Origin of the sequence: Microbacterium oleivorans, assembly GCF_013389665.1 — a bacterium.
Lineage (GTDB): Bacteria > Actinomycetota > Actinomycetes > Actinomycetales > Microbacteriaceae > Microbacterium > Microbacterium oleivorans_C.
This window is the reverse complement of the sequence record NZ_CP058316.1, coordinates 57,672-169,668: the sequence shown is the minus strand read 5'-3', so window position 1 is coordinate 169,668 and position 111,997 is coordinate 57,672. Positions and strand designations below refer to the sequence as shown.

Here is a 111,997-nt window from a genome sequence, read left to right as displayed (position 1 = left end):
CACGTCCTGCTCAACGACGCCGCGCTCGGCCGCGCGACCGGCGCCGACATCTGGAACATCAACTCCGGTGAGTCGGTCGCACTCGAGTACAGCCGGTACGCCAACCACGGGACGCTGTTCGACGCACCCGATGCGTACCGCTCGAGCGACCACGACCCCGTCATCGTGGGGATCGACGCGGAGGCCGCGCCCGTCTCGCTGACCCTGCTGGGGATCAATGACTTCCACGGGCGCATCGACAACAACACCGTCGCCTTCGCCGGCACGGTCGAGCAGCTTCGCGAGGCCGCCGACGGGCCGGTGCTGTTCCTGTCGGCCGGCGACAACATCGGGGCCTCGCTGTTCGCCTCTTCCGTGGCGCAGGATCAGCCGACGATCGATGTGCTCAACGCCCTCGAGCTGCAGGCGAGCGCCGTGGGCAACCACGAGTTCGATCGCGGGTTCGCCGATCTGTCCGGGCGCGTCGCCGAGGCATCCGACTACCCGCAGCTCGGCGCCAACGTGTACGAGGCCGGCACGCGGACGCCCGCTCTGCCCGAGTACGCGATCGTCGATGCCGACGGGCTGTCGGTCGGCATCATCGGCGCGGTGACGGAAGAGACGCCGTCGCTGGTCAGTCCGGCCGGCATCGAGGCTGTCGAGTTCGGCGACCCCGTCGAGGCGGTCAACCGCGTCGCGGCGCAGCTGAGCGACGGCGATGAGGCGAACGGCGAAGCCGACGTGCTCGTCGCGCTCTACCACGAGGGTGCCGGGGCCGGCACGGCGGACGGCGCCGACCTCGAGCAGGAACTCGCCGCCGGCGGCGCGTTCGCAGCACTCGTGAACGACACCGCAGCGGAGGTCGACGCGATCTTCACCGGTCACACGCACAAGGACTACGCATGGTCGGCCGCTATTCCCGGCACCGATCGCACCCGCCCCGTCGTCCAGACCGGGTCCTACGGGGCGAACATCGGGCAGATCCTGCTCGAGATCGACCCGGACACGCACACGGTCAGCGCGCACGCCGAGCAGCTCGTGCCTCGGACCACCGCCGACGCGGCATCCCTGGTGGCGACCTACCCCCGCGTCGCCGAGGTGGACGGCATCGTGCGGGCCGCGCTCGCAAACGCGGCCGAGATCGGCAACACCGCCGTCGGCGAGGTGGCGGGTGACATCACGACCGCGTATGCCGGCGGCTCCTTCGTCGACGGCGTCTGGAGCGGCGGCAGCCGCGACGACCGCGCGTCGGAGTCGGCCCTCGGCAACACCGTGGCCACGATGCTGCGTGACAGCCTGGCCGACCTGCCCGACGGTGCGGTCATCGGCGTCACCAACCCGGGCGGCCTCCGTGCCGACCTGTGGGACACCCAGGCGGAGTTCGGCGCGACGGCCGTGCCCGGTCTCGCCGACGGCACCGTCTCGTTCTCGCAGGCGAACGCCGTGCTGCCGTTCAACAACACGCTCGCGCTCGTGACGCTGACCGGCGAACAGTTCACCACGATGCTCGAGCAGCAGTGGCAGCGCGCAGCCGACGGCACGGTGCCGCAGCGACCGTACCTGCAGCTGGGACTGTCGGACAACGTGCAGTACACCTACGACCCGGCGCTCCCCGAGGGCGAGAGGATCACATCGGTCACGGTAGACGGCGCTCCCATCGATCCCGCCGGCGAGTACCGGATCGGCACCTTCTCGTTCCTTGCGGCCGGCGGCGACAACTTCCGCGTCTTCGCCGAGGGCACCGACTACGTCGACACCGGCCTGCTCGACTACGAGGCCTGGGTCGATTACATCGCCGACAATCCGCCGCTCGAGCCCGACTTCGCGAAGCAGGCCGTGCAGGTTTCGGGGGTTCCCGACACGGCGACGGCCGGCGCGCCGGTGTCGTTCTCGGTCGCCGGGCTGAACATGACGAGCCGCGGCGCCCCGGAGAACACCTCCCTCGAGGTGCGCTGGGGCGACACGCTCCTGACGACCGTGCCGGTATCGGGGGGCACCGCGGCCGTCGAGGCCACGATCCCCGCCGAGGTGCCGGCCGGCCCGGCGACGCTCACGCTGACCGCCCCGGCGACCGGGACCACCGTGACCGTCGCCGTCGACGTCGAGCAGGCCGTCGACCCGGTGGCGAGCCGGACGCTGCTGCTCCCCGTCCTGCCGGTGCACCTGAACGGCATCCTGCCCACGACGCTGCTCGCGCTGGTCTCGCTCGAAGAGGGACGGGCCGAGGGCGTGGTGGAGTTCCGGGAGGGCGACCGTCTGATCGCGACGGTCCCGGTACGCTCCGGCGCCGCCGCGTACACCCTCGGCCGGCTCAGCCGTGGCACGCACGCCTTCACCGCGACGTTCGTGCCCAGCGACGCCGACGCGGTCGAGGGATCGGTGAGCGGGTCGGTGCGGGTTCGGTCCCTGCTCTGATCACCCCTCGTCCTGCGGCCGCATGCTTAGAGTGGAAGCATGCGGCCGCAGGTGATTCTGGTGCACGGCATCCGCACATCCGCCACGATGTGGCGCGCTCAGGTGGCACACCTGCGTGAGCGGGACGTGTCGGTGCGGGCACTGGATCTGCCCGGCCACGGCACCCGCATGGCCGAGACCTTCACCCTGGGCGGCGCGTTCGCCACGATCGATGACGCCGTGCGGGATGCCGCGGAACGCGGCCCCGTGCTGCTGGTGGGTCACTCGATGGGCGGGCTGCTGAGCACCGCCTATGTCGGCAACGAGGAGCGACCGCCGGTCTCGGCGTTCGTCGCAGCCTCGTGCACGGCGATTCCCCGCGGGATCGGACTCTCGGTGTACCGGGCTCTCGCGCTCGGTTTCGATCGGCTCCCCGGCCGCGGCCAGCGCATCACCGACTGGGTGCTCGACCGCACGCTCCCGATCGAGACCCGTCCCGATTTCGGTGCCGGTGGATACGCGTACGACGCTCAGGACGTCGCACTGAGCAGCCTGTCGGTGCTCGACCTGCTCGCCGCCGTCCGGCGGATCGACGTTCCCACCTGGTTCGTCAACGGACAGTACGACCAGCTGCGGGTCAACGAGCGCCTGTTCACGCGACTGGCCCCGGGCGCCGAGCTCATCGTGGTGCCGCGCACCAGTCACCTGGTCACCGCGATGCGTCCGCGCGTCTTCAACGCTCTCCTCGATCTCGCCCTCGCGACCCTCGCCGATACCGGCTCGCGCAGCGGAACCTGATAGACTCGGTCTTCGGCTTGCCGTGTGGGTTCCTCCCTCACACGACCGTCGTGCGGCACCCCTCTACTGCCGTCCGACACATCCACCGAAAATTCCGAACGAAAGATACGTCTCACGTGGCGAACATCAAGTCGCAGATCAAGCGCAACAAGACCAACGAGAAGGCGCGCGAGCGCAACAAGGCCGTCAAGAGCGGGCTGAAGACCGAGGTGCGCCGCACCCGGGAGGCCATCGCCGCCGGCGACAAGGCCGCCGCCGAGAAGGCATTGGCGACCGCGTCGAAGAAGCTCGACAAGGCCGTGAGCAAGGGCGTCATCCACGAGAACCAGGCGGCGAACCGCAAGTCGTCCATCGCGAAGCAGGTCGCTGCTCTCTGAGCCGCTCTGCCGCTGTGCCTCGAAGGCCCGCCCCGCTCGTCGGTGCGGGCCTTCGTCGTCCCCGGATTCCTCACCGCACTCCCGCGCCGAGACGGTGGGTTCGCGGCCGGGTCCCGGGTAAGAGCGTGGTCTTGCAGATCGGGTGGAGGCCAGGGTCAGGCGCCGTAGGGGGCGCGGGTCGCGATGACGGTGACCAGGCGCTCGACGGCGAACACCGGATCGCGTGAGGCGCCCTTCACCTCGGCGTCGGCACGTGCCGCCGCTTGGATCGCGGTGGCGAGCGCCGACTCCGTCCAGTCGACCAGATCGCGCTTGGCCCGGTCGACCTGCCAGTCCTTCATGCCGAGCCGAGCCGCGAGGGCGGCGGACGGCTCGCGGGTGCCCGCGACGCGGGCCATCGTCCGCAGCTTCGACGCGATCGCCGCGACCAGGGGAACGGGGTCGGCACCGCTCGCAAGAGCATGGCGCAGCGTGATCAGCGCCTCGCCGTAGCGGCCTGCGATCGCGGTGTCCGCCACGGCGAAGGCGGTGGTCTCGACGCGGCCCCCGTAGTATCGCTCGACGACTTGATCTCCGATGTCGCCGGGCACGTCGGAGATCAGCTGCTGGCATGCCGCCGCAAGCTCGGTGAGGTCGTCGGCGAACGCCGAGACGAGCGTCCGCAGCGCCGAGGGCGCGATGCGCTTGCCCGCGGTGCGGAACTCACCGGCGGCGAAGTCGAACCGATCCGCATCACGCTTGATCGCCGGGACGGCGATCTCGACACCGCCACCGGTGCCGGCACGGATCGCGTCGAGGAGCTTCTTCCCCCGGACGCTCGCCCCGGTGTGCCGCAGCACGATCGTGGCGCCGTCCTGCGGGTTCTCGAGGTAGGCCAGCGCCTCGGTCAGGAACGCGTCGGAGCACTTCTCGACGCCGCCGACGCGGACGAGCCGAGGCTCGCCGAACAGCGACGGTGAGGCCATGCCCAGGAGGGTGCCCGCGGCGTAGTCGTCGGCGCGGATGTCGGACACCTCCAGGCTCGGGTCCTCGGCCTTGAGGTAGTCGCGCAGTCCCGCGATCGCACGCTCGGCGCAGACCTCCTCGGGGCCCGAGACGAGGACGATCGGTGCCGGCTCGGGCGCCCGCCACGACAGCTGACGGATGGCGGTCTTCGCGGGTCCGCGGGAGGCGGGTCGGCGAGGGCTCGGCGGCATGGTCTCAGCCTAATCCGCGGCGTGGACACGCGGGGCGGCGGCTCACAGCGTCACGACGAGCTTGCGCGCCGAGACGCCCGCGTGCAGACGGTCCAGGGCGTGCTGAATGCTTTCCAGTCCATCGCCCACCACCTCTGCCGCGGGAGCGCAGACATGCCTGCCGTCCGCCAGCGCGTCGGGCAGATACCGCTCCCAGAGCATCGGTCCGACCTCGTTCGCCATCAGTGTGCTGCCCCAGACAAAGCCGGCCCGCACGCCGGCGGCGCGTGCGCGCAGCTGGATGGCGAGTTGGCCGATCGCGACTCTGCTCATGGTCCGGATGAATGCCGCGCTCCGTCGGCCGCGGCGCGGGATCGAGCCGAACGACACCGGCGGGCTGAGGAGGGCGACGCGTTTGGCGCCCGCGGCGGCGGCGATCCGCACGGCGGGAGCGCCGGAGCCCGGCCCGATCGCGACGACACCCGCCAGGCTCTCGCCGGAGAGGCCTGCCAGGATGTCGCGCTCCACGTCGGGCGAGCGGTAGTCGACGACATCGCTCGCGCCCAGATCACGCAGGAAGCCGGCATTTCGCGCCGACGCGGTGGCGATGACGCGATAGCCCGCCGCGACGGCCAACTGGATCGCGTTCATCCCAACGCTCGTGGATCCGCCCCAGACGAGGATGGTGCCGGTGCCGGTGCCGGCCGGCCCCGGCGTGGGCGGCACGAGTGCGAGAGCGTCGTCTTGGAAGAGGGCTGTCGCGGCCGTCGAGACCGCGAGCGGCAGGACGACGGCGTCGGTGTAGCCGATGCTCTCCGGGAGCGGTGAGGCCAGGTCCTCGCGCACGACGGTGAAGAGCTGGAAACCACCCTCCGCGTCGTGGCGACGTCCGCGCTCCATCCCGACCGCGTACGCCACGACACGGTCACCGGCCGAGAAGCGGGTCACGTCGGGGCCGACGGCTTCGACGACTCCGGCGACGTCCTCCCCGAGGATCATCGGGTACGACAGCCAGCGGTACATCAGGTCGCCGGTCCCCTGCTTGACCTCGAGGGGGTTGACCGCCAGCGCACGGTTGCGGATGAGGATCTCGCCGCGCCCCGGAACGGGCATGTCGGCGGGACGGACGACGAGGTCGGCGCGGGGTGATGCGAGCCAGGCGGCGGCGTTCAGGGACACGATGACTCCGATGATCGAGGGGATGACACGAGGTGACATCACTCACTATAGGGTCGATGACACGACGTGTCGTCAGTCGGCTACTGTGGACACATGGCACGCTGGGCACCGGACGCGGCTCTCCGACTCGAACGCGCGGCGATGGAACTCTTCCTCTCCGACGGCTATTCCAAGACCACCGTGCCCCGCATCGCCGAGCGGGCGGGGCTGACCACACGCACGTTCTTCCGGCACTTCGCAGACAAGCGCGACGTGCTGTTCCTGCGCGAACGCGAGTTCCCCGACGTCGTGAGACGTCTTCTCGATGACGTACCCGCGGGGCTCGAACCGATGGCGCTCGCGCTGCACGGCGTGACCGGCGCCGCGGACGAGCTCGAGCAGTGGCGCGAGCAGATCCGCATCCGTCGCGCCGTCATCGCGTCGGATCCGCGTCTCCAGGAGCGCGAGCGATTGAAGTCGGCAGCCTTGACCGAAGCCATCCGCGACTCGCTCGTCGACCACGGTGCGACCGGCGCCGATGCCGCGCTCGTCTCGAGCATCGCCGTCGCCCTGTTCGACACCGCGGTCGACCTCTGGGTCGCCGATGACTCCGCTCGCACCCTCGTCTCGGTCGTGACCGGCCTCCGAACGAGGCTCGCCTCGTTCGCGGCCTCGATCGAGAACCCCGCCCGCGAGGTCTGATCGCCACGACGGTCGAAGACGGCACCGCCGGTGCGTCATGTCCGTCGGCGCGGGCGATCTCGTCGGTCATGAGCCTCGCCGTCGACACGGACCGACGGGGGCGGCGACGACGCCGCAGGTGAGGGCGGCGCGCTGCGCTGGTGCCAGAGTTCCAGTCCGTCCTCGCCGAGTGTCAGGGCCGCGGCGCCGGCGACGTCGGCGCGGACGACCTCGGCGCCGGAGGAGGTGAGGAGCTCGACGATCTCCGCCCTCGGGTGCCCGTAGTCGTTCTCCCCCACCCCGACCAGGGCGACGCGTGCGGCGACGCGCCGATACAGCGCCGGCGACTGGTCGGCGCTCCCATGATGGGCCACCTTCACGACCTCGAACCGTTCGTGCAGGGCACCCGCGATCACGGCCTGCGGCTCCTCCGAGAGATCGCCGAGCATCAGCACCGACGGGATGCCGCCGCCGCGGGCCGCCAGCACCACGCTGGCGTCGTTCCCCGGTGGGAAGGCCGTCCGCCGCGCGCGCGGCCACAGCACCTCCCAGGTCGCGCCGCCCAACGTGCCGGTCGCGCCGGCTGCGACGGGACGCACGTCGGCGCCTTCCGCCCGCAACTCGGCCAGCAGAGTGTTGTCGGACGGCTCGGCGGTCGGCCCGTGGAGGACGAGCTCGGCCCGGCCCGCCACGGCGTCCGCTCCCCCGACGTGATCGAGGTCGAAGTGCGTCAGCACCAGGAGGTCGATCCGCTCGACCCCGAAGAGGTCGAGACACGCGTCGAGCAGCGCGGGGTCGGGGCCAGTGTCCATGAGCGCCACCTGTCCGCGCGAACGGAGGAGGAACGCGTCGCCCTGCCCCACGTCGCACATCGCCAACGACCAATCAACGGGCACGTCGGCCCGCGCGATCGGTCCCGTGACGACCGCCGTACCGCCGGCGATGCCGACCGCGATCGCGAGCACGGATGCCGCCAGGCGCAGAAGCGCCCGTGGCACCTCGGGGAGCAGCACCACGATCGCGGCCGCGCTGAGCAGGGCGGCGAGCAGCGCACCGCCGACATCCGGCATCCAGGGCAGCGCCGCCACGGGCATCGCGTCCACCGCCTGAGCGGTCGCCGCGATCCATGCGCAGGGAAGCCAGGCGATGGCGACGAGCCCGGCGGCCAGAACGGGCAGGCCCGCGGTCAGACACGCGGCGAGTCCGGCGATCGTCGCCAGCGGCGCGGCGGGGGCGGTGAGGATGTTCGCCACGACGGCGAAGAGCGGCAGCCGGGGGTCGATCGCGACGATCAGCGGCGTACACGCGAGCTGCGCCGCCACCGGAACCGCGACGGCGAGGGCGAGCGGCCGCGGCATGATCCGCGCGAGCGAGTCGCCGATCGGCCCGGCGGCCAGCACGAGCGCGCCGGTCGCTGCCGCCGACAGGGCGAAACCCAGGCTCGTCGCGAGCCAGGGGTCGAAGACGAGGCAGATCGACACGGCGAGGCACAGCACGGCCGCGCCGGCTCCCGCGCGTCCGAGGAGCACGGCCAGCATCGAGATCGCCGCCATGGCCCCCGCCCGGACGACGCTCGGTTCGGGTGAGACCAGCACGATGAAACCCACGAGGCCCGCTGCGGCGAGCACGACGCGCCATCCCCGTCGGATGCCGAGCGCCCCGGCGAGGGTGAACACCAGTCCCACGACCACGGCGCAGTTCGCACCGGAGACGGCAGTGAGATGCGAGAGCGAGGCCGTCTTCATCTGCGCGTCGAGTTCGTCGGTGACGGCCGTCGTGTCGCCCACCGCGAGGCCGGCGATCAATCCCGCACCGGGCTGGGGCAGTGTCGCGGCCTGTGCGAGCAGGTCCGCACGCAGTCGCGACGCCGCGGCGAAGATCCCCGGCGGGCGCGCCCGAACCTCGGGCACGTCGACGTCGACGATGAGTACGGCCCGGTTGCCGGGCTCCGCGACGAAGGCGGAGCCCGATATCGAGACGGCGGCGCCCAGATCCAGACCGCGCGGACGCTCCTGCGCTCGTACCACGATGGGCACCCCGGCGTGCACGGGGTCGCCGCCCGCCGTCACGCTCGTCGCCTCGGCGTCGAACCGCCATCCGGTCTCGGACCGCTCGGGTTTGCCGACGACGGTGGCTGTCACCTCGACGACGCGGCCACCGGAGATCGGCAGTGCCGCCACCCGTTCGCGATCCGGCAGCAGCAGCGCCACGTGGGTCGCAGACGCCGCGGCGATCGCGCAGGCGAACGCCGCGAGAGCCGTGAGGCTGGCGACCGTGGCGCTCCCGGCAGGTGGGTGCCCTCGGCGCATTCGCCGCAGCACCAGCGCCGTGGTCGCTCCCCCGCACAGCACCCACAGCGTGCCCGCGAACACCGGGGCCGCTTGCGGCTGCGACACGGCCGCGGCCGAGACGAGCCACGCCGCGGCGACGACAGGGAGAAGCCGCAGGTCGCGGTGGGACGCACGGGCGCTCACACGCGCACCCGATCACGGAGTGCCTCGAGCATCTTCTCGCCGATGCCCGACACGCCCAGGAGGTCCTCGACGCTCGTGAACCGGCCGTTCTCTTCGCGCCAGGCGATGATGCGCTCGGCCAGCGCCGGCCCGACACGCGGCAGGGTGTCGAGTGCGGCGGCATCCGCGGTGTTCAGACCGATGCGACCGTCGGCGCCGACTCCCGGCCGATCGCCGGCGCCCGGTGCGGCGCCCGCCGGCGGCGCGGCGCCGGGCTCGGGCACCAGCAACTGCTCGCCGTCGCTCACGAGCCGGGCGAGATTCACCGCCGACCTGTCGGCCACATCCGTGAAGCCGCCCGCCGCGGCGACCGCGTCCACCACCCGCGCGTCCGGGTCGAGGCGGTAGAGGCCGGGATGGGCCACCGCGCCGTCGACATGGACGTAGACGGCGGCGTCGGCCACCGTCACGGTGGGTGTGACACCGGGCGTGACAGGGCTCGGAGGCGCGCTCACGGAGCGCGCCATGCCGATCGCGACGGTCACGGCCGCAGCGCCGAGCACGAGCATGACCACCGCCCCCGCCCCGAGGCGGCGGCGCCGCAGCGACCGACCTGTCTCACCCACCGCGCCAGGCTAGGAGCGGGCGCTCCTCCCCCGCGGACGACCCGGAGCGCTCGTGGAGAGGACCGGCCGAGCCCCGCACCGGGGAGGAGGGCGCGACCGGGACGGCGTGCGGCGGCGCGCCTCAGGTCACATCACGCGGTGGTGAAGCTCACGACCTTCGGCGCGCGCACCACCGCGCGACCGATCTCGCGACCGTTGAGCGCCCGCACGACCTTCTCGTCCGCGCGGGCGAGCGCCTCCAGCTCATCGGAGGAGATCTTCGCCGACACGCGGAGCGTTCCGCGCACCTTGCCGTCGATCTGCACGACCGCGGTCACCGAGTCCTCCACCAGCAGCGTCGGGTCGGGCTGACGCCACGTCGCGAGCCCCACGAAGGGACGATGGCCGAGGATCGTCCACATCTCCTCCGCGGTGTGCGGGGCGAACAGGTCCAGCACCATGGCGATGGCCTCGGCGGCCTCGCGGACGGCGGGGTCGCCCGCGCCGGCGCCGGTGTCGATCACCTTGCGGGTGACGTTGACCAGCTCCATCAGGCGTGCCACGACGACGTTGAACTTCGTCTGCTCGACCAGGCCGGGCACATCCGCCCACATCCGGTGGGTCACACGGCGGAGCGCGGTGTCGCCCTCGGCCCATACGACGTCGGGCTCACTGTCGACGTCGGCGGCCACGCGCAGCGCACGTGCGAGGAACTTCGCGGCCCCCGTGGTCGAGACATCCGCCCAGTCCTTGTCGTCCTCGACCGGGCCGGCGAAGGCGAGAGCCACACGGAGGACATCCGCACCGTGCTGCTCGAGCTCCTCCTGGAAGAGCACGAGGTTGCCCTTGCTCTTCGACATCTTCGCGCCGTCGAGGATGACCATGCCCTGGTTGATGAGGCTCGAGAAGGGCTCGGTGAACTCCACCTGCCCCATGTCGAACAGCGCCTTGGTGATGAAGCGCGCGTACAGCAGGTGCAGGATCGCGTGCTCGACGCCGCCGATGTAGAAGTCGACCGGGCCCCACTTGTCCGCCTCGCGCGCGGCGAAGGGCTGGCCGGCGTCACCCGGCGACAGGAAGCGCAGGAAGTACCACGAGCTGTCGACGAACGTGTCCATCGTGTCGGGGTCGCGCCGAGCCGGCTCGCCCGTATCGGGGTCGGTGGTGGTGACCCACTCCGCGGCCGCGCCCAGCGGCGAGGCTCCCTTGGGCTTGAGGTCGAGACCCTCGGCATCCGGCAGTCGCACCGGCAGCTGATCGGCGGGGACCGGCACGATCCGCCCGTCGTCGGTGTGGATCATCGGGATGGGAGTACCCCAGAACCGCTGCCGCGAGATCAGCCAGTCGCGCAGGCGGTAGGTCTTCGTCGCGCGGCCGTTGCCGTCCGCCTGGAGTTGCTCGATCGCCCGGGCGATCGCGTTGCGCTTGCTCAGGCCGTCGAGGGGGCCGGAGTTGATCATCCGCCCGTCGCCGGTGAGCGCGACACCGGTGCGCGCGGGGTCGACGTCGTCGATCCCGGGGCCCGGATCGATCGGCACGCCGTCGTCGTCGAGCTCGATGACGGGCATGGCGCCGGTGACGGGCGCCGTCGTGTCGACAACGACACGGACGGGGAGGTCGAAGGCGCGCGCGAAATCGAGGTCTCGCTGGTCGTGGGCGGGGACGGCCATGACCGCGCCGTGACCGTAATCGGCCAGTACGTAGTCGGCGGCCCAGATCGGCAGCCGCTCCCCGTTGACGGGGTTGACCGCGTAGCGCTCGAGGAAGACGCCAGACTTCGGCCGATCAACGGTCTGCCGGTCGATCTCGCTGGTCTTCTGCACCGTCTGCAGGTACGCGCCGAACCGCTTCTGCACCTCGTCGGAGGCCCCGGCCGCCAGTTCGGCCGCCAGATCGGAGTCCGGTGCGACGACCATGAACGTCGCGCCGTGCAGGGTGTCGGGACGCGTCGAGAACACCGTCACCTTCTCGTCGCGGCCCTCGATCTCGAAGTCGATGTCGGCGCCGACCGAGCGGCCGATCCAGTTGCGCTGCATCTGGATGACCTTCTGCGGCCAGAACCCCTCCAGCTGGTTCAGGTCGTCCAGCAGCCGGTCGGCGTACTCGGTGATGCGGAAGTACCACTGCGTGAGCTTCTTCTTCTCGACCTCGGCGCCGCAGCGCTCGCAGTGGCCGTCGACGACCTGCTCGTTCGCGAGCACCGTCTGGTCATGGGGGCACCAGTTGACCGGGCTCTCCTTGCGGTACGCCAGGCCCTTCTCGTACAGCTTCTGGAACAGCCACTGGTTCCAGGTGTAGTACTCGGGGTCGCTCGTGTGGAGCACCCGGCTCCAGTCGAACGAGACGCCGTACTCGTGCAGGCTCTTCTTCTGCTGGGCGATGTTGTCGTAGGTCCACGCGCGCGGGTCGGCACCGCGCTTGATCGCCGCGTTCTCGGCGGGCAGACCGAAGCTGTCCCACCCGATCGGATGCAGCACGTTGTAGCCGCGGTGCCGCCAGAAGCGGGCGACGATGTCGGAGTAGAGGTAGTTCTCGGCGTGACCCATGTGCAGGTCGCCGGAGGGGTACGGGAACATCGCGAGGACGTACTTCCGCGGACGCTTGTCGTCGTCTCCGCCGGCACGGAAGGGATCGGCGTCGGCCCAGGCGCGCTGCCACTTCGCCTGAATGGCGTGGGCGTCGAACGGAACCGAGTCGGGCGCGGTCGCGCGATCAGTCGAGGTGTCGGTCACGGGAGAACCTATCTGGGAAGTGCGATGGGTCGCGAAAGCGGAACTCCCAGGCTACCGGACCCGTTCCCGCCACCGGGGCGGCAGCCCGGCGCCCAGGGCGTCGAGGGGGGCGCGCGCCTTCACGGCGACCTCGGCGACCTCCGCATCGGGTTCCGAGCCCCAGGTGATCCCTCCGCCCGCGCCGACGTACGCCCGTGCGCCGTCGATCACGATCGAGCGGATCACCATCGCCAGATCGCCCCTGCCGCCCGCGTCGATCCACCCGAAGCAGCCTGCGAACAGGCCCCGCGGCGCCCGCTCGAGCCCGTGCAGGATTGTCATCGCCGACAGCTTCGGCGCTCCCGTCATGCTCCCGGCCGGGAAGGTCGCCGCGAGGAGATCGGAGAAGCGGATGCCGTCGCGCAGACGCCCGGCGACGGTGCTCACGAGCTGATGCACCGTCGGGTAGCTCTCCACCGCGAACAGCCGTTCGACCACGACCGACCCGGGATCGCAGACGCGCTGGAGGTCGTTGCGCATCAGATCGACGATCATCACGTTCTCGGCGCGCTCCTTGGGGCTCGACACGAGCTCGGCGATGAGCCGGGCGTCGGCTCGGTCGTCGGAGCCGCGGGGGCGGGTGCCCTTGATCGGGCTCGTCCGGACGACCCCATCCGCGAGCTGCAGGAATCGCTCGGGGCTCGCGCTGACGAGCGCGCGCGCCCCCGATCGGATGAAGCCGCCGTGATGCGACCCCGCCGTCGCGCGCAGCCGGAAGAACACCGCGAGCGGGTCCAGGGCGGCGTCGGCGGCCACATCGAAACGGGTGGTGAGACAGAGCTGGTAGGCGTCGCCGCGCCGGATCGCGGCGCGGCAGTCCTCGACGAGGCGTCCATACGCGTCGGGATCCACCCGTGCCGTGGCCGTCAGCACCGCGGGTGAAGCGGGGGGCGCCGCGGCACGGGCCGCCCCGGCCTCGCACCAGGCCGCCACGGTCCGTTCGAACTCATCGATCTCATCCTCGGGCGCGCTCAGCCACACGTCCCGCGCGGCGTGGTCGAAGGCGACCACCCGATCCACGCGCAGCCACAGGGCGTCGTCGTCGGCATCGACGTCGGAGCGCGCGGGAGCGCCCGCGGCCCGCGCGGCCGCGTCGTACCCGAACCAGCCGACCCACCCTCCGCGGAACGGACCGGCCGGGTCTGTCCCGCGGACCGCGCCGTCCAGGAACGGATCGGGCACGGCTGCCGCCACTCCCGTTCCGAGCCAGCTCCACCCGTCGGCGGCATCCGGTCCCGCATCGAGCCAGAAGGCCGCGTCGTCCGGGATCCCGCCGAAGACCACGGCCGGGTCCACCCAGGCCTCGAGTCGGCGACGGGCGGGCTTCTCGGGCACCGCTTCAGGGTATGCCCCAGGTGGCGCCCCTAGGCTTCAAGCGTGAACGAGATCCTCGACTGGATTCTGAGCACGGTGCAGAGCATCGATCCGGTGCTGCGCACCGTGGTGGCCGGGATCGCGATCATGCTCGAGACGAGCGTGCTGGTCGGTCTCGTCGTGCCCGGCGACACCGTCGTCATCGTCGCGGCCACCGCGGTGGGGAGCGTGCCGGAGGGGCTGGTCCTGGGCGCCGCGGTCGTCGCCGGATCGCTCGCCGGCGAGTCGATCGGCTTCGCGCTCGGCCGATGGCTCGGTCCCCGCATCCGATTCTCGCGCCTGGGGCGGCGCGTCGGCGAGACGAACTGGGTGCGCTCGGAGTTGTATCTGCGCCGTCGCGGCGGACCCGCGATCTTCCTGTCACGGTTCCTCCCGGTGCTCCACTCGCTCGTCCCGCTCACCGTCGGCATGAGCGGCTTCTCGTACCGGCGGTTCATCGCGTGGACCGCTCCGGCGTGCCTCATCTGGACATCGCTCTACGTCGGGGTCGTCGCGGTCGCCGCCCGCACCTACCGGGAGATCTCCGACAACATCCAGTACGCCGGCTACCTGTTCGTCGGGGTGATCGTGCTGTTCCTGCTCGCCGCCTACCTCGTCAAACGCGCCATCGCGCGGCGGGAGGCGCGGCATCTCGCGACCGACGCGGCGACGACCCGCCCCGCGGACGGCGACGTGAAAGACTGAACCGATGGCTTCCTCACCAGCCCCACGGCCGAAGATCCTGTGGTTCGCGCGCCTCGAGCGGCGTTTCCACTCCTGGCGGGAGCGCCGCGCCCGCGCTCGCGGACAGCGACCGACCGTGGCGGCCTATCCGGGTTACGGCGGCGACGGCTGGGTGCGGGTCCTGGGGCGGGTCCTCATCGCCCCCAAGGTCCGTCCCGCGGACGGAGGGGAATACGCCTCCGTCCGCGGCTGGCGCAGCTTCGCCTCGGTGCCCGTCGCCTTCGCCCAGGTGCAGGTCACGGTGGCCGGCGCAGTGCACGAGGTCGTGGCCGACCGCGGCGGCGTGATCGATGTCGAGCTCCCCGGATCGCTCCCCCCGGGCTGGCAGACGGTGACCATGAGCGTCGAGGGAAGCGAGACCATCGAGACGCGGGTGTTCGTCATCGGTGCGGATGTGGAGTTCGGCATCGTCTCCGACATCGACGACACCGTCATGGTCACTGCTCTGCCCCGTCCCTTCATCGCGGCCTGGAACTCGTTCGTGCTGAACGAGCACGCCCGTCAGCCCGTTCCGGGGATGGCCGTGATGCTCGAGCGCCTCACGCGCGACAAGCCCGGCAGCCCCGTCATCTACCTCTCGACCGGGGCGTGGAACGTCGCGCCGACCCTCATCCGTTTCCTGCGCCGTCACGTCTTCCCCTCCGGTCCGATGCTGCTGACCGACTGGGGCCCCACGCACGACCGGTGGTTCCGCAGCGGTCGCGATCACAAGGCCGAGAACCTGCGGCGCCTCGCCCAGGAGTTCCCGCACGTGCGATGGCTGCTCATCGGCGACGACGGCCAGCATGACGACGCGCTCTACACCGCTTTCGCGAGCGAGTACCCCGAGCGCGTGCGTGCGGTGGCCATCCGCCAGCTCTCGCCCGCCGAGGCCGTCCTCGCGGGCGGACGCACAGCGGTGAACGATCACTCTGCGGCTCAGGTGCCGTGGGTCAGTGGCACCGACGGTGCCGCACTGCTCGATCGGCTCGCGGACGTCGGCGTCATCGCCCCCGACTGAACCGATCGTCGCGCCGCAGCGCCGGCGTGTCGGTGGGCCGACGTAGCCTGGACCCATGTGCGGTCGTTTCGTCGTTGCCCGTGTCGGCTCCGAGCTCGCGGGAGTCCTCCGCGCCGAGGTCGTCCCCGACGATCTTCCCGCCCCGTCCTTCAATGTGGCGCCGACGGCGCGCGCCTCGATCGTTCTGGATTCGGCCAAGACCGAGCCGCCGACCCGGCGCCTCGCGCCGGCGCGCTGGGGGCTCGTCCCCGCCTGGGCAAAAGACCCGAGCGGCGGCGCCCGCGCCTTCAACGCCCGGTCCGAAGAGGCGGCCGAGAAGCCGATGTTCCGAAAGGCCCTGGTCTCGCGCCGGGCCGTCATCCCCGCGTCCGGCTACTACGAGTGGCAGGGCGAAGCGGGGGCGAAGGTCCCGCACTACATTCGTCCTCGCGGCGATGAGCCCCTCTTCTTCGCGGGGCTCTACGAGTGGTGGAAGGACGACGCACGAGCCGATGAGGATGCCGAACGCTGGCTGCTGAGCTTCACGATCCTCACGCGCGCCGCGGTCGGCGGTCTGGAGCGGATCCACGACCGGATGCCGCTCGTGATCGACGTCGACCACGCCGACGTGTGGCTCGACCCGACCACGGAGTACCCCGCCGATCTCCTCGATGCCGTCGTCGACGCGGCGCCCGACGTCGTCGAGACGCTCACCTGGTTCCCGGTCGGATCCGCCGTCGGCAACGTGCGCAACGACGATCCGTCGTTGATCGAGCGTGCTGACGCCGCGTCCGCCTGAAGCGGCCCCGGCCTATCCTCGAGAGGTGACGACCCGTACCGCCCCGCCCGACCGCCTTCTGCGCGAGGAATGGCACGAGCGGGCGACCGCGCACGCCGAGCGGGCGGACGTCCTGACCGCCGCCCACAGACAGCGGGCCGCACGCGCCGAACGGCATCCCGTGGAGGACTTCCTCTTCACCTACTACTCGTACAAGCCAGCTCTGCTCCGCCGCTGGCACCCGGGAGCAGGCGTCGTCCTCGACGGCGCCGTGGAGCGCGTCTCGTGGCGCTGGTACACCGCCGTGAGCAATGATGCGGCGCGTGTCGACGACGCCGCATTCCGCGACGAGCGCGGATCGCTGTACCGCGGGGTCACCGGGCTGCTGCGGGCCACCCGCGACCGCGGTGCCGCGTTCGGCTGCTTCGGGCTGCACGAATGGGCGATGGTCTATCGCACGCGCGAGGTGCGCCACGCCGTGCCCCTGCGCCTCGGGAGGGCGGGGACGGATGCCGTCGTCGAGGCCCACGACCTGCGCTGCACGCACTTCGACGCGTTCCGCTTCTTCACGCCCGAGGCCGTTCCCCGCAATCGCGAGGCGCTCGATCGCGAAGGAGCATCGGCGCGCGAACAGCCCGGATGCCTGCACGCCGGGATGGACATCTACAAGTGGATCATGAAGCTCGGGCCGCTGGTTCCCGGTCATCTGCTTCTCGACGCGTTCGAGCTCGCCCGAGACATCCGCGAGCTCGATATGCGCGCCTCGCCCTACGACCTGTCGGATTGGGGATACTCCCCCGTGCCGATCGAGACGCCGGAGGGCAAAGCGGAGTACGTGCGCGAGCAAAGGGGCTTCAGTGCGCGCGGCCAGCGGCTGCGCACGGCGGTCTTGGAGGCTGTCGCGACGCACTGACACCGCCGCGAGAGCACGGAGCGGCGCGTACGACCGCAGCCGAAAACACAAAATCCCCGCCGAGGCGGGGACTTGGTGGAATCGACGCGAAGACCGTCAAACACGAAGGTGTTACCCGACGGCTGGCCAAAGCAGTTACGAGAGTACGGGCTGGAAAAGTGCAGCGTAGCAGTAGGGTCAGCTCGGCCGATGCTCGTGGTGATGTCTGTGAGGCGATCACGCGCAGGTTGGTCACCGACGACGCCCGGACCGAAGCGATCCAGTTGTTCCGATCAGGTGTGTACGTCAAGGACATCGCGACACGACTCAAGCTGGCGAGGGCTTCCGTGAGGAAGATTCTCTACGACGCAGGGGTCTCTGCCCCGCCTCGACGGATGACCGAACCCGAGATCAAAGACGCGGCGAGACGATACGAAGAGGGATCCTCGCTGGCGCGGCTCGGCGACAGGTACGGAGTCAGTCCCGGGACGATTCGACTCAAGCTCATCCGCGCCGGCGTGGAAATGAGGCCGACATCCGTATCACAGTCCCTCCGTCAACCGAGCACGAGGAGAGCAAAATGATCGCGATCTCTTCGGTGGCTTCGCGATTCGGGTTTGCGACGCCGCCAGGGCGCACCTTCGATCAAGCGGCTGCCGTATCTCAGCCTCATCCTTGCCCCTCCCTTTCACGGCTGAGCAACGCACCACGGTAGAACCCGGTCGATGCTCTACGACTTAGAGGAGCCTGACCCGGTTTCCCGGACGGTTTCTCTTTGTTGATCATGCCGCGGTTGCGGCGGGGATGTGAAGTCGTTCGAACTCCACGGGGCTGTGGTTGCCGAGCGCGGTGTGTCGGCGGGTGGGGTTGTAGAACGCTTCGATCCACTCGAACATCGCCGACGACAGTTCCGCTTTCGAGGCCCAGGTCGACCGGTCGAGGAGCTCGCGTTGCATCGTTGACCAGAAGCTCTCGATGAGTGCGTTGTCGACGCTGGAAGCGACGCGTCCCATTGAGCCGAGGAGCCCGGCTTGGCGGAGCCTATGCCCGAAGAGCCATGAGGTGTATTGCGCTCCTCGGTCCGCGTGGACCACGGTCCCGGGTTCGGGGCGGCGGCGCCAGCGGGCCATCTCGAGCGCGTCAACGACGATCTCCGCAGTGATCCGGTCGCTGATCGACCAGCCAACGACCCGGCGGCTGAACGCGTCGATCACGGCCGCGCAGTAGACCCATCCGTCTTTCGCGCGGTGTTGCGTGATGTCGCAGAACCACAGCCGGTTCGGCGTGTCGGCGCGGAACTGTCGCTTCACGAGGTCCTCGTGCGTAGCGGTATCGGGCTTCCATCCGCGCCGCTTCCGGCGGTGCGAGACGCCCACAAGACCGTCGATCCGCATCAGCCGGGCGACGCGTTTCCGGCCAACGTGAACCCCGAGTCCGAGCCGAAGCTCGGCAAGCACCCGCGGCGCCCCATACGTCCCCCTCGAGTCAGCGTGGATTCGACGGATCGTGGTCGTCAGCTCCGCATCCGAGACCGCACGCCGCGATGGTGGCCGGCCGACCCACTCGTAGAAGCCGGACTTCGAGACGTTCAGGAACCGGCAGGCCACCGCGACGGGAACACCGTCAGCGGCGAGCTCCTGGACCAGCCGGAACCCTATTTTGGGAGCACGTTCTCCCTCGCGAAGTACGCCGACGCGCGCTTGAGGATCTCGATCTCCATCTCCAGCACCCGGTTCCGGCGCCGCAACTCGACGAGCTCCTTGTGCTCATCGGTCGTGATCCCGGACTTGCGGCCGGAGTCGACCGCGTCACGGTTCATCCAGTTCCGCAGGCACGACTCGCTGATCCCAAGATCACGAGCGGTCTGCGCAACCGGGTTTCCCTGGGCAACGAGATCAAGGGCTCGACGCCGGAACTCCGGCGGGTGGGCAGCAGGCATCTCACGGACTCCTTCCGAGACGATCATCGCCTCAAAACTGGTGTCCGGAAAAGCGGGTCAGGCTCCAGATGACACTCTCCCCTGTGAATCTGTCGTCCAGATGAGTAGAGCACCTGCCGAAGCGACAACTGCGATTCCCACGACTGCCGTCACTGTGATCGTTTGCCCCAGGAAGACAAGCCCAGCGAGAGCGCCCATAGCGGGATCGGTCGCGAACAGAGTTCCCACCACCCGTGCGGAGGTTACACGTGCCGCAATTGTGTCGACCGCATATGGGATCACCACCCCGACAAGTGCGGACAACACAAGAACGCCGAACCCCGGAAGGTCGAGTTTCCCGATCTGCGGGGATGCGAAGGGCAGAGATACCATGGCCGCGACGGTGACAGAAAGCGCGAGTCCATCAAGTCCGGAGCCTGCCTTTCCAACCTTGTCAGCAAAAACAGTGTAGAGGCCGAACGCAGCGGCAGCGCCTAACGCGGCCATATAGCCGAGCAAGTCGAAGTATCCCCATGGCCCGAGCGACAACAACGCCACACCGGCGAGCGACAGAGCCGCACAGAAGCCCTCACGTATTCGATGTGAATAGAACAATGCGACGGCGCAAGCGAGTAGGAAGGAGATCCAAATGACCAATCGATTCAGTCGCCGCGCCCTGTCGATAACAGGTGCGGCAGTCTTGACCCTCGCCGTGGCGTTGATGCCACAAGCGGCCCTTGCCGCCACGCCAGAGCCCGCCGCACCGGAGACGATAAGCGAAACAGCGCCGATGGTCGTCGGCGGCTACGACGCCGCGGTCGCGGAGGCCAATGGCTTCAAGATCGTCACGCACGAGGACGGCACGCAGGAGTCCGTCCCCGTCACGGAGGCCGCCGCCGCTCAACTGCAACAGGCTGACCAGCGCCGCGCCGAAGCTCAACTCGAAAGCGCTGCGGCTGATCCGGTCCCTGGCAACTGTGGTTCCTCATGGGCATCCGGGTCAAAGCGCGCCAACGACACCGTGGCTTTCAGCACGGGATTCATCGTGTTCCTCGCCGCCTACGAACACGACTGGAGGGTCTACGCGAATGGGTTCATCAGCGGGAACTACTGGAGCACTGGCGGGGCAGGCCCCTCCACGGGCAGTAAGAGTTGGACCGGCGCTATTCCGGGTGTTGTCGGCCCCGGTATCGGGGGCGTTCCTGCGTACTCGGCTTCCGCGTCGGTGATCCTCGTCGACGGCACCGTGTGCTACTCCGTAGGACCCACGTTCACGTTCGGATAACCATCTGGCATACGGGTCGGAGGGGCTGCACCTTTCAAAGGCCTCTTCGACCCGTTGCCGTCCGCGCCTATGCCCGCTCGCGGTGTACACAACGCAAGATCATCGCGGCCCACCTGTCGCCACGGGAACATCGCTTCTCGTCTGGCCATCCTCGACGAAGATGATCTGCACCTGACTTCCGCGTTCGATGGCGGACCCGGGGGAAGGCTCCTGAGCTGTCACCCAGAACACACCCGGCCATGTGCGCGACCCAAGTCCAGGACCATCCGGGTCACCACTGGCCAACCCGAGTCCGACGGCCGCCGCCATCTCGCGCGCGATATGCACCGGTTGCCCAACCAACTCAGGAACGGTTACCGTCTCTGGTTCGCTCATCCTTACGCCTCCGATGTCTACCGATTTGCCGCCGATCAACCCATCCAAGATGCATCAATCCTCCTGCCGGGCTCGCCTATCGGTCTACCGTTGTTCGCCACGAGCGTGGGCGCACAACCTGCTTCATTTGGCACCGCTCATGTGTCTTCGACCACGCGCTGAGCGCGTCGTCGCGGCCGACAAGCGCTGCCGGCTTTCGACCCGCTCCCGGTGAGTAGGGATTGCGCACAGAATCCACGGCGACTCTGTCTATCGAAAACTACCGAAGTCTAGGAAAACGCTAGACATCACTAGATTCTCATAGACCCGCTCTCAGCGGAGCAGTGGTGCGATCAGGCTCGCGTCTCTCGGGTCGGCGCTGCGGCTGTTGTTGACGCGCCGGTCGACCTCGTGCGTGCGCATCGTCGCGGCGATCGCGCTCGAGCTGGCATCGAGCTCGTCGAGCAGCTCGAGGCGGTTGCTCTTCGATGCGGCGGTGTCGCCGTCGACGGTGAGAGAGGCGGGGTTGAGCCAGTCGTCCCAGAGGTCACGGGACAGGAAGGCCGGCATCCGGTCGTGGACGTCGCCGGAGGCGTCGCGGGCCTCGCGGGTGACGACGACAAACACACGCCGGCGCTCACCGTCGATCTCGGTTGTCCACGTCAGACCGGCCGCCGCGAGGAGCGCCTCGTCTTCGGCGTGGATGAAGTGCGGTTGCTTGTCGCCCTTCTCCCCCGTCCACTCGTAGTAGCCGATCATCGGCACGATGCAGCGGGCGTTGGAGAACGCGCCGACTCAGAATCCGGTGGGGAGCTTCACCGAACTAAGAAGACACCCGCGGAAAACGATCGTTTTCGGCGGTCTGGCGCTGAATAGTGTCAGAGCGTCGCCGAAACTGCGAGTCAAAACGCCTGCCGGTAGATGATTTCGGTAGACGCAAGCGGGCCCCAAGACGATCGTTGCCGGCGGCGCGGGACGCGGTCCTGAGATTAGTCGCGAAAGCTCCGTGAGTGAAGAACGGCGCGACAGGCGATCGCCACCGGATCTGTTGAAATGTGATGTGTACCCCGCTTGAGTGGGGTAGCGGGCGGGGGCCTCACGGAGAACCAACGCCACAAACCGGAGGGGGTATTCGTGGTTGCCGAATGGGACTGGTCAGACCCGCGGGCCGCAGATGAGAGCGTTGAGCAGATCATGGAAGATTTAGCCACGTTTGCGTCGGTAGAGCCGCTGCATGGGCACGGTTCGAGTCGCGATGAACTCGCGAGCCTTGGGGTGAATGGCATTGAGTTTGCAACGTTCAAGACACTGCACCCCTCAGGCATGAGTAGTGACATAGTTTCGGCGCGGAGTGCGATCTCGGCAACCAAGCCCGGCCAGATCTATCTGATAGACGGCCGCTGGAAGTTCGTCGAAGCGGATGTGACAAAACCGCTACCGTTCGACGACGCCACCTTTGAATGGGTCTATGCCGAGCACCTTCTAGAGCACCTCTCTCTCCGAGATGCCATCGTTTGGCTATCCGAGGTGAGACGGATTCTTCGACCCGGCGGTGTCCTGAGATTGTCGACGCCAGATCTCGAGCTATACATGCGGGGATACCTTGCAGGCAACTTCTTTGAGGAGCGCCGCCGAACCGTCGACGAGAATCTCCCGCTCCCAGCGATGCCGGCGCGACGCGCCTTCATGGTCAATCAGATCTTCGCGTTCTACGGACATCAGTGGGTCTACGACTACGACGAGGTCGCCTTCGCGCTCGGAGAAGCAGGGTTTGATGCGACCGATATAAAGCGGGTGGCTTTCAACCAAGGTGCGCGCGCCGACGTGGCCGCGCTCGATCAGGCGCACCGCAGCGATGAATCCATGTATGTAGAAGGGGTGCGAGAACCCCACTGATCGCAAAGAGAGGTCGACCCAGATGCGAGCAACGCTGTTGGCGTTTGGTACTCGAGGAGATGCCCAGCCGATGAGTGTGCTCGGGGCGGAACTCCAACGGCGGGGCCACACAGTTCGGCTCGCAAGTTCTCCCGGAACGCATGACATCCCGCGAGCGTTCGACTTGGACCCTGCTCCTCTGGGGAGAGATATGCGTGAGATGGTCAATTCGGACGAGGGCGTAGCAATCATGATGGCTCGCTCCGGCCGCCGACTGTCGCGTGCTGTCGTTCGCGCACTGTATGACGGTACGACTGTTGGGACTGCTGCACGAGTAGGTGACATCTGATCTGGCTTGCCCGGAGGGTCGGCCTGGAAGGATGTTGCCGTGCCCAAGCCGTACCCGAGCGAGTTCCGTAGCGACGTGGTCCGCGTCGCGCGCAACCGCGAGCCCGGAATGACGATCGAGCAGATCGCGAAGGACTTCGGTGTTCACCCGATGACGCTGCAGAAGTGGATGCGTCGCGCGAACATCGACGAGGGTGCCAAGCCCGGTCAGACCCGCACCGAGTCCACGGAGCTGCGGGAGGCGCGTAAGCGGATCCGGTTGCTGGAGCAGGAGAACGAGGTGCTGCGGCGGGCGGCGGCGTATCTGTCGCAGGCGAACCTGCCGGGAAAAGGCTCTACCCGCTCGTGACCGAGCTCGCCGCCGACGGGATCCCCGTCGCGGTGACGTGCCGGGTTCTCAAGCTCGCCCGCCAGCCCTACTACCGGTGGCTCGCGGGCCCCATCACCGACGCCGAGGTGATCGAGGCGTATCGCGCCAACGCGTTGTTCGACGCGCACCGTGACGACCCCGAGTTCGGGCACCGGCTGCTCGCCGATGAGGCCCGCGAGGTGGGTGAAGCGATGGCGGATCGCACCGCGTGGCGGATCGCCTCGAGCAACGGCTGGTGGAGCACCTTCGGGAAACGTCGCCGCGGCAAGGGCGGCAAGGTCGGCCCACCCGTGCACGACGACCTCGTCGAGCGGGATTTCACTGCCACCGGTCCGAACCAACTGTGGCTGACCGACATCACCGAGCACCCGACCGGTGAGGGCAAGCTCTATCTCTGCGCGATCAAGGACGTATTTTCCGGAAAGATCGTCGGCTACTCCATCGACTCGAGGATGAAGTCACACCTCGCGGTCAACGCACTCCGCAACGCGGTCGCGATGCGCGGGAACGTCGCCGGCTGCGTCATCCACAGCGACAGAGGATCGCAGTTTCGCAGCCGGAAGTTCCTCCGCGAGATCAGCCACCACCGGATGGTGGGATCCATGGGCCGCGTCGGTGCCGCCGGCGACAACGCCGCGATGGAATCGTTCTTCGCGCTGCTGCAGAAGAACGTCCTCAACCGCCGCACCTGGGGCACCCGCGAAGAGCTGCGGATCGCAGTCGTGACCTGGATCGAGCGGACCTACCACCGACGCCGCCGACAACCCCGCCTGGGCCGTTTGACCCCAGTCGAGTTCGAAGCCATCATGAACACGCCAGCCGCTCTCGCGGCGTGACTAGAAACTGTCACCTATCCGTGCAGCAGTCCCAGACGATGCAATCGTGCGGTGGATTCGTGCAGGTGAAGCCCCTGTGCTGTACGGCTTCGGCAGTATGCCTGTAGGTGACCCGCGCACGGTCTTGCAAATGATCGAGCGGATCGTCCGCGAAACGGGGACCCGAGCGATCGTCAGTTCGGGATGGGGCGGCTTATCGTCCGACAACGTGAACGATGAGCAGATACTCCTCGTTGGCAATGTGAATCACGAGCTCGTGATGCCGATGTGCGCCGCAGTCGTTCACCATGGCGGCGCTGGAACGACCGCTGCGAGCTCGCGAGCCGGAATCCCCGCCGTAATCTGCTCGGTGAGCTACGACCAGCCGTTCTGGGGCCGTCGGATAGCAGCACTCGGTACCGGGTCCACGTTCGAGTTCAGTGATCTGGGCTATCAGCGACTACTCACTTCGCTCGAGCACGCGATGTCCGACGAGGCAAAAGCCAGGGCAGTAGCGGTTGCTGAAGCCATGAGACGGGACGCTGTGCGGCTTGCTGCGGACCTGGTCGAAGCGACTGTGGCCTGACTTATCGAGGCCTCCGACCGGTGCCTCGATTGGCGTCACACCATCGGTGGTGTTAGTTCGATACCGTCACGGAGCAAGCTCGAGAAGTAGGAGTGCAGCTCTTCAGCGATATCAACGGACTTGCGGTCGAACAGCCATTGGATCTGTAATCCGTCCCAGAGCCCTACCGCGCGGGCGGCCGCGGCGACGACGTCGACATCATCGCTCAAGTCGCCTCGAAGGCGCATCACTGTGAGAGCCCTTTCGATCATCCAGCGCACATGCTCATAGCGCTCACGAAAATACTCGTGGGCGGGATGACGAGGGGAAGTGGACTCGGCGGCGAGAACGCAGAAGAGTTCAACGACTCCAGAAATCGTTGCGTTGAACCTCGCCAGCGCGACGAACTCGCCCAGGGCCTGAATTCCGGTTTCGGGGTCAAAGCCGAAGGCCGCGCGTGCCTCTTCATCTCGATATGTCAGGACGGCAATGAGGAGGTCCGCCTTGGTCGGGAAATGGTGAAGCAGCCCTGCTTCGCTCATGTTGGCTCGGACAGCGATGTCGCGGAGCGAGCCGTTGCGGAATCCGTCGGTCGCGAACGTCTGGAATGCTGCGTGCACGATAGATTCGCGGACTCTCGCAGTCTTCAGATAGGGGCCCCTCGTGCCTGTGCGAGTAGTAGACGTCATAGTCCCAGTGTGCAGTTCGGTATACACACCTTCTCGATGCGGGCGTTGATGATCGGGGCGCCCTTGGGCCGGTTCGGAGGCTTGGGCCAGTCCCAGCGCGCCAGAGTGACCTCACGCTCGACGGTGCCTTCGTCCTGCCTCTCGCGGACGATCGGTGCGTTGACGGTCGGAGCGATCGAGTAGGCGGGCCGCCAGTCCTGAGACTTGCCGCCCTGCGCGACGAACTCTGCCACCAGCTGGTCGGTCTCGTTGTTCATCGCGAATCGTCCGCACACGCTGCGAGGGTATCCCCGTTCTCTGGCGTGCGCACCCGATCCGCGGTCAGCGGATGTCGAGGCCGGTGCGGCGCCGGATCTCGGCGAGCAGGTTGGGATAGCTGCGGTGGTCGCTCGGGGTGTGCGGGATGATGATGGTCACGCCGGGGTGCTCGCGGTGGGTCGCCTTGTGGTGGCCGCCTCTGCCGGCTGAGATCTCGAAGCCGTGGCCGCGCAGCATCCGCTCGAGCTCGGTGCTGCTCTCCGGTGCGCGGTGCGCTGGCCCTACGGTCGACCGGCGGGCGCGCGGCGCCGGCGCGGCATCGGGGTCGATGCGCAGCAAAGCGACCACGACCGCGGGATCGTCGTCGGGGACGATGATGCCGAGATCCCCACGGACGTACAGGGTGCCGTTGTGCTGGTGGGTCCGTTCCGTCGAATGCGGCTCGTTGATCGCCTGGTCGACGGCGAGCTCCTGGATCTGCGCGGCCGCTTTGCCGGAGAGTCGGCGGCCCGCTGACGTGTTCCGCGGAGCGGCCGAGGCCGCGGTGAGCGGGGCCACTCGAGCGGCGATCTGGTTGGGTGTGGGGCGAGCGGAAGTCATCGGTGCACGCTCATCCGAGGGGGTGGGTGCGACGGTGGTCGTCGAGCTCGGCCCAACGTGCGGCCGCGTCGGCCGGCTCGATCCGCCTGACGACCGCGCGAACGACGGTGCGCACGATCAGCAGCCAGGCGATGGGAGCGACGATGCGCCACAGCGACGGCTCGAAGGCGACAGCGACCGCCCACGCGCTGAGCGCTGCGCCGCCGAACATCACCACAACGAAGCCGAAGATGAACAGTCGACCGGTGAGCGGTGTCATGGGCCACGGAAGACGCACACCCAGCCCGACGTCGGTGTAGCGGGATCTCGGCGGCGCGGTGTCCGCGATCTCAACGAATACCCGAACGAAGCCGCGGCCGACCTCCCGCAGGGCGTAACCGATCGAGCTCATCGCTGAGCCTCCGTGCTCTTGGGGGCGCGGAACGACCCCAACCAGTCGTAGATCTCGCCCCATCGCGTTTCGTACTGCACGGGGGTCAGCCGGTCCGCGTCAAGCGCGAGGAGGCGGGTTGTGGCGTCCTCGAGGAGAGGGATATCGCCGTTGATTCGGGGTGAGCCGCCGCTGCGGGCCTCCACACGGATTTGCACGTCCCGGACGTCGGCCAGCGCCTTCCGGGTCTTCCACCACAGCGCCGCCATGAGAGCGATCGCCGCTACGCCGGCGATGAGGATGCGCACCCACATCGGCAGCGGGCTGAGTGCCCAGAGGCTCAGCAAACCGACGGGTAGGACGTAGAGCGTCCAGAGCTCCCGGTGAACGAGCGCGCACCAGAGGTTTGCCCAGCGCCGCTCGGAGGCAGTGAGACCGGGACGGAACACGATCAGCCGGATGACGCCGCGGCCGAAATACTGGCTCGAAAGGGCGGAGTAGTCGAGCCTCCCCCATTGCCGGGACAGGCCGAGCAGCGATCTTGGGTTGTTCTGGGGGGTGCGGCTGTCGAAGTAGTCGACCATGGTGACTCCTGAGTTCGGTGAGAATCGGTCACCCATATAGGCCGGAGATCTCGTCGTTCCCGGACAACTGCGCCGATTGTTGATTACGGCGGCTGCGGCCGAGGCCGAGGCTGGCGCCCTACCATCGTGCGATGGACGACGGGAGCAGGGACAGGAGTAGCCGCGCTGTCAGGGCTGCCTCGTGGTGATGCGCGATCGCTCGTCGGGGTGGGAGTGCCCGGCCTGCGGGTGGTCCGTGTTTCTGTGCCAATGGTCGATATCTGACGGCGGTGTATCGCATCAGCTCTGCCGCTTCACAATCATGCTGCCAAGCCCCAGGCCCAGCAAAGCCAACAACTGCACCCGCGAGGCCATGCACGTCGACACGGTCGAACAGCTCATCATCGACCACTACGCGCGCATCCAGCCACGTCCCGCATCAGTCGAGGCGCTCCGGGCGTCCATCGCCGAAGAGTTCAGCATCCTCACTACACAGGCCACGTTCGAGAAAGACGACCTTGCCAAGCAGAGCCGAGCTCCTCGCCCAACGCGACAAGCTCCTGCAAGCCCACTACGCCGGAGCGATCCCGCTGGACCTCCTCAAGGAAGAACAAGACCGGATCGGCCCCGCACTCACCCGAGTGGCACAACGACTCGAAGCAGCAGAATCAGACCACGCCGACGCGCAAGCCGAGCTGAACGAGGCCCTCGACGTCGCCAGCGACTGCCACACCGTCTACGCCCAGGCCACAGACAGCATCCGCCGTCTGTTCAACCAGGCGTTCTTCGAGAAGATCTACATCACCTCGACCGACCAGGTCGTCGCGATCCCGACCGCGACCTTCGAGCCCATGCTCGACCCCGTAGCCCTGCACCACGTCGAGCACCATCACACCGTGACAGCGAACCGGAGCCAGAACACAAACACCGGCCCGCATGGAAGCGGACCGGTGTTTGAACATGAAGCGTTAAGTGGACCTGAGGGGACTCGAACCCCTGACCCCCTGCATGCCATGCAGGTGCGCTACCAGCTGCGCCACAGGCCCGTGGTCACCGCTCTCGCGGCAACTCATTCAGCCTACTACATCGCCGGGAGTGCTCGTGACCACGGGGAGCTCGATCGGGATGACCGGGCAGTCCTTCCAGAGGCGCTCGAGACCGTAGTAGATGCGCTCCTCCTCGTGGAACACGTGCACCACGAGGTCGCCGAAGTCGATCAGGACCCAACGCGACTCACCGCGTCCCTCGCGGCGCAGCCGCTTGTGTCCCGCCTCGAGCATGCTCTCCTCGACGGCGTCGGCGATCGCGGCGACGTTGCGCTCGCTGCTACCGCTGACGAGGAGGAACGCATCGACGAGCGGAAGGGGCTGCGACACGTCGAGGGCGACGAGATCCTCCCCGCCCTTCGCGTCCGCGGCTGCGGCGGCGACGCCGACCATCTCGATGACTGCTGGTGAACTCATTGGAAGACTCCTGTGACGAGCGCGACGATCAGCACACCGGCCAGCAGCACGGCGAGGGCACCGGCGGTGATGGCGAGGGCGACCGTCCAGCGGCTGCCCTTCTCGGGTGCCGGCGGACGGATGACGTCCTCCGCGCTCTTGATTGTGGAAATGGCCGCACTGGCGGCGATGGGGGTGGGCGATGAGGAGGCCGGCAGCTCACCGTCGACGAGGATCGCATCGACCTCCTTGCCGTCGGCCGATCCCGGGATCACCCCGGTCGAGCCGAAACGCTCCGGCAGGGTGAAGGTGCCGGTGATGAGGACCTCGCCCGTCGCCGTGACGGGCGCGACGAGGGGGCCGCCGTCGGGGGTCTGAGTGAGGATCAGGGCGTTCGGTGTGGTGAACGCGCCGGTCGCGGCGGCGCTGCGCGACAGGAGCTGGTCGAAGGACGCCGGAACATCGGTCGAGATCGCGTCGCCGGCGAGCAGCTCGGCACCGAGATCCTCCGAGACGACGTGGCGTTCGGCCTCGGCATCCGCCTCCGGCTCGCCGTCCGACGCGATCCCGGAGCCCTCGCCCGTCGAGGCCTCGGCCGTCGAAGACGCCTCGTGGTCGTGGTTCTCGGCCGTCCTCGAGGGCTCCTCGTCGATGGTGGCGTCGATCACGGAGTCGAGCTCGGAATCGACGGGCTGCGCAGTGTCGGTGGAGACGCCGTCGGGAGCGGACTGAGCGACGGGGGCCTGGTGTTCGGAGGTCTCGTCGGGCGCGGTCTCGTCGGTCGACGCGTCGGCCACCGGCATCTCCGCATCGGCGTCCCGCTCGGCGGCCCCCGGCAGAGTCCTGTGCTCGCCGGTCGCGGTGATCACAGGGATCGAGGCCGTGCGGATCTTCTCCTGCAGGCGGGCCTGCCGTCGCGTGAGAGCCGGGGCGCCGAGATCGACCGATGTCTGAGGCACGGGCGCCGGCGGCAGATCCACGGGATCCGCGGGACGCGGAAGCGGCGCGGAGGCCGCCGGTTGCTCGGACCCGGTGGCACCGGCCTCGTCGGAGGCTGTGGGGTCGACGATGATCGGGGTGGACGCCGTGTTGCGCAGCTCGCGCAGTTGTCGACGCGTGAGCTGCGGAGTCGGTGGCTGGTGCTCAGTGTCGCTCATGCCTTGCTCCGATAGAGGTGATGCTTCGCAATGTATTGGACGACCCCGTCGGGGACGAGATACCACACCGGGTGGCCCCGCCCGACGCGTGCCCGGCAGTCGGTGGACGAGATCGCCAGCGCGGGAATCTCGAGCAGACTCACGTGCTCGCTCGGCAGACCCGCGCTGCTGAGGGTGTGGCCCGGACGGGAGACCGCGACGAAGTGGGCGAGCTCCCACAGTTCATCATGGTTCCTCCAGCTGAGAATCTGCGCGATGGCATCGGCGCCGGTGATGAAGAAGAAGTCCGCATCGGGGCGCTGCGCCTTCAGATCGCGCAGGGTGTCGATCGTATAGGTCGGGCCGTCCCGATCGATGTCGACCCGGCTGACCGTGAACATCGGGTTGGACGCGGTAGCGATGACGGTCATGAGGTAGCGATGCTCGCCGGGCGACACGTAGGACTTCTGCCACGGTGTGCCCGTGGGCACGAAGACGACCTCATCGAGATCGAACGACTGCGCGACCTCGCTGGCGGCCACGAGGTGACCGTGATGAACCGGGTCGAACGTGCCGCCCATCACGCCGATACGCGGCGCACGCGTTCCCGTCATCGGTTCGGCCTCAGTGGTGGCCGTTCCCCGATTGCGTCAGTTCGCGCCCGTTCGCCGCGGCGTACGCGTCGGCCTTGCCGGCGTGCCGGTTGGCGACGTTGCGGTACGACAGCGTCACGAGCCCGAGCGAGAGGAAGATGACCAGGGCGATCACGCCGAAGATCATCGTCTCCGCCTGGACGTTGCCGTGATGCTCCGTCTGCTCGGCGGCGAATGCGGTGATCGTGGCGAGGGTCATCGGGGCTCCGTTCGTTTCGCGCGGCGGCGCAAGGTCCAGTTTAGGCGGTCAGGAGCGGGTCTGTCCGGCGCCGCGCGCGAGCCACTTCGTGCTCGTGAGCTCCGGCAGCCCCATCGGCCCCCGCGCGTGCAGCTTCTGGGTCGAGATCCCCACCTCGGCGCCGAAGCCGAACTCGCCGCCATCGGTGAAGCGCGTCGATGCGTTGGACATGACGACCGCGGCATCCACCTCGGCCAAGAACCGCTCGGCGTTGGCCTCGTCGGTCGTCACGATCGACTCGGTGTGCATCGTCGAGTACTGCCGGATGTGGTCGAGCGCCTCGTCGAGGTCGTCGACGACGCGCATCGAGATGTCCAGGCTCATGTGCTCCGTCGCCCAGTCGTCCTCGGTGGCGACCTCGGCCTGGGCGAAGAGCCGTCGCACCTCGTCGTCGCCATGGATGGTCACACCCGCCGCACTCAGCGCCTCCGACACGGGGGGCACCAGCCGCTCGGCGGCCTCGCGCACCACCAGGACCGTCTCGACCGAGTTGCACACGCTCGGGCGCTGCACCTTGGCGTTGACCACGATGTCCCGCGCCCAGTCCAGCGGAGCAGTCGCATCGAGCACGATGTGGACGACCCCGGCGCCGGTCTCGATCACCGGGACGGTGGACTCCATCACGACCGTCTCGATGAGCTGAGCGCTGCCGCGCGGCACGAGCACATCGACCAGGCCACGGGCGCGCATGAGCGCTCGAGCGCCGTCGCGGCCGAGGTCGTCGACCGTCTGGATGCCGTCGGCGTCGACGCCGGCGGCATCCAGGGCGGTCCGCATGGCCGCGATGAGCGCGGCGTTGGTCGCCGCGGCGGCCGATCCACCCCGCAAGGCGACGGCGTTTCCGGAGCGCAGCGCGAGCGCCGCGATGTCGACGGTCACATTGGGCCGCGCCTCGTAGATGGAGGCGACGACGCCGAAGGGCACCGTGACCTTCTGCAGCCGCACGCCGTTCGGGAGCTCACGCTCGTCGAGAACGTGCCCCACCGGATCGGGAAGCTCCGCGACATCGCGCACGGCGTCCGCGAGAGCGGAGACCCGGTGGGCATCCAGAAGCAGCCGGTCGCGCAGACCGGCCGTGATCCCCTCGGCATCCCCGCGCGCGAGGTCCTCGGCGTTCGCCGCGACGATCGTGGGGGTCTGCCGCAGGAGCTCGTCGGAGATCCCGTGCAGCAGCCGGGTCTTGGCCGCGTCGTCGAGAAGCCCGATCGTGCGGGCGGCGCGTTTGGCCGAGCGGAGGCGGTCGGCGACGTCCGAGGCGACGGCGGTGGTCATCCGCCCAGTCTATCGACGAGCGCCTACGCCTCGGAGACCCCGATCGACCCGGTCCCCGCAGCGACGGCGGGCGCCGGATTCGCCGCGAACCAGGTGCCGATATCGGCACCGCCGAGCGCTTCCGCGGCGAGGTCGATACTGGTCACGAGCGCCGCGACTCCGCCGTCCGCGGCGAGCCGGGCCGCCGACGCCTTCGTCGCAGCACCGCCGGTGCCGACGCTGTTGACGACCGTGGCGCCGAATTCGAAACCGCTGAGGTCGTCCTCGTGGCGCACCTCGCGGATCGGGCGGGCACCCGGCTCGCTGGGCGGGCGCGTGTAGAGGCATTCGATGTCGCTCAGCAGCACGAGCGCATCGGCCCCGATGAGGCGGGCGACAAGGGCCGCGAGACGGTCGTTGTCGCCGAAACGGATCTCGTGCGTGGCGACCGTGTCGTTCTCGTTGACGATCGGAAGGATGCGCAGGCCCAGCAGACGCTCCATGGCGCGACGCGCGTTCGAACGGTGCGTGGGGTCTTCGAAGTCACCTGCGGTGAGCAGCACCTGGCCCGCGACGATGCCGTAGCCGCGCAGGGCGCTCTGGTACCGGTAGACCAGCACGTTCTGACCCACGGCCGCGGCCGCCTGCTGTGTGGCGAGGTCGGTGGGACGCTCGTCGAGCCGCAGGAACGGCATCCCGGTCGCGATCGCACCGGAAGAGACCAGGACGACCTCGGTGCCCCGTGCATGCGCGCCGGCGAGGGCGTCTACGAGCGAGTCGATCTTGCCGGCGTTCTCGCCGCTGATCGACGAGGAGCCGACCTTCACGACGACGCGCCGCGCACCGGCGAGGTCGGCGCGCGAGCGTGCGCTCACGCGTCGTCCTCGTCGACACCTCGCGAACCCTCGGCCCGACGCTCGGCCTCGAGCTCGGCACGAGCCTCGGCCTTCGCGTCCATCCGTTCGTGGTAGCGCTCGCGCCGCTGGTTCGACGTGCGTCGCGGGTTCATGTCCAGACGCGGATCGGTTCCGCGCGGTGCGGTCATCAGCTCGGCCGCCGACGACATCGACGGATGCCAGTCGAAGACGATCCCATCGCCCTCGCCGATCACGACGGTCGAGCCCGGCGTCGCACCGACCCGGTAGAGCTCGGTCTCGACCCCGAGCTTATCGAGACGATCCGCGAGGAAGCCGACGGCCTCTTCGTTCTGGAAGTCGGTCTGCTGTACCCAGCGCACCGGCTTGGCGCCCAGGATGCGGTAAACGTTGCCGTAGGTGCCGCCCTCGATGCGCACCGTGAAATCGCGTTCGGAGCCCCGGGGACGGATGACGACGCGCTCGGCCGGTGCCTGGTCCGCCGTCTCGACGCGGTGCTGCGCGACGAGCTCGGCCATCGCGAACGACAGCTCGCGCAGACCCTGACGGCTGACCGTCGAGATCTCGAACACACGGAAACCGCGGGCCTCGAGGTCGGGACGCACGAGGTCGGCGAGCTCACGGGCCTCGGGGACGTCGGTCTTGTTCAGGGCGATCAGCTGAGGCCGCTCGAGCAGGGGCACCTGCCCCTCGGGCACCGGGTACGCGCCGAGCTCCGCGAGGATCACGTCGAGGTCGGTGAGGGGGTCGCGTCCAGGCTCGAGCGTCGCGCAGTCGAGGACATGCACCAGTGCGGAGCAGCGTTCGACGTGCCGGAGGAACTCCAAGCCCAGCCCGCGCCCCTCGCTCGCACCCTCGATGAGGCCGGGCACGTCTGCGATCGTGTAGCGCAGCTCTCCGGCCTGAACGACGCCGAGGTTCGGATGCAGAGTGGTGAAGGGGTAGTCGGCGATCTTCGGCCGTGCGGCGGACAGCGCCGCGATGAGGCTGGACTTGCCGGCCGACGGGAACCCCACCAGGGCGATGTCGGCCACGGTCTTGAGCTCGAGCTGGACGTCCCCCTCCCAGCCGGGGGTGCCCAGCAGTGCGAATCCCGGCGCCTTGCGCTTGGGCGACGAGAGCGCGGCGTTGCCGAGACCACCCTGTCCCCCGGGCGCGGCGACGAAGCGCATGCCGGGAGTCACCATGTCGACGAGCGTCTCGCCGTCGACGTCCTTCACGACGGTGCCCACCGGAACGGCGAGCTCGAGATGCTCCCCCGCGGCGCCGGAGCGGTGATCGCCCATGCCGAACCCGCCGTTGCCGCCCGAGCGGTGCGGCGAGTGGTGGTACGACAGGAGCGTGGTCACCTGCGGGTCGGCGACGAGGACGACGTCTCCGCCGTCGCCGCCGTTGCCGCCGTCGGGGCCGGCGAGCGGCTTGAACTTCTCACGGCGCACCGACACGCAGCCGTTCCCACCTTTGCCGGCGCGCAGATGCAGCGTCACCCGGTCGACGAACGTCACCATGCGGTGCCTCCTGAAAACAGGGCGAGGGGCGAGCCGAAGCTCGCCCCTCGCCGCGAAGTGGTCTGTTCCGAGTTACTCGGCGGCCGCCACGATGTTGACGACCTTGCGGCCGCCCTTCGTGCCGAACTCGACAGCGCCCGCAGACAGAGCGAACAGCGTGTCGTCGCCACCGCGTCCGACGTTGGCGCCGGGGTGGAAGTGGGTGCCGCGCTGGCGGACGAGGATCTCGCCGGCGAGGACGGCCTGACCACCGAAGCGCTTCACGCCGAGGCGCTGAGCGTTGGAGTCACGACCGTTGCGGGTGGAGCTTGCGCCCTTTTTGTGTGCCATCTCTGCGTCTCCCTGGCTTACTTGATGCCGGTGATCTTGACGCGCGTGAGGTCCTGACGGTGTCCCTGGCGCTTCTTGTAGCCGGTCTTGTTCTTGAACTTCTGGATCACGATCTTCGGGCCGCGCTCTTCACCGAGAACCTCGGCGGTGACCGTGACCTTCGCGAGCTTGTCAGCGTCGGTGGTCACGGCGTCGCCGTCGACGAGGAGGACGGCGGGAAGCTCGAGCTTGTCACCGATACGAGCCGCCTGACGGTCCAGGACGACGATCGTGCCGACCTCGACCTTCTCCTGACGGCCGCCGGCGCGCACAACTGCGTAAACCACTTCACACCTGTTTCTTCTGTGGAGCGCACGGCTCCGGTTGTCTTTGCGAGACTGGAAAGTCGTGGTGCGCACGCCCCAGATGATCCTGTGGCCGAGTCGGTATCGTGACAGCACGTCGACGAACTCGCTGCACCAAGGGTCCACTTTACCGGATGCATCGTGATCCGGCAAAAGGGCGGCCGGGTGTGTCGCGGCGAGCCGGCCGCACCGCGGCGCTTCGTAGGATCGGACCATGGCGATCCTCATCGACGACCCGCGGTGGCCGGCTCATGGCCGACTGTGGTCGCACCTGGTCAGCGACACCGACCTGGACGAGCTGCACGCCTTCGCCCGTCGCCACGATCTTCCCTCGCGCAGCTTCGACCTCGACCACTACGACGTGCCCGACGTCGCGTTCGATCGACTGGTCGCGGGCGGGGCGCAGCACGTATCCGGGCACGAGCTCGTGCGGCGCCTCATCGCGTCGGGACTGCGCGTGACCGCACGCGAACGCCGCGGCCGCTGAGAGCGGGCCGCGGCGTTCGAGACGGGTGGCTGCCGCCTCAGTCCTCCGAGGCGGGAGCGGCCGAGATCGGTGTCCCGCTGAGCGCTGCCGTGGTGACCCGTCGGCGGCCGCGACCCTGCCCGGGAGCCTTCGGCTCGGGGAGGGCGTTGAGCACGGAATCGAGCAACAGGTCCTTCTCCGTGCGGGGGGCCTTCGGCTCGGACTTCTTGCGACGCGGCTTCTTGGGCCGTTCGGTCGGCGCCGCGTCGGGCTCGGGCACGGACTCGGGCGCGATGATCTCGGCATCCTCGTCGGCGGCGCTGGCCACGATGGTCGACGCCGCGATCTGGGCAAGCGCCGACTTCGCGCCCTCCGTGATCACATGGGTCCCGCCGTTGGCCGGCGCCGGCGCCGGATTGGCGTTGCCGCCTCGACCGCCGCCGCCGCGGCGAGACGATCCGTTGCCGTTCTGCGCGGAGGCGCCGCGGTGCTTGACCACCGGGTCGTGGTGGACGATCACGCCGCGTCCGGCGCAGACCTCGCATGCCTCGCTGAAGGTCTCGAGGAGTCCGAGTCCGAGCTTCTTGCGCGTCATCTGCACGAGTCCGAGCGAGGTGACCTCGGCGACCTGGTGCTTGGTTCTGTCGCGGCTGAGGCACTCGATGAGCCGGCGCAGCACGAGATCCCTGTTGGACTCGAGCACCATGTCGATGAAGTCGACCACGATGATGCCGCCGATGTCGCGAAGACGCAGCTGACGGACGATCTCCTCGGCGGCCTCGAGGTTGTTCTTCGTCACCGTCTCTTCGAGGTTGCCGCCCGAACCGACGAACTTGCCGGTGTTGACGTCGACGACCGTCATCGCCTCGGTGCGGTCGATGACGAGCGAGCCGCCCGAGGGCAACCACACCTTGCGGTCCAGCGCCTTCTCGATCTGCTCGGTCACGCGGAAGGCGTCGAACGGGTCCTGCTCGTCCTCGTACTTCTCGATCCGCTCGAGGAGGTCGGGGGCGACGCCGGCGAGGTACGAGGTGATCGTCTCGTGCGCGTCGTCACCCTGGATGAGCATGCGCGAGAAGTCCTCGTTGAAGACGTCGCGCACGATCTTGACGAGAAGGTCGGGCTCGGAATGCAGCAGCGCGGGGGCCTGGATCTTCTCGAGCTGGGCACTGATGTGCTCCCACTGCGAAGTGAGCCTCTGGACGTCGCGGGTCAGCTGCTCCTCCGTCGCGCCCTCGGCGGCCGTGCGGACGATGACGCCACTGGACTCGGGGAGCACCTCCTTGAGGATGCGCTTGAGGCGAGCGCGCTCGGTGTCGGGCAGCTTGCGCGAGATCCCGTTCATCGCGCCACCCGGCACGTACACGAGGTAGCGTCCCGGGAGCGAGATCTGACTGGTCAGGCGAGCGCCCTTGTGGCCGACGGGGTCCTTGGTGACCTGGACGAGGACCCGGTCGCCCGACTTGAGGGCGAGTTCGATGCGGCGCGGCTGGTTGCCGGTCTCGACGGCGTCCCAGTCGACCTCTCCCGAGTACAGGACCGCGTTGCGGCCGCGGCCGATGTCGACGAAGGCGGCCTCCATGCTCGGGAGGACGTTCTGGACGCGACCGAGGTAGACGTTGCCGATCAGCGAGGCGTCCTGGTTGCGGGCCACGTAGTGCTCGACGAGCACATTGTCCTCGAGAACCGCGATCTGGATCCGGCCGCCCTTGGAGCGCACGATCATGTCGCGGTCCACCGCCTCGCGGCGCGCCAGGAATTCCGCCTCGGTCACGACGGTGCGGCGGCGCCCGGCCTCGCGGCCGTCGCGGCGACGCTGCTTCTTGGCCTCGAGCCGCGTCGAGCCCTTGATCCGCTGCGGCTCGGTGATCAGCTCGACGGCGCGCTGGCGCGGCGCCGCCTGCTCGGCGGGCTCGTCGGCTCCGGCGCCGCCACGGCGGCGGCCTCCCCGTCGGCGCGAACCGGTGGACCCGGCTCCGGCGGGAGCGGTGTCGTCGTCGGTGTCGTCGGTGACCGGCGGCAGCGGCGCGACGGCGGGCGCGTAGAAGTGGAGCTCGGTCGAGACGGCGGAGACGAACTCGGCAGGCAGCAACCCCAGCGACACCGCGGTGACCGGCTCATCCGACGTCGGCTCGGGGCTCTCGGCGACGACGGACTCCTCCGGGGCGGGCTCGGGGGGGATCGTTCCCGGCTCCGGCGCTGCGGCCGCCTCGGGCTCCGGCGATGCCGCCGGCTCCGCCGTCGCGTCCGGCTCTGCCGGAGCTTCCTCCGGTTCCGCTTCCGGCTCCGCCGGAGCAGGGTCGGGTTCCGTGCCGTCGGGCGCCTGCGACGGTGCGACGTCGCTCTCGTCCGGCGCCGCCGCGGGCTCGGAGGGAACAGCTTCGGCACCCATGGACTCGGCCGGAGCATCGCCTGACGGGGAGTCGGGGTGCGCGTCGTCCGAGGCCCGTCCGCTGTCGATGTGCTCCTCGACCGCGTCGATGGAGGTCACGGCGTCTGCGAGCTCGGCCGCAGCCGGGTCCTGAGGCGCCGCGTCGTCGGAGGTCTGGTTGTCGTTGCGATCGTCGGCCATCACTGGCTTACTCCTCTTCGGGCGGCACCGCGCGCCACCCGGAACATCTCTGGCGGCGTCGCTCCCGGAAGGACGAGCCGCGAACTCACTCGGTGTGCAGCCGGCTCTCGGCTCGGCCTGCGTGGGCAGCCATTGCCCGAAGTCTCTCGTGATGCCCTGTCGCAGCGCGGCTGCTCACGGGCGTCGACCACCAGTATCGCACTACCCGCGGCCCGATGTGGGACGCGGTGCCCCGACGCTCACGGCGGAGGCATCGGCACCGGTGGGATAATCGCGGCCATGCCCACTCCCCGCAGCCACGCCCGCCCCGTCGCTCTCGCCGTCTGGCTCATGATCGCGGGGGTCATCGGATGGGTGGCCGCGTTCGCGCTGACCACCGAACGGCTGCACCTGCTCGAAGACGGCACGGCCACGGCATCCTGCGATTTCAACCTGGTGGTCCAGTGCGGGGCCAACCTCACCTCGGCCCAGGGCGCGGTGTTCGGCTTCCCCAATCCGCTGCTCGGCCTGACCGGGTGGGTGGCGCCGATCGTCGTCGGGGCCGCGATCCTCGCGGGCGCGCGGTTCGCCAGGTGGTTCTGGGTGCTGTTCTGGGCGGGGATCGCGTTCGCGTTCGGGTTCGTGGTGTGGCTCATCTCGCAGAGCATCTTCGTGCTCGGCACCCTCTGCCCGTGGTGCATGGTGACATGGTTCGTCACCATCCCCACCTTCTACCTCGTCACCCTGCACCTGCTGAGGTCGGGCGTCGTTCCGCTCCCCCGGCGTGCCCGCGCGGTGGCCGCGACCCTCACCGGTTGGGTCCCGCTCCTCGCCGTGCTGAGCTACGTGGCGATCGCCGTGGTGGCGCAGGTGCGACTGGATTGGATCGGCTACCTCTGATCCGCGCGAGCACCGCAGCCCGCGGTTCCTTCGCTCCCAGGGAGCCGGCCCGCGTCGGCGGGATGACTCCGGCAGCGGAATGAGCCGCGGGCTGTAGGCGACGAGCCTCAGCCGAACCAGATGCCGAGCTCGCGCGCAGCGGACTCGGGGCTGTCGGACCCGTGGACGAGGTTCTGCTGGACGGCGAGACCCCAGTCGCGCCCGAAGTCGCCGCGGACGGTTCCCGGGGCCGCAGTCGTCGGGTCGGTGGTGCCGGCCAGCGACCGGAAGCCTTCGATCACACGGTTCCCGGCCAGGCGGATAGCCACCGACGGGCCACTCTGCATGAACTCCAGCAGCGGCTCGTAGAACGGCTTCCCGGCGTGCTCGGCGTAGTGCTTCTCGAGCCGTTCGCGATCGGGCTCGACGAGGCGGATGTCGACGAGCGCGTATCCCTTTGCCTCGATGCGGGCCAGGATCGCGCCGGTGAGGCCGCGGGCCACGCCGTCGGGCTTGACGAGGACGAGGGTCTCTTCGGTGGGCATGTCAGTCTCCGTTCGATTCGTCGGCTGCCAGGGCGGCGTTGCGCCGGTCGAGGGCAGCCCCCTTGATCGTCGCATACGCGTACATCGCGCCGAAAACGACGGCCACGATGCCGAGTGCCGGCACGAGGAACACCCCCAGGGCGAGGATCGCCTGCAGCGCCCACCCCAGCGCGATGCCCCACCGGTGTCGCAGCGCCCCGGCGGTCAGGATCATCACGAGAGCCAGCAGCGACCCGAGCACGACGCCCCACCACGACGGGACGGATGCCGGCAACGCGTCCAGACCGTAGACCGTGAGGCCGCCCAGGAACACCACGATCGACTCGAACCCGAGGACCACCGAACCGAGGGATTCCGCGGCGCCGCGGCGCCGACGGGGACGGGGCGCGCTCACGACCGCCATCCCGACTTCCAGTCCTCCGCGTTCGCCAGCGCGATGGCCTCGCCGGCCAGCACGACCGACCCGGCGATCACGACGGCCCGGCGATCGGCAGCGGAGGCCCACTCCCGCGCGGCCTCCGCGGCTTCGATGAGGTCGCGGTGCTCGGTGACCGCGACACCGCGCTCCTCCGCGAGGTCGGCGACGAGCACGGGCTCGGACGCGCGCTCGGAGTCGGGCGCGGTCGCGAACACGTGGGCGGCGACCGGCGCGAGGGCGGCGACGATCCCGTCGGCGTCCTTGTCGCCCAGCACGCCCAGGACGACGCCCCATTCGTCGAAGTCGAACGACTCCCGAAGCGCGCCGGCGAGAGCGTGGGCGCCGTGCGGGTTGTGAGCACTGTCGACGAGCACGGTCGGGGAGACCCCGAGCAGCTGCAGGCGCCCCGGCGAGGTCACCGCACCCAGCCCGTCGGCGACGACCTCGGGGTGGAGTCCCTGGTCGTCGGCTCCGATCAGCGCCTCCACCGCCGCCACCGCGAGCGCGGCGTTCTCGGCCTGGTGAGAGCCGTAGAGGGGAAGATACAGCTCGGGGTACTCCCCCGCGCGGCCCCGCACGCTCACCTGCTGCCCGCCGACGGCGAGGTTGTGCGCCGTCAGGCCGAAGTCGACGCCCGAGAAGCCCACCGTCGCTGAGACCTCGGCCGCGCGGGCACGGATCGCGGCGGCCGCCTCGGGGGTCTGCGCCGCCGAGACCACGGAGGCTCCGGGCTTGATGATCCCCGCCTTGACCTCGGCGATCTCGGCGACCGTCGCGCCGAGGCGGTCGGCATGGTCGAGGGCGACGGGTCCGATGACGGCGACGTCCCCGTCGGCGGTGTTGGTGGAATCCCAGGCGCCGCCCATACCCACCTCGACGACGGCGACATCGACGGGGGCGTCGGCGAACGCGACGAAGGCGAGCACCGTCAGCAACTCGAAGTACGTCAGCGGCGCGTCGCCTGCGGCATCCAGCTCGGCGTCGACGAGGTCGACGAAGGGCTCGATCTCCTCCCAGGCGTCGGCCACGGCGGCATCGGCGATCGGCTCGCCGTCCACCATGATGCGCTCGGTGAAGCGCTCGAGATGCGGACTGGTGAACAACCCCGTCCGCAGCCCGTGCGCGCGGACCAGGCTTTCGATCATGCGGCTCGTCGAGGTCTTGCCGTTGGTGCCGGTCACGTGGACGACACGGTACGTGCGCTGCGGGTCGTCCAACAGTTCCAGGACGCGCCGCGTGCGCTCGACGCGCGGCTGCACCCATTGCTCGCCCTGGCGCTGGAGCAGTGCGGCGTAGACGGCGTCCGCGCGTGCCTGATCGGTCATGCGTTCTCTCCTGCTCTGCCGACGTGGACGGCGAAGTCTCCGGCGTTGGCGTACGTCCCCGCCGCGACACGCGCGCTGTGCTCGACCGCGCCGACCTCGCGCCACTGCGACAGCAGCTCGCCGTCGGGGCCAGCGATGGAGTACGCCACGGCGAGGGTCTCGCCCGCGACGTCCGCGACTTCGAAGGCCTCGGCCACGGCCGCGGCGTCACCGGCATCCGCGAACTCGAGGTCGAGACGGATGCGGTCGCTCACCTCGAACCCGGCGGCCTTTCGCGTGTCCTGCACCGCGCGGACGACATCGCGCGCGAGTCCCTCCGCTTCCAGCTGCGAAGTGGTGGTGGTGTCGAGCAGCACGAAGCCGCCGCCCGAGAGCAGGGCGATCGCCGTGCCCTCGGCGACGCCGCCCGCTTCGAGCGTCAGATCGTACTCGCCCGGCTCGAGCGGCACCCCGTCGACGACGACGACGCCGTCCTCCTCGGACCAGACACCCGCGCGGGCGCCGGCGATGACCTGCTGCACCCGCTTGCCCAGACGCGGGCCCGCCGCCCGGGCGTTGACCGAGAGTCGCCGGCTGATGCCGTAGGAGGCTGCCAGGTCGTCGGCGAGCTCGAGCGCCGCGACCTGCTTGACGTTGAGCTCGTCGCGCAGGATGTCCTCGAACTGGGCGAGTTCCGCGGCGCCGGCCACCGCGACCGTCAATCCCGGCAGCGGCAGACGCACCCGCTTGCCCTCCTTCTTGCGCAGCGCGTTGGTCACCGAGGAGACCTCGCGCACGGCGTCCATGGCCGAACGGATGTCCCTCGCGGGGGCGAACGCGCCGGCGTCCGGCCAGTCCTCCAGGTGCACGCTGCGCCCCCCGGTCAGGCCCTGCCAGATGCGTTCGCTCACGAGCGGGAGCAACGGCGCAGCGACGCGCGTCAGCGTCTCCAGCACGGTGTACAGGGTGTCGAAGGCCTCGGTGGAGGTCTCGTCCCCCGGACGCACGCCCTCCCAGAACCGGTCGCGCGAGCGGCGGATGTACCAGTTGGTCAGAGCCTCGCCGAAATCGCGCAGCTTGGCCGCGGCCATCGTCGAGTCGAGGGCCTCGAGGTCCGTCGCGACCTCGCGCACGAGGTCACCGGTGAGGGCGAGGATGTGGCGGTCGAGGACGTTCGCCGAATCGGTGCGCCATCGCGCCTGATAGCCGGAACCCGCCGGGCCCCCCGCGGCGTTGGCGTACGTCGCGAAGAAGTACCACGTGTTCCACAGCGGAAGCAGGAACTCGCGCACGCCCGCTCGGATCCCCTCCTCCGTCACGACGAGGTTGCCCCCGCGCAGCACCGACGAGCTCATGAGGAACCAGCGCATCGCGTCGGACCCGTCGCGGTCGAACACCTCCGACACGTCGGGGTAGTTGCGCAAGGACTTCGACATCTTCTGACCGTCGCTGCCCAGCACGATGCCGTGACAGGCGACTCCCGAGAAGGCCGGACGGTCGAACAGCGCCCCCGAGAGCACGTGCATGACGTAGAACCAGCCGCGCGTCTGACCGATGTACTCGACGATGAAGTCGGCCGGAGCGTGCTCGTCGAACCACCCGCGGTTCTCGAACGGGTAGTGCACCTGGGCGTAGGGCATCGACCCGGAGTCGAACCAGACGTCGAAGACGTCCTCGATCCGCCGCATCGTCGATCGTCCCGTCGGGTCGTCGGGGTTCGGACGGGTGAGATCGTCGATGTACGGCCGATGCAGGTCGACCGCGCCCGACTCGTTCCGCGGCAGACGCCCGAAGTCGCGCTCGATGTCGGCCAGCGAGCCGTAGACGTCGACCCGCGGATACTCGGGGTCATCGCTCTTCCAGACCGGAATCGGCGAGCCCCAGAAGCGGTTGCGGCTGATCGACCAGTCGCGGGCGCCCTCGAGCCACTTGCCGAACTGCCCGTGCTTGACGTTCTCCGGGGCCCACGTGATCTGCTCGTTCAGCTCGAGCAGACGGTCCTTGATGGCCGTGACCCGCACGAACCAGCTCGACACCGCTTTGTAGATGAGAGGGTTCCGACAGCGCCAGCAGTGCGGGTACGAGTGCTCGTAGCTGGCTTCGCGCAGCAGCCGACCCTCGGCCTTAAGCAGACGGATGAGCGGCCGGTTCGCATCCATCCAGAGCTCGCCGGCGACATCGGCGACCTGCGGCAGGAAGCGACCTCCGTCGTCGAGGCTCATGATGAGCGGGATGCCCGCGGCGGCGGTCACGCGCTGGTCGTCCTCACCGTAGGCCGGGGCCTGGTGCACGATGCCGGTGCCGTCGGTCGTGGTCACGTAGTCGTCGACGAGGACGCGCCACGCGCTCGCCGTCCCCCATGTCTCGGTGTCGGCGTAGTAGTCGAACAGACGGTCGTACTGCACGTCCGCGAGGTCGGCGCCCACGACGGTCCGCTCGACCGCCTCGCGCGCCTCCTCGGCCGACGCGTACCCGAGATCCTTGGCGTAGCCCGCCAGCAGGTCCGCGGCCAGCAGGTACCGGTGCGCGTCCGCCTCGGCGCGGTCCTCGTGCACGTCGGCGGCTCCGGCCGGTCCGCCCGGCAGCACGACGTAGTCGATCGCCGGACCCACCGCGAGGGCGAGGTTGGTCGGCAGCGTCCACGGCGTGGTCGTCCACGCCAGCGCGCGCACGCCCGTGAGTCCCAGCGACTCCGCCTTGGCGCCCACGAACGGGAAGGTGACCGTCACCGACGGGTCCTGACGCATCTTGTAGACGTCGTCGTCCATCCGCAGCTCGTGGTTCGACAGCGGCGTCTCGTCGCGCCAGCAGTAGGGCAGGACGCGGTGGCCCTCGTAGGCGAGGTCCTTGTCCCACAGTTCCTTGAAGGCCCACAGCACCGACTCCATGAAGGACGGGTCGAGCGTCTTGTAGCCTCGCTCGAAGTCCACCCAGCGCGCCTGCCGGGTGACGTAGTCCTCCCACTCACGGGTGTACTCGAGCACCGACGACCGCGCCTTGGCGTTGAACGCGGCGATACCCATCTGCTCGATCTCGCTCTTCTCGGTGATCCCGAGCTGCTTCATCGCCTCGAGCTCGGCGGGCAGCCCGTGGGTGTCCCAGCCGAAGACGCGGTCGACCTTCTTGCCTCGCATCGTCTGGAAGCGGGGGAAGAGGTCCTTCGCGTAGCCGGTGAGCAGATGGCCGTAGTGAGGCAGACCGTTCGCGAAGGGCGGACCGTCGTAGAACACCCACTCGGGCGCGCCCTCGCGGCGCTCGATCGATGCGCGGAAGGTGTCGTCGTGCTCCCAGAACGCGAGGACGTCGCGCTCGACATCGGGAAAGCGCGGGCTGGGCACGACGCTGTCGGCGGCGGGGCCGGAGGCAGAGGGTCGGGGGTATGTCATGGCATCTCTCGCAGGGTCGGACTTCCTGCGAGGACGATCGTTCGACCGCGGTACCACCCCGCTTGCCCCGGAGGGCCACTCTCCCAGCGGCTGTGACGGGCCTGCCCCGCTCGGTTCTACCGGGCGGTGGACCGCCGTTCTTCCGAGAGCTCCCCGGTGATGGCCGGATCGGTGCTGATCTGCCCATCATACCGTCGGCCTACGCTGAAGGCATGGCACGCCCCCGACTCCGTCCCGCTCCCCCGCGCGGCAGCGAACCCGACCTCCCCCGCCATCTCGTCGCCGGCAGGTTGGCGCGGCGCGCGGAGCTCACCGAGGCGTCGATCCGACTCGAAGCGACGGCCGACGGTGCTCATGCCCGGCTGAGCGAGAGCCGCCTCGTCGCAGCATCCGTCGATCGCCTCGATCTGACGGGGGCGGTACTGGCCGACGTCGTCATCGATGATCCGGCCGCCGCGGAGATCGTCGCCCGGGACGGCAGCTGGCGATCGGTGCGCCTGTCCGGAGGGCGGATCGGCACTCTCGACCTGTCGCGCGGCCGTTGGGACGGGGTGCTGCTGCGCGGAGTGCGGGTGGACTACCTGTCGGTTCCGGCGTCGACGCTGCGCGACGTCACCTTCTCGGGGTGCCGCATCGGGACACTCGACGCCCCGGGGGCCGTTCTCGAACGCGTTCGGTTCGAGGACACAGCGGTCGACGAGTTCGACACGCGCGAGATGCGCTCGACCGACCTCGACCTCCGCGGGCTCGACGTCCTCGCCTTCACGGACGTGCGGGCGCTTCGAGAGGCGACCATGTCGGAGCGGCAGGTCGAGGCCCACGCTCGCGCCCTCGCGACGGCGCTCGGCATCGATGTGCAGGAAGAGCGCCACCCGGTCGCCGCACGCTCGGGCTCGTCGTCGTGATCGCCCGCACCGAGCGGCTCGTGCTCCGGCCGATGACCGCGGACGATCTCGAGCCGCTGCGCGCGATCCTCAGCGATCCGATCGCCATGACCGCGTACGAGGGCGCGTTCGATGACGACGAGAGCGCGCAGTGGCTCGCGCGGAACCTGCGTCGCTACGACGACGACGGGTTCGGTCTGTGGGCCGTCGACCTCGCCGGATCCGGGATGATCGGCCAGTGCGGCATCACCCGCCAGCGCATCGACGACGACGAGGTCCTCGAGGTCGGGTACCTCTTCCGGCGAGCGTATTGGCACCGCGGATACGCGGCCGAGGCCGCCACGGCGGCACGGGACTGGGGGTTTCGCGAACTCGGGGCCGAGACCATCTGGGCGAAGGTGCGCGACACCAACCTCGCATCGATGAACGTCGCGATCCGCTTGGGGATGACGGTGCGTCGCCGATTCGTCGTCCGCTATCGCGGGGTCGACATGCCGCACCTGGGTTTCGCCGTCGACCGGTGATCGCGCCCGGTCGTGCTCGCGTCCGTCAGCGCGCCGCCCACGCCTCGGTCTCCACGGAGACCGTCGCGGCGCCCTGGAGCAGCCGTGACACCGGGCACCGATCGTGCACGTCGGCCGCGAGCCGCGCTGTCGCCGTCTCGTCGAGTCCCTCCGCCGAGACGAAGGCGGTCACCACGAACTCGTAGCCCGTGCGCTCCTCGGCGTCTCGCATCGCGACCTCGACACGAACGGCGGTACGCCGAGCTCGCTGCACCACGGCCTGCGCCGTCGCGTTCAGACACGTCGCCCACGACAGCGCGAGGAGCTGCTCGGGATTGCTCGCCGCAGGATCGTGGTGCGGATCGAGCGGGTTGCTGACGGCGACCGCGAGTCCGCCGGGCACGCGGGTGACGCCGACCCCTCCGTCGTCGTTGAAAGCTGACGTGCGGTACCGGACACTCATACCCCGACTATAGTTGAACGTCGTCCAACTATTGGAGGATGCCGCGTGCCCACGCCCGACCTTCCGGTCTCCCTCGCCGGCGTCGATGTCACCTACCCGGACGGTACCCGGGCGCTCTCGAACGTCGGCGTCGACGTCCGCGACGGCGAGATCTTCGGCGTGATCGGCGAGAGCGGGGCCGGGAAGAGCACCCTCCTCGGCCTCCTCACCGGCGAGCTCACCGCATCGTCCGGCGCCGTCTCGGTGCTCGGGACCGACCCTGCCCGGCTGTCCCCGCCCGAGCTGCGCGCGTTGCGTCGCCGTATCGGCGTGGTCTTCCAGGGCGTGCACCTGCTCGCCAATCGCACGGTGCGCGAGAACGTCGCCGTGCAGCTCGCCGTCGGCACGCCGCGGCGCACGCCTGCAGACAGGCGCGAGCACCGGAGCCGGGTGGAGGAGGCGGTGAGATTCGTCGGACTCGACGGCAAGCTGGACGCGTACCCGGCGCAACTCAGCGGTGGTCAGCGGCAGCGCGTGGGGATCGCCCGCGCGCTGGTCTCGCGTCCGCGGCTGCTGCTGTGCGATGAGCCCACCTCGTCCCTCGATGCCACGACGACCGACGGCGTGCTCGAGCTCCTCCGAGAGGCACGCGATCGCTTCGGCACGACGGTCGTCGTCGTCACGCACGATCTCGCCGTCGTCCGCCGGATCTGCGACCGTGTGGCCCTGTTCGAGTCGGGTGTCCTCCGCGAGGTGCTGACGGTCGGTCCCGCGGTCGAACGCGAGCGGGGCAGCTACCTGGACCGGGCCCGACGGGAGCTCGGCGCATGAGCGCCCTCGTCGAATCGCTCGCGCGCCGGGGCGACGACCTGCTCGAGGCCCTCGCGCAGACGGGGTACATGCTGGTCGTCGCTCTGGCGGCAGCCGTCGTGCTCGGGCTGCCCCTCGGCATGCTCGTCTACCTCACGCGTCGTGGGGGCGTCTCCGAGAATCGGGCACTGTGGTGGGTGGGCAACATGTTCATCAACGTCGTCCGCTCGTTCCCGTTCCTGCTGCTGGTCGTCTTCCTCGTGCCCGTCACGCGTCTCGTCTACGGCACCACTTTCGGAACGCCGGCCGCGACGTTCTCGCTGTGCTTCGTCGCGGTCGCCATCTACGCCCGCCTGGTCGAGCAGATCCTGCGAGAGATCAGCCCCGGCATCCCCCGTGTCGCCCGGACCATGGGCGCCACCGTTCCGCAGACGGTGACGCGGTTCCTGCTGCCCGAGGCCGTCCCGGGGCTGGTGTACGCGCTCACGTCGGCCACGATCAGCCTGCTGTCCTACTCCACCGTGCTCGGTGTCGTCGGCGGCGGCGGTGTCGGCGACTTCGCGCTGCGCTACGGCTACCAGGAGTACGACTATCCCCTCATGTACTTCACCATCACCGTCATCCTCATCGTCGTGCTCGTCATCCAGTCAGCCGGCCACCGGCTGTCGGTCCGACTCGACCACCGCTGACCCCTCCCACCCGCCCCACCGACTCTCACGAGGAGAACCCCATGCCCGTCCGCTCGCTCCGATCCCGTTTCACCGCGGCCGCCGTCGCCGCCGTCGTGTCGGCTGCCCTGCTCGCCGGTTGCTCGCCCGCCGCCTCCGAGGCCGAGCCCGCCGACGGCCCCGTGACCTTGCGCGTGGGGGCCGTCACCGCGCCGGCCACCGACATCGTCGAGGCCGCCGGGGAGGCCATCGCCGACGGCTACGAGATCGAGCTGGTCGAGGTGTCGGACTACGTCACCATCAACAACATGCTCGCTGCCGGCGACATCGATGCGAACTTCTCTCAGCACGAGCCCTACATGAGCGAGTTCAACGCCAAGAACGGCGCCTCGCTCGAGGCGGTGCAGCCGATCTACAACTTCGTGATCGCCTTCTACTCCAAGACCCTCGACGACATCGCGGGGCTCCCCGACGGGGCGACCGTGGCGATCCCCAATGACTCCTCGAACGCCGCGCGCGCGCTCAAGATGCTCGCCGATGCGGATCTCATCACGCTCGCGGACGGCATCGACCCGTACGCCGCGACTCTGGACGACGTCGCGGCGAACCCGCGGAACCTCCAGTTCCTCTCGCTCGAGATCAACCAGCTGAACACCGCGTACGACGAGGCCGACCTCGTGTTCCAGTGGCCGTCGCACATCGCCGCACTGGGACTGACGCCGCAGGACGACGGGCTGCTCACCGAGCTGGACGACCGGTTCGCGCTGCAGCTGGTCGTCCCGAGCGAGGACGCCGACTCCGACGCCACCCGCGCGCTGGTCGACGCGTTCACCGGCGACGAGGTGCGTGAGGTCATCTCGGGCAACGCCACCATCGAAGCCGCGTTCTGAACTCCGGCGGGGCGCGGTCCTCGCGCCCCGCCGAGTAGACTCGGGGGGCACCCACACTCAGGCACGCTCACACAGTGCCGCACATATCGCCGAGGAGTTCCGATGGCAGCGCACATCCCCGACAAGCCCGCACTCGAAGGCCTCGAAACCAAGTGGGACACCGCATGGACCGACCAGGGCACCTACCTGTTCGACCGTGCACGTGCGGCCGAGAGCGGCCGAGGCGGCGTGTTCTCCGTCGACACTCCGCCGCCGACCGCGTCGGGATCGCTCCACATCGGACACGTCTTCTCGTTCACCCACACCGACCTCATGGTGCGCTTCGAGCGCATGCGCGGCAAGAGCGTGTTCTACCCGATGGGCTGGGACGACAACGGCCTGCCGACCGAACGCCGCGTCCAGAACTACTACGGCGTGCGTTGCGACCCGACACTCCCCTACGACGCCTCCTTCGTCCCACCGTTCGAGGGCGGCGACAACAAGTCGAGCCGCGCCGCCGACCAGGTGCCCATCAGCCGCCGCAACTTCATCGAGCTGTGCGAGAGGCTGACCATCGAGGACGAGAAGCAGTTCGAATCGCTGTTCCGGCAGCTCGGACTCTCGGTGGACTGGACCCAGACGTACCGCACCATCTCCGACGAGACGATCCGCACGAGCCAGCTCGCGTTCCTGCGCAACCTCGAGCGCGGCGAGGCGTACCAGGCTCTGGCGCCCACGCTGTGGGACATCGACTTCCGTTCGGCGATCGCCCAGGCCGAGCTCGAGGACCGCGATCAGCAGGCGTCCTACCACCGCATCGCCTTCCACAAGACCGACGGCACGGGCGACATCCATATCGAGACGACACGTCCCGAGCTCCTCGCCGCGTGCGTCGCACTCGTGGCGAACCCCGATGACGAGCGCTACAAGCCCTACTTCGGACAGACCGTCCGCACGCCCCTCTTCGACGTCGAGGTGCCGGTGCTGGCCCACCCGCTCGCGCAGCAGGACAAGGGATCGGGCATCGCGATGATCTGCACGTTCGGCGACGTCACCGACATCATCTGGTGGCGTGAGCTCGATCTGCCCAACCGCACCATTCTCGGTGCCGACGGACGTATCCTCCCCGACGCACCCGACGTCATCGTCACCGAGGCGGCCCGTCGGGCGTACGCCGAGCTGGCCGGCAAGACCGTCTTCAGCGCCAAGAAGCGCGTCGTCGAACTGCTCGAGGAGTCGGGTGAGCTGCTCGCCGTGTCGAAGCCGTTCACCCATCCGGTGAAGTTCTTCGAGAAGGGCGACCGGCCCCTCGAGATCGTCTCGACGCGTCAGTGGTACCTGCGCAACGGCGCCCGCGACGAGGACCTCCGCGCGCGTCTGATCTCGCTCGGGAACGAGATGTCGTGGCACCCCGAGTTCATGCGGGTGCGCTACGAGAACTGGACCAATGGCCTGACCGGCGATTGGCTCGTGTCCCGCCAGCGCTTCTTCGGCGTGCCGATCCCGGTCTGGTACGGCCTGGACGAGAACGGCGAGCGGGACTACGCACGGGTCATCACGCCCGCCGCCGACCGGCTCCCGATCGACCCCACGACCGATGTCCCCGACGGGTACACCGCCGACCAGCGCGGCGTCGCCGGCGGCTTCGACGCAGAGCGCGACATCTTCGACACCTGGGCGACCTCCTCGCTCACCCCCCAGCTGGCCGGCGGCTGGCAGCGCGACGAGGAGCTGTGGGACCTCGTCGCCCCCTTCGATCTGCGCCCACAGGGTCAGGACATCATCCGCACGTGGCTGTTCTCGACCATGCTGCGCAGCGCTCTCGAGGACGGCCGTGCCCCCTGGTCGGATGCCGCGATCTCCGGCTTCATCGTCGACCCCGATCGCAAGAAGATGTCGAAGTCGAAGGGGAACGTCGTGACACCGGCGGACATCCTCGCGCAGCACGGCACGGACGCCGTGCGCTACTGGGCGGCATCGAGCCGTCTCGGATCGGACGCGGCGTTCGACCCGCAGAACCCGACACAGGTCAAGATCGGGCGCCGCCTCGCGATCAAGGTCCTCAACGCCGCGAAGTTCGTGCTGTCGTTCCCGGTCCCCGAGGGCGCCGAGGTGACGCACGATCTGGATGCCGCCATGCTCGCCACTCTCGACAAGGTCATCGTCGACGCGACGCGCGCGTTCGAGGGCTATGACCACGCCCGCGCACTGGAGATCACCGAGGCGTTCTTCTGGACCTTCTGCGACGACTATCTCGAGCTCGTCAAGGAGCGCGCCTACAACCAGGCCGACAGCGGCCAGGCTTCAGCCGCGCTCGCCCTGCGTCTGGCCCTGTCCTCGCTGCTGCGCCTGCTCGCTCCGGTACTGTCGTTCGCCACGGAGGAGGCCTGGTCCTGGTTCGAGGAGGGTTCGGTGCACACGGCACCCTGGCCGCAGCCGCGCGAGGTCGACGGCGACCCTGCCGTTCTGACGGCCGCGAGCACAGCACTCATCGGTATTCGTCGCGCCAAGACCGAAGCGAAGGCATCACAGAAGACCCCCGTCACGGTGCTGACCCTGCGCGCGGACGCGGCGACCGTCGCGCGTCTGCGCCGCGCGGAAGGCGATCTGAAAGCGGTCGGGCGTATCGCCGAACTCGAACTCGAGGACGGCGAGGGCGAGCTGCTCGTCGAGCGCGTCGAACTCGCACCCCAGGAGGTTTGACATGAGACTCGGAACCCGATGGGAAAGCGGCGACGAGGCACCCGCTGCCGTCCCCGCGACGCTGCGCGAACAGATCCGCCAGGTCGACCGGATCATCGACACCGATCCCCGGCCGAAGTGGACGCTGACGTGGCTCGAGGGGCGTCCTGTCGCAGAGCTCGAGACCGGCGTGGTGGTCTCGCTCGATGCCGAGGGCCGCGCTGTCGTCGGACAGATCGACGACGACACGTTCTGACCCGGGTGCTTCGGGCGGGAGCGGGCGGCGGGCTCAGGTCCCGGCCCCGACGGGGGCTTCAGCGCCCCGCACCTAGGCTGAACTCATGACGGATTCGCTCAACCCGCTCCTGTCCGGCCCCTCGTTGCCCCATGGTCTCCCCGACTACCGGATCATCGCGCCCGAGCACTACCTGCCGGCGTTCCGTGAGGGCTTCCGCCGGCAGCGCGAGGAGGTCGAGACGATCGCGTCGGCGACCGACGAGCCGACATTCGCGAACACCGTCGCGGCATGGGAGACCAGCGGCGAGCTGCTGGGGCAGGTCGCGCGTACCTTCTCCACGGTCGCCTCCGCGGATGCGACGCCGGACATCCAACGCATCGACGAGGAGCTCGCCCCGCTCATGTCGGCGCACACGGACGCGATCCTTCTCGACTCGCGCCTCTACGCCCGCGTGGAGCGCGTTCATCGGAAGCGCGAAGAGCTCGAGCTCACTCCCGAGGAGCACTACCTGGTCGAGCGACGGTTCACGCAGATGACCCACGCGGGAGCGGCTCTCGGCGATGTCGACAAGCAGCGGCTGACGGCGCTCAACGGCAGGCTCTCCGTGCTGACCACCACGTTCGAGAAGAACCTCCTCGCCGACACGAACGACCTCGCCGTCGTCTTCGACGCGGTCGAAGATCTCGCGGGCCTCAGCGATGGAGAGATCTCGGCCGCAGCGCGCGCCGCTGCCGAACGCGGATTGCCCGACCGCTACGTCATCGGCCTCAGGCTGTTCACCAGCCACCCCCTGCTCGCATCGCTGCGCCATCGCACGAGCCGCCGCCGGCTGCTCGAGGCGTCGACGGCCCGGGGATCGCGAGCGGGAGCACACGACAACCGGCCGGTTCTTCTCGAGATCGTGCGACTGCGCGCGCAACGGGCCGAGCTCCTCGGGTTCGCTTCGCACGCCGCCTACGTGACCTCGGATCAGACGGCCGGCACACCGGAGGCCGTCGCCGGACTGCTGCGCCGACTCGCTCCCGCCGCCGCACGCAATGCCACGCGCGAGAAAGCGGCGTTGGAGAGCATCGCGGGCGCCGGGCTCGAGGACGGGATCGGCGCGGCCGACTGGCCGTTCTACACCGAGCAGGTGCGCAGCGCCGAGCTCGACATCGACACCGCCGCCCTGCGGCCCTGGTTCGAGGCCGAGCGGGTGCTGCACGACGGCGTCTTCTTCGCGGCCGGTCGACTGTACGGCATCTCGTTCCGCGAGCGCCCGGACCTCCCGGCCTACCACCCCCACGCGCGGGTCTTCGAGGTGACCGATGCGGACGGCTCGCATCTGGGATTGTTCATCCTCGACCTCTACACCCGCGACACCAAGCGCGGCGGCGCGTGGATGAACTCCATCGCATCTCACTCCACCCTGCGCGGGACGGCCCCGATCGTCGTCAACAACCTGAACGTCTCGCAGCCGTCTCCCGGAACACCGACGCTGCTCACCCTCGACGAGGTCGCGACGCTCTTCCATGAGTTCGGCCACGCGCTGCACGGCCTCTTCGCTCGGGTGACCTATCCCAGCTTCGCGGGCACGAACGTGTTCCGCGATTTCGTCGAGTTCCCGAGCCAGGTCAACGAGATGTGGATGTTCCGGCCCGAGATCCTCGAGAACTACGCCCGACATGTCGAGACCGGCGAGCCCCTCCCCGTCGAGGTCGTCGCCCGCCTCGAGGCTTCCGGGGCGTTCAACCAGGGGTTCGCCACGAGCGAGTACCTCGCGGCGGCGTGGCTCGACCTCGCGTGGCACTCGCTCTCGGCCGAGGCCGCAGGCGCGGTCGACGATGTCGCCGCCTTCGAGGCGCGGGCGCTGTCCGACATCGGTCTGGACGACCCTGCCGTCCGGCCGCGCTATTCGTCGACCTACTTCGCGCACGTGTTCTCCGGCGGCTACAGCGCGGGCTACTACTCGTACATCTGGAGTGAGGTCCTCGACGCCGATACCGTCGAGTGGTTCGACGAGAACGGCGGATCGACGCGAGCGAACGGCGACCGGTTCCGGGAGTTCGTCCTCGGCGTCGGTGGGTCGCGCGATCCGCTCGCCGCCTACCGGGACTTCCGCGGACGGGACGCGCGCATCGAGCCGCTGCTCGCCCGCCGCGGCCTGGACGCGTGACGGCTCGCCGACTCAGGCGGCGCCGACCCCGTAGACCAGCCGCGCGAACTGCCCGACGGCACGGGCGGACTGCAACCGGAGTCGGTCCGATCCGATCCGTCGGGGCAGGAGCGGTGCGCCCGCCCCGAGCGTGACCGGCGCGATCGATACGGCGATCTCGTCGAGGGCGCCCGCATCGAAGAACTGACCGGCCAGGTCTCCCCCGCCGACGACCCAGATGTCGCGATCGCCTGCCACCGCGCGTATGCGCGGAAGCACCGTGCCGACGGCACCGGAGACGAAGGTGATGTCGGCCCCGTGAGGCCGGGGCAGGTCCCGCGTGGTGAAGACGAACGTCGGGCGGTCGCCGTGGAACTCCTGCCAGCGCTCGGGGTGGGCGAGGATGTCGGACTCGGCGAGCACCCACTCGTACGTCGTCGAGCCCTCGACGACGACCCCGGCCCCGCCGGGCAGAAGGTCGTCGCTGGGAGCCTCACCGCCCTCGACGGCGAACAACCAGGCGAGCGAGTTGGCGGAGTCCGCGATGAACCCGTCGAGCGACGTCGCCGTATCGAAGATGATCCGTCCCATGATGTGTCCTCCCCGCGCGCAACGCCGAATCGGTCGACACAGCACATCGACACTATGTGCGACCACCGACACTGCAGGACCGAGCTACGGGGCTGCAGCGGTTGCACCGCAGCCCCGGCGAGGAACGCGACGTCAGGCGCTCTTGCGCTTCTGCCGCAGCACCAGGGTGGGTGCCGCACGCTCGTCGACGGCTGCGCGGGTCACGATGACCTTATCGACGTCGTCGGCCGAGGGGATCTCGAACATGATCGGACCCAGCACGTCCTCGAGGATGGCTCGCAGCCCGCGCGCACCCGTCTTGCGGGCGACAGCCAGGTCGGCGATGGCGCGGAGGGCATCCTCCTCGAACTCGAGCTCGACACCGTCGAGCTCGAACATGCGCTGGTACTGCTTCACGAACGCGTTGCGGGGGCCCGTCAGGATCTCGATCAGAGCCTTCTGATCGAGCGGAGCGACGGAGGTCACGACGGGCAGACGTCCGATGAACTCCGGGATCAGGCCGAACTTGTGCAGGTCCTCGGGCTCGACCTCGCGGAACAGGTCGAGCTGCTTGTCCTTCTCCTGCAGCCGCGCGCCGAATCCGACACCGTGCTTGCCGACGCGCGAGGAGATGATCTCCTCGAGCCCGGCGAAGGCACCGGCCACGATGAAGAGCACGTTCGTCGTGTCGATCTGGATGAACTCCTGGTGCGGGTGCTTGCGACCACCCTGCGGCGGAACCGAGGCGACCGTTCCTTCCAGGATCTTCAGCAAAGCCTGCTGGACACCCTCACCCGACACGTCGCGCGTGATCGAGGGGTTCTCCGCCTTGCGCGCGATCTTGTCGACCTCGTCGATGTAGATGATCCCCGTCTCGGCGCGTTTGACGTCGAAGTCCGCAGCCTGCAGGAGCTTGAGGAGGATGTTCTCGACGTCCTCGCCGACGTACCCTGCCTCGGTCAGTGCCGTCGCATCGGCCACGGCGAACGGCACGTTCAACCGCTTCGCGAGCGTCTGCGCGAGATACGTCTTGCCGCATCCGGTCGGTCCGAGGAGCAGGATGTTGCTCTTGGCGATCTCGACGTCGTCCGCGCGCTGCTCGGCCGGCTGCAGCGTCGTGTGTGCTCGGACGCGCTTGTAGTGGTTGTAGACGGCGACGGAGAGCGCACGCTTGGCCGGGTCCTGTCCGACGACGTACTCCTCGAGGAACGAGAAGATCTCACGGGGCTTGGGCAGATCGAAGTCCGCGACGGTCTCGTCGCCGGACTCGGCCATCCGCTCTTCGATGATCTCGTTGCACAGCTCGACGCACTCGTCGCAGATGTAGACGCCGGGACCTGCGATCAGCTGCTGGACCTGCTTCTGACTCTTGCCGCAGAACGAGCACTTGAACAGGTCGGCGCTCTCACCGATGCGAGCCATGTACCCTCCTGGATGCCGGATGCCGCCGTCCCCCACGGGAACGCGGTGTTCCGAGCCTAACCTCTCCCGCAGACAACCAGCGGATTTGCGTCACCTTCGTCGGGATCGGCCACGAACGGGACGCGAACGGCCCCGGAACGCTCCGGGGCCGTTCGGTTCGCCGTCGCGAGACTCAGGCGGTGATGGCCGCGGGGGTCCGCTTACGCGAGGTCAGCACCTGGTCGACGATGCCGTACTCCATCGCCTCGTGTGCCGAGAGGATCTTGTCGCGATCGATGTCCTTGTTGACCTGCTCCTGCGTGCGATTGGTGTGACGCGCCATCGTCTCCTCGAGCCAGGTGCGCATCCGGAGGATCTCCGCGGCCTGGATCTCGATGTCGGATGCCTGTCCGTGACCGGCCTCGCCCACCGCCGGCTGGTGGATCAGAATGCGCGCGTTGGGAAGAGCGAGGCGCTTGCCGGGCGCACCGGCCGCGAGCAGCACCGACGCGGCGGAGGCCGCCTGCCCCAGGACGACGGTCTGGATCTGCGGCGAGACGTACTGCATCGTGTCGTAGATCGCGGTCATCGCCGTGAAGGATCCGCCGGGCGAGTTGATGTACATGATGATGTCGCGGTCGGGGTCCTGCGACTCGAGAACGAGCAGCTGGGCCATGACATCGTCGGCCGAGGCGTCGTCGACCTGCACACCGAGGAAGATCACGCGGTCTTCGAACAGCTTGTTGTAGGGGTCCTGGCGCTTGTAGCCGTAGGCGGTGCGCTCCTCGAACTGCGGCAGGATGTACCGGCTCGAGGGCAGGGCAACGCCGTGGGGAAGGCCGAAGGCGGGTGTGTTCATCGTTTTGTGTCTCCTTCGGTCGATCAGTTCTCGGTGCCGCCGCCGCCGACGACGTCCGTCGCCGACTCGCGGATGTGGTCGACGAAGCCGTACTCGAGAGCCTCGGCCGCGGTGAACCAGCGGTCCCGGTCACCGTCCGCGTTGACCTGTTCGACAGATTTGCCGGTCTGGGCGGCAGTGATCTCGGCGAGGCGCCGCTTCATGTCGAGGATCAACTGCGCCTGCGTCTGGATGTCGCTCGAGGTGCCGCCGAACCCGCCGTGCGGCTGGTGCAGGAGCACACGGGCATTGGGCGTGATGTAGCGCTTGCCCTTCGTGCCCGCCGTCAGCAGCAGCTGGCCCATCGAGGCGGCCATGCCGATCCCGACCGTGACGATGTCGTTCGGCACGAACTGCATCGTGTCGTAGATCGCCATGCCCGCGGTGATCGACCCACCGGGTGAGTTGATGTAGAGGAAGATGTCCTTCTCAGAGTCCTCGGCTGCGAGCAGGAGGATCTTCGCGCAGATCTCGTTCGCGTTATCGTCGCGCACCTCCGACCCGAGCCAGATGATGCGGTCCTTCAGCAGTCTGTCGAAGACGCTGGTTGCGATGAGGGGGTCAGCCATGTGTGCTCCTGATCCGAAGTTTCGTGACGTGTCGAATCTACCGAGGCGATCGGCGTGCCCCGACCGTGTTCGCCGTGGGCATAGCCGCCCGGCGGCCGGGGACGACGGAGGGGGCGGATGCCGCAGCATCCGCCCCCTCCGTGCCGGTCAGCCCGGCGTGCGGATCACTCCGCGGCGGTGTCGTCCGCCGCCTTCTTGGCCGGCGCCTTCTTGGCGGGAGCCTTCTTGGCCGGCGCCTTCTTGGCCGGAGCCTTCTCGGCTTCCGCCTCGGCGGGCGCCTCGTCGGCGGCCTCGGCCTTCTTCTTGGCCGGCGCGCGCTTGGCCGGAGCCTTCTTCTTCGGCGCCTCCTCGGCGGCGATCACGGCATCGGCGTCGGCGGCCGCGTCGGCGATCTCCTCGGCCTCGTCGACGACCTCGTCGGCAGCGCCCTCCTCGCCCTCCACGGCGATGAAGCCGGTCAGGTCGACGGACTTGCCGTCGGTGTCGACGACGCTGACCTTGCCGAGCACGATCGCGAGGGCCTTGTTGCGGGCGACCTCGCCGACCATGACCGGCAGCTGGCCGTTCTGCTGCAGAGCGTTGACGAAGTCCTGGGGAGCCATGCCGTACTGGCCGGAGGCCTGGATCAGATACTGGGTGAGCTCGTCCTGCGAGACCTGCACCTCATGAGCCTCGGCGATCTTGTCGAGGATCATCTGGGTGCGGAACTGCTTCTCGCTGGCCTCGGCGACCTCGGCGCGGTGCACGTCGTCTTCCAGACGGCCCTCGCCCTCGAGGTGTGCGTGCACCTCGTCCTCGACCAGACCGGCCGGAACGGGGATCTCGGCCTTCTCGAGGAGCGCGTCGACGAGCTTGTCGCGCGCGGCAGCGCCCTGGGTGAAGACGCTCTGCTGCGAGACGCGCTCGACGAGGCTCTCGCGCAGTTCGGCGATGGTGTCGAACTCGCTCGCCATCTGAGCGAAGTCGTCGTCGGCATCGGGGAGCTCGCGCTCCTTGACGGCGGTCACGGTCACGGCGACCTCGGCCTCTTCACCGGCGTGGTCGCCGCCGACGAGCTTGGAGCGGAACGTGGTGTCCTCGCCCGCCGTGAGCGACTCGACCGCCTCGTCGATGCCCTCGAGCAGCTCGCCCGAGCCCACCTCGTACGAGACCCCTTCGGCGCGGTCGATCTCGTTGCCGTCGATGGTGGCGACGAGATCGAGCTCGACGAAGTCGCCCGTCTTCGCAGGCCGGTCGACGGTCACGAGGGTGCCGAAGCGACCACGCAGGCGGTCGAGCTCCTCGTCGATGGCGGCGTCGTCGGTGGCGACGGCGTCGACCTCGATCGTGATGTCGTCATAGGACGGCAGCTCGAAATCGGGCCGTACGTCGACCTCGACCTCGACCTTGAGGTCGCCGGTGAAGTCCTTATCGCTCGGCCAGTCGACGACCTCGGCCGACGGACGGCCCAGGACGCGCAGCTCGTTGGTGGTGACGGCCTCGCGGTAGAACCCGTCGAGCCCCTCGCTCACCGCGTGCTCGATGACCGCGCCACGGCCGACGCGCTGGTCGATGATCGGGGCGGGCACCTTGCCCTTGCGGAAGCCGGGGATCTGCACGTCCTGAGCGATGTGCTCGTATGCGTGGGCGATGCTCGGCTTGAGCTCATCCGGGCTGACCGTGATGTGGAGCTTCACCCGGGTGGGGCTGAGCGTCTCGACGGTGCTGGTGACCATACCTGTCGTTCTCCTTTATGCGGCCGCGCAGCGCGCGGCCGATCGGTGGTCTGGGTTCGTGGGGGCCGTAGTCGGGGCGACAGGATTTGAACCTGCGGCCTCCCGCTCCCAAAGCGGGCGCTCTACCAAGCTGAGCTACGCCCCGGGCGCGCCGCGACATGCGTCGGAAACGGCCGTGTTCAGTCTAGCCGACGGAGTCCGCTAGACTCGTCGGGTTGCTGTTCGCGAGGCCGTCAGGCCCAGCGGAACGCGACCTCCATCCGGTTCCGGCCGGATGCGGGGCTGTAGCTTAGTGGTAAAGCCTCTGTCTTCCAAACAGATGATGCGAGTTCGATTCTCGTCAGCCCCTCCACCGGTGTCCGACCTGCCATGTGCGGCGCCCTACTCCGTGCCGGAATCCGCGACGCGCGTCACATCCCCCCGTGCAGCTCGGCCAGACGGAGGTAGGTCTCGGCATTGCGCCGGAGGCCGGCCCGCTCGTCTTCGGTCAGCGCGCGCCTGACCTTCGCGGGCACGCCGGCGACAAGGGATCCGGGCGGGATGACGGTGCCCTCCAGCACGACCGCTCCCCCGGCGACCAGCGAGCCTGCGCCCACGACGGCGCCGCTGAGGACCGTGCTGTTCATGCCGATGAGGCATCCATCCTCGATCGTGCACCCATGGACGACGGCGTTGTGGCCGATGGAGACGTCGTCACCGATCGTCGCGCGCGATGCGGCGTCCACGTGGATCACGACGCCGTCCTGGACGTTGCTCCGCGAGCCGATGCTCACCGGGGATCGGTCGGCGCGGATCACCGCGTTGTACCAGACGCTCACGTGGTCACCGAGGGTGACGTCGCCGACCACCCGGGCCCCGGCCGCGACGAAGACGGTGGGGTGCAGGCGGGGCCGTTCGTCTCCCGACGGCAGGATGGATGCGGCGGACGAGACGGTCACGGGCATACGTTACCCCTGGTGAGCCCAGCCTTCTCTTGCTTGCGGAATGTTCTGGGCTGAGTAGCGTTCCCTTCAGCGCAGGCCTCGACCTGCCGAGAAGGAGGCGCAGACATGACCGACACCACCACCACCACCACCCCCGCTCTCACCGCGGACCCCGAGATCGCGGCCGCCACGGCGCAGTTCCTCACGCCCGTCGTCCACAAGATGCAGGCGCTCGTCGTCAACGGCAAGCAGGCCCATTGGAACGTCCGCGGCTCGAACTTCATCGCGATCCATGAGTTGCTCGACACCGTCGTCGCTCACGCGCAGGAGTACGCCGACACCGCCGCGGAGCGCATCGTCGCCCTCGGCCTCCCGGTGGATTCGCGCGTGTCGACCATCGCAGAGAAGACCACGACCGCGGTTCCCGCCGGATTCGCGCCCTGGCGCGAGGAGATCAAGGCGATCGTCTCCGACATCGACGCCGCCCTCGCCGACCTCCAGGCAGCCATCGACGGGCTCGACGAGGTCGACCTCTCGAGCCAGGATGTGGCGATCGAGATCAAGCGCGGTGTCGACAAGGACCGCTGGTTCCTGCTGGCGCACCTCGCCGAATAAGGCCCCTGAACGCGCGCAGCGGCGTGGGGATCGTTCGCGATCCCCACGCCGCTCCGCGCGTGCGTGCGCCCCGCCTGTCCCGCCCGGGCCTCACGCGACGTGCGTCAGCCGTCCGCCGAGGAGCGTCGCGGCCACGACCGTGGCGCGGAGGCCGTCGGCGGTAGCCGCCAGTGGGTCTCGATCGACCACGATCAGGTCGGACGGGGCCCCGGGTGCCAGTGCCGTACCGGCGTGTGATCCGTGCGCGGTCGATGCCGCCAGAGCTGTCGCGGCATCCAGACGCTGGTGCGGTCGCCACGGTCCGCGTCCGTCGCCGGTGCGGAAGACGGCGGCCGCCATCGTCGCCCACGGATCAAGGGGGGCGACCGGGGCGTCGGAACCGAACAGCAAATTCGCACCGGCATCCGCGAGTTCCCGGAGCGGGTAGGCGATGGCGGTCTGGCCCGCCCAGAACTCGTCGGCCATGTCGCGGTCGTCGACGGCGTGCGCGGGCTGAATGCTGGCAGCGACCCCGAGCCGCGCAAACCTCGGGATGTCGGCGTGAGCGACCAGCTGCGCGTGCTCGATGGTGCCCGTCGCCCCCGTCGCGGCGAACGCGTCGAGTGCGTGACTGTTCGCGACGTCCCCGATCGCGTGCACGGCGCACGAGATGCCGGCGCCGGTCGCCCGATGCATGAGGGCGGTGAGCTCCTCGGGCGGGACGGTCATCACGCCGAAGTCGCCGGTCCTCCCCGGGTAGTGGTGGGAGCACGCGGCGGTGCGGGTGCCGAGCGAGCCGTCGGTGATCACCTTGAACGGACCCATGCGCACCAGCCGGCCGGCATCGATGGCGTCCCCCGTCTGGAGACCGGCCTCGATCGCGCGCTCGAGAGAGCTCGCGTAGACCCCGAACGAGACGCGGACCGCGTCGAAACCGCGGGAGACCCGGCGATCCCAGGCCCCGGCGTTCCAGGCCATGTCGAGGTCGACGATGCCGACGACACCGCGCGCGGATGCCGCCCGTGCCGCCTCCATGACCGCGGCGTCGGCCAGATCGACGTCGAGCGCGTTCAGGCGGCGCGAGATCTCGAACGCGGGTTCCTCTCGCAGAACCCCGTCGGCAGCCCACATCCCTTCGCGCCGGAGCGCCGCGGAGTTCAACCAGACGCTGTGGACGTCGGAGTTGATCAGATACGTCGGCACGTCACCGGTCGCGGCGTCGAGCAACGGGAGGTCGGGCCGGTCGACCCAGAGCGCATCACGGAAACCCGAGCCGACGCGCCGGCCGTCGTCCCCGGCGGGCGTCGCCCCCATGAGGGCCGCGGCCTCCGCTGCCGAGGCGGCACCTTCCAGCACCACCCGGCGCGCCGCCAGCGCCCACTGCACGGTATGGACGTGGTGATCCCACAGGCCCGGCAGCAGCCATCCACCGGATCCTTCGAGCACCGCACCGCGCCGCGGCAGAGCCCCGGCCGGCGCGATGTCGACGATGATCTCCCGCGCCACGTGCACATCGACCAGCTCCGCGCCGAAGGGATCGGTGCGGCCGGGTCCCGTCAGACGCACGTCCGCGATGACGTCGACCACATCGCCGCGCACGAGACTCACGAGGACGCCCGGCGCGCAGAGCGCAACGCCTCGTGCGCCCGCCGCATCTCGGCCCCGAGCCGGGGATCGACGTACGGTGACGCGCCCGCCTCGACCCGCTCGATGATGGTGTCGACCACGTCATCGGTGCGGTTCTGGCTGAGTTTGCGCTTCGCATCCACCCGCGTCGGCGTGAGCCGGAACCCGACGGTTCCGCGTTCGAGACGTCGGACGAAGTCCTCGTCGTTCGGCGGCGACCACATGCCGCGGGGCTGAGCGAACGACGACTCGAAACGATCGACGAGTCGGTCGAGCACCCTGAGGTTCTCCTCGGGCTCAAGGATCTCGGGGACGCCCGAGAGGTGCACCGACACGAAGTTCCAGGTGGGAACCGCCGCCGCATCGCCGTACCAGCTCGGGGAGACGTAGCCGTGGGGACCCTGCACCACCACCAAGAGCTCCCGCTCACCGAGCCCGAGGATAGCGTCGTCGGGCCGACCGACGTGTCCGACGATCGTGAGGTCGTCGCGGTCGCCGTCGAGCAGCACCGCATAGTGCGAGGCGACCAGACCTGCCTCACCGGTGCCGACGAGGGTGACCCACGGGTTGTCGTCGATGACGCGGCGCAGTTCGGCGACGTCGGTCATCGCGAAGCTCGGATTCTGTCTCATCGGATCACCTCTGACAGCTGGGGCACCAGTAGAGCTTGCGGGACGCCATGTCTTCGAGGACGATCGCCGTGCCGCACACCCGGCACGGCAGACCCGCGCGGTGGTAGACCCAGTGGCGGTCGTCGCGGTGGGCCATCGCCCGCCGCCAGGCCTCGGGGTCGAGGTCGTCCATCGTCATCATCTGACCGGTCTCGACGCCGATGGCCAGCAGGCGCACCCAGTCGCGCCAGAGCCCGCGGACCGTCTCCTCCGGCACCTCGCGCCCTGGCGTGTGGGGATTCAGACGCGCGCGGAAGAGCATCTCCGCCCGGTACACGTTGCCGATGCCACTGACGACTGCCTGATCCATGAGGAGCAGTCCGATCGGCGTGGGCTTGCGGCGCACCACGGCCGTGAACCGCTCCTCCCCCGCGGCGGGGTCGTCGACGAGGGGGTCGGGCCCGAGCTTCGCGATGGTCGCCTCGACCTCATCGGGCGTCTGCAGTTGGCACGCCGTGGGCCCGCGGAGATCCGCGCAGGTCACGTCGGTGAGCAGGCGCAGCCGAACCTGTCCGACCACCGGCGGCGGCCACTCCGCCTCGTCGGCCGCGTCGCCTCCGAGGCCCGTCGTCTGCTCGCTCATGCGCACCCGCCCGCGAGAGCGACGAGGTGCGCCGATCGAGCTGAGCGAGTTCTCGCCCGCGCTGTCGTACACGGCATCGAGCTGGGTCCCGCGCTGATTCGTCTGGCCCATCCGCCCGTTCGCGGAGGCGATCGTGGGGTCGGCGACGATCTCACCGGCGAAGTCCCACGCCCCGTACATGCCCAGGTGCACGCGCAGCCACACGTCGCCGTCGAAAGAGAGGAACATCTGCTTGCCGACCGCTCGCGCCTCGACCGCCTCACGGCCGTCCAACACCGTCGCGCCCTCGGCGAACCGGCCCTGCGGGCTCGACGCGTGGACGCGCCGTCCCACGACGTTCCGATCGAACTGCCGGGCGATGCGGTGGACGGAATGCCCCTCGGGCATCAGCCCACTTCCGGGTCGAACGAGTCGCTCGCGGGAAGCGGCGACGCGAGGCCTCCGCCCGCCTCGCGGGGATCCGGCAGCAGACTGCCGTCGGCCTCGTACGCGGCGAGCTGCGCGATGCGGCGGGCGTGACGCTCCTCACCGCTGAACGGTGTCTCGACGAAGCGGTCGATGAACGACACGGCCTCCTCGAACGTGTGCTGTCTGGCTCCGACGGCGATCACGTTCGCGTCGTTGTGCTCGCGCGCCAGCTCGGCGGTCGCCAGGTTCCACACGAGGGCGGCTCGCACGCCGTGCACCTTGTTCGCGGCGATCTGCTCACCGTTGCCCGACCCGCCGAACACGACGCCGAGGGTCTCGATGCCCGCCTGCTGATCGCGCACCACCGCCTGGGCGGCGCGGATGCAGAAGGCCGGATAGTCATCGAGCGCGTCGTACTCGATCGGACCGTGATCGACCACGTCGTGGCCGGCCTCGGCGAGGTGGTGCTGGAGCTGGGTGGAGAACTCGAGACCGGCGTGGTCGGTCGCGATGTGGATGCGCATGGCACCATCCTATGAACGTGGAGGCCCCGAAAGCGTAGGCTGGCACGGTTGCCGTCGGCGCCAGCAGCGCGCGGCCTCGAATCCCCACCCCGACCCTGGGAGCAGAACGCACGTGCCTGGAGAGAACCTCACCCGCATCGAGGCGCAGCAGCGCCGCGCGATCGTCGATACGCAGTCCTACGACATCGCCCTGGACCTCACCGTCGGCGCGGAGGCGTTCCGCTCCCGAACGGTCATCCGCTTCACCGCCGCCGAGGGCGCGTCGACGTTCGTCGACCTGATCGCCCGCGAGGTGCGCGAGATCACCCTGAACGGTCGTGCAATCGACCTCGCGGCATTCGCCGACTCGCGCATCGCTCTGGACGGTCTCGCCGCGCAGAACGAGCTCATCGTCGACGCCGACTGCCTGTACACGAACACCGGCGAGGGCCTGCACCGGTTCGTCGACCCGGTCGACGGCGAGGTCTACCTGTATTCGCAGTTCGAAGTGCCCGATTCGCGCCGCGTCTTCGCGGTGTTCGAGCAGCCCGACCTCAAGGCGGAGTTCCGCTTCACGGTCACCGCGCCGGCGCAGTGGAAGGTCGTGTCGAACTCCCCGACCCCCGAGCCGGTCGCCGGCGACGAGGGCACCGCGACCTGGGCGTTCGAGCCCACCCCGCGCATCTCGTCCTACATCACCGCGCTCGTCGCGGGCCCGTACGAGCAGGTCTTCTCCGAGCTCACGAGCGCGGACGGACGCGTCATCCCCCTCGGCGTATACGCCCGCAAGAGCCTGTGGCATCACCTCGACGCCGACTACGTGTTCGAGAAGACGCGCCAGGGCTTCGCATACTTCGAGGAGAAGTTCGGGGTCCCCTACCCCTTCGCGAAGTACGACCAGCTCTTCGTCCCCGAGTTCAACGCCGGTGCGATGGAGAACGCCGGCGCGGTGACGTTCACCGAGACCTACGTGTTCCGCTCCAAGGTCACCGACGCGGTGAAGGAACGCCGCGTCGTCACGATCCTCCACGAGCTGGCGCACATGTGGTTCGGCGATCTCGTGACGATGAAGTGGTGGAACGATCTCTGGCTGAACGAGTCGTTCGCCGAGTGGGCATCGACCATCGCGACCGCCGAGGCCACCGAGTGGACCGAAGCCTGGACGACTTTCAACGCGATGGAGAAGACCTGGGCCTACCGTCAGGACCAGCTCCCCTCGACCCACCCGGTCGTCGCCGAGATCACCGACCTCGAAGACGTGCAGGTCAACTTCGACGGCATCACCTACGCCAAGGGCGGGTCCGTCCTCAAGCAGCTCGCCGCGTGGGTGGGCGTCGAGGCGTTCTTCGCGGGCGTCTCGGCCTACTTCCGCAAGCACGCCTGGGGGAACACGGAACTGTCCGACCTCCTCACCGAGCTCGAGGCCACCAGCGGCCGCGAGCTGGCGACCTGGTCGAAGAAGTGGCTCGAGACGGCCGGCGTGAACACGCTCGAGCCTGAGATCTCGACCGACTCCGACGGCGTGATCACGCGATTCGCGATCGTGCAGACCGCTCCGGCGGACTACCCGACCATCCGACCGCACCGACTCGGCGTCGGCTTCTACTCGTTGCAGGACGGCGCACTCGTGCGGACGCACCATGTCGAGCTCGACGTCGACGGCGACCTCACCGAGGTGCCCGAGCTGAAGGGGCGCCACCAGCCGGATCTCGTCCTCCTGAACGACGCAGACCTGGCCTATGCCAAGATCCGTCTCGACGACCGTTCGCTGCGGACGGCCATCGAGCACCTGGCGGGCATCAGCGACCCGCTGGCGCGCTCGCTGGTGTGGGGCGCGGCGTGGGATCAGACGCGCGACGCCGAAGCTTCCGCCACCGACTACATCGATCTCGTGCTGCGCAACATCGGCACCGAGACGGAGTCGACCACGGTGCGCACAACGCTGGCGCAGCTCCAGCTGGCGGCCAACGCGTACGTCGCGCCGGAGACCCGGGATGCCGCCCGCGAGCGCGTCGCCGACGGACTGTGGGCCCTCGCGCGCGAGGCCGAGGCGGGGAGCGACAGCCAGCTGCAGTTCGTGACGGCCTTCGCATCGGCGGCATCCACACCCGAGCACGCGGCGGTCGTGCGTGCGCTGCGATCCGGTGAGACGGAGCTCTCGGGCCTCGAGATCGATGCCGACCTGTCGTGGGCCCTGCTGGTGTCCCTCGCCGCGTCCGGTGAGGTCGAGGCATCCGACATCGATGCCGCCCTGGCCGCCGACAACACCGCGAAGGGCGGCGAGCTCGCAGCCCAGGCGCGGGCCGCACTGCCGACGGCCGAGGCGAAGCGGGCGGCGTGGACGTCGCTGGTGGAACAGGCCGATCTGCCCAACACGGTCGTCCGCTCCGCCGCGATCGGGTTCACCCACCCGGCCGGCGTGTCGCTGCTGACGCCCTACATCGACGAGTACTTCGGGATGCTGCTTCCCATCTGGGAATCGCGCAGCTATCAGATCGCGCAGTACCTCATCGTGGGGCTCTACCCCGCAGCCCTCGCCGACGTCCGGCTGCGCGATGCCACGCGCGCCTGGCTCGCACAGCATGCCGACGCCCCCGCGGCCCTCCGTCGACTCGTCGCCGAGAACCTCGCCGGCGTGGAGCGGGCTCTGTCGGTGCAGGAGCGCGACGCGCAGGACTGAGTCATTCCGAACGCGTGACGGGGGTCGTACCACGGTACGATCCCCGTCACGCGTTTCCGGTCCCGCCGGCCGACGCGCCGGCGGAACCCGCATCGATAGCGTGATGCGCATGATCGTTGCAGATGGCCTCACCAAGAGGTATGGAGACAAGACGGCCGTGGACGGCGTGAGCTTCACCGTCCAGTCCGGAAAGGTGACCGGGTTCCTCGGTCCGAACGGCGCGGGCAAGTCCACCACGATGCGCATGATCGTGGGCCTCGACCGCCCGTCGGCGGGAAGCGTCACGATCGACGGTCAGGACTACCGCTCCCTGCGTTCACCCCTGACCGAAGTCGGCATCCTGCTCGATGCCAAGGCGGTGCACACCGGACGCAGCGCACGCAACCACCTGCGCGCGATGGCCGCGACGCACGGCATCCCGCGCTCCCGCGTCGACGAGGTGATCGAGATCACCGGACTGGGATCAGTCGCCGGCAAGCGGGCGGGCAAGTTCTCGCTCGGGATGGGTCAGCGACTGGGCATCGCCGCGGCGCTCCTCGGCGACCCGCAGACGCTGATCCTCGACGAGCCGGTGAACGGTCTCGACCCCGAAGGGGTCCGTTGGGTCCGCCAGTTCGTCCGCGGTCAGGCGGCGCAGGGCCGCACGGTGCTGTTGTCGAGCCACCTGATGAGCGAGATGGCCCTCACCGCCGACCACGTGATCGTGCTCGGCCGTGGCCGCGTGCTCGCGGATGCGAGCATCGACGAGCTCGTGCGCGCGTGGACGAGCAACACCGTGGTCGTGCGCAGCCCGCGCGCCGACGACCTCGCCCGCCTCGTCGCCGGCCCCGACGTGTCGGTGACCAGCGGTGAGCCCGGGCTCCTCCAGATCACCGGCCTCGCTGCGCCGGCGATCGGGGACCTCGCGGCTGCGAACGGCATCGCGCTGCACGAGCTCACCCCACGGGCCGGCTCGCTCGAAGACGCCTACCTCGCCCTGACGGAGGGCGCTGTGGAGTACCAGACGAAGGGAGCCGTGCGATGAGCGCGACCACCGCCACCACCTCGGCACCGACCCGCGTCGCACCCACCGACGCCCGACTCTCGTTCGGCCGTGTCGTCCGCAGCGAGACGATCAAGCTGCTCACCCTGCGTTCCACCTGGTGGTCGCTGGGCGTGACCGCCGCGCTCGCGGTCGGCATCTCGCTCATGATGGCCTGGGCCTCGACCGACTTCGGCGGCGGCTTCAACCCGGTGGTCGCGATCGTCGCGCCGATGCAGTTCACGATGCTCGTCGCCGGCATCCTCGGAGCGATGGCCATCACCGGCGAGTACTCCACCGGGATGATCCGTTCGACCCTGACCGCCGAGCCGCGCCGCGGCGTCGTGCTCGCAGCCAAGGGGATCGTGGTGGCTCTGGTCCTGGCGATCACCACCGTCGTGACCTCGACCATCGCCGTCCTGGCCTCCGCGCCGATCTTCGGCGACCGCGGGATCGACTGGTCCGATCCCGAGCGGTCGATCGTGCCTCTCGCTCTCGGCGTGCTCGCCATGGCCACCTTCGCCCTCCTCGGGCTCGGATGGGGCTTCATCATCCGCAACGGCGCCGGCGCGATCGCCGCGACGGTGGGGATCATGTTCGTCCTGCCGATCGTGTTGACCCTGTTCGCCCTCGGCGGCGAGGCCTGGGCGTGGATCGTCGACCTCGGCGCGTACCTGCCCGCCGCCGCGGCGCAGGTCATCACCTCCCCCGGCGCCGAGGACTTCTGGCCTTCCCTGATCACGCTCATCGCCTGGCCCGTCGCCACGCTCCTGGGCGGCTGGGCGGTGCTGCGCACCCGAGACGCGTAGGGTTCCAGGAGTGTCCCCCGGAAGCCGCAGCTCATCGTCAGCCGATGACGAGCTGCGGCTCCCTCGCGCCCCGGGCCTGTTCCGGCGTTTCTGGGCGCGTCATCCCCTCGTCGCCGACATCCTCATCGCGGGTGTCTGCCTGCTGCTCTCGCTCGTCCCCGCCACGACCTTCCGCGGACGCGAAGACCAGGCCGCCGGACTCGCGGCACTGTGGCCCGCGACGGGTCCCGTCGTCGTCGCCCTCATCGTGCTGGGTTGCGCGTCACTGCTGCTGCGCCGCCGCTTTCCCCGCACCGTGTTCGTGCTGGCCGTGCTCGTCGCGCACACCTACCTGCTGGCACCCGTCGCCGTGGGTGGTCCGCTGCTGTGCGTCGCCGCGTACTCGCTCGCCGTCTACGGCAATACGCGGCTCTGTCTGATCGCCTCCGGGGTCGCGCTCGCGATCCTCGGCGGCACGGCCGCGACCCTCGGATTCACGGGCGCCATCAGCCCGATGATCGCGTGGAACGCCATCGTGGGCGAGACGATCACGACCACGATCGGCGCGCTCATCGGCACCAATGTGGGCAACCGGAAGCGCTACGTCGCCGCCCTCATCGACCGCTCGCGACAGCTGGTCGTCGAGCGCGACCAGCAGGCCCAACTCGCGGGCGCGGCTGAGCGCGACCGCATCGCGCGCGAGCTGCACGACATCGTCGCCCACTCGCTCACCGTGATGGTCGCTCTCGCCGAGGGGGTCGCCGCGTCCACCGACATCGACCGGGCGCGACCGGGCGCCGCGGCGATCGCCGCCACCGGCCGCGAAGCGCTCCGCGACATGCGCGCGACGCTCGGCGTGCTCCGCGAGGCCGATGCCGCCCCCCTGGCGCCGCTGGCCCGCGACACCACGGCTGAGACCGTCGCCTCGGCGCGGGCCGCCGGCTTCGACGCGACACTGACCGTCGCAGGCGACCGTCCCCCGCTCAGCAGCGCGACCCAGCTGGCCATCTCGCGCATCGTGCAGGAGAGCGTGACCAACGCCATGCGCCACGCCCGCGGTGCCGAACGGATCGACGTCAGCGTGGACTACCGCGCCGATGCCGTCGAGATCCGCGTCGCCGACGACGGCGAGCCGGTGACCCAGCCCCCGGCCTCGGCGAGCGGGTACGGTCTTCGCGGTCTCCGCGAACGCGTCGAACTGGCCGGAGGATCGGTCACGGCCGGGCCCCGCGCATCCCGCGGCTGGCTCGTGAGCGCCCGCATGCCCCTCGACGAGGAACCCCATGACAGCTGAGCCCCTTCCGCGCATCCGCGTGATCATCGTGGACGATCAGACCCTCATCCGACTCGGGTTCCGGATGGTGCTCGACGCGACGGACGACATCGAGGTCGTCGGCGAGGCAGCCGACGGTGCGGCCGCCCTGGACGCGGTCCGTTCGCTGGAGCCGGATGTCGTGCTGATGGATGTGCGGATGCCCGGCGTCGACGGGCTCGAGGCGACGGCGCGCATCCGGCGGGACCATCCCGCGGTCGCCGTGCTCGTGCTGACGACCTTCGACCTCGACGAGTATGCGTTCGGCGCCCTGCGTGCCGGCGCCGGTGGCTTTCTGCTCAAGGATGCCCGCGGTGACGAGCTGGTCGCCGCGGTTCGCGCGGTCGCCGCCGGCGAGGCGACGCTGTCGCCCCGCATCACACGTCGCATGATCGAGCTCGTCACCGCATCGGGCCTGCCTGAGCCGCATCCGGTGACCCCCACCACCCTCACCGCGCGCGAGGCCGAGGTGCTGCAGGCCATGGGACGCGGGCTCACGAACGCCGAGATCGCCGGCGAGCTCTTCCTCAGCGAGTCGACCGTCAAGACGCATGTGGGCAGGATCCTGACCAAGCTCCCGGCCCGGGACCGCGTGCACGCGGTCCTGATCGCCCACGGGCTCGCTCAGCCGGGCCTGGACGTCTGATCGCGGCGCTCTCGGCGGGGTCATCACGGCCGTCGTTAGGATCGGATCGATGACACCCCTCGATACCACCCCCGGCCCGTTCGAATGGACCTTCGCCTCGGATGAATTCTGGCGGTTCCTCACCGAAGCCGGGCGGAACGTGCTGTCGGTGCTGATGATCGTGCTCGGCGCCTTCGTCATCTCGTGGCTGATGCGGCGCCTGATCGCCCGGATCGTCGACCGCATCGTCCGAGGGGCCAAGGCTCGCGCCGAGGCCGAGGACACCCGCGCGATCGACATGTCGCCGCTCGCCCAGGTGCGTATCGTCCAGCGGACCCGCACGCTCGGGTCGATCTTCACCAACATCGTGAACGTGACGATCGTGATCGTCGCCGTCCTGATGATCGTCGGCGTGCTCAACCCCGGCATCCTCGGGTCGTTCACGCTGCTGTCGGCCGCGATCGGCGCCGGACTCGGTTTCGGCGCGCAGAACATCGTCAAGGACGTGCTCAACGGCATGTTCATCGTCGCGGAAGACCAGATCGGCATCGGCGACGTGGTGGACCTCGGGCTCGCGACCGGGATCGTGGAGTACGTCAGCGTCCGCGTGACCCATGTGCGCGACGTCAACGGGACCCTGTGGTTCGTCCGCAACGGCGAGATCACCCGCATCGGCAACATGTCGCAGGGATGGTCGCGCGTGATCATCGACCTCGCGGTGCCCGCCGACACCGACGTCGACAGCGTCGAGCAGACGATGCTGGATGCCGCAAAAGAGATGTCACGCGAATCGAAGTGGCGCAATCGCATCATCGACAAGCCCGAGATCTGGGGCCTGGAATCGGTCAACGACGACGCGCTGGTCATCCGGCTGGTCATGAAGACCAGACCCAACGCCAAGGACGACGTCGCGCGGGCGCTGCGACTGCGGCTGAAGCACGCGATCGACGCCCTCGGTGTCAAGCTGCCCCAGCTGAACTCGATCGTGCTGAGCGGCTACGACGGCGCTCAGAGCATCCGCGGCGCCAATCCGCCCAGGACGAAGCCCCACCCCGTCACCCCGCCGCCGGCGAAGCTGCGACCGCACTGGCGCCCCAAGCGCAACCGCAGCGCCCCTGACGGCTCCCCGGACGCCGCACCCGATGACCCGAAGGGAACGCCGTGACCGACACCCGCAGCTTCTACGACGAGATCGGCGGGCACGGTACCTTCGTGCGCCTGGTCGATGTCTTCTACCGCGAGGTCGCCGGCGACGATGTGCTGCGACCGATGTACCCCGAGGACGACCTCGGGCCCGCCGCCGACCGCCTGCGCATGTTCCTCGAGCAGTATTGGGGCGGCCCCACGACCTACAGCGAGCAGCGCGGACACCCGCGCCTACGGATGCGACATCGTCCTTTCCACGTCGACCCCGACGCGCGGGACCGCTGGCTCCGGCACATGCGCACCGCTGTCGACGAGCTCGAGCTCGCACCGTTGCACGAAGCGACGCTGTGGGACTACCTCGAGCGGGCCGCGCACGCGATGGTGAACACCTTCGAGCCCGCGGGCATCGGGCCGGCCCCGACATCCCACGCGCCCTCCCTGCCGCTGCGTCCGGGCCGGGCCGACACCGCCTGACGCTTCGGCCGACCCCTCAGCCCGCGTTGCCGGTCGCACGCACGGGGGTGAGCCCCATCGCGACGGGACCCCGGGTGAGCACGTGGCCCCGCGCGAAGCTCACGCGTGTCCACACGTCGGTCCGGCGCAGCGTCGGCTCCTCCGCCCCGCCGATGAAGCCCAGCCCGACCGCCGCGAAGGCGACCCCGCGCGGCAGTCCCTCCAGATCGGCGTCGGACTCGCCCCAGACGGCCGAACGCACGAGGTGCACCACGTCGTCCCCGGCGCCGGTGGGCAGCTGGCGGGCCACGGCGGCGATGCCCCACTGTGCGCGCAGCGACACGCGCGCGGAGTCCAGGGCGCCGCCGTCCCGCCAGCCGGTGCGCGGCGGAGAGACCCCGGCCCACGACGCCGTGACGGCGCTGTCGGGAAGGCGGAGCACTCGCTCATCGAGATCGGGCGCGAGAGCGGCCGCATCGATCGCCAGGTCGCACTCCAGTTCCGGATCGACCGGTGCCGTCCGCATTCCGAGGACGAACGGCGTGGCGTCCACGAGCGAACGCGGCGCGAGCGGCGCGCACGTCATCGCCAGGACGCCCTTGCGGGCCTGCAGGCGCACCACGCCGTCTCCGAGCCGAGCCGCGCGTCCGGCGAAGGTCAGGACATCGCGCGCGACCGCGGGTCGGGGGAAGAGGAGGCGGGCGGACATCCGTCCTAGACTACCGAGCGATGGCCGATGAAAGCGGAGCACCCGTCTCCGACCCCCTGCCCGGCGGAGCCGACCCCGTCGCTGCGATGCTGCGCGTGCTCGACCTGTCGTCCTCCGAGGCCCGCACGACCGAGGACATCTTCACCGGCGCCTCGCAGGTGATGCCCCAGGGGCGGGTGTTCGGCGGGCAGGTGCTCGCACAGGCGACGGTCGCCGCCATCCGCACGCTTCCCCCCGAGCGCGTCCCGCATTCGATGCACGGGTACTTCCTCCGTCCGGGCGATTCCTCGCGCAACATCACCTTCTCGGTCGATCGGATCCACGACGGGCGATCGTTCTCGACGCGTCGGACGCAGGCGTTCCAGAACGGGATGCCGATCTTCTCGATGATCGCGTCGTTCGAGGACGAGGACCCGGGCATCGAGCACGCCGAGCCCATGCCGGTGGGTATCCCGCAGCCCGAGGACCTCCCCGGTCTCGAGCAGCAGCTGAGCGGTCTGCACCCCACAAGCCGCCGGATCTTCGCCGCGAGCCCCATCGAGCTGCGACACGTCACGACGCCCATCTACCTCGAGCCGTCGTTCCCGGCGACCTCACGGCAGGCGGTCTGGGCCCGCACCCGTTCGCGGCTGCCGGACGATCCGACGATCCACCGCGCGGCGCTGGCGTTCCTCAGCGACCTGACCATCCAGGAGCCCGTCCTCCGTGCCCACGGGCTCGCCTGGGCGACTCCCGGACTGAAGGTGGCCAGCCTCGACCACGCGATGTGGTGGCACCGTTACGCTCGCGTCGACGAGTGGCTGCTCTACGTACAGGAGTCTCCGAGCGCACGCGGCGGGAGAGGCCTGTCGACGGGTCGCATCTACGACCGGGACGGGTCACTCGTGGCCAGCGTGGCCCAGGAGATCATGGTCCGCGTGCCCGCAGACGAGGACCGCCCGCCGGTCAGCGCCGGTGGGAGTAGCTGATCGGATCGCCGACGATCGGCGCCCACGCCGCTCGCATCTCATCGCTCAGCCGCACCGGGCGCCCGGAGCTGGTCGAGACCATCACGACGACGGCGGTCGAGCGGGCGTAGCAGCGCTGGGGGCTGTCGCCACGCGGGCTGAACACCTCGTAGCAGACGTCGATGCTCGAGCCGCCGATGCGGCCGATCCACATCTGCACCTCGAGCGGACGCTGGCCGTAGGGCACGGGCAGCAGGTACTCGATCTCCTGCCGGGCGATGAGGGTCATCGTCTCAGCGGAGAGATCGAGCGCGTCGAGGATCGCCGTCGACGGTCCCGTCAATCCGACCTCGGGCTTCCAGAACGCGCGGAGTCGCGCCTCTTCGAGCAGCTTGAGCATCGAGGTGTTGTTGACGTGTCCGAGGGCGTCGAGATCCCCCCACCGCAGGTGGATGGGGATGTGCACGCGGGTGGCCCCGGCGGTCGTGACCACCGAGGCCACCACGTCGTCAGTCACGGGTGAGCTTGCGGTAGGTCGATTTCGCGGGGTTGGCCGCATCGGCGCCGAGTCGCTCGATCTTGTTCGCCTCGTACGCCTCGAAGTTGCCCTCGAACCAGTACCACTGCGCCGGGTTCTCGGCGGTGCCCTCGTAGGCGAGGATGTGCGTGGCGATGCGGTCGAGGAACCACCGGTCGTGGGTGATGACCACCGCGCAGCCCGGGAACTCGAGCAGAGCGTTCTCGAGCGAGCTGAGCGTCTCGACATCGAGGTCGTTGGTGGGCTCGTCGAGGAGCAGCAGGTTGCCGCCCTCCTTGAGCGTCAACGCGAGGTTGAGACGGTTGCGCTCACCGCCCGAGAGCACGCCGGCCTTCTTCTGCTGGTCCGGACCCTTGAATCCGAACTTCGAGACGTAGGCGCGCGAGGGGATCTCGATCTTGCCGACCGTGATGATGTCCAGGCCGTCGGAGACGACCTCCCACAGCGTCTTCTCGGGGTCGATGTTGCCCCGCGACTGGTCGACATAGCTGATCTTGACGGTCTCGCCGATCTTCAGATCGCCACCGTCGAGGGGCTCGAGGCCGACGATCGTCTTGAAGAGTGTGGTCTTTCCGACTCCGTTGGGACCGATGACGCCGACGATGCCGTTGGGCGGCAGGTTGAAGCTCAGGCCGTCGATCAGGACGCGGTCGCCGAAGCCCTTGTGCAGCTTCTTGGCATCGATGACGACACTTCCCAGCCGGGGGCCGGCCGGGATCTGGATCTCCTCGAAGTCGAGCTTGCGCGTGCGCTCGGCCTCGGAGGCCATCTCCTCGTAGCGTGCCAGACGAGCCTTCGACTTGGTCTGGCGCCCTTTCGCGGAGCTCCGCACCCATTCGAGCTCGTCCTTGAGACGCTTCGCGAGCTTGGCGTCCTTCTTGCCCTGGATGTCGAGGCGCTCGGCCTTCTTCTCCAGGTAGGTCGAGTAGTTGCCCTCGTAGCCGATGAGCCGGCCGCGGTCGACCTCTGCGATCCACTCCGCGACGTTGTCGAGGAAGTACCGGTCGTGGGTGATGGCGATCACAGCACCCTTGTACGCCTGGAGGTGCTGCTCGAGCCAGAGGACGCTCTCGGCGTCCAGGTGGTTGGTGGGCTCGTCGAGCAGGAGCAGGTCGGGCTTCTGGAGCAGCAGCCGGGCGAGCGCGACGCGACGTCGCTCACCGCCCGAGAGGGGCGCCACCGGGGCGTCGGCGGGCGGGGTGCGCAGCGCCTCCATGGCCTGGTGCAGCTGCGAGTCGAGATCCCAACCGTCGGCGGCGTCGATCTCCTCCTGCAGCGTTCCCATCTCGGCGAGCAGCGTGTCGAAGTCCGCGTCGGGATCGGCCATGAGAGCCGAGATCTCGTTGAAGCGGTCGAGCTTGGGCTTGATCGCCACACCCGCCTCGATGTTCTCGAGCACGGTCTTGTCGTCGTCGAGCTCGGGCTCCTGCATGAGGATGCCGACGGTGAACCCCGGCGCCAGCTTCGCCTCGCCGTTGGAGGGCTGATCGAGCCCCGCCATGATCTTGAGGATCGTCGACTTTCCGGCACCGTTGGGGCCGACCATGCCGATCTTGGCACCGGGGAGGAATGCCATCGTGACGTCGTCGAGGATCAGTTTCTCGCCGACGGCCTTGCGGGCGCGGACCATGGAGTAGATGTACTCAGCCATAACGAATCGAGTCTAGTGCGGCCTGCCGCGCCGTTCAGCCGCGACGTCGTTCACCAGTCGATCGAGCGCGTGTCGCCGACGAGGCACCCGCCGCTGTCCAGCTCGGGGAGGACGAGTGCCGTCGGAGCCGGGGTCGACGGCCCCACCTGCCCCACCAGGCACTCGCCCTGCCACGACACCGAGAACTGCAGACTGTCGACCGGGTCTCCGACGGATGTCCGATCGGCGGTCACCTGCATGGCGCCCTTGTCGAAGCCGGCTGCCACGAGGGCGTCGATGTATGCGCGGCCCGCGACGGACTCCGCCGACGACGCCACCGAGCGCATCACCGAGGTGAACAGCGGAAGGTTGTCGGCGGCGGTGCCATTCGGAACGAGCACGGCCCCCGCCAGCGGCGGCGCATCGGCCGACTCCGAAGCGGACGGAGCCGGCTCGGACGGCGACGGGGCGCACGCGCCGAGGCTCAGCGCGCCGAAAACGAGTACAAGAAGAACGGAACCGCGTCGACCGACAGAGGACCGGGGCTCACGCACACCAGAAGTCTAGGGCGGGAGCGGCCGCGACCCGTCGACGGTGTCAGAAGGGAGTCGGACCCGCTTCCCCGGCTGCCCCTGCGGCCACCCACGCCCCGTCGCCGCCTTCGGGAGCGTTCGACCCGGTCGAGCCGGGCACCGACCAGTCGGGCTCGTCGGCCGGCTGCCCGCTGGCCGATGCTTCGCCCGCGGCCTTGCGATGGAAGACCGCGGTGCCCCATTTCAGGTCGGGGCCGATCGCATCGGCGTCGATCTCGACCTCGGTGCCCTTCTTCCCGTTCGCCTCCCACTCCCGGAGACGGAGGCGCCCGTCGACCAGCACTCGCTGCCCCTTGCGCAACGAGGCGAACGCGTTCTCACCCAGGGTGCGGAAGACGCTGATGCGGTACCAGTTGGTCGCGCCGTCGACCCACTCCCCCGACTGCTGATCGCGGTGGCGCTGCGTGCTCGCGAGACGGAACGAGGTCACCGGCACCCCGGTTCCGGTGCGGCGCTGTTCGGGCTCGGTGGCGATGTTGCCGATGACGGTGATGCGGTCGGACATGTCTGCTCCTTCGACGATGGGCACCGAGGATGGACTCGCTGCTCGGATGCTCCGGCGCCCGAGTGCCCGTCGGGCGCCGGAGCCCTCTCAGCTTCGCCGGGGGTGCACACGCGACGACGGCGGTCCCGCACCTCTGTGCAGAACCGCCGTCGTGAGCGGGGTGGGGAGTGATCAGCTGCGGGCGTACTCCGCGAAGCGAGCGCGCACCTTGTTCACCTTCGGCACCGCGACCGCGAGGCAGTAGCCCTGGCCCGGGTTCTTCGCGAAGAAGTCCTGGTGGTAGTCCTCGGCCGGGTAGAACGTGTCGGCGGGCTCGATGGTGGTGACGACCCCACCGCCCCAGAGCTCGTCGGCTCGGTCGCGTGCGGTTGCGAACAGCTCGGCCTGGGCACGGTCGGTCGGGAACATCGCCGAGCGGTACTGCGTGCCTACATCGGCGCCCTGTCGATTGAGCTGCCGCGGGTCGTGCATCGTGAAGTAGGCATCGAGGATCACGTCGGCCGGGATCACGTCGGGGTCGAAAGTGACCGAGACGGCCTCGGCGTGGCCCGTCGTCCCGGTGCACACCGCCTCGTAACTGGGGTCGGGCACCGCACCGCCGATGTAGCCCGAGACGACCTCGGACACCCCGTTGAGCGCGCGGTACGCGGCGTCGAGGCACCAGAAACAGCCGCCGGCGAGGATGAAGGTCGTGGTCATGGATAGCTCCGTTCTCCCGCTTTCGCGAGGTCTCACCCTAGCCAACGATCCCGGCCCGTCCGCTGTTCCCGGCCGAGTGTCGGAGGCCCCTCCTACTGTTCCGGTAGGAGGAGAAGAGCCCATGATCACACTCGCACCGCCGCCCGCTCCGGGATTGATCGCCGTCGGCGCAGACCGTTGGCGCGTCGTCGACCGAGACGGCATCGTCCGCGGTCTCATCGAAAGCGGTGCCACTCCCGCAGGCATGCGCTTCCGGGCGCTGCGCTTCCACGTCGCGTCGCGGACATTCCGCCCGGTCGGAGAGTTCTGGAGCGCTGCCGAGGCGGCCGACACCCTTCGTCTGTCGCGCTGAGGCTCCCTCCTGCGTCCGCCCATGTGGCCGCAGGAGTCATACGAGCGCGTCGACCGGCGGCGGGCCGTTCGTGGGCAATCCGGCGCACACCCGATCCCAGACGTCCGCGAGCACGTCGACCGCGTGCTCGAGCGCCGCGGGCGGCGCCGTGAACGGGATGCGCAGCCGGTTCTCGTGGTTGCCGTCGACGGCGAACCGGGATCCGGCGCTCAGATACACCGACTGGCCCCGAGCCCCGAGCACCAGGGGCGAACTCAGCGGGGCCGGGAGCCCCACCCACAGGGCGACGCCTCCGCCGACCTCGGGCACGTCCCACTCCGGCAGCGCGCGTTGCAGGGCTGCGCGCAGCGACCGGTAGCCGGCCGAAAGCAGTTGCGCACGCTGCGGAAGGATCTCCGGCATCCGGGCCATGAGCTTGGCAGCGACCGCCTGCTCGAACTCGGGCGTGCCGAGGTCACGAGCGGGACGGCCCGAGTGCAGCCGGTGCACCACCTCGGGGGTCGCTCGCACCCACCCGACCCGCAGGCCGCCCCACACGGTCTTGCCGAGCGAACCGACCCGGATGACCTCATCGTGAAGCAACGCCAGCGGTGGCAGTTCTCCGAACGACAGATCGGCGGTGGTGTCATCGACGACGAGCGTGCAGCCCCGCCGCGTGGCATCCCAGACGGCGGCCTCCTCCTCCCGACTCATGGTGCGCCCGGTGGGATTCTGAAAGGTCGGCATCAGGTAGGCGAGCGCCGGCCCGGTGCGACGTGCCGCCTCGCGCAGACGCTCGATGTCCCATCCTTCCGCCGTCGTCACCGGAACGGTCACGAGACGCGCTCCCGCCTCGCGCAGCGCCTCAGCCGCGTGGGGGTACGTCGGGGTCTCGATGAGCACGCGGTCGCCACGCATCAGGAGCACCTCGGCGATCAGGTGGATGGCCGCCTGCGCACCCGCCGTCACCAGAATCTGATCGGCGGACGTGGGCAGACCGCGGCTCGCGTAGCGCTCCGCGATGGCCGCACGCAGTTCGGTCGAGCCGAGGGTGTCGTACCCCGTCCGCGACACGAGGGTCGCGGCATCCGTCGCCGTCTCCGCGATGACGCCCGCCAGTCCGGGCCACGCGCTCGGGCTCGCCTGCTGCAGGTCGATCGAGCCGGGGGCCGCCAGTACGGTTCCACCACCGGGCGCGGGCTGAGCGGTCGTGACGCTGCCCGAGCCCCGCACGCTCTCGATGTGACCGGTGTCGCGAAGACTCGCGTACGCACTCGCGACCGTGGTGCGACTGACGTGCAGCGTGTCGGCCAGCACGCGCTCCGCGGGCAGCAGCGTTCGTGCCGCGATGCGGTTGTCGAGACACAGCAGGCGGATGCCGTCCGCCAGCGCCTCGTAGGCCGGCTCGCGCGTCCGCCACCCACCGAGGGCGACGAAGAGGGCGCGAGCGGAGATGCGGGAATGCATACGGCCACCGTATCGGAATTGGCCTCTTCCGCTATGGCCAATTGCCGGGTGGGATGGTCTCGTGATCACGCGCATCGTCCAGCTCCTCGTCGGCCTCGTCCTCTTCGGCGCGGGCTGTGCCGTCATGATCGACGCGGGGATCGGGCTGGACCCGTGGACCGTCTTCGCCGAGGGCGTCAGCCGCAATACCGGACTCGGCATCGGCTGGGTGGTGAACCTCACCGGGCTCGCCGTGCTGATGCTGTGGATCCCGCTCCGCCAGCGCCCCGGCATCGGCACCGTCGCGAACATCCTGCTCGTCGGCACGGCGCTCCAAGCGACGCTCCCCCTCCTCGGCACGCCGGAGCACTGGATCGGCCGCGTGGCGATGTTCCTGGCCGGCGCGTTGCTCGTCGGCGTCGCCTCGGGCATCTACATCGGAGCGCGCCTCGGACCCGGCCCCCGCGACGGGCTCATGACGGGGCTCCATCAGCGATGGGGATGGCCGATCTGGGTCGGTCGACTGAGCGTCGAGGCGACCGTGCTGATCGTGGGCTGGCTCCTCGGTGGCACCGTCGGCGTCGGCACTGTCCTGTTCGCACTGCTCATCGGACCCGTGGTCCACGTGAGCCTGCCGCTGTTCGACCGCCATCGGTCGACGACGCACCGACCGCCCGGCGGCACGCCGGTCGCGCTCAGTGCTCCCGGAACGTAGGCCAGTCCGATCCCGGCGACAGATGCGCGTGAAGCGCCCGCTTGGCGATGTCCATCGTGGGATACGAACCGAGCTCGGCGTCGGCGCCGGCCATGGTGACCGTGTACTCGTCGCCGCTGTGGCGGATCATCCCCACGACGCCACCGGGACCGTAAGCGACCCAGAGGGCGGTGGAGTGCGTCTGCGTGTTCATCATCGAACCCCTTCCGACACCCGCAGGCTACGCCGCCCGGGGACGGGAAGCCAGTGCCGGGCCGCAGCCCGTGTCAGCGCGATGCGTCGAGCCCGAGGTCGTGCCCCCGGCCGGACTCGAACCGGCGACCGACAGATTAGAAGGCTGCTGCTCTATCCACTGAGCTACGGAGGCTCGCTCCACGTGAGCGGAGCGTTGCCTCCAGGCTACCGGGCCTGCATGTCGCGGTCGGTCATTAGGATGGGCGGCATGGTGGGAACAGCCGAGAACGATCGTCTCGTATGGATCGACTGCGAGATGACGGGGCTGGATCTCAGCGTCGACGAGCTCGTCGAGGTCGCCGTGATCGTGACGGACTACGACCTGCGACCCCTCGACGAGGGGTTCCAGCTCGTGATCGCCCCCAGCGACGCCGCGCGCGCCAACATGGGCGAGTTCGTCACCGCGATGCACGAGTCCTCCGGCCTCCTGGCCGAACTCGACGACGGAGTACCGCTCGAAGCGGCTGAGGAAGCGGTCCTGGCCTACATCCAGCGCTTCGTCCCCGAGGGCAAGGCGGCGCTGGCCGGCAACACCATCGGCACAGACCGCATGTTCCTCGCCAAGTACATGCCGCGGGTCGACTCCTGGCTTCACTACCGCAACGTCGACGTCTCGAGCATCAAGGAGCTGTCGCGGCGCTGGTTCCCGCGGGCGTACTTCCAGGCGCCGGCGAAAGACGGCGGTCATCGCGCCCTCGCCGACATCAAGGAGTCCATCCGCGAGCTCGCCTACTACCGGACGGCCGTCTTCGTTCCCGCGCCGGGCCCCAGCAGCGACGAGGCACGCACCGCCGCCGAGGCGGCTGTGTCGTCGTACGCCCCGTCCGTGTAATACAATCGTCTGGTTGCCCGGTTTCCCCGGGAAGCATGGTGGCTATAGCTCAGTTGGTAGAGCACCGCGTTGTGGTCGCGGGGGTCGCGGGTTCAAGTCCCGTTAGCCACCCCACGGAACACCCCGGTCCGGGAGTGAACATGATCGAGATGGATGCTGGGGAGTTCGAGCTCCTCGTCACAGCGGAACTCGATCGCCTCCCCGACGACATGGTCGAGGGCCTCGACAACGTGATCTTCGTCGTCGAGGACCGCCCCGAGGACGGCAGTCTCGATCTTCTCGGACTGTACGACGGCTTCGCGCTGACCGAACGAGACCGCTACGGGTCCGGTGAGTTGCCCGACCGGATCATCGTCTACCGCGAGCCGCACCTGCACGCCGTCGACGACGTCGAGGCGCTTCGCGACGAGGTGCACACCACCCTCGTCCACGAGATCGCGCATTTCTACGGCATCGACGACGATCGCCTGCACGAGCTGGGATGGGCATGATGAGCACGGCTCTCCCCGACCTCGACATCGAGTCGGACCTCCGCGCGGCGCCCGACACCCCCTGGCAGACCGTGGTCTGGAACGACCCGGTGAACCTCATGTCGTATGTGGTGCACGTCTTCCGCACCTACTTCGGCCACTCCCCCGAGCGCGCGAACGCCCTCATGCTCGCGGTGCATCACGAGGGGCACGCCGTGGTCGCCGAGGGGTCGCGCGAGCTCATGGAGGCACATGTGCGCGCCATGCACGAGTACGGATTGTGGGCCACCGTGCGGCGGGCCGATTCGTGATCTCACCGGTGCGCATCGATCTACCCGCCGCCGAGGCCGGCTATCTGATGGAGCTGGTCGAGCAGTACCGCGATCTCGTCAGTGCCCCCGCCGATCCTCTCGACCCCGCGGCATCCCGCCTCTTCCCCGACGCCTATCCCGACGAGGCTGCGGCATCCGCGGAGTTCCGCGAACTGACGCGCGACGACGTGTCGGCGACGCGTATCGCCGATGCCGACCGTGTCATCCACGCCCTCGCTCCGCTGACCGACACGACGGCCGGCACGCCCTCCGAGTTGACGCTCGACGCCGCGTCGCAGACGGCGTGGCTGCGCACTCTGACGGGACTCCGTCTGGTGCTCGCGGCGCGGATCGGCATCGACGACGAGAGCATCATGCCGGTCGGCGATCCGCGCTTCGACGTGTACGAGTGGCTCGGCTACCGGCAGGAGTTGCTGCTGCGGGCGATGGACACCTGATCACCCCAGGTCGAACACGCGCGTCGCGATTCCGCGCGGGTCATGCTTCCGGATGTGCTCGTCTTCTTGCGCCGCCCACCGCTCCCAGTGGGGCAGGTACGTCTCTCCGTCGCGCTCGAGGGCTCGGCGGCGACGCAACGCGTCGGGCGCATCCAACCAGACGCTCGTGGACGCGATCGCGGCGGACGCCGGCGTGAGGGAACCGGAGCCCTCGAGAACGAGCGCTCGACCCGGTGGGCACGTTCGGACCGCGTCGTACCTGTCGCGTTCCCAGTCCCACTGCTGCCACGAGGTGACGTGCCCCCGGGCTCGGGGCCGCAGGATGCGAGCAAGAGCGTAACCGGAGCCCGCCGAAAGCCCGTCCCAGCCCGGATACAGGTCGTCGAGGGCGACGAGCTCCACCGCGGTCCGCTCCGACCACGACGCCGTCAGTGCACGCGCGAAGGTCGACTTCCCCGCACCGCTGCGGCCGTCGACGACGACGACCGCATCAGCGGGGAGACCGTGGAGGACCGCCTCGACCGCTGCGGCCGGGTCGAGCCGCTCCGCGCTACTTCTTGAGAGCCCGGATGACACGGCTCAACGCGCGACCGACCACCCAGACGAAGGGGATGCCGACGGCCACGAGCGAGACGAGGTTGGGCTCGAACCGCAGGTCGTCTCCCGTGCGCACGTAGGCGCCGACGGGGATGGCGTAACCGCCGCCACCGCCACCGTTGTTGCCTTCGGAGTCCTCACCGGCGCCGAAGCCGCTCCAGGTGAGCGCGACGGGGATCAGACGGATGCCGTCGACGTCCTGCTGTTCTCCGTAGACGCTGGCGACGCCGAGGCTTGCGGTCTGCTTGCCGAGTTCGAGTGCGAGGTTGGGCATGGTCCCACCGTACCCTTCTGCGCCAGACCGGGTACAGGTGTCAGCCGTCCGGATCCATCCGGGGATTGGTGGGCATGGCGCCGACATCGCGCCGCGGACCCAGAACGCTCGCCCGGGTCACCGCACCACGCCCGAAGCGCGCGCGAGCCCCATCGAGCGCGTCATCGACGCGGCGCCACTCCTCGTCGTCATCCCAGAGCGTGAGTCCCGCCGAGCCGTCGGGGCGGAGCTTCTCGGCGCGGACGCCGATCAGCCGCACGGGCTGCGAGAGATCGACACTGCCGAGGAGATCGATGGCGGCCGAGCCGATGCGCTGGCCGACGTTGGTCGGCAACGGCAGAGTCTGCGAGCGACTGAACGTCGAGAAGTCCGTGAGCCGCACCTTGATCGAGACCGTCCCCGCCTCCCAGCCGCCACCCCGGAGCCGCGCGCCTACCCGGTCGGCGAGTCGGCGCAGCTCGGAGCGGAGAACGGTGACGTCGGTGACATCGTGCGAGAACGTCTCCTCGTGCGAGATGCTCTTCTCCACTCGTTCGGTCTGCACCTCACGAGCGTCGTGGCCGCGCGACAGGTGCCAGACCCGCTCGCCCATCGCGGGGCCGAGCACGCGATCGAGCACGGAGCGCGGGGTGTCCCACACGTCCGCGATGGTGCGGATGCCGCGCCCCAGCAGAGCCTCGGCCGCCTTGGGCCCGACGCCCCACATCGCGCCCACCGGGCGCGCGCCCAGGAAGCGGAGCGTGTCGGCCGCGGCGACGACGAGGAGACCGTCGGGCTTCGACACGGTCGAAGCCATCTTGGCCACGTGCTTGGTGGCCGCGACCCCGACGCTGCAGGTCAGCCCGGTCTCATCGTGCACCCGTCGCCGGATGAGGTGCGCGATCTCCCGCGGGCTTCCCCACAGCCGGCGTGCGCCGCCGACGTCGAGGAACGCCTCGTCGATCGACAGGGGCTCGACCAAAGGTGTGATGGAGCGGAACACATCCATCACACGACGGGAGAGCTCCGCGTATCGCTCGAAGGTGGTCGGCACGACGATCGCCTGCGGGCACAGCTGCAGTGCCCGCGCCACCGGCATCGCGGAGCGCACGCCGAAGCGCCGCGCCTCGTAGGACGCACTCGAGACGACGCCGCGGCGCTCGACGCCGCCGACGATGATGGGCTTGCCCGCCAGCGACGGGTCGTCGAGCACGGCGACGGCGGCGTAGAACGCATCCATGTCGACGTGGAGGATGCGGGTGCCGGTGTCGTCCGCATCGATCGGCGACACGAGGCGTCCCGATCCGTCTCCGCGTCCCATGCATCCATTCTCGCCTGTGCCGCCGACATCCGGCCCGGGCGAGGGACCGCGGGACGGCCAGCGCGCCGTCCCGCGGTCCCGCGTGGGAGACCCGGCTCGTTACTGGTTGGCGCGCTCGAGGATCAGCTCGCGCACGCGCGCGGCATCCGCCTGCCCCTTCATGGCCTTCATCACGGCGCCGATGACGGCTCCCGCAGCCTGCACCTTGCCGTCGCGGATCTTCGCGAGGACGTCCGGCTGCGACGCGAGAGCGTCGTCGATTGCCGCGATGAGCGCGCCGTCGTCCGAGACGACGGCGAGGCCCCGGGCGTCCACGACCTCCTGGGGGGTCCCCTCCCCGGCCACGACCCCCTCGAGCACCTGACGGGCGAGCTTGTCGGTCAGGGTGCCGGCGTCCACGAGCCGCTGCAGCGCCGCCACGTCGACGGGAGCGACCAGCGACTGCGGCTCGTCGCCCCGGGCGTTGGCGATACGGGTGATCTCGCCCGTCCACCACTTGCGAGCCGAGGCGGGCGAGGCGCCGGCCGCCACGGTGGCGTCGACCTCGGCCAGCAGCCCACCGTTGACCACGTCCTGGAACTCCAGGTCGGTGAAGCCCCACTCGCCCTGGAGCCGCCGTCGGCGCGCGGCGGGCGGCTCGGGCAGCGCGGCGCGCAGCTCCTCGATCAGTTCGAGCGAGGGCGCGACGGGGAGCAGGTCGGGCTCGGGGAAATACCGGTAGTCGTCGGCATCGGACTTCGGGCGCCCCGGGGAGGTCGTGCCGGTGTCCTCGTGCCAGTGACGCGTCTCCTGGGTGATCGTGCCGCCGCCGGCGAGGATGGCCGCCTGGCGCTGGATCTCATAGCGCACGGCCCGCTCGACCGAACGCATCGAGTTGACGTTCTTGGTCTCGGTGCGGGTGCCGAGCTTCTCCTGCCCGCGGGGCCGCAGCGACACGTTGGCGTCGCAGCGGAGGTTGCCCCGCTCGAGGCGTGCCTCGGAGATACCCAGGCCGATGACGATGTCGCGGATGGTCCGGACGTACGCCTTGGCGATCTCGGGCGCGCGGTGCTCGGCACCGAAGATGGGCTTGGTGACGATCTCGACGAGGGGAACCCCGGCACGGTTGTAGTCCACGAGCGAGAACTCCGCGCCCTGGATGCGGCCGGTCGAACCGCCCATGTGGGTCAGCTTGCCCGCGTCCTCCTCCATATGGGCGCGCTCGATCGGAACCGTGACGATCGTCCCGTCGGCGAGCTCGACGTCGACCGAGCCCTCGAAGGCGATCGGTTCGTCGTACTGCGAGATCTGGTAGTTCTTGCCGAGATCGGGGTAGAAGTAGTTTTTCCGCGCGAACCGGCTGGACGGCGCGATCGAGCAGCCCAATGCGAGCCCCAGGCTGATCGACGAGCGGATCGCCGTCGCGTTGACGACCGGCAGCGCCCCCGGAAGACCCATGTCGACGGGCGCGACGAGCGTGTTCGGTGCGGCGTCGTGGTTGTCGCGGTGCGCCGGGTTCGCCGCCGGGGAGAACATCTTCGTGCGGGTGTTCAGCTCGACGTGCACCTCGAATCCGAGCACGGGCTCGAACAGCTCCAGCGCCTCGTCGAAGTCCATCAGTGCGACCTTGGCAGCCATCAGCGTGCCCCTCCCAGGATCGGTGCGCGGTCCAGCAGCGGACCGCCCCAGCTGTCGACGAGCAACGCCTCGAGCGCGGCGCCGACGCGGTACAGCTGAGCGTCCTGCCGGGCCGGGGCGATGAACTGGATGCCGACGGGAAGACCGTCGTCCTCCGCCAGACCCGAGGGGATCGAGATGCCCGGGACGCCGGCGAGGTTCACCGGGATCGTCGTGACGTCGTTGAGGTACATCTGCAGCGGGTCGTCCAGCTGTTCACCGAGCCGGAACGCCGTCGTCGGGGCCGAGGGGGTCGCGATGACGTCGACGCGGGCGAACGCGTCGTCGAAGTCGCGCTGGATCAGAGTCCGCACCTTCTGAGCGCTGCCGTAGTAGGCGTCGTAGTAGCCGGCCGACAGCGCGTAGGTGCCCAGGATGATGCGGCGCTTGACCTCGTCGCCGAAGCCCGCATCGCGCGTCGCGGACATCACATCCTCGACCGTGCCGCCGGGCACGTCGAGGCGCATGCCGAAGCGCACCGAGTCGAACTTCGCGAGGTTGCTGGAGGCCTCGGCGGGGAGGATCAGGTAGTAGGCGGCCACGCCGTACTCGAAATGGGGGGCGCTGATCTCGACGAGCTCGGCGCCCTGCGCCTCCATCGCCGCCAGCGACGCCCGGAACGATGTGCTCACACCCGGCTGGAACCCGGCGTCGTCGAGCTCGCGGATGACGCCGACCTTCAGCCCGCGCAGAACGTCACCGCGCGCTCCGTCGCGGGCAGCGGCAGCGAACGACGGCCAGCGCTCGTCCAGCGAGGTGGAGTCGTGCGCGTCGTGTCCGCCGATCACATCGTGCAGGAGGGCCGAGTCGAGCACGGTGCGTGAGACGGGGCCGACCTGGTCGAGGCTCGAGGCCAGGGCGATCGAACCGTAGCGGCTCACGCCACCGTAGGTCGGCTTCACGCCCACCGTGCCGGTGACGTGCGCCGGCTGACGGATCGATCCACCCGTGTCGGAGCCGAGCGCGATGGGCGCCTCGAACGCCGCGACGGCCGCGGCCGATCCACCCCCGGACCCGCCCGGGATGCGGTCGAGGTCCCAGGGGTTGCGGGTGGGACCGTATGCGGAGTGCTCGGTGGACGAGCCCATCGCGAACTCGTCCATGTTGGTCTTGCCCAGCGGCACCAGACCGGCAGCGCGAGCGCGCGCGACGACGGTGGCGTCGTAGGGCGACATGAAGCCCTCGAGGATCTTCGATCCGCTCGTGGAGGGCATGTCGGTGGTGACGAGGACGTCCTTGATCGCCAGCGGCACTCCCGCCAGCTCGCCCAGCTCGTCGCCCGCCGCACGGCGGGCATCGATGGAGGCGGCGACGTCGAGAGCGTGGTCCGAGACGTGCAGGAAGGCGTGGACGTCGCCGTCGACGGCGGCGATGCGGTCGAGGTGCGCGCGGGTGGCCTCGACGCTGCTGACACTGCCGTCGGCGAGCCGGGCCGACAGCTCGGCCGCGGTGAGCCGGATCAGATCGCTCACTGCTCCTCCCCCAGGATCGCGGTGACGCGGAACCGGTCGTCGCTGCGCTCGGGTGCATTCAGCAGCACCTGCTCGACCGTCAGCATCTGGCCGGGAACGTCCTCACGGAAGACGTTCTCCAGGGCGATGGGGTGACTCGTCGCCGGGACGTCGGGGGTTGCCACCTCCGACACCTTGGCGATGTTGTCGACGATCGCGTCGAGCTGACCGGTGAGGCGCTCGACCTCGTCGTCGCTCAGCTGGATCCGGGCGAGCACGCCGAGATGGCGCACGAGATCGGGGGTGATTTCAGACACCCGTCGATCCTAGTTGGGGGTGGGCGGAGCCCGAGACCCGTAGGGTGTCACCGTGACGACCTACGACCCGCCACGTCCCTGGATCGCCAGCTACGCCGAGGGAGTTCCGGAGGACCTTCCCCCGATCGACGGCTCGCTGGTCGACATCGTCGCGACCTCCGCCCGCGAGCATCCGGACGCTCCGGCACTGGAGTTCTTCGGCCGCACGATGTCCTATCGCCAGCTGCAGGACCGCATCGACCGCGCTGCCGCCTATCTCCGCGACGCAGGCGTGCGCCGTGGCGATCGTGTGGCGATCGTGCTGCCGAACTGTCCCCAGCACATCGTCGCGTTCTATGCCGTGCTGCGCCTGGGCGCGGTGGTCATCGAGCACAACCCGCTGTACACGCCGCGCGAGATGCGCAAGCAGTTCGAGGATCACGGCGCGAAGGTCGCCATCGTGTGGAGCAAGCTCGTCTCGGTCCTGCTCGAGTTCCCGGACGACCTCGCACTGCGCGCCGTGATCGCCGTCGACATCACGACGGCGATGCCGCTGCACACGCGAGCCGCGCTGCGATTGCCCATCGCCAAGGCCCGGGCATCGAGGGAGGCGCTCACCGCGTCGGTGCCACGCTCGCGTGTGCACGGGTTCTGGTCGGATGCCGAGCGGCACGCGCCGCTCCCGCCGACGCACGTCGGCCCCACCACCGGCGACCTGGCGTTGATCCAGTACACCAGCGGCACCACCGGCACGCCCAAGGGCGCGGCCCTGACGCACCGCAACCTCCTCGCGAACGCGGCCCAGGCGCGGGCGTGGGTGCCGACCGTCTCACGCGGCGAGGGCTGCGTGGTCTACGCGGTGCTGCCGATGTTCCACGCATACGGGCTCACGCTCTGCCTGACCTTCGCAATGTCGATGGGCGCGCGTCTCGTGCTGTTCCCGAAGTTCGACCCGGACCTGGTGCTGGCCGCGCACAAGCGTCACCCGGCGACCTTCCTCCCCCTCGTGCCGCCCATCGCGGAGCGACTGCTCGCCGCCGCGGATGCCGCGGGGGTCTCGCTCGCGGGAACCGAGGTCGCGATCTCCGGCGCGATGGCGCTGCCCCACGATCTCGTGGTCCCGTTCGAGGCGCAGACCGGCGGCTACCTCGTGGAGGGTTACGGACTCTCCGAGTGCTCGCCCGTGCTGATGGCGAATCCGGTCGCCGAGAATCGCGTGCCCGGGACGGTCGGACTGCCGCTGCCGGGAACCGAGTGCCGGGTGGTCGATCCCGACGACCCGACCGTCGACGTCGAGCCGGGCGGCCGCGGAGAACTCATCGTTCGCGGCCCGCAGGTCTTCAGCGGCTACTACGGCAAGCCGGAGGAGACCGAGAAGGTGTTCGTCGACGGCTGGTTCCGCACCGGAGACATCGTCACGATCGACGACGGCGGTTTCGTCCGTATCGTCGACCGGATCAAGGAACTCATCATCACCGGCGGCTTCAACGTCGCTCCGACCGAGGTCGAGATCGCGCTGCGCCAGCACCCGCAGGTCGCCGATGCCGCCGTCGTGGGCCTGCCCAGCGAGCATTCCGGCGAAGACGTCGTAGCGGCGATCGTGGCCGTCCCGGGAGCGACGATCGATGAAGCCGACGTGCGCGAGTTCTGCCGCGGCATCCTGACTCCCTACAAGGTGCCCCGCCGCATCGTGACGGTCGACGAGCTTCCCAAGTCGATGATCGGCAAGGTGTTGCGCCGTCAGGTGCGCGATCGCCTGCTCACTCACTGACCGCCCCGCCGGCCCGACGGCCGGCTGCAGCGCCGGCAGGGAGGTGAGCGGCGGGCGGTCGTCGTAGCCGTCGGGCGAGAACAGGATCTCCCCTCCGTGACGATCACGGGAGGCGGGCTCCGACATCGTCGCGCGGCGCTCGCGCGTCAGCCCTCGAGCGCGGCGGGTCCCTGCTCGACGAGGATGCGGAACTGTGCGGCGTCGATGATGCGCACGCCCAGCTGCTCCGCTTTTGCGAGCTTCGACCCGGCTCCCGGTCCGGCGGCGACGAAATCGGTCTTCTTCGACACTGAGGATCCGGCTTTGCCGCCGGCGGCGAGGATGGCCTCTTGGGCGCCCTCCCGGGTGTACCCCTCGAGACTGCCGGTGGCCACGACCGTCACTCCCTCGAGCACCCCGCCCTCGGCGACGGCCGCGCCGGGACCCGGGTGGCCGGGGACCTCGAGGCGTGCACCCGCCGCCTGCCAGCGGTCGACGATCTCACGATGCCAGTCGACCTCGAACCAGTCGATGAGCGAGTCGGCGATGATGCCGCCCACCCCGTCGACAGCGGCCAACTCGTCGCGGGATGCCGCGCGTATCGCGGCCAGGGAGCCGAACCACTGCGCCAGCGCGCGAGCGGCGACCGGTCCGACGTGGCGGATGCTGAGCGCGACGAGGAAGCGCCAGAGATCCTTCGTCTTCGCCTTCTCGAGCTCCTCGAGCAGCTTCAGGGCCTGGGCCGACGGCTGCGGTCCGGTGCGACCGTCCTTCTTCTCGGCCGCTGAGGGGTTGCGCCGGAACGGCGCTCGGCGCACCGGTTCGCCGGTCTTGTCGTCGATACGCGGCTCGCCCGTCTCGGCATCGCGCACGATCACCTCGATCGGCACGAGCTGGTCGAGGGTGAGCTCGAAAAGCGCCGCCTCGGTGACGAGCGGGGGCGCGTCATCGCCGAGCGGCTGCGTCAGCGCGGCCGCGGTCACCTCGCCGAGCGCCTCGATGTCGAGCGCACCGCGCGAACCGACGTGCTCGACGCGGCCACGCACCTGGGCCGGACACGAGCGGGCGTTCGGGCAGCGCAGATCGATGTCGCCGTCCTTGGCCGGACGCAGTGGCGACCCGCATTCGGGACAGCGTGTCGGCATGACGAACGCCCGTTCGGTGCCGTCGCGCAGTTCGACCACCGGCCCGAGCACCTCCGGGATGACATCGCCCGCCTTTCGGAGGACCACGGTGTCTCCGATCAGCACGCCTTTGGCGCGCACCACGTCCTGATTGTGCAGGGTGGCCTGCCGCACGACGCTCCCGGCGACGCGGGCCGGCGCCATCACGGCGAAGGGCGTCGCGCGCCCCGTGCGCCCCACGGACACCACGATGTCGAGCAGCTTGGTGTTCACCTGCTCGGGCGGGTACTTGTACGCGATCGCCCACCTCGGCGCCCGGCTCGTCGCCCCGAGCTCGTCGTGCAGCGCGAGCTCGTCGATCTTCACCACCACGCCGTCGATCTCGTGCTCGACGCTGTGACGGTTCTCACCGAAGTGCTCGACGTACCCCAGCACGCCGTCGATGGATTCGTGGGTTCGCGAATGCGGGCTGACGGGCAGACCCCACTCGCCCAGGAGCTCGTACACCTCGCTCTGCGATGAGACGGGCGGGTCCTGCCAGGCGCCGATGCCGTGCACATAGAGGCGGAGCGACCGGACGCGCGCCTGCGCAGCCTCGAGCTCGAGACCGGTCTTCTTGTCGAGCTGTTGGCGCAGGCCCCCGCTCGCTGCGTTGCGAGGATTGGCGAAGGCGGGGAACCGCCGCTCGGCGCTCACACGGGCTCGGTCCTCGTCGAATCCCCGCGCCCGCTCGCGCGCCTCCTCGACGATCCGATCCCGCATCTCCGCCTGCAGCGCATTGAGAGCGCCGAACTCGGCGACGGGGATGAAGATCTCGCCGCGCACCTCGACGATCGGCGGGTGCCCGTCGCCGAGCAGACGCTGCGGGATCCCCGCGACGCGAAGAGCGTTGACCGTGACGTCCTCGCCCACACGGCCGTCACCGCGGGTCGCAGCGGAGGTGAGGGCCCCGCTCTCGTAGCGAAGACTGATCGCGAGCCCGTCGATCTTGAGCTCGGAGAGCCACCGCACCGCGCGCCCGGCCGATGCCTCGGCCTTGGCGCACCATTCGGTCAGCTCGGCGGCCGAGAAGACGTTGTCGAGGCTGAGCATGCGCTCGGCGTGGGTGATCGGCGCGAACAGCGTCGACTCTGCGGCGCCGACGGTCTGCGTCGGCGAGTCCTGCGACTGCAGCTCGGGATGCACGCGCTCGAGTTCGTCGAGCCGGCGCATCCACGCGTCGTAGGTCGCGTCGTCGACGACCTCCGCCTCGCGCCCGTAGTAGGCGTCGCGGGCCGTGGTGATGCGGTCGATCAGTTCGCGAGCCTCGTCGCGAGCGTCGTCGAGCGTGATCTCGGGGAGTTCTCCGTGTGACACCAGGTCAGTCTAGAGACGGCTTCCGACGCGCGACCGGGGGCTGCTGCGCGGGCGCCAGGATGCGGTAGACGAACGAGCCGGTGTATCGGAACACCTCGCCCAGAAGGACCACCCGCACGCGCACGTCGACGTGCTGGCTGCCCTGGCCGTTCGCAGCGTCCGGACCGGTGCGCTCGTCGACGATCACCCGCGCAAACGGCGGCAACGGAATGCGCGTACCCGCCACACGCGCGGCGAGGGCGCTCGAGGTCAGCCGCAGGCCCTCCGGCCCGACGCTCAGCCGCAGCCGCACCTCGAGTCCGCCTCGCCGCCCCAGCCGGTCGACCACCATGCCGGGACCGGATGTCGTCATCGCATCGACCATCCGTCTCGTGACCCCCGGAAGCGCGAACGTCCGCTCAGCGCACAGGACATCGGCGCGCGGCATCCGGTTCTCGACCGTGAAGGGCACGTCCTCGGACACCTCCGGGAAGAGGACGTCGCGAGCCGCCGAAAGTCGCAGCGCCGGGCGCAGCCAGCGCGGCCCTCGGTAGCCGGCGCTCGTGTAACGCCCCTTCCCGACGCCGACCGCGCCCGCGGGGATCGGCCCGAAATACTCCTGCAACGGTGCCGGCAGGCGTGCGAAATCGACTCCGAGCGCGCGTTGATAGACCGACTCCCCCGTCGTGCCAGCCGAACCGTCTGAGTCGTCCGCAATACTGAACATGTTCAGTACCGTACTATCATCGCACTATGAGCGACAGTCGGCCCCGCGTTGTGATCGCCGGCGCGTCCGGCTTCGTCGGAACCGCGCTCGCGCGCGCATTCGCCGCGGAGGGCTACCGCATCACGCGCATCGGCCGGAGCGCAGACGTGGTGTGGGGCGACCGCGCGGGGATCGAAGCCGTGGTCGACGGCGCGGAACTGATCGTCAACCTCGCGGGCAAGTCCGTCAACTGCCGCTACGACGATCGCAATCGCCACGAGATCCTCCGCTCGCGGGTGGACACGACCCGCGAACTCGCCGACGCCGTCGCACACGCATCTCGGCCACCTTCGCTGTGGCTGAACGCGTCCACGGCCACGATCTACCGCCACGCCACCGACCGTCCGAACACGGAGGCGGCCGGCGAACTCGGCAGCGGCTTCTCCGTCGACGTCGCCCGCGCCTGGGAGGAGGCGTTCTTCGCTGAACGCCTCCCCGAGACCCGTCGCGTCGCCTTGCGCATGGCGATCGTGATCGGAGACGGTCCGGCCATCCGGATGCTGCTGAATGTGGCCCGCGCCGGCCTCGGCGGTCCGCAGCACGACGGACCGATCCCCCGCCACCGCCGCTACCGGGGCATCGGGCCGCATCCCACGGCCGACCGACCGCTGTGGCACCGCACACGAGGCCGTCAGCGGTTCAGCTGGGTTCACATCGACGACGTCGTCGGCGCGATCCGCTTCATCCGCGACCACGATGAGATCGACGGCGTGGTCAACGTGGCCAGTCCCGAGCCCAGCGACAACCGGTCGCTCATGCGCGCGCTTCGGCGCATCGTACGGATGCCCGTGGGGATCCCGTCATGGCGCTGGATGCTCGAACCGGCGATGTGGTTGCTGCGCACCGAACCCGAACTCGTCCTGAAGAGCCGATGGGTACTGCCCGAGCGCCTGGTGGCAGGCGGATACGTCTTCTCGCATACCGATCTCGACGACGCGTTGCGCGCTGCAGCGTCCGAGGTGCTCAGACGCCGACGGGCACGGCCGAGACGGTCCGGTCGATCGTGAACTGCCCCAGCACCCGGGTGCCGTCGTAGATGACCGCGGTCTGACCGGGCGCGACGCCGTCGAAGGGCACCTCGGGAACGACGACGACGCCGGCGTCGGTCACATCGGCGCGGGCGCGCACCGGGTCGGCGTGGGCACGGATCTGAACCTCGCACTCGAACGAGCGCGCACCGGGGGCGCGCCCGGCCCACGAGAAGCGCTGCCCCGAGATCTCGGCGGTCGCCAGCGCCTCCTTGGGGCCGACCACCACCCGGTTGTCGACCGGCCGCACCTCGAGCACGAAGCGGGGCTTGCCATCGGGCGCGGGAACACCGAGCTGCAGTCCACGGCGCTGGCCCACCGTGAAGGCGTGCGCCCCCTCGTGGCGTCCGACGACCGCACCGTCGCGGTCGACGATCTCCCCCGTCTCGGCCCCGACCCGCTCCGCGAGCCATCCGCGGGTGTCGCCGTCGGGGATGAAGCAGATGTCGTGGCTGTCGGGCTTCTGCGCGACGGTCAACCCGCGCTCCGCGGCCTCGGCGCGCACGATCGCCTTCGAGGGCGTCGGACCGAGCGGGAAGTACGTGTGGGCGAGCTGTTCGGCGGTGAGCACGCCCAGGACGTAGGACTGGTCCTTGGCGGCATCCGACGCGCGATGCAGCTCGCGCCCCTCGCCGGAGTCGACCAGAAGCGCGTAGTGGCCGGTGCAGACGGCGTCGAAACCGAGCTCGACGGCCCGCTCGAGCAGCGCTGCGAACTTGATCTTCTCGTTGCACCGCATACACGGATTCGGCGTGCGGCCGGCGCGGTACTCCGAGACGAAGTCCTCGATCACGTCGTCGCGGAAGCGCTCTGAGAAATCCCACACGTAGAAGGGGATCCCCAGGCGATCCGCGGCGCGACGGGCATCCATCGCGTCCTCGATCGTGCAGCACCCGCGGCTCCCGGCGCGCAGCGTGCCTCCCGCTCGGGAGAGGGCGAGATGCACCCCGACGACATCGTGTCCGGCGTCGACGGCCCGCGCGGCCGCCACCGCGGAGTCGACGCCGCCGCTCATCGCAGCCAGTACTCGCATCGCTCCAGTCTACGGAAGCGGAGAGCGACGGGCTCGTGCGGCGATCGCTCTCTCGTGCGCTCCGGGCAGCGCCGCGAGGAACGCCTCGACGTCCTCGCTCGTGCTGGTGCGGCCGAGGGTGAGGCGCAGCACCGCTCGGGCGTCCGCCGCGCTGCGCCCGAGCGCGAGCACGACGTGGGACGGCTCGGCGATGCCCGCCTGACAGGCGGATCCGGTCGAGACCGCGATCCCGACGCTGTCGAAGAGGAACAGCAGCGTCTCGCCGATGGTCTCGGGGAACAGCACGTGCACATTGCCCGGGAGCCGATCGCTCTCGTCACCGAGGATCACGGCGCTCGGGACGAGCGATCGGATGCCCGCGATCAAGCGATCGCGGAGCGTCGCCAGGCGTCGGGACTCGCTCTCGCGCTGGTCCAGGGCGGCCGCCAGAGCGGCCGAGAACGCTGCGGCCCCGGCGACGTCGGGCGTTCCCGCCCGCAGTCCCCGCTGCTGGCCGCCGCCGTGCGCGAGCGGGCTGAGACGCGCATGACGCGAGACCACCAGAGCACCCGTTCCGACCGGCGCGCCGACCTTGTGGCCCGACACCGACATCGCCACCAGGCCGGAGTTCGCCGATCCCGCGCCGCGCCAGCCCGAGAAGTCGAGGGGGACCGAGCCCAGGGCCGCCACCGCGTCGAGGTGCAGCGGCACGCCGGCATCCATCGATGCGGCAGCGAGCCGGGCCGGATCGTTGACGGTGCCGACCTCGTTGTTCGCCACGAGCGCGGTCGCGAGGGCCGCTCCCGGGAGCGCCGCGGCGAACGCGTCGTGGCGGATCCGTCCCATCGGGTCCAGCGGCACCGAGCGAACCTCGGTCTGCCAGCGCGCCGCGAGCCACGCGACCGCGTCGAGCGAGGCGTGGTGCTCGCCATCGGGGAGCACCACGGGCGCGGTCCCGTCGCTCTCGAGCCACAGGCCCTTGATCGCGAGGTTGATCGACTCGGTGCCGCCGGAGGTGAGGACGACCTCGATCGGGTCACAGCCGAGCGCGGCGGCGATGCCGTCCCGGGCATCCTCGAGGAGCCGCCGGGCGGCCTGCCCCGCCCCGTGCACCGACGAGGCGTTCCCGATGGTCTCGTGGGCGGCGAGCCAGGCATCGCGCGCCTCGGAGCGCAGCGGCGTCGTCGCAGCGTGATCGAGGTAGACGACCATCCCTGACCTCCCGGTGCGCTCCGCGTCGCTCATTACTGTAGATCGCATGCCCGATCTCCAGAGCGACGCCGGACTGCACGACCCTGCCTGGGACCGCCTCGGCGTCACCCTGCACGAGGAGGGCGGGACGATCCGGGTCTGGTCGCAGCACGCCGGCTCCATCGATCTCGTGATCTTCGACGACGACGATCTCGACTGGGCCGTCGACGAGCGCGCGCTCCGGCCCGTGGGCGCGGGCGTCTGGGAGACCACGTCGGCCGGCCTCCGACCCGGCGCCCGGTATGCGCTGCGCGCGGATGGGCCGCACGGCGCGGGGAACGTCTTCAACCCGCAGACGCTCCTGCTCGACCCATACGGACGCGGCATCGTGACGGGGGGTCCGGGCGACCACCGGTCCGTCGTCGTCGACGATTCGTTCGACTGGCAGGGGGTGGTGAAACCGCGCGTGCCGCGCGATCGGACCGTCATCTACGAGGCTCACGTGAAGGGGCTGACCAAGCGCCACCCCGACATCCCGACGGCCCTGCACGGCACGTACGCGGGTCTCGGGCATCCCGCGATGATCGAGCACCTGGTCTCGCTCGGCGTCACGAGCGTCGAACTGCTGCCGATCCACGCCTTCGAGAGCGAACCCCGGCTGCTGGCGCTCGGTCTGACCAACTACTGGGGATACAACACCCTCGGCTTCTTCGCACCGCACGCCGCGTACGCCACCGAGGATGCGCGACGAGGCGGGCCCGACGCCGTCCTGCGCGAGCTGAAGACCACCGTCCGCAACCTGCATGCGGCCGGGCTCGAGGTCATCCTCGACGTGGTCTACAACCACACCGCCGAGCTCGAGCTCGGCGGACCGAGATCGAGCTTGCGCGGCATCGACAACCGCTCGTACTACCGGCAGCAGCCCGACGGCGCCTATGTCGACGTCACCGGATGCGGCAACTCGGTCGACACGTCGACGGATGCGGTGGCCCGTCTCGTGCTGGACTCATTGCGCTACTGGAGCCGCGAGGTGCAGATCGACGGCTTCCGTTTCGATCTCGCGGTCACCCTGGGTCGGGATCGCGGCCACTCGTTCACCGCCGAGCATCCGCTGCTGCGCGCGATCACCTCCGACCCCGTCCTCGCGGACGACAAGATGATCGCCGAGCCCTGGGATGTGGGCCTCGGCGGCTGGCAGACCGGCGGATTCGGACCCGGCTGGCAGGAGTGGAACGACCGCTATCGCGACGGCGTGCGCAACTTCTGGCTCAGCGACATCGACTACCTGCGACGCGCGGGCACCTCCCCCGCCGGCGTCGGCGGCCTGGCGACGCACCTCGCCGGATCGGCGCCGCTGTTCGGCGCGGACCGGGGACCGCTCGCCGGGGTGAACTTCATCACCGCGCACGACGGTTTCACACTCCGGGATCTGGTCTCCTACGAGGTCAAGCACAACGACGCCAACGGCGAGCACGGCCGGGACGGGGCCGATACGAACCGGTCGTTCAACCACGGCGCCGAGGGCGAGACCGATGTCGTACACGTGCTCGCTGCGCGCCGGCGGGCGATCCGCAACCTCGCCGGCACGCTGCTGCTGTCGGCGGGCGTGCCCATGATCACCGCGGGTGATGAGCTGGCCCGGACGCAGTCGGGCAACAACAACGCCTACTGCCACGACGGACCGCTGACGTGGGTCGACTGGCAGCTGGCGGACTGGCAGGTCGACGTGCTCGAGCATGTCCGGCGGCTCGTCCGGCTGCGCGCGGAGAATCCTGCGCTGCGTCCGGTGCGCTACGCCGCTCCGGACGATGCGGTTCCGGAGGCGTCCGTGATGCATTGGTTCGACGCGGATGGCGAGCCGATGACACCGGCGAAGTGGTCGAACGCCGAGCAGCGCACCCTCCAGTACCTGGCGACGTCGACGCCCCACCGCGAAGCGGACAACCGCGTGCTGCTGGTCATCCACGGGCGCGAGAGCGACGCCGAGGTCGTCCTGCCGGCCGTCGCCGACGTCGATGCCTACGTGTCGCTGTGGTCGAGCGAGGACGAGCGACCGCGCACCGACGCGCGCGCACACCGGCCAGGCGGCGTGCTGGACCTGCGCGGACCCACGCTTCATTTGCTCAGAGCGCGGTGAGGCGCAAGCCCGTTTTTCGAACGGTTCTGCCGCGATAGGTTCGACCCGTGGCATCACCGACGCGTACGACCGCACCCGCCCCGTTCCGCAGCACCGCCGAGATCCCGGTCCGTCCGGTCATCCCTGCGCCGGCGACGGGAGACACCGTCGCCGGACGCATCCCGCTCCAGCATCCGGCCCCGGCCGTCCCGGGAGACGCGTATCGGCCGTCGGCCTTCGCCGGGGAGGCCGTCCCGTTCCGGGTGACGGCGTTCCGCGAAGGTCATGACTCGATCGGCGTGCATCTGCGGCTGGTCGCTCCTTCGGGCGCCGAGTCGCTACACCGACTGACGCCACTGGGAGACGGGTTCGATCGCTGGGCGGTCGTCGTGGCCCCCGTCGCCGAAGGCGTCTGGCGTTTCCGGTTCGAGGCGTTCGGCGACGATTTCGGCACCTGGCAGCACGCGGCAGCGATCAAGATCGCCGCCGGGGTGGACGTCGAACTCATGCGTGAGGCCGGCGCGCTGCTGCTCTCCCGAGCCGCGACGGAGAAGTCTCGTCCGGCGGCCGAGCGCAAGAGGCTCGAGAAGGCGGCGACGACCCTGCGCGATGCGAGCATCGACGACGCCGATGCGCTCGCGCTGGTGAACGACGCCGAACTCGCCGCCGTGTTCGCCGACCGGCCGCTGCAGTCGCTCGTCACCGTCGGCGCGGAACGCGAACTGCTGGTCGAACGCGAGCGCGCCGGGGTGGGCGCTTGGTACGAGTTCTTCCCCCGCTCGGAGGGAGCCGAGCGGTCGGCGGACGGGACCGTGCGCAGCGGCACGTTCGTGACCGCGCGCGACCGACTCGACGGCGTCGCGGCGATGGGCTTCGACGTCCTCTACCTCCCTCCCATCCATCCGATCGGCCGCGCCCATCGGAAGGGACCGAACAACACCCTGACCGCCGGACCGGCCGACCCGGGCTCGCCGTGGGCGATCGGCTCCGAAGCGGGCGGCCACGACGCGATCCACCCCGACCTCGGAACGCTCGAGGACTTCCGCGGATTCGTCGCGGCAGCATCCGAGCGCGGCCTCGAGGTCGCACTCGACCTCGCACTGCAGGCCTCGCCCGACCATCCCTGGGTCACCGCGCATCCGGAGTGGTTCACCACGCTCCCCGACGGCTCGATCGCCTACGCGGAGAACCCGCCGAAGAAGTACCAGGACATCTACCCGGTCAACTTCGACAACGACCCCGCGGGCATCCGTGCCGAGGTGCTGCGGATCGTGCGGCACTGGATCGCGCAGGGTGTGCGCATCTTCCGGGTCGACAATCCCCACACCAAGCCGCTCCAGTTCTGGGAGTGGCTGATCGCGACGATCGCCGACGAGACGCCGGGCGTGGTGTTCCTGGCCGAGGCCTTCACCCGTCCGGCGCCGATGCAGGCGCTGGCCATGGCGGGGTTCCAGCAGAGCTACTCGTACTTCACCTGGCGCAACACCAAGGACGAGATCGAGGAGTTCCTCACGTGGGTCTCGCAGGACACGGCGGACTTCATGCGGCCCAACCTGTTCGTGAACACGCCGGACATCCTCACCGAATACCTCCAGTACGGCGGACGACCGGCGTACAAGATCCGAGCGGCCCTCGCCGCCACCGCGGGAGCTTCGTACGGCGTCTACGCCGGGTACGAGCTGGTCGAGAACGTCGCCCGTCCTGGTTCCGAGGAGAACCTCGACAACGAGAAGTACGAGTACAAGCTGCGCGACTGGGCCGGTGCCGAAGAGCGCGGCGAGTCTCTGGCGCCGTACCTCGCACGGCTGAACGAGATCCGCCGCGCGCACCCCGCCCTGCGCCAGCTGCGGAATCTCTCGTTCCACTGGTCGGACGACGACGCGATCGTCGTCTTCTCGAAGCATCTGCCCGCATCCCTCTCCGCCGACGGCGTGGCCGACACCGTCATCGTGGTGGTCAACGTGGATGCGCACTCGGCGCGCGAGACCACCGTCCACCTCGACACGAGTGTCTGGGGCGTCCGCCCCGGCGACGACTTCGAGGTCGAGGATCTGCTGACCGGTGCCGTCTGGACCTGGAACGACCACAACTACGTGCGCCTCGACGCCTTCGTCGAGCCGGTGCACGTCCTCCATGTGAAGGAACGACGATGAACGCCCCCGCAGACCACGTCCTCGACTCGGTAGCCACCGGTTCCTACCACGCGCCGCACGACGTGCTGGGGGTGCACGAGGTCGACGCCGGGTGGGTCATCCGGGTACGACGGCCCCTCGCGCGGTCGGTGACGGCGGTGTTCGCGAGCGAGCCCGAAGCGTCCTTCCGCCACCTGCGCGGCGGGATCTGGGAGGCCGCCCTGAACGATCAGCCCCAGGCCCACCGCATCGTCGCGACCTACGACGACGCCCCCGCCTGGGTGTCGGACGACCCCTACCGGCACCTGCCGACCATCGGCGCCCTCGACCTCCATCTGATCCGCGAGGGTCGCCACGAGGAGCTCTGGCGGGCGCTGGGTGCGCACGTGCGCATCCACAACGGCGTGCCCGGCGTCTCGTTCGCGGTCTGGGCCCCCAACGCCCGCGCGGTGCGCGTGATCGGCGACTTCAACGGCTGGGACGGCCAGGGGCACGCGATGCGGTCGATGGGCGACTCGGGAGTCTGGGAGCTGTTCGTCCCGGCCCTGGGTGAAGGAGCGGTCTACAAGTTCCAGATCCTCACGCCGGACAGCGTGTGGATCGACAAGGCCGACCCGATGGCTCGGCGCGCCGAGGTGCCCCCGGCCACGGGCTCGGTCGTCACCGACAGCGCCTACGACTGGGAGGATGCGGCCTGGCTCGAACGCCGCTCCACGGCGACGCCGGTCTCGCAGCCCATGTCGGTATACGAGGTGCACCTCGCCTCCTGGCGCGCCGGTCTCGGCTACCGCGAGGCGGCCGATCAGCTCATCGAGTACGTCGAGTCGCAGGGCTTCACGCACGTCGAGTTCCTCCCCCTGGCCGAGCACCCCTTCGGCGGCTCCTGGGGCTATCAGGTCTCGGGCTACTACGCTCCGACGAGCCGGTTCGGCTCCCCCGACGACCTGCGCTACCTGATCGACCGGCTGCACCGGGCGGACATCGGCGTGATCATGGACTGGGTGCCGGGACACTTCCCCAAGGACGCCTTCGCCCTGGCTCAGTTCGACGGTCGTCCGCTCTACGAGCACCCCGACCCCCGTCGCGGTGAGCACCGGGACTGGGGAACCCTGATCTTCGATTACGGGCGCAGCGAGGTCCGGAACTTCCTGGTGGCCAACGCGCTCTACTGGTTCGAGGAGTTCCATGTCGACGGCCTGCGTGTGGACGCCGTCGCCTCCATGCTCTACCTCGACTATTCGCGCGACGAGGGCCAGTGGGAGCCCAACATCCACGGAGGCCGGGAGAACCTCGAGGCCGTCTCGTTCCTGCAAGAGGTCAACGCCACGTCGTACAAGCGGTATCCGGGCATCGCCATGATCGCCGAGGAGTCCACCAGCTTCCCCGGGGTGACCGCGCCCACCGAACACGGCGGACTCGGCTTCGGTTTCAAATGGAACATGGGGTGGATGAACGATTCGCTCCAGTACATCAAGCGCGACCCGATGTATCGCAGCCACCACGAGGGCGAGCTGTCGTTCTCGTTCGTCTACGCCTTCAGCGAGAACTTCGTGCTTCCGATCAGCCACGACGAGGTCGTCCACGGCAAGGGCAGCCTCTTCACCCGCATGCCGGGTGATCACTGGCAGAAGCTCGCCAACATGCGCGCGTACCTGGCGTACATGTGGGGTCACCCGGGCAAGCAGCTGCTGTTCATGGGCCAGGAGTTCGGCCAGATGTCGGAGTGGTCCGAGAGCCGCGAACTGGACTGGTGGATGCTCGACCAGCCGGCCCATCGCGGACTCCACGCCTTCGTGGGCGACATGAACCGGGCCTACCGGGCCGAATCGGCGCTCTGGTCGCGCGACTCCGACCGCGACGCTTTCACGCGGCTCGGCGCGCCGCACTGGAACCCCAATGTGATGGCGTTCGCGCGGCGTGACAACCACGGCAACACCGTCGCGGTCATCTGCAACTTCTCGGGCGAGCCGCTGCACGACTTCACGCTCGAGCTGCCCGACGACGGGTCGTGGCGCGAGATCCTCAACAGCGATGCCGAGGTGTACGGCGGTTCCGGTGTGGGCAACTTCGGCACCGTCGAGACGGTCGACGGCCGCGCCACGCTGACGCTGCCGCCGCTGGGCGTGCTCTGGCTCCGCAATCCCGCCCGCTGACAGGCGGCACCGAGCGACGAGGGTGCCCGGCCGCGGAGGCCGGGCACCCTCGTCGTCTCAGAAGAGCAGAGACGCCAGGCGCGACCGGGCAGCGATGACCCGTGGATCGGAATCGCCGACGAGACCGAAGAGCTCGAGCAGACGGGCGCGGACGGCGGCCCGCTCGTCGCCGTCCACGGCCGCGAACAGATCGAGCAGGCGACCGAACGCGTCATCGACGTGGCCGCCCGCGACGTCGAGATCGGCGACGAGGAGCTGTGCCGGGATGCTACGGGGCGCCGCAGCGGCGGCGGCACGCGCCTCGCCGAGGTCGACGCCCTGCACCCGCTGCAGGAGGGTGACCTGCCCGAGGCCGGCGGCCGCATCGGCGTCCCGCGGGTTCTCGGCGAGGGCCTGCTCGTAGGCCGCGATGGCACGCGGGTAATCGCCCGCCTCGATCGCGGCGAATGCCTCGGCGTGCAGGGGCGGCAGCGATGCCTCGGCGGGCTCCTCGGACTCGGGCGCCGCCTCGTCGGTGACGGGCACCGACCCTGTCACGCCGTGCTGGGCCGCGAGCTGCAGCAGCTGAGCGAACACCTCGCGGACCTGCTGCTCCGGAACCGCCCCGGTGAACAGGGGCACCGGCTGGCCGGCGACGAGCGCGACCACCATCGGGATCGACTGCGCGCGGAAGCCCTGGGCGAGCTGCGGATTGGCATCGACATCGACCTTCGCCAGGACGACGCGACCCGCGAGCTCGACCACGACCTTCTCGAGGACGGGGCTCAGCTGCTTGCAGGGTCCGCACCACTCGGCCCACAGGTCGACCACGACCGGGACGGTCCGCGACAGTTCGAGGACCTCCCCGAAGGACTGGTCGGTGACGTCGAACACGAGCCGCGAGGCGGGAACCGCCGCGCCGGCCTGGGGGGACGCGGCCGCGGTTGCGGGCGCGGGCGCCGCCGGCCGATTGCGCAGCGACGACAGATCGACGGCTCCGCGGAGCACGGCACTGGAGGTGGGATCGCTCATTCAGACAACCTTCGCTGAGAGGACATTGGACCGGTAGCCCAGGAACTGGATGGGTTCGGACGAGCCCGCACCCGGGACGAAGAAGAAGAGCTGGTCGGCGTAGGTCGTCGTGAAGCCGGTCGAGGACTGGGTCACCCCGGTCAGGGCGCTCGCGACGGGGTTCGTGTCTGGCACGTTGATCACGGCGTCCGGGTTGCTCGGCGTGAACGTGTGGTCCTCGGTGATGGTCACCGCGACGATCGCCCCGCTCTCGAGGGTCTGCAACGCGATCGGCGCCTGCGTGCCGGCCTGGGTCGTGAACGAGACGGAGCCCGTCTCGGCGCCGGTCTGGTTGAAGTCGTTGATGATCTGCTCGCGATTGGAGGTCACCCCGGAGCGGAACGCATCGCCGTCGGCCTCGAACAGCTGGGCGAAAGGACTGGCATCGCCGTTGGTGAGCAGGTCGGCGTAGGCCGCGGCGAGGTCCTGCGGCGGCAGGACGAGGAACGGCGAGTCGGGCGCGACCTGAGCAGCGCCCAGGTACTGCGGTGCCAGCTCCGGGAAGGTGTCGGTCGCGAGCTCCGCGATGTACCCGAGCTTGTAATTGGACCACGGGTCCTGCTGGCTGACCGTCATGATCGTGTCGGCGGCCCCGTCGCTGCCCTCGACGACGGCGAGGAAGGTGCGCGGCCATTGAGCGAAGGTCTCAGGCAGCAGGATCTCCAGCGGCTCGGCCGGCACCGGGGGAAGCGGGGCGCGGTCGGTGATGGTGGCCCGGAGCGTGTAGTTCGTCTCACGCTCGGCCAGCGCCGGTCCGCTCAGGCGGGTCGCCGCGAGCGCGGCGTCCGCGTTCGCGTCGGCGGACGACACATCCTCGGCGATGCGGGTCAGGATGCGCTCGGCCTGCCGCTGGGTCACCGCGGGCGGAGCCTGGTCGGGGTCGGCGACCACGGTCGCCGTAGGCGACGGGGTCTCCGTCGGCGCCAGCTGCGGCCATGCGTCGGCGGAGCAGCCCGTCAGCGCCACCACCGACACCAGCGGCAGCGCGAGAAGCGCCTGCCGACCGCGCGTCAGGCGTCGGCGGGGCGGCGTCGCCGACACCACGCCCTTCGCCTCGTCCTCGAGCGAGATGTCGATCGGTTGCGTGGCGCTCATCGGGATGCCCTTGCGGCGTGGACCGCGAGACCGGCGCAGGTGCCGCCACCCGAGCGCGTACATGACGATGCCGAACGCCAGCAGCAGGCCTCCGCCGACGATCAGCGGGCCCGCCCACGGCGTGTTGGACTCGATCGGCCACGTGACCGAGACGTCTGCCGGTGCGGGTGCCGTTCCGTCGGAGGCGATCACCAGGCTCATCTCCTCGGGCAGCTGGAGCGAGGTCATCAGCGCGTCGTCGCGTTGGAACTCCTCGAGCCACAGGTCCGATCCCACCGGGGAGGGCATCGGCGCCACGGTGCCGTCCTCGTTGGGGGCCGGCGTCGCGGTCGCGGCGACCTCGTCGACCGTGATGTCGCCCTGGTCGTCGACACCGAGACGGTTGTGATCGCTGCGCGCGAGCCAGGCCTCGACATCGGCGGTGCGCCCGTAGGCGACGAACACCGTGGCGTCCCCTTCGACGCGGAGAGTCTGGGCACCCGGATGAGATGCGAGCACCGCTCCGTCGAGGAGCGTGAACGGAGCATCGCCGGGAACGGACACGGACGCGCTCACCGTCTCGGGTCCGCGAAGCACCGTTCGCTGCGCGATGCCCGCACCGATCATCACGGTGGCCAGCACGAAGGCGACGACAGCCCAGACGAAACGCACGAAGAAACACCTCTCCACATCCGGAACGGGACCACCGAACGCGTGATCGACGTTTCAGACTATCGAAAACGACCTGAAAGCGTCGTGAGAGGGGTGGCGACCGGGCGAACCGGTGCATCGATCGTAAGGTGAGAGGATTCGACCCCCGGAGGCGTTCGTGAAGCTGCAGAACCCGTTCCGCACGGCCCTCATCGCCACTCTCGGCGTCGGGGTCGGCATCCTCATCCTCGGCGGCATCCAGACGCTGTCGACGATCCTGCTCTACGTGGGCACCGCCCTGTTCCTGGCGCTCGGGCTGGACCCGGTCGTCTCCTGGCTCGAACGCCGCCGTCTGCCCCGGTGGGCGGCGCTGCTGGTGACATTCGCCGCGCTTCTGGCGGCGTTCGCAGGCATCATCCTCATGGTGGTGCCGATCATCGTCACGCAGATCTCGCAGCTCGTGGCGGCCATCCAGGATCTCGTGACGAGCGGCTCGTGGGATCCGGTCACCGCGATCAGGGACTGGCTGACGGCGACCTTCCCGCAGCTGAACGTGGACGAGCTCTTCCAGTACCTCTCCGACTGGTACGCCTCGCTCGACGTGGGAGAGATCGGCGGCTCGATCACGTCGTCCATCATCCTCATCGGCGGCGGCATCATCAGCGGCTTCACCGGCGCGGTGATCGTCCTGATCCTCACGATCTACTTCACCGCCTCGACGCCGAACCTCAAGGCCGCGGTCTACCAGCTCGTGCCCGCCTCGCGTCGGCCGCGCTTCATCGATCTGGCGGAACAGATCACGGCGTCCGTGGGCTTCTACGTCGCGGGGCAGGTGTCGCTCGGCGTCATCAACGGCGTGCTGAGCGCGATCTTCTTGAGCGTCATCAACGCCCCCTTCCCCGCGGTGCTCGCCGTGGTGGCCTTCTTCTTCTCACTCATCCCGCTGGTGGGCACGCTGACGGGCTCGGCCATCATCGTCCTCACCTGCCTCATCCCGGGACTGTCCGACCCGCAGACGGCGCTGTGGGCCGCGATCTGGTACATCGTCTACATGCAGGTCGAGGCGTACTTCATCTCGCCGCGCATCATGAACCGCGCCGTGTCGATCCCCGGTGCCGTCGTCGTGATCGCCGCGCTCGCCGGCGCCGCGCTCGGTCAGCTCCTCGGAGCGCTCGTGGCGATCCCGGTCGCCGCGAGCATCCTCATCATCTACCGTCAGGTCGTGATCCCCCGGCAGAACGAGCGCTGATCAGGCCAGGGCTGACGCCGCATCGGGCGCGTCCCACTCCTCGGGCAGGGGGAGCGCGTCCGGGTTCACCGCAGCGACGATCTCGGTCAGCACCCGCCGCGTCTGCGTCTCACCCACCCACAGGTGCTTGCCACCGTCGACGGCGATGACCGCGGCGTGCGGGATCGCCGCGAAGCGTTCGCGAGCCTCGTCCGGGCGCAGGTAGTCGTCGAACTCGGGCACCACCACGACGACTCGACGGTCCTCCCCCGCCCACGCGGCCACCTCGGACGCACTGGCCCGGTGCAGCGGCGGCGAGAGCAGCACGACCCCCTCGATGTCGTGATCGCGGCCGTACTTGAGCGCCAGCTCCGTGCCGAAAGACCAGCCCACGAGCCAGGGGCGGGGCAGACCGCGCTCGCGGACGAGATCCATCGCGGCGGCGACGTCGAACGCCTCCGCCACGCCGCCGTCGAACGCGCCCTCGCTCGTCCCCCGCGGCGACGTGGTGCCGCGGGTGTTGAAGCGCAGGACGGCCAGGTTCGCGAGGGCTGGAAGGCGTCCAGCCGCCTTGCGGAGGATGTGGGAGTCCATGAAGCCCCCCGCGGTGGGAAGCGGGTGAAGGGTCACCAGCGTCGCGGCGGGCACACCCGACTCCGGAAGCGCCAGCTCGCCGACCAGGGTCAGACCGTCGAGCGTGCGCAGCTCGATGTCCTCCCGGCGGGCGGGCAGCTGAACGGGTCCGCGTATCTCGAAGCTCATCCGATCCTCCAACATGCCGAGTGCCAATGTCTGCGCGCAGCCAGGTCGGCCGCATCACCGAGAACGCCGTCCGCCCGCCACGCCACGACGTGAGCCACACCCACGTCCACCGTCCGCCCGCAGCCGGGACAGACGTAGGTCTTCTGCGCCTGCGCTGCCGAGACGGGCTGCACCGTCCAGGCGTGGCCACGCCGCGTCTCGGTGCGCTTCCACCCGCTGAGCAGACGGTCGAGGGAGTCGTCCGGCGGCTCGGGGCGGCGCCGGTTCGATCGAGGCATGGTGAACCCGTCACCACCAGTGGTTGCTGGTCCAGAAGGCATGCGCCTCGGCCCAGCTGCCGTACCGGCCCACGGCGTAGCCGTTGGCCCACGAGAGGTTGTCGACGGGGTCGTAGCCGCTGCCGGGCACCTTGCTGCACGGGTAGGCCTGCACCAGGCCGCAGGCGCCGGACGACGCATTGGTCGCGTTGGGGTTCCAGCCGCTCTCCCGCGAGACGATGTAGTCGACGTATCCCCAGTCGCTCTCGGGGATGCCTGCGGCCGCGAGCCAGTCGCTCGAGGAGCCGCCACCGGAGTACCGCACCGGCGTCGCGCGGGACGAGGTTCCGCTGGTCGTCTCGCTGGGAGTCGGCGTCGGGGTGGGCTTGGGTGTCACGTAGACGGTGAAACCGGTGCGATCGAGCGACACCGGGGCCTCGGGCTCCGTCACCGTCGTGAGGGCCTGCGCGTCGCCGCGTGAATCCGCCCACAGCGACACGACCTCGACCGGCTTCTCCTGCGCCACCGCGAGGCTCGTGCCCAGCGGCGCGAGCGCTCCCCCGGCCATGCCGACCGCGGCGACCGCGGCGAACACCGAGACGACGCGGCGACGACGCGACCAGCGCGGATCGGCGGCCGGCGCACGACCCGCGACGGCTCGTGAGCCGCGGGGGGTCAATTCGGCACCGGAAGTCACAGTGCTCCCGAGTTTAGCGACCGGTCCACGATCTCTCCATCGATCGTCATCCGATCGCGAGCATCACCGACACGACGGCGTCGAGCACGGCGTCGACCTGCGCCTCGCGGTACCCACCGCGCTGCATCCGGAACGCGACGGTTCGCACCTGCTCGACCGTCAGCGGCTCTCCGGACTCGAGGTAGCGTGCGATGCGGTCGGCCACCATGTCGACCTCGTCGACGCGGTAGCCGTACGCCAGCGCGCCCACGCGCTCGAAGCGCTCACGTTCAGGGCGTGAGAGCCGGTCGAGCACCTCCTGCGCCAGGTTGCGCGAACGGCCGACCCACGCCCGCGCACCGGCGCGGGAGAGCGCGACCTCGCGCTCGCGCGCCGCGAACGCGTCCTCGATGCGGCCGACAGCGGCATCCACCGCTCCGATCGCGTACCCGCCGCGGACCAGCGGGAAGGCCGCACGCCGAACCTCGCCCGAGTCGAGGTCACCGCCTTCGGGCGACTCGAAGGCCTCGCGCGCCCGCTTCAGGAACGCATCGACAGCCGCGCGGTCGTACCCCTTGCCGCGCCCGGGCGCCTCCGGGAACGGGGCGTCGGCCACAGCCGTCTCGATCGAGGTCATGACACCACCAGGGGGGAGAACGCATGGAACAGGATCAGCGCGACAACGGTCGAGGGTAGGATCGAGTCGAGCCGGTCGAGCACGCCGCCGTGCCCCGGGAGCCACGAGCTCATGTCCTTGATGCCGAGGTCGCGCTTGATCATCGACTCGGCGAGATCGCCGAGCGTGGCGGAGGCGAGGATGGCGAGGCCGATGACGACACCGGTCCAGATCGGGAGACCCAGGAGCAGCCAGGCGAACCCGATCGCGACGACGACGGCGACCACCGCGGCGCCTGCGAAGCCCTCCCAGGTCTTCTTGGGGCTGATCCGCGGTGCCATCGGATGCTTGCCGAAGGCGAGCCCGGCCGCGTAGGCGCCGGTGTCGGCACCCACGACGACGGCGATCATCGCGAGCACCCAGAACTCCCCGCCGTCCTGCCGAAGCAGGATCAGCAGCAGACTGCCGAAGAACGGGACGTAGAGCTGGACGAAGCCGCCGATGAGGACGTCGCTCAGCACATCGCCGTAGCGACGCGGCTGCGTGCTCACCATCTGGGCGAGCAGCCGCCACACGATGACCGAGACCACGGCGGCGAAGACGACGACCCAGTGGGTTCCGGCGTCGAGGAAGTACCCCGCGGCCAGCACCGCAGCTCCCGCGACGAGTTGCGGGGCGACATCGATGCGCCGGCCGGAGGCCTGCAGTGCCCGGACGAACTCGAAGACGCCGAGCAGCGCCACGGGAACGGCGAAGAGGACGAAGACCCACTTCACGAAGATCAGCGAGCCCACCACCACGGCTCCGATGGCGAGCCCGATCAGCGTGGCGAGGATGAGGTTGCGTCCTGTGCGCGCATTGATGCGCTCGTTGGCCTGCTCGAGGTCGGCACGCGCCTTGACGATCTGGTTCTCGAACTCGCTCCGGGCGGCACGCACCTGATGATGGAACGACGAGTCACCGGAATCGCGCGAGCGCGACCGCTCGCGATCGGGCTTCGGTGGGACGTCGTCACCGGGTACGCTCATGCGCGTCAGACCTCGAGGAGCTCGGTCTCTTTGCGCTTGAGCGCTTCGTCGATCAGGTCGACATGCGCACGCGTGAGCGCCTCGAGCTCCTTCTCACCGCGGACAAGCTCGTCCTCGCCCACGTCGCTCTTGAGTCCGTCGAGCTCGTCCTTCGACTTGCGCCGGATGCCACGGAGGTGGACCTTGTGGTCCTCACCCTTCGAGCGCACGAGCTTGACGTACTCCTTGCGGCGCTCCTCGGTCAGCTCGGGCATGGTCACGCGCACGATGTTGCCGTCGTTGGTGGGGTTCACCCCGAGGTTCGGCGTGTCGCGGATCGCCTGCTCGATGGCCTTCAGTGCCGATTTGTCGTAGGGCGTGACGATGATCGTGCGCGCCTCGGGGTTGTTCAGCGACGCCAGCTGCGCGAGCGGGGTCGGCGAGCCGTAGTAGTCGACGAGGATCTTCTGGAACAGCGCGGTGTTCGCGCGGCCCGTGCGGACCGTGGCGAAGTCCTCCTTGGCCGCCTCGACAGCGCGCTCCATGCGGGTTTTCGTGTCAGCGAGGATCTCGGGGATCACGGTCACTCCATTCGTCGGTACGTCCGGTCAAGTCTAGTCTGCGAGGGCTCGTCGCTCAGACGGTGACGAGCGTGCCGATCGACTCGCCGAGGAGCGCGCGGGTGACGTTGCCGCCGGGCTCCATGCCGAACACGCGCATGTCGATGCCGTTGTCCATGCAGAGGCTGAAGGCGGTCGAGTCGACCACCTTCAGGCTGCGCTGGAGGGCATCGGAGTAGGTGATGTGATCGATCCGCTCGGCCGTGGGGTCCTTCTTCGGGTCGGCGGTGTAGACCGCGTCGACGCCGTTCTTCGCCACCAGCACCTCGTCGGCCTTGATCTCGAGAGCGCGCTGCGCGGCGACCGTGTCGGTCGAGAAGTAGGGCAGCCCGGCGCCGGCTCCGAAGATGACGACACGCCCCTTCTCCATGTGCCGCTCGGCGCGCCGCGGGATGTAGGGCTCGGCGACCTGGGTCATCGAGATGGCCGACTGCACACGGGTGGCGGCGCCGGCCTGCTCGAGGAAGTCCTGCAGTGCGAGCGCGTTCATGACCGTGCCGAGCATGCCCATGTAGTCGGCGCGCCCGCGGTCCATGCCGCGCTGGCTCAGCTCGGCGCCGCGGAAGAAGTTCCCGCCGCCGACGACGATCGCGATCTCGACACGGTCGACCGCGGCGGCGATCTCGCGAGCGATCTCTCCGACGACATCGGGGTTGACACCGAGCTGGCCGGCGCCGAACGCCTCACCCGACAGCTTAAGCAGGACGCGGCGGCGCCCGGTCTTCTCATCGTTCATCGTGTCCCTCTCGTCGCTGTTGCAGAGTATCGCCCGGACGGGCATGGAAAAGGCCCGCATCCGTGGATGCGGGCCTTTTCGGTGATTACGCGCCGACCTTGAAGCGGGCGAAATCGGTGATCGTGATGCCGGAGTCCTTCGCGACCTGGGCGACGGACAGCTTGTTGTCCTTCGCGTAGTCCTGGTCGAGCAGGGCGACCTGCTTGAAGAAGGCGTTCACACGACCCTCGACGATCTTCGGCAGCGCCGCGTCGGGCTTGCCCTCGTTGCGGGAGATCTCGGTGACGATCTCGCGCTCCTTCTCGACGTCCCCGGCGGGAACGTCGTCGCGGGAGAGGTAGCTCGGGTTGGCGAACGAGATGTGCTGCGCGATCGAGCGGGCCGTCTCGGCATCCGAACCGGAGTAGGCCACCACGACGCCGATCTGCGGGGGCAGGTCCTTGCTCGTCTTGTGGAGGTAGATCTCGAACGCGTCGCCCGCGAGCGTGCGCACGCGACGGAGCTCGACCTTCTCGCCGATGATGGCGGCCTC

115 protein-coding genes and 5 tRNA genes (2 of these 120 only partly in view) are annotated in these 111,997 nt (G+C 69.5%); 47 read left to right on the top strand and 73 right to left on the bottom strand.

What is annotated here, in order from left to right; all coding sequences use genetic code 11:
- The 3 genes from HW566_RS00915 to rpsT all read left to right on the top strand — a co-directional run.
- Positions 1-2,394, top strand: partial view of an ExeM/NucH family extracellular endonuclease gene (locus HW566_RS00915; protein WP_306171782.1) — the 3' portion only. Its footprint begins 2,319 nt before the window's first position; only the last 2,394 of its 4,713 coding nucleotides appear in the window; the start codon falls outside the window, past its left edge; it ends in the stop codon at positions 2,392-2,394.
- Positions 2,395-2,433: 39 nt separating this feature from the next.
- A complete protein-coding gene (locus HW566_RS00910; protein ID WP_178009592.1) occupies positions 2,434-3,171 on the top strand; it encodes an alpha/beta fold hydrolase in 738 nt (245 codons plus the stop codon).
- 116 nt (positions 3,172-3,287) lie between these two features.
- The gene (gene rpsT, locus HW566_RS00905) at positions 3,288-3,548 is read left to right on the top strand and encodes a 30S ribosomal protein S20 (protein WP_178009590.1); all 261 of its coding nucleotides are present in this window, start codon (positions 3,288-3,290) and stop codon (positions 3,546-3,548) included.
- Positions 3,549-3,703: 155 nt separating this feature from the next.
- Here rpsT and holA read toward each other — a convergent pair whose 3' ends face one another.
- Both holA and HW566_RS00895 read right to left on the bottom strand, forming a co-directional pair.
- Entirely contained in the window at positions 3,704-4,744 is a 1,041-nt protein-coding gene (gene holA / locus HW566_RS00900) for a DNA polymerase III subunit delta (RefSeq protein WP_178009588.1), read from the bottom strand.
- Between the two features lie 42 nt (positions 4,745-4,786).
- A complete protein-coding gene (locus tag HW566_RS00895; protein WP_256728980.1) occupies positions 4,787-5,941 on the bottom strand; it encodes a zinc-binding alcohol dehydrogenase family protein in 1,155 nt (384 codons plus the stop codon).
- A 54-nt stretch (positions 5,942-5,995) separates the two neighbouring features.
- Here HW566_RS00895 and HW566_RS00890 point away from each other — a divergent pair, with 54 nt between their 5' ends.
- On the top strand, positions 5,996-6,583 hold the full coding sequence (locus tag HW566_RS00890; protein ID WP_178009586.1) for a TetR/AcrR family transcriptional regulator: 588 nt from the start codon (positions 5,996-5,998) through the stop codon (positions 6,581-6,583).
- Between the two features lie 35 nt (positions 6,584-6,618).
- Here the strand turns inward: HW566_RS00890 and HW566_RS00885 are convergent, their stop codons facing one another.
- The 4 genes from HW566_RS00885 to HW566_RS00870 all read right to left on the bottom strand — a co-directional run bounded on the left by HW566_RS00885 (position 6,619) and on the right by HW566_RS00870 (position 13,726).
- Complete coding sequence (locus HW566_RS00885; RefSeq protein ID WP_178009584.1) at positions 6,619-9,036, bottom strand: ComEC/Rec2 family competence protein; 2,418 nt, start codon at positions 9,034-9,036, stop codon at positions 6,619-6,621.
- Positions 9,033-9,584 (bottom strand): ComEA family DNA-binding protein, encoded by a 552-nt coding sequence (locus HW566_RS00880; RefSeq protein WP_178014555.1) that lies wholly within the window; start codon positions 9,582-9,584, stop codon positions 9,033-9,035. Before HW566_RS00880 ends, HW566_RS00885 begins: the two co-directional genes overlap by 4 nt.
- A 188-nt stretch (positions 9,585-9,772) precedes the next feature.
- Entirely contained in the window at positions 9,773-12,352 is a 2,580-nt protein-coding gene (gene leuS / locus HW566_RS00875; RefSeq protein WP_178009582.1) for a leucine--tRNA ligase, read from the bottom strand.
- 51 nt (positions 12,353-12,403) lie between these two features.
- A complete protein-coding gene (locus HW566_RS00870) occupies positions 12,404-13,726 on the bottom strand; it encodes an anthranilate synthase component I family protein (RefSeq protein ID WP_178009580.1) in 1,323 nt (440 codons plus the stop codon).
- Positions 13,727-13,768: 42 nt separating this feature from the next.
- On the opposite strand from HW566_RS00870, the gene HW566_RS00865 reads away from it, so the two are divergent.
- The 5 genes from HW566_RS00865 to HW566_RS15935 all read left to right on the top strand — a co-directional run bounded on the left by HW566_RS00865 (position 13,769) and on the right by HW566_RS15935 (position 17,721).
- Positions 13,769-14,449: a DedA family protein gene (locus tag HW566_RS00865; protein WP_178009578.1), complete on the top strand. Its 681-nt coding sequence runs from the start codon at positions 13,769-13,771 to the stop codon at positions 14,447-14,449.
- 4 nt (positions 14,450-14,453) lie between these two features.
- Positions 14,454-15,488, top strand: a complete 1,035-nt coding sequence (locus tag HW566_RS00860) for an App1 family protein (RefSeq protein WP_178009576.1) — start codon at positions 14,454-14,456, stop codon at positions 15,486-15,488.
- Positions 15,489-15,543: 55 nt separating this feature from the next.
- Positions 15,544-16,266 carry an SOS response-associated peptidase gene (locus HW566_RS00855; RefSeq protein WP_178009574.1) on the top strand — a complete coding sequence of 241 codons (723 nt, stop codon included), beginning with the start codon at positions 15,544-15,546 and terminating at the stop codon, positions 16,264-16,266.
- A gap of 25 nt (positions 16,267-16,291) precedes the next feature.
- Positions 16,292-17,158 carry a 3-methyladenine DNA glycosylase gene (locus tag HW566_RS00850; RefSeq protein ID WP_178009572.1) on the top strand — a complete coding sequence of 289 codons (867 nt, stop codon included), beginning with the start codon at positions 16,292-16,294 and terminating at the stop codon, positions 17,156-17,158.
- 227 nt (positions 17,159-17,385) lie between these two features.
- Positions 17,386-17,721 carry a hypothetical protein gene (locus HW566_RS15935; RefSeq protein WP_218621686.1) on the top strand — a complete coding sequence of 112 codons (336 nt, stop codon included), beginning with the start codon at positions 17,386-17,388 and terminating at the stop codon, positions 17,719-17,721.
- Positions 17,722-17,919: 198 nt separating this feature from the next.
- Here the strand turns inward: HW566_RS15935 and HW566_RS00840 are convergent, their stop codons facing one another.
- From HW566_RS00840 to HW566_RS00830, 3 genes are read right to left on the bottom strand one after another with little or no spacing between them, the layout of a single operon-like run.
- Positions 17,920-18,744 (bottom strand): IS3 family transposase, encoded by an 825-nt coding sequence (locus HW566_RS00840; protein WP_256728731.1) that lies wholly within the window; start codon positions 18,742-18,744, stop codon positions 17,920-17,922.
- 47 nt (positions 18,745-18,791) lie between these two features.
- Positions 18,792-19,076, bottom strand: a complete 285-nt coding sequence (locus HW566_RS00835) for a transposase (RefSeq protein WP_165817905.1) — start codon at positions 19,074-19,076, stop codon at positions 18,792-18,794.
- A gap of 57 nt (positions 19,077-19,133) precedes the next feature.
- Positions 19,134-19,712, bottom strand: coding sequence for an EamA family transporter (locus HW566_RS00830; RefSeq protein ID WP_256728801.1), 579 nt, complete (start codon positions 19,710-19,712; stop codon positions 19,134-19,136).
- Here HW566_RS00830 and HW566_RS15960 point away from each other — a divergent pair.
- Complete coding sequence (locus tag HW566_RS15960; protein ID WP_256728800.1) at positions 19,705-20,340, top strand: hypothetical protein; 636 nt, start codon at positions 19,705-19,707, stop codon at positions 20,338-20,340. The genes HW566_RS00830 and HW566_RS15960 overlap by 8 nt on opposite strands.
- A gap of 99 nt (positions 20,341-20,439) precedes the next feature.
- Here HW566_RS15960 and HW566_RS00825 read toward each other — a convergent pair whose 3' ends face one another.
- Positions 20,440-20,649, bottom strand: a complete 210-nt coding sequence (locus HW566_RS00825; RefSeq protein WP_256728979.1) for a hypothetical protein — start codon at positions 20,647-20,649, stop codon at positions 20,440-20,442.
- Positions 20,650-21,027: 378 nt separating this feature from the next.
- Positions 21,028-21,453 (bottom strand): SOS response-associated peptidase family protein, encoded by a 426-nt coding sequence (locus tag HW566_RS00820; RefSeq protein WP_178009569.1) that lies wholly within the window; start codon positions 21,451-21,453, stop codon positions 21,028-21,030.
- A 375-nt stretch (positions 21,454-21,828) separates the two neighbouring features.
- Between HW566_RS00820 and HW566_RS00815 the strand changes: the two genes are divergently transcribed.
- The 4 genes from HW566_RS00815 (at position 21,829) to HW566_RS00800 (ending at position 24,688) form a co-directional block, all read left to right on the top strand.
- Positions 21,829-22,590 carry a class I SAM-dependent methyltransferase gene (locus tag HW566_RS00815; protein ID WP_178009567.1) on the top strand — a complete coding sequence of 254 codons (762 nt, stop codon included), beginning with the start codon at positions 21,829-21,831 and terminating at the stop codon, positions 22,588-22,590.
- Between the two features lie 22 nt (positions 22,591-22,612).
- The gene (locus HW566_RS16200; protein ID WP_218621639.1) at positions 22,613-22,918 is read left to right on the top strand and encodes a glycosyltransferase; all 306 of its coding nucleotides are present in this window, start codon (positions 22,613-22,615) and stop codon (positions 22,916-22,918) included.
- Between the two features lie 39 nt (positions 22,919-22,957).
- A protein-coding gene (locus HW566_RS00805) for an IS3 family transposase (RefSeq protein WP_178009562.1) occupies positions 22,958-24,123 on the top strand; the annotation gives its coding sequence in 2 pieces (ribosomal slippage) (positions 22,958-23,242 and positions 23,245-24,123; 1,164 coding nt in all).
- Between the two features lie 130 nt (positions 24,124-24,253).
- The gene (locus HW566_RS00800; protein WP_178009561.1) at positions 24,254-24,688 is read left to right on the top strand and encodes a glycosyltransferase; all 435 of its coding nucleotides are present in this window, start codon (positions 24,254-24,256) and stop codon (positions 24,686-24,688) included.
- 35 nt (positions 24,689-24,723) lie between these two features.
- Here the strand turns inward: HW566_RS00800 and HW566_RS00795 are convergent, their stop codons facing one another.
- From HW566_RS00795 to rplU, 16 genes are all read right to left on the bottom strand, one after another.
- On the bottom strand, positions 24,724-25,287 hold the full coding sequence (locus HW566_RS00795; RefSeq protein WP_256728799.1) for a TetR/AcrR family transcriptional regulator: 564 nt from the start codon (positions 25,285-25,287) through the stop codon (positions 24,724-24,726).
- A 65-nt stretch (positions 25,288-25,352) separates the two neighbouring features.
- Positions 25,353-25,613 (bottom strand): SOS response-associated peptidase family protein, encoded by a 261-nt coding sequence (locus HW566_RS00790; RefSeq protein WP_178009557.1) that lies wholly within the window; start codon positions 25,611-25,613, stop codon positions 25,353-25,355.
- Positions 25,614-25,677: 64 nt separating this feature from the next.
- On the bottom strand, positions 25,678-26,214 hold the full coding sequence (locus tag HW566_RS00785) for a type II toxin-antitoxin system HicA family toxin (RefSeq protein WP_178009555.1): 537 nt from the start codon (positions 26,212-26,214) through the stop codon (positions 25,678-25,680).
- A 10-nt stretch (positions 26,215-26,224) separates the two neighbouring features.
- Positions 26,225-26,605 carry a hypothetical protein gene (locus tag HW566_RS00780; RefSeq protein ID WP_178009554.1) on the bottom strand — a complete coding sequence of 127 codons (381 nt, stop codon included), beginning with the start codon at positions 26,603-26,605 and terminating at the stop codon, positions 26,225-26,227.
- Complete coding sequence (locus HW566_RS00775) at positions 26,602-27,168, bottom strand: DUF6611 family protein (RefSeq protein ID WP_178009552.1); 567 nt, start codon at positions 27,166-27,168, stop codon at positions 26,602-26,604. The genes HW566_RS00780 and HW566_RS00775 overlap by 4 nt, the downstream gene beginning before the upstream one ends.
- Before the next feature lie 647 nt (positions 27,169-27,815).
- Complete coding sequence (locus HW566_RS00770; protein WP_178009550.1) at positions 27,816-28,040, bottom strand: hypothetical protein; 225 nt, start codon at positions 28,038-28,040, stop codon at positions 27,816-27,818.
- A gap of 80 nt (positions 28,041-28,120) precedes the next feature.
- A tRNA-Ala gene (locus HW566_RS00765) sits at positions 28,121-28,193 on the bottom strand.
- 27 nt (positions 28,194-28,220) lie between these two features.
- Positions 28,221-28,610 (bottom strand): ribosome silencing factor, encoded by a 390-nt coding sequence (gene rsfS, locus HW566_RS00760; protein ID WP_256728798.1) that lies wholly within the window; start codon positions 28,608-28,610, stop codon positions 28,221-28,223.
- The gene (locus HW566_RS00755) at positions 28,607-29,746 is read right to left on the bottom strand and encodes a hypothetical protein (protein ID WP_178009548.1); all 1,140 of its coding nucleotides are present in this window, start codon (positions 29,744-29,746) and stop codon (positions 28,607-28,609) included. The genes rsfS and HW566_RS00755 overlap by 4 nt, the downstream gene beginning before the upstream one ends.
- On the bottom strand, positions 29,743-30,339 hold the full coding sequence (gene nadD / locus HW566_RS00750; protein WP_178009546.1) for a nicotinate-nucleotide adenylyltransferase: 597 nt from the start codon (positions 30,337-30,339) through the stop codon (positions 29,743-29,745). Before nadD ends, HW566_RS00755 begins: the two co-directional genes overlap by 4 nt.
- A gap of 10 nt (positions 30,340-30,349) precedes the next feature.
- Positions 30,350-30,577: a hypothetical protein gene (locus HW566_RS00745; RefSeq protein ID WP_178009544.1), complete on the bottom strand. Its 228-nt coding sequence runs from the start codon at positions 30,575-30,577 to the stop codon at positions 30,350-30,352.
- Positions 30,578-30,625: 48 nt separating this feature from the next.
- On the bottom strand, positions 30,626-31,888 hold the full coding sequence (locus HW566_RS00740; protein WP_178009543.1) for a glutamate-5-semialdehyde dehydrogenase: 1,263 nt from the start codon (positions 31,886-31,888) through the stop codon (positions 30,626-30,628).
- Between the two features lie 23 nt (positions 31,889-31,911).
- Positions 31,912-32,742: a glutamate 5-kinase gene (gene proB, locus HW566_RS00735; RefSeq protein ID WP_178009541.1), complete on the bottom strand. Its 831-nt coding sequence runs from the start codon at positions 32,740-32,742 to the stop codon at positions 31,912-31,914.
- Positions 32,739-34,250: a GTPase ObgE gene (obgE, locus tag HW566_RS00730; protein ID WP_178009539.1), complete on the bottom strand. Its 1,512-nt coding sequence runs from the start codon at positions 34,248-34,250 to the stop codon at positions 32,739-32,741. Before obgE ends, proB begins: the two co-directional genes overlap by 4 nt.
- 72 nt (positions 34,251-34,322) lie before the next feature.
- Positions 34,323-34,580 (bottom strand): 50S ribosomal protein L27, encoded by a 258-nt coding sequence (gene rpmA, locus HW566_RS00725; RefSeq protein ID WP_178009537.1) that lies wholly within the window; start codon positions 34,578-34,580, stop codon positions 34,323-34,325.
- 17 nt (positions 34,581-34,597) lie between these two features.
- The gene (gene rplU / locus HW566_RS00720; protein ID WP_178014546.1) at positions 34,598-34,906 is read right to left on the bottom strand and encodes a 50S ribosomal protein L21; all 309 of its coding nucleotides are present in this window, start codon (positions 34,904-34,906) and stop codon (positions 34,598-34,600) included.
- Between the two features lie 232 nt (positions 34,907-35,138).
- Here rplU and HW566_RS00715 point away from each other — a divergent pair, with 232 nt between their 5' ends.
- Positions 35,139-35,411, top strand: coding sequence for a DUF4031 domain-containing protein (locus tag HW566_RS00715; protein WP_178009535.1), 273 nt, complete (start codon positions 35,139-35,141; stop codon positions 35,409-35,411).
- 37 nt (positions 35,412-35,448) lie between these two features.
- Here the strand turns inward: HW566_RS00715 and HW566_RS00710 are convergent, their stop codons facing one another.
- Positions 35,449-37,962, bottom strand: coding sequence for an Rne/Rng family ribonuclease (locus HW566_RS00710; protein WP_178014544.1), 2,514 nt, complete (start codon positions 37,960-37,962; stop codon positions 35,449-35,451).
- Positions 37,963-38,241: 279 nt separating this feature from the next.
- Here HW566_RS00710 and HW566_RS00705 point away from each other — a divergent pair, with 279 nt between their 5' ends.
- Positions 38,242-38,841: a vitamin K epoxide reductase family protein gene (locus HW566_RS00705; RefSeq protein ID WP_178009533.1), complete on the top strand. Its 600-nt coding sequence runs from the start codon at positions 38,242-38,244 to the stop codon at positions 38,839-38,841.
- 107 nt (positions 38,842-38,948) lie between these two features.
- Here the strand turns inward: HW566_RS00705 and ndk are convergent, their stop codons facing one another.
- Genes ndk through ileS form a run of 4 tightly spaced genes read right to left on the bottom strand, consistent with a single transcriptional unit; the run spans position 38,949 to position 44,473 of the window.
- Complete coding sequence (gene ndk, locus HW566_RS00700; protein ID WP_178009531.1) at positions 38,949-39,365, bottom strand: nucleoside-diphosphate kinase; 417 nt, start codon at positions 39,363-39,365, stop codon at positions 38,949-38,951.
- Between the two features lies 1 nt (position 39,366).
- Positions 39,367-39,768, bottom strand: a complete 402-nt coding sequence (locus HW566_RS00695) for a DUF4233 domain-containing protein (RefSeq protein ID WP_178009530.1) — start codon at positions 39,766-39,768, stop codon at positions 39,367-39,369.
- The gene (locus HW566_RS00690) at positions 39,756-41,108 is read right to left on the bottom strand and encodes a bifunctional folylpolyglutamate synthase/dihydrofolate synthase (RefSeq protein WP_178009529.1); all 1,353 of its coding nucleotides are present in this window, start codon (positions 41,106-41,108) and stop codon (positions 39,756-39,758) included. The genes HW566_RS00695 and HW566_RS00690 overlap by 13 nt, the downstream gene beginning before the upstream one ends.
- Positions 41,105-44,473: an isoleucine--tRNA ligase gene (ileS, locus tag HW566_RS00685; RefSeq protein WP_178009527.1), complete on the bottom strand. Its 3,369-nt coding sequence runs from the start codon at positions 44,471-44,473 to the stop codon at positions 41,105-41,107. The genes HW566_RS00690 and ileS overlap by 4 nt, the downstream gene beginning before the upstream one ends.
- Positions 44,474-44,685: 212 nt before the next feature.
- Between ileS and HW566_RS00680 the strand changes: the two genes are divergently transcribed.
- Complete coding sequence (locus HW566_RS00680) at positions 44,686-45,378, top strand: hypothetical protein (RefSeq protein ID WP_178009525.1); 693 nt, start codon at positions 44,686-44,688, stop codon at positions 45,376-45,378.
- On the top strand, positions 45,375-45,881 hold the full coding sequence (locus HW566_RS00675; RefSeq protein WP_178009523.1) for a GNAT family N-acetyltransferase: 507 nt from the start codon (positions 45,375-45,377) through the stop codon (positions 45,879-45,881). The genes HW566_RS00680 and HW566_RS00675 overlap by 4 nt, the downstream gene beginning before the upstream one ends.
- 25 nt (positions 45,882-45,906) lie before the next feature.
- On the opposite strand, the gene HW566_RS00670 is transcribed toward HW566_RS00675, so the two are convergent.
- Positions 45,907-46,323 carry an OsmC family protein gene (locus HW566_RS00670; RefSeq protein WP_178009522.1) on the bottom strand — a complete coding sequence of 139 codons (417 nt, stop codon included), beginning with the start codon at positions 46,321-46,323 and terminating at the stop codon, positions 45,907-45,909.
- 45 nt (positions 46,324-46,368) lie between these two features.
- Between HW566_RS00670 and HW566_RS00665 the strand changes: the two genes are divergently transcribed.
- The 6 genes from HW566_RS00665 to HW566_RS00640 all read left to right on the top strand — a co-directional run bounded on the left by HW566_RS00665 (position 46,369) and on the right by HW566_RS00640 (position 53,724).
- A complete protein-coding gene (locus tag HW566_RS00665; RefSeq protein ID WP_178009520.1) occupies positions 46,369-47,133 on the top strand; it encodes an ATP-binding cassette domain-containing protein in 765 nt (254 codons plus the stop codon).
- Positions 47,130-47,801, top strand: coding sequence for a methionine ABC transporter permease (locus HW566_RS00660; protein WP_178009518.1), 672 nt, complete (start codon positions 47,130-47,132; stop codon positions 47,799-47,801). Before HW566_RS00665 ends, HW566_RS00660 begins: the two co-directional genes overlap by 4 nt.
- Positions 47,802-47,842: 41 nt before the next feature.
- Complete coding sequence (locus tag HW566_RS00655) at positions 47,843-48,670, top strand: MetQ/NlpA family ABC transporter substrate-binding protein (protein ID WP_178009516.1); 828 nt, start codon at positions 47,843-47,845, stop codon at positions 48,668-48,670.
- A gap of 102 nt (positions 48,671-48,772) precedes the next feature.
- Positions 48,773-51,352: a valine--tRNA ligase gene (valS, locus tag HW566_RS00650; protein ID WP_178009515.1), complete on the top strand. Its 2,580-nt coding sequence runs from the start codon at positions 48,773-48,775 to the stop codon at positions 51,350-51,352.
- A gap of 1 nt (position 51,353) precedes the next feature.
- Positions 51,354-51,587, top strand: a complete 234-nt coding sequence (locus HW566_RS00645; protein WP_178009513.1) for a hypothetical protein — start codon at positions 51,354-51,356, stop codon at positions 51,585-51,587.
- Between the two features lie 85 nt (positions 51,588-51,672).
- Positions 51,673-53,724, top strand: coding sequence for a M3 family metallopeptidase (locus HW566_RS00640; RefSeq protein WP_178009511.1), 2,052 nt, complete (start codon positions 51,673-51,675; stop codon positions 53,722-53,724).
- 12 nt (positions 53,725-53,736) lie between these two features.
- Here the strand turns inward: HW566_RS00640 and HW566_RS00635 are convergent, their stop codons facing one another.
- From HW566_RS00635 to HW566_RS00610, 6 genes are all read right to left on the bottom strand, one after another.
- The gene (locus tag HW566_RS00635) at positions 53,737-54,294 is read right to left on the bottom strand and encodes a dihydrofolate reductase family protein (protein ID WP_178009510.1); all 558 of its coding nucleotides are present in this window, start codon (positions 54,292-54,294) and stop codon (positions 53,737-53,739) included.
- A gap of 132 nt (positions 54,295-54,426) precedes the next feature.
- On the bottom strand, positions 54,427-55,695 hold the full coding sequence (clpX, locus tag HW566_RS00630; protein ID WP_178009508.1) for an ATP-dependent Clp protease ATP-binding subunit ClpX: 1,269 nt from the start codon (positions 55,693-55,695) through the stop codon (positions 54,427-54,429).
- A 172-nt stretch (positions 55,696-55,867) separates the two neighbouring features.
- Complete coding sequence (locus HW566_RS00625) at positions 55,868-56,533, bottom strand: ATP-dependent Clp protease proteolytic subunit (protein ID WP_178009506.1); 666 nt, start codon at positions 56,531-56,533, stop codon at positions 55,868-55,870.
- 23 nt (positions 56,534-56,556) lie between these two features.
- Positions 56,557-57,141 (bottom strand): ATP-dependent Clp protease proteolytic subunit, encoded by a 585-nt coding sequence (locus tag HW566_RS00620; protein ID WP_178009504.1) that lies wholly within the window; start codon positions 57,139-57,141, stop codon positions 56,557-56,559.
- Between the two features lie 164 nt (positions 57,142-57,305).
- On the bottom strand, positions 57,306-58,856 hold the full coding sequence (gene tig / locus HW566_RS00615) for a trigger factor (RefSeq protein ID WP_178009502.1): 1,551 nt from the start codon (positions 58,854-58,856) through the stop codon (positions 57,306-57,308).
- A gap of 71 nt (positions 58,857-58,927) precedes the next feature.
- A tRNA-Pro gene (locus tag HW566_RS00610) sits at positions 58,928-59,001 on the bottom strand.
- Positions 59,002-59,134: 133 nt separating this feature from the next.
- Between HW566_RS00610 and HW566_RS00605 the strand changes: the two genes are divergently transcribed.
- A tRNA-Gly gene (locus HW566_RS00605) sits at positions 59,135-59,208 on the top strand.
- 58 nt (positions 59,209-59,266) lie between these two features.
- Here HW566_RS00605 and HW566_RS00600 read toward each other — a convergent pair.
- Positions 59,267-59,794 (bottom strand): gamma carbonic anhydrase family protein, encoded by a 528-nt coding sequence (locus HW566_RS00600; protein WP_178009500.1) that lies wholly within the window; start codon positions 59,792-59,794, stop codon positions 59,267-59,269.
- 111 nt (positions 59,795-59,905) lie between these two features.
- Between HW566_RS00600 and HW566_RS00595 the strand changes: the two genes are divergently transcribed.
- Positions 59,906-60,394 (top strand): Dps family protein, encoded by a 489-nt coding sequence (locus HW566_RS00595; RefSeq protein ID WP_178009498.1) that lies wholly within the window; start codon positions 59,906-59,908, stop codon positions 60,392-60,394.
- 90 nt (positions 60,395-60,484) lie between these two features.
- On the opposite strand, the gene HW566_RS00590 is transcribed toward HW566_RS00595, so the two are convergent.
- Genes HW566_RS00590 through HW566_RS00575 form a run of 4 tightly spaced genes read right to left on the bottom strand, consistent with a single transcriptional unit; the run spans position 60,485 to position 64,185 of the window.
- Positions 60,485-61,981 carry an amidohydrolase gene (locus tag HW566_RS00590; RefSeq protein WP_178009496.1) on the bottom strand — a complete coding sequence of 499 codons (1,497 nt, stop codon included), beginning with the start codon at positions 61,979-61,981 and terminating at the stop codon, positions 60,485-60,487.
- On the bottom strand, positions 61,978-62,631 hold the full coding sequence (locus tag HW566_RS00585; RefSeq protein ID WP_178009494.1) for an FMN-binding negative transcriptional regulator: 654 nt from the start codon (positions 62,629-62,631) through the stop codon (positions 61,978-61,980). Before HW566_RS00585 ends, HW566_RS00590 begins: the two co-directional genes overlap by 4 nt.
- Positions 62,632-62,635: 4 nt before the next feature.
- Positions 62,636-63,640 (bottom strand): Fpg/Nei family DNA glycosylase, encoded by a 1,005-nt coding sequence (locus tag HW566_RS00580; protein WP_178009492.1) that lies wholly within the window; start codon positions 63,638-63,640, stop codon positions 62,636-62,638.
- Entirely contained in the window at positions 63,640-64,185 is a 546-nt protein-coding gene (locus HW566_RS00575) for a ribose-5-phosphate isomerase (protein ID WP_178009490.1), read from the bottom strand. The genes HW566_RS00580 and HW566_RS00575 overlap by 1 nt, the downstream gene beginning before the upstream one ends.
- A 112-nt stretch (positions 64,186-64,297) precedes the next feature.
- Between HW566_RS00575 and pepN the strand changes: the two genes are divergently transcribed.
- From pepN to HW566_RS00540, 7 genes are all read left to right on the top strand, one after another.
- Positions 64,298-66,844 (top strand): aminopeptidase N, encoded by a 2,547-nt coding sequence (gene pepN / locus HW566_RS00570; protein ID WP_178009488.1) that lies wholly within the window; start codon positions 64,298-64,300, stop codon positions 66,842-66,844.
- A gap of 109 nt (positions 66,845-66,953) precedes the next feature.
- Positions 66,954-67,868: an ABC transporter ATP-binding protein gene (locus HW566_RS00565; RefSeq protein WP_178009486.1), complete on the top strand. Its 915-nt coding sequence runs from the start codon at positions 66,954-66,956 to the stop codon at positions 67,866-67,868.
- Positions 67,865-68,674 carry an ABC transporter permease gene (locus tag HW566_RS00560; protein WP_178009484.1) on the top strand — a complete coding sequence of 270 codons (810 nt, stop codon included), beginning with the start codon at positions 67,865-67,867 and terminating at the stop codon, positions 68,672-68,674. Before HW566_RS00565 ends, HW566_RS00560 begins: the two co-directional genes overlap by 4 nt.
- 10 nt (positions 68,675-68,684) lie before the next feature.
- Positions 68,685-69,947 carry a sensor histidine kinase gene (locus HW566_RS00555; RefSeq protein ID WP_256728795.1) on the top strand — a complete coding sequence of 421 codons (1,263 nt, stop codon included), beginning with the start codon at positions 68,685-68,687 and terminating at the stop codon, positions 69,945-69,947.
- Positions 69,937-70,611 carry a response regulator transcription factor gene (locus HW566_RS00550; RefSeq protein ID WP_178009482.1) on the top strand — a complete coding sequence of 225 codons (675 nt, stop codon included), beginning with the start codon at positions 69,937-69,939 and terminating at the stop codon, positions 70,609-70,611. Before HW566_RS00555 ends, HW566_RS00550 begins: the two co-directional genes overlap by 11 nt.
- A 49-nt stretch (positions 70,612-70,660) precedes the next feature.
- Positions 70,661-71,755 carry a mechanosensitive ion channel family protein gene (locus HW566_RS00545; RefSeq protein ID WP_178009480.1) on the top strand — a complete coding sequence of 365 codons (1,095 nt, stop codon included), beginning with the start codon at positions 70,661-70,663 and terminating at the stop codon, positions 71,753-71,755.
- A complete protein-coding gene (locus tag HW566_RS00540; protein WP_178009478.1) occupies positions 71,752-72,210 on the top strand; it encodes a globin in 459 nt (152 codons plus the stop codon). Before HW566_RS00545 ends, HW566_RS00540 begins: the two co-directional genes overlap by 4 nt.
- 16 nt (positions 72,211-72,226) lie before the next feature.
- On the opposite strand, the gene HW566_RS00535 is transcribed toward HW566_RS00540, so the two are convergent.
- Positions 72,227-72,898, bottom strand: a complete 672-nt coding sequence (locus tag HW566_RS00535) for a hypothetical protein (protein ID WP_178009476.1) — start codon at positions 72,896-72,898, stop codon at positions 72,227-72,229.
- A 20-nt stretch (positions 72,899-72,918) separates the two neighbouring features.
- On the opposite strand from HW566_RS00535, the gene HW566_RS00530 reads away from it, so the two are divergent.
- Positions 72,919-73,866, top strand: a complete 948-nt coding sequence (locus tag HW566_RS00530; protein WP_178009474.1) for an acyl-CoA thioesterase — start codon at positions 72,919-72,921, stop codon at positions 73,864-73,866.
- Here the strand turns inward: HW566_RS00530 and HW566_RS00525 are convergent.
- From HW566_RS00525 to msrA, 5 genes are all read right to left on the bottom strand, one after another.
- Entirely contained in the window at positions 73,844-74,362 is a 519-nt protein-coding gene (locus tag HW566_RS00525) for an acyl-CoA thioesterase (protein WP_256728794.1), read from the bottom strand. The two genes, HW566_RS00530 and HW566_RS00525, sit on opposite strands and share 23 nt — an antisense overlap.
- Entirely contained in the window at positions 74,355-76,034 is a 1,680-nt protein-coding gene (gene ettA, locus HW566_RS00520) for an energy-dependent translational throttle protein EttA (protein ID WP_178009470.1), read from the bottom strand. Before ettA ends, HW566_RS00525 begins: the two co-directional genes overlap by 8 nt.
- 50 nt (positions 76,035-76,084) lie before the next feature.
- Positions 76,085-76,414 carry a DUF6993 domain-containing protein gene (locus HW566_RS00515; protein WP_256728793.1) on the bottom strand — a complete coding sequence of 110 codons (330 nt, stop codon included), beginning with the start codon at positions 76,412-76,414 and terminating at the stop codon, positions 76,085-76,087.
- Between the two features lie 196 nt (positions 76,415-76,610).
- Positions 76,611-77,111: a single-stranded DNA-binding protein gene (ssb, locus tag HW566_RS00510; protein WP_178009468.1), complete on the bottom strand. Its 501-nt coding sequence runs from the start codon at positions 77,109-77,111 to the stop codon at positions 76,611-76,613.
- A gap of 171 nt (positions 77,112-77,282) precedes the next feature.
- Complete coding sequence (gene msrA, locus HW566_RS00505; protein ID WP_178009466.1) at positions 77,283-77,810, bottom strand: peptide-methionine (S)-S-oxide reductase MsrA; 528 nt, start codon at positions 77,808-77,810, stop codon at positions 77,283-77,285.
- A gap of 121 nt (positions 77,811-77,931) precedes the next feature.
- Between msrA and HW566_RS00500 the strand changes: the two genes are divergently transcribed.
- On the top strand, positions 77,932-78,162 hold the full coding sequence (locus tag HW566_RS00500; RefSeq protein ID WP_178009465.1) for a hypothetical protein: 231 nt from the start codon (positions 77,932-77,934) through the stop codon (positions 78,160-78,162).
- A gap of 36 nt (positions 78,163-78,198) precedes the next feature.
- Here the strand turns inward: HW566_RS00500 and yczR are convergent, their stop codons facing one another.
- A complete protein-coding gene (gene yczR, locus HW566_RS00495; protein WP_178009463.1) occupies positions 78,199-79,608 on the bottom strand; it encodes a MocR-like transcription factor YczR in 1,410 nt (469 codons plus the stop codon).
- A gap of 61 nt (positions 79,609-79,669) precedes the next feature.
- Between yczR and yczE the strand changes: the two genes are divergently transcribed.
- Complete coding sequence (gene yczE, locus HW566_RS00490; protein WP_178009461.1) at positions 79,670-80,302, top strand: membrane protein YczE; 633 nt, start codon at positions 79,670-79,672, stop codon at positions 80,300-80,302.
- On the opposite strand, the gene HW566_RS00485 is transcribed toward yczE, so the two are convergent.
- Both HW566_RS00485 and HW566_RS00480 read right to left on the bottom strand, forming a co-directional pair.
- Positions 80,283-80,495, bottom strand: a complete 213-nt coding sequence (locus HW566_RS00485) for a methyltransferase (RefSeq protein ID WP_178009459.1) — start codon at positions 80,493-80,495, stop codon at positions 80,283-80,285. The two genes, yczE and HW566_RS00485, sit on opposite strands and share 20 nt — an antisense overlap.
- 101 nt (positions 80,496-80,596) lie before the next feature.
- A tRNA-Arg gene (locus HW566_RS00480) sits at positions 80,597-80,669 on the bottom strand.
- Positions 80,670-80,744: 75 nt separating this feature from the next.
- Between HW566_RS00480 and orn the strand changes: the two genes are divergently transcribed.
- The 5 genes from orn (at position 80,745) to HW566_RS00455 (ending at position 82,607) form a co-directional block, all read left to right on the top strand.
- Entirely contained in the window at positions 80,745-81,368 is a 624-nt protein-coding gene (gene orn, locus HW566_RS00475; RefSeq protein ID WP_178009457.1) for an oligoribonuclease, read from the top strand.
- A gap of 38 nt (positions 81,369-81,406) precedes the next feature.
- A tRNA-His gene (locus HW566_RS00470) sits at positions 81,407-81,482 on the top strand.
- Between the two features lie 26 nt (positions 81,483-81,508).
- On the top strand, positions 81,509-81,859 hold the full coding sequence (locus HW566_RS00465) for a metallopeptidase family protein (RefSeq protein ID WP_218621638.1): 351 nt from the start codon (positions 81,509-81,511) through the stop codon (positions 81,857-81,859).
- Positions 81,850-82,149 (top strand): ATP-dependent Clp protease adapter ClpS, encoded by a 300-nt coding sequence (gene clpS / locus HW566_RS00460; protein WP_178009453.1) that lies wholly within the window; start codon positions 81,850-81,852, stop codon positions 82,147-82,149. Before HW566_RS00465 ends, clpS begins: the two co-directional genes overlap by 10 nt.
- Positions 82,146-82,607, top strand: coding sequence for a DUF2017 family protein (locus HW566_RS00455; protein ID WP_256728791.1), 462 nt, complete (start codon positions 82,146-82,148; stop codon positions 82,605-82,607). Before clpS ends, HW566_RS00455 begins: the two co-directional genes overlap by 4 nt.
- On the opposite strand, the gene HW566_RS00450 is transcribed toward HW566_RS00455, so the two are convergent.
- The 6 genes from HW566_RS00450 to gatC all read right to left on the bottom strand — a co-directional run bounded on the left by HW566_RS00450 (position 82,608) and on the right by gatC (position 88,202).
- Positions 82,608-83,183, bottom strand: coding sequence for a hypothetical protein (locus HW566_RS00450; RefSeq protein WP_178009451.1), 576 nt, complete (start codon positions 83,181-83,183; stop codon positions 82,608-82,610).
- Positions 83,158-83,478, bottom strand: coding sequence for a hypothetical protein (locus tag HW566_RS00445; protein ID WP_178009449.1), 321 nt, complete (start codon positions 83,476-83,478; stop codon positions 83,158-83,160). Before HW566_RS00445 ends, HW566_RS00450 begins: the two co-directional genes overlap by 26 nt.
- Before the next feature lie 40 nt (positions 83,479-83,518).
- Positions 83,519-84,778, bottom strand: a complete 1,260-nt coding sequence (gene dinB / locus HW566_RS00440) for a DNA polymerase IV (protein WP_178009447.1) — start codon at positions 84,776-84,778, stop codon at positions 83,519-83,521.
- Between the two features lie 99 nt (positions 84,779-84,877).
- The gene (gene gatB, locus HW566_RS00435; RefSeq protein WP_178009445.1) at positions 84,878-86,395 is read right to left on the bottom strand and encodes an Asp-tRNA(Asn)/Glu-tRNA(Gln) amidotransferase subunit GatB; all 1,518 of its coding nucleotides are present in this window, start codon (positions 86,393-86,395) and stop codon (positions 84,878-84,880) included.
- Positions 86,395-87,906 carry an Asp-tRNA(Asn)/Glu-tRNA(Gln) amidotransferase subunit GatA gene (gene gatA, locus HW566_RS00430; protein ID WP_178009443.1) on the bottom strand — a complete coding sequence of 504 codons (1,512 nt, stop codon included), beginning with the start codon at positions 87,904-87,906 and terminating at the stop codon, positions 86,395-86,397. Before gatA ends, gatB begins: the two co-directional genes overlap by 1 nt.
- Positions 87,903-88,202 carry an Asp-tRNA(Asn)/Glu-tRNA(Gln) amidotransferase subunit GatC gene (gene gatC, locus HW566_RS00425; RefSeq protein ID WP_178009441.1) on the bottom strand — a complete coding sequence of 100 codons (300 nt, stop codon included), beginning with the start codon at positions 88,200-88,202 and terminating at the stop codon, positions 87,903-87,905. Before gatC ends, gatA begins: the two co-directional genes overlap by 4 nt.
- A gap of 52 nt (positions 88,203-88,254) precedes the next feature.
- On the opposite strand from gatC, the gene HW566_RS00420 reads away from it, so the two are divergent.
- Positions 88,255-89,952: a long-chain-fatty-acid--CoA ligase gene (locus tag HW566_RS00420; protein ID WP_178009439.1), complete on the top strand. Its 1,698-nt coding sequence runs from the start codon at positions 88,255-88,257 to the stop codon at positions 89,950-89,952.
- 146 nt (positions 89,953-90,098) lie between these two features.
- Here HW566_RS00420 and ligA read toward each other — a convergent pair whose 3' ends face one another.
- Entirely contained in the window at positions 90,099-92,411 is a 2,313-nt protein-coding gene (gene ligA, locus HW566_RS00415) for an NAD-dependent DNA ligase LigA (protein ID WP_178009438.1), read from the bottom strand.
- Between the two features lie 4 nt (positions 92,412-92,415).
- The gene (locus HW566_RS00410) at positions 92,416-93,117 is read right to left on the bottom strand and encodes a DUF4166 domain-containing protein (RefSeq protein ID WP_178009436.1); all 702 of its coding nucleotides are present in this window, start codon (positions 93,115-93,117) and stop codon (positions 92,416-92,418) included.
- 26 nt (positions 93,118-93,143) lie between these two features.
- Here HW566_RS00410 and HW566_RS00405 point away from each other — a divergent pair, with 26 nt between their 5' ends.
- The gene (locus HW566_RS00405) at positions 93,144-94,163 is read left to right on the top strand and encodes an epimerase (protein WP_178009433.1); all 1,020 of its coding nucleotides are present in this window, start codon (positions 93,144-93,146) and stop codon (positions 94,161-94,163) included.
- Here the strand turns inward: HW566_RS00405 and mnmA are convergent.
- Together mnmA and HW566_RS00395 are read right to left on the bottom strand one after the other, a co-directional pair.
- Positions 94,120-95,217 (bottom strand): tRNA 2-thiouridine(34) synthase MnmA, encoded by a 1,098-nt coding sequence (gene mnmA, locus HW566_RS00400; RefSeq protein ID WP_178009431.1) that lies wholly within the window; start codon positions 95,215-95,217, stop codon positions 94,120-94,122. The two genes, HW566_RS00405 and mnmA, sit on opposite strands and share 44 nt — an antisense overlap.
- Positions 95,218-95,226: 9 nt before the next feature.
- Positions 95,227-96,408: a cysteine desulfurase family protein gene (locus HW566_RS00395; RefSeq protein WP_178014536.1), complete on the bottom strand. Its 1,182-nt coding sequence runs from the start codon at positions 96,406-96,408 to the stop codon at positions 95,227-95,229.
- Positions 96,409-96,454: 46 nt separating this feature from the next.
- On the opposite strand from HW566_RS00395, the gene glgX reads away from it, so the two are divergent.
- From glgX to glgB, 3 genes are read left to right on the top strand one after another with little or no spacing between them, the layout of a single operon-like run.
- The gene (gene glgX / locus HW566_RS00390) at positions 96,455-98,524 is read left to right on the top strand and encodes a glycogen debranching protein GlgX (RefSeq protein ID WP_178009429.1); all 2,070 of its coding nucleotides are present in this window, start codon (positions 96,455-96,457) and stop codon (positions 98,522-98,524) included.
- Between the two features lie 47 nt (positions 98,525-98,571).
- Entirely contained in the window at positions 98,572-100,656 is a 2,085-nt protein-coding gene (locus tag HW566_RS00385) for an alpha-1,4-glucan--maltose-1-phosphate maltosyltransferase (protein WP_178009427.1), read from the top strand.
- The gene (gene glgB / locus HW566_RS00380) at positions 100,653-102,788 is read left to right on the top strand and encodes a 1,4-alpha-glucan branching protein GlgB (RefSeq protein WP_178009425.1); all 2,136 of its coding nucleotides are present in this window, start codon (positions 100,653-100,655) and stop codon (positions 102,786-102,788) included. Before HW566_RS00385 ends, glgB begins: the two co-directional genes overlap by 4 nt.
- A gap of 57 nt (positions 102,789-102,845) precedes the next feature.
- On the opposite strand, the gene HW566_RS00375 is transcribed toward glgB, so the two are convergent.
- Both HW566_RS00375 and HW566_RS00370 read right to left on the bottom strand, forming a co-directional pair.
- Positions 102,846-103,799 (bottom strand): tetratricopeptide repeat protein, encoded by a 954-nt coding sequence (locus HW566_RS00375; RefSeq protein ID WP_178009423.1) that lies wholly within the window; start codon positions 103,797-103,799, stop codon positions 102,846-102,848.
- Positions 103,800-105,584 carry a glycosyl transferase gene (locus HW566_RS00370; protein ID WP_178009421.1) on the bottom strand — a complete coding sequence of 595 codons (1,785 nt, stop codon included), beginning with the start codon at positions 105,582-105,584 and terminating at the stop codon, positions 103,800-103,802.
- 157 nt (positions 105,585-105,741) lie between these two features.
- Between HW566_RS00370 and HW566_RS00365 the strand changes: the two genes are divergently transcribed.
- Complete coding sequence (locus tag HW566_RS00365) at positions 105,742-106,812, top strand: AI-2E family transporter (protein WP_178009420.1); 1,071 nt, start codon at positions 105,742-105,744, stop codon at positions 106,810-106,812.
- Here HW566_RS00365 and HW566_RS00360 read toward each other — a convergent pair whose 3' ends face one another.
- The 8 genes from HW566_RS00360 to tsf form a co-directional block, all read right to left on the bottom strand.
- Positions 106,813-107,553 carry an alpha/beta hydrolase gene (locus HW566_RS00360; RefSeq protein ID WP_178009418.1) on the bottom strand — a complete coding sequence of 247 codons (741 nt, stop codon included), beginning with the start codon at positions 107,551-107,553 and terminating at the stop codon, positions 106,813-106,815. It lies immediately after the preceding gene.
- Positions 107,550-107,831 (bottom strand): hypothetical protein, encoded by a 282-nt coding sequence (locus HW566_RS00355; protein WP_178009416.1) that lies wholly within the window; start codon positions 107,829-107,831, stop codon positions 107,550-107,552. Before HW566_RS00355 ends, HW566_RS00360 begins: the two co-directional genes overlap by 4 nt.
- 10 nt (positions 107,832-107,841) lie before the next feature.
- Entirely contained in the window at positions 107,842-108,507 is a 666-nt protein-coding gene (locus HW566_RS00350) for a transglycosylase SLT domain-containing protein (RefSeq protein WP_256728790.1), read from the bottom strand.
- Positions 108,508-108,553: 46 nt separating this feature from the next.
- Positions 108,554-109,123 (bottom strand): DivIVA domain-containing protein, encoded by a 570-nt coding sequence (locus tag HW566_RS00345; RefSeq protein ID WP_178009414.1) that lies wholly within the window; start codon positions 109,121-109,123, stop codon positions 108,554-108,556.
- Entirely contained in the window at positions 109,120-110,130 is a 1,011-nt protein-coding gene (locus HW566_RS00340; protein WP_178009412.1) for a phosphatidate cytidylyltransferase, read from the bottom strand. Before HW566_RS00340 ends, HW566_RS00345 begins: the two co-directional genes overlap by 4 nt.
- 5 nt (positions 110,131-110,135) lie before the next feature.
- A complete protein-coding gene (gene frr, locus HW566_RS00335) occupies positions 110,136-110,690 on the bottom strand; it encodes a ribosome recycling factor (RefSeq protein WP_178014532.1) in 555 nt (184 codons plus the stop codon).
- Positions 110,691-110,745: 55 nt separating this feature from the next.
- Entirely contained in the window at positions 110,746-111,465 is a 720-nt protein-coding gene (pyrH, locus tag HW566_RS00330) for a UMP kinase (protein ID WP_178009410.1), read from the bottom strand.
- 85 nt (positions 111,466-111,550) lie between these two features.
- Positions 111,551-111,997 carry the 3' portion of a translation elongation factor Ts gene (gene tsf, locus HW566_RS00325; protein ID WP_178009408.1) on the bottom strand. Its footprint extends 381 nt past the window's final position, so 447 of the gene's 828 nt are visible here — the last part of the coding sequence; its start codon lies beyond the right edge, outside the window; the stop codon is at positions 111,551-111,553.

Excerpts from the sequence above, each read along its gene's own strand:
- HW566_RS00895 (WP_256728980.1), bottom strand. The coding sequence starts at position 5,941 with ATGTCACCTCGTGTCATCCCCTCGATCATCGGAGTCATCGTGTCCCTG.
- HW566_RS00340 (WP_178009412.1), bottom strand. The coding sequence starts at position 110,130 with ATGAGCGTACCCGGTGACGACGTCCCACCGAAGCCCGATCGCGAGCGG.
- HW566_RS00755 (WP_178009548.1), bottom strand. The coding sequence starts at position 29,746 with ATGAGCGACACTGAGCACCAGCCACCGACTCCGCAGCTCACGCGTCGA.
- obgE (WP_178009539.1), bottom strand. The coding sequence starts at position 34,250 with ATGGTGACGTTCGTCGACCGGGTGACGCTGCATCTGCGCGCCGGCAAA.
- HW566_RS00745 (WP_178009544.1), bottom strand. The coding sequence starts at position 30,577 with ATGACCCTCGCCACGATCACCGCATTCGCCGCCGAGCAGACGGAGCAT.
- HW566_RS00860 (WP_178009576.1), top strand. The coding sequence starts at position 14,454 with ATGGCTTCCTCACCAGCCCCACGGCCGAAGATCCTGTGGTTCGCGCGC.
- HW566_RS16200 (WP_218621639.1), top strand. The coding sequence starts at position 22,613 with ATGCGAGCAACGCTGTTGGCGTTTGGTACTCGAGGAGATGCCCAGCCG.
- HW566_RS00910 (WP_178009592.1), top strand. The coding sequence starts at position 2,434 with ATGCGGCCGCAGGTGATTCTGGTGCACGGCATCCGCACATCCGCCACG.
- HW566_RS00855 (WP_178009574.1), top strand. The coding sequence starts at position 15,544 with ATGTGCGGTCGTTTCGTCGTTGCCCGTGTCGGCTCCGAGCTCGCGGGA.
- HW566_RS00395 (WP_178014536.1), bottom strand. The coding sequence starts at position 96,408 with ATGGTCGTCTACCTCGATCACGCTGCGACGACGCCGCTGCGCTCCGAG.
- orn (WP_178009457.1), top strand. The coding sequence starts at position 80,745 with ATGGTGGGAACAGCCGAGAACGATCGTCTCGTATGGATCGACTGCGAG.
- HW566_RS00535 (WP_178009476.1), bottom strand. The coding sequence starts at position 72,898 with ATGTCCGCCCGCCTCCTCTTCCCCCGACCCGCGGTCGCGCGCGATGTC.
- HW566_RS00565 (WP_178009486.1), top strand. The coding sequence starts at position 66,954 with ATGATCGTTGCAGATGGCCTCACCAAGAGGTATGGAGACAAGACGGCC.
- HW566_RS00710 (WP_178014544.1), bottom strand. The coding sequence starts at position 37,962 with ATGGCCGACGATCGCAACGACAACCAGACCTCCGACGACGCGGCGCCT.
- ettA (WP_178009470.1), bottom strand. The coding sequence starts at position 76,034 with ATGGCTGAGTACATCTACTCCATGGTCCGCGCCCGCAAGGCCGTCGGC.
- HW566_RS15960 (WP_256728800.1), top strand. The coding sequence starts at position 19,705 with ATGACCAATCGATTCAGTCGCCGCGCCCTGTCGATAACAGGTGCGGCA.
- HW566_RS00695 (WP_178009530.1), bottom strand. The coding sequence starts at position 39,768 with ATGGCGGTCGTGAGCGCGCCCCGTCCCCGTCGGCGCCGCGGCGCCGCG.
- HW566_RS00530 (WP_178009474.1), top strand. The coding sequence starts at position 72,919 with ATGGCCGATGAAAGCGGAGCACCCGTCTCCGACCCCCTGCCCGGCGGA.
- HW566_RS00595 (WP_178009498.1), top strand. The coding sequence starts at position 59,906 with ATGACCGACACCACCACCACCACCACCCCCGCTCTCACCGCGGACCCC.
- HW566_RS00820 (WP_178009569.1), bottom strand. The coding sequence starts at position 21,453 with ATGATCGGCTACTACGAGTGGACGGGGGAGAAGGGCGACAAGCAACCG.
- HW566_RS00890 (WP_178009586.1), top strand. The coding sequence starts at position 5,996 with ATGGCACGCTGGGCACCGGACGCGGCTCTCCGACTCGAACGCGCGGCG.
- HW566_RS00660 (WP_178009518.1), top strand. The coding sequence starts at position 47,130 with ATGAGCGCCCTCGTCGAATCGCTCGCGCGCCGGGGCGACGACCTGCTC.
- HW566_RS00800 (WP_178009561.1), top strand. The coding sequence starts at position 24,254 with ATGATCGAGCGGATCGTCCGCGAAACGGGGACCCGAGCGATCGTCAGT.
- holA (WP_178009588.1), bottom strand. The coding sequence starts at position 4,744 with ATGCCGCCGAGCCCTCGCCGACCCGCCTCCCGCGGACCCGCGAAGACC.
- HW566_RS00645 (WP_178009513.1), top strand. The coding sequence starts at position 51,354 with ATGAGACTCGGAACCCGATGGGAAAGCGGCGACGAGGCACCCGCTGCC.
- HW566_RS00705 (WP_178009533.1), top strand. The coding sequence starts at position 38,242 with ATGCCCACTCCCCGCAGCCACGCCCGCCCCGTCGCTCTCGCCGTCTGG.
- dinB (WP_178009447.1), bottom strand. The coding sequence starts at position 84,778 with ATGGGACGCGGAGACGGATCGGGACGCCTCGTGTCGCCGATCGATGCG.
- HW566_RS00835 (WP_165817905.1), bottom strand. The coding sequence starts at position 19,076 with ATGCCTGCTGCCCACCCGCCGGAGTTCCGGCGTCGAGCCCTTGATCTC.
- HW566_RS00485 (WP_178009459.1), bottom strand. The coding sequence starts at position 80,495 with ATGAACACGCAGACGCACTCCACCGCCCTCTGGGTCGCTTACGGTCCC.
- HW566_RS00560 (WP_178009484.1), top strand. The coding sequence starts at position 67,865 with ATGAGCGCGACCACCGCCACCACCTCGGCACCGACCCGCGTCGCACCC.
- HW566_RS00635 (WP_178009510.1), bottom strand. The coding sequence starts at position 54,294 with ATGGGACGGATCATCTTCGATACGGCGACGTCGCTCGACGGGTTCATC.
- HW566_RS00790 (WP_178009557.1), bottom strand. The coding sequence starts at position 25,613 with ATGAACAACGAGACCGACCAGCTGGTGGCAGAGTTCGTCGCGCAGGGC.
- glgB (WP_178009425.1), top strand. The coding sequence starts at position 100,653 with ATGAACGCCCCCGCAGACCACGTCCTCGACTCGGTAGCCACCGGTTCC.
- HW566_RS00585 (WP_178009494.1), bottom strand. The coding sequence starts at position 62,631 with ATGAGACAGAATCCGAGCTTCGCGATGACCGACGTCGCCGAACTGCGC.
- HW566_RS00445 (WP_178009449.1), bottom strand. The coding sequence starts at position 83,478 with ATGCCCAACCTCGCACTCGAACTCGGCAAGCAGACCGCAAGCCTCGGC.
- rsfS (WP_256728798.1), bottom strand. The coding sequence starts at position 28,610 with ATGAGTTCACCAGCAGTCATCGAGATGGTCGGCGTCGCCGCCGCAGCC.
- pyrH (WP_178009410.1), bottom strand. The coding sequence starts at position 111,465 with ATGAACGATGAGAAGACCGGGCGCCGCCGCGTCCTGCTTAAGCTGTCG.
- HW566_RS00640 (WP_178009511.1), top strand. The coding sequence starts at position 51,673 with ATGACGGATTCGCTCAACCCGCTCCTGTCCGGCCCCTCGTTGCCCCAT.
- HW566_RS00655 (WP_178009516.1), top strand. The coding sequence starts at position 47,843 with ATGCCCGTCCGCTCGCTCCGATCCCGTTTCACCGCGGCCGCCGTCGCC.
- HW566_RS00405 (WP_178009433.1), top strand. The coding sequence starts at position 93,144 with ATGAGCGACAGTCGGCCCCGCGTTGTGATCGCCGGCGCGTCCGGCTTC.
- HW566_RS00740 (WP_178009543.1), bottom strand. The coding sequence starts at position 31,888 with ATGACCACCGCCGTCGCCTCGGACGTCGCCGACCGCCTCCGCTCGGCC.
- gatB (WP_178009445.1), bottom strand. The coding sequence starts at position 86,395 with ATGGCTGCCAAGGTCGCACTGATGGACTTCGACGAGGCGCTGGAGCTG.
- glgX (WP_178009429.1), top strand. The coding sequence starts at position 96,455 with ATGCCCGATCTCCAGAGCGACGCCGGACTGCACGACCCTGCCTGGGAC.
- HW566_RS00775 (WP_178009552.1), bottom strand. The coding sequence starts at position 27,168 with ATGGTCGACTACTTCGACAGCCGCACCCCCCAGAACAACCCAAGATCG.
- HW566_RS00500 (WP_178009465.1), top strand. The coding sequence starts at position 77,932 with ATGATCACACTCGCACCGCCGCCCGCTCCGGGATTGATCGCCGTCGGC.
- HW566_RS00880 (WP_178014555.1), bottom strand. The coding sequence starts at position 9,584 with ATGCTCGTGCTCGGCGCTGCGGCCGTGACCGTCGCGATCGGCATGGCG.
- HW566_RS00680 (WP_178009525.1), top strand. The coding sequence starts at position 44,686 with ATGGCACGCCCCCGACTCCGTCCCGCTCCCCCGCGCGGCAGCGAACCC.
- HW566_RS00825 (WP_256728979.1), bottom strand. The coding sequence starts at position 20,649 with ATGGCGGCGGCCGTCGGACTCGGGTTGGCCAGTGGTGACCCGGATGGT.
- clpS (WP_178009453.1), top strand. The coding sequence starts at position 81,850 with ATGGGCATGATGAGCACGGCTCTCCCCGACCTCGACATCGAGTCGGAC.
- HW566_RS00355 (WP_178009416.1), bottom strand. The coding sequence starts at position 107,831 with ATGCCTCGATCGAACCGGCGCCGCCCCGAGCCGCCGGACGACTCCCTC.
- HW566_RS00620 (WP_178009504.1), bottom strand. The coding sequence starts at position 57,141 with ATGGCTGACCCCCTCATCGCAACCAGCGTCTTCGACAGACTGCTGAAG.
- ssb (WP_178009468.1), bottom strand. The coding sequence starts at position 77,111 with ATGTCCGACCGCATCACCGTCATCGGCAACATCGCCACCGAGCCCGAA.
- HW566_RS00780 (WP_178009554.1), bottom strand. The coding sequence starts at position 26,605 with ATGAGCTCGATCGGTTACGCCCTGCGGGAGGTCGGCCGCGGCTTCGTT.
- ileS (WP_178009527.1), bottom strand. The coding sequence starts at position 44,473 with ATGACATACCCCCGACCCTCTGCCTCCGGCCCCGCCGCCGACAGCGTC.
- tig (WP_178009502.1), bottom strand. The coding sequence starts at position 58,856 with ATGGTCACCAGCACCGTCGAGACGCTCAGCCCCACCCGGGTGAAGCTC.
- HW566_RS00345 (WP_178009414.1), bottom strand. The coding sequence starts at position 109,123 with ATGACCTCGATCGAGACGGCTGTGGCCGACGCCCCGTTCCCGGAGGCG.
- HW566_RS00670 (WP_178009522.1), bottom strand. The coding sequence starts at position 46,323 with ATGAGTGTCCGGTACCGCACGTCAGCTTTCAACGACGACGGAGGGGTC.
- mnmA (WP_178009431.1), bottom strand. The coding sequence starts at position 95,217 with ATGCGAGTACTGGCTGCGATGAGCGGCGGCGTCGACTCCGCGGTGGCG.
- HW566_RS00580 (WP_178009492.1), bottom strand. The coding sequence starts at position 63,640 with ATGCCCGAGGGGCATTCCGTCCACCGCATCGCCCGGCAGTTCGATCGG.
- HW566_RS00575 (WP_178009490.1), bottom strand. The coding sequence starts at position 64,185 with ATGCGCATCCACATCGCGACCGACCACGCCGGTCTCGAGTTCTCCACC.
- yczR (WP_178009463.1), bottom strand. The coding sequence starts at position 79,608 with ATGCATTCCCGCATCTCCGCTCGCGCCCTCTTCGTCGCCCTCGGTGGG.
- HW566_RS00410 (WP_178009436.1), bottom strand. The coding sequence starts at position 93,117 with ATGTTCAGTATTGCGGACGACTCAGACGGTTCGGCTGGCACGACGGGG.
- nadD (WP_178009546.1), bottom strand. The coding sequence starts at position 30,339 with ATGACGGGAACGCGTGCGCCGCGTATCGGCGTGATGGGCGGCACGTTC.
- HW566_RS00625 (WP_178009506.1), bottom strand. The coding sequence starts at position 56,533 with ATGAACACACCCGCCTTCGGCCTTCCCCACGGCGTTGCCCTGCCCTCG.
- valS (WP_178009515.1), top strand. The coding sequence starts at position 48,773 with ATGGCAGCGCACATCCCCGACAAGCCCGCACTCGAAGGCCTCGAAACC.
- msrA (WP_178009466.1), bottom strand. The coding sequence starts at position 77,810 with ATGACCACGACCTTCATCCTCGCCGGCGGCTGTTTCTGGTGCCTCGAC.
- HW566_RS00690 (WP_178009529.1), bottom strand. The coding sequence starts at position 41,108 with ATGACCGATCAGGCACGCGCGGACGCCGTCTACGCCGCACTGCTCCAG.
- HW566_RS00375 (WP_178009423.1), bottom strand. The coding sequence starts at position 103,799 with ATGAGCGATCCCACCTCCAGTGCCGTGCTCCGCGGAGCCGTCGATCTG.
- HW566_RS00785 (WP_178009555.1), bottom strand. The coding sequence starts at position 26,214 with ATGACTTCCGCTCGCCCCACACCCAACCAGATCGCCGCTCGAGTGGCC.
- HW566_RS00550 (WP_178009482.1), top strand. The coding sequence starts at position 69,937 with ATGACAGCTGAGCCCCTTCCGCGCATCCGCGTGATCATCGTGGACGAT.
- ndk (WP_178009531.1), bottom strand. The coding sequence starts at position 39,365 with ATGCCCACCGAAGAGACCCTCGTCCTCGTCAAGCCCGACGGCGTGGCC.
- HW566_RS00360 (WP_178009418.1), bottom strand. The coding sequence starts at position 107,553 with ATGAGCTTCGAGATACGCGGACCCGTTCAGCTGCCCGCCCGCCGGGAG.
- rpmA (WP_178009537.1), bottom strand. The coding sequence starts at position 34,580 with ATGGCACACAAAAAGGGCGCAAGCTCCACCCGCAACGGTCGTGACTCC.
- HW566_RS00715 (WP_178009535.1), top strand. The coding sequence starts at position 35,139 with ATGGCGATCCTCATCGACGACCCGCGGTGGCCGGCTCATGGCCGACTG.
- HW566_RS00545 (WP_178009480.1), top strand. The coding sequence starts at position 70,661 with ATGACACCCCTCGATACCACCCCCGGCCCGTTCGAATGGACCTTCGCC.
- HW566_RS00465 (WP_218621638.1), top strand. The coding sequence starts at position 81,509 with ATGATCGAGATGGATGCTGGGGAGTTCGAGCTCCTCGTCACAGCGGAA.
- clpX (WP_178009508.1), bottom strand. The coding sequence starts at position 55,695 with ATGGCTCGCATCGGTGAGAGCGCCGACCTGTTCAAGTGCTCGTTCTGC.